Source organism: Sphingopyxis sp. H053 (genome assembly GCF_001468225.1).
In the GTDB taxonomy this organism is placed as follows: domain Bacteria; phylum Pseudomonadota; class Alphaproteobacteria; order Sphingomonadales; family Sphingomonadaceae; genus Sphingopyxis.
This window is the reverse complement of record NZ_LNRU01000010.1, coordinates 56110-168020: the sequence shown is the minus strand read 5'-3', so window position 1 is coordinate 168020 and position 111911 is coordinate 56110. Positions and strand designations below refer to the sequence as shown.

Annotated in this window: 91 protein-coding genes and 2 tRNA genes (1 of these 93 running past the window's edge); 50 read left to right on the top strand and 43 right to left on the bottom strand. The window is 64.1% G+C overall.

Annotation, left to right across the window (positions count from 1 at the left end):
• The 5 genes from ATE70_RS18940 to ATE70_RS18920 form a co-directional block, all read right to left on the bottom strand.
• On the bottom strand, positions 1–2660 hold a 2660-nt coding region (locus tag ATE70_RS18940; RefSeq protein WP_058539260.1), incomplete at its 3' end, for a TonB-dependent receptor domain-containing protein.
• A gap of 285 nt (positions 2661–2945) precedes the next feature.
• Positions 2946–3698: an amino acid ABC transporter ATP-binding protein gene (locus tag ATE70_RS18935; RefSeq protein WP_037553304.1), complete on the bottom strand. Its 753-nt coding sequence runs from the start codon at positions 3696–3698 to the stop codon at positions 2946–2948.
• Complete coding sequence (gene metC, locus ATE70_RS18930; RefSeq protein ID WP_037553302.1) at positions 3695–4942, bottom strand: cystathionine beta-lyase; 1248 nt, start codon at positions 4940–4942, stop codon at positions 3695–3697. Before metC ends, ATE70_RS18935 begins: the two co-directional genes overlap by 4 nt.
• On the bottom strand, positions 4932–7124 hold the full coding sequence (locus ATE70_RS18925; protein WP_223181174.1) for an ABC transporter permease subunit: 2193 nt from the start codon (positions 7122–7124) through the stop codon (positions 4932–4934). Before ATE70_RS18925 ends, metC begins: the two co-directional genes overlap by 11 nt.
• A complete protein-coding gene (locus tag ATE70_RS18920; protein ID WP_003046368.1) occupies positions 7121–8191 on the bottom strand; it encodes an amino acid ABC transporter substrate-binding protein in 1071 nt (356 codons plus the stop codon). Before ATE70_RS18920 ends, ATE70_RS18925 begins: the two co-directional genes overlap by 4 nt.
• Positions 8192–8246: 55 nt before the next feature.
• Between ATE70_RS18920 and ATE70_RS18915 the strand changes: the two genes are divergently transcribed.
• The gene (locus ATE70_RS18915; RefSeq protein WP_003046376.1) at positions 8247–9152 is read left to right on the top strand and encodes a LysR substrate-binding domain-containing protein; all 906 of its coding nucleotides are present in this window, start codon (positions 8247–8249) and stop codon (positions 9150–9152) included.
• A 36-nt stretch (positions 9153–9188) separates the two neighbouring features.
• Here ATE70_RS18915 and ATE70_RS18910 read toward each other — a convergent pair whose 3' ends face one another.
• From ATE70_RS18910 to ATE70_RS18870, 9 genes are all read right to left on the bottom strand, one after another.
• On the bottom strand, positions 9189–11660 hold the full coding sequence (locus ATE70_RS18910; protein ID WP_003046379.1) for a TonB-dependent receptor plug domain-containing protein: 2472 nt from the start codon (positions 11658–11660) through the stop codon (positions 9189–9191).
• Between the two features lie 241 nt (positions 11661–11901).
• Positions 11902–12249, bottom strand: a complete 348-nt coding sequence (locus ATE70_RS24950; RefSeq protein ID WP_003046382.1) for a hypothetical protein — start codon at positions 12247–12249, stop codon at positions 11902–11904.
• Positions 12250–12275: 26 nt separating this feature from the next.
• Positions 12276–12800: a DUF411 domain-containing protein gene (locus ATE70_RS18900; protein WP_003046385.1), complete on the bottom strand. Its 525-nt coding sequence runs from the start codon at positions 12798–12800 to the stop codon at positions 12276–12278.
• 1 nt (position 12801) lies between these two features.
• Complete coding sequence (locus ATE70_RS18895) at positions 12802–13191, bottom strand: DUF305 domain-containing protein (protein WP_223181178.1); 390 nt, start codon at positions 13189–13191, stop codon at positions 12802–12804.
• Positions 13192–13283: 92 nt separating this feature from the next.
• Positions 13284–14495: a copper resistance protein B gene (locus tag ATE70_RS18890; protein ID WP_003046391.1), complete on the bottom strand. Its 1212-nt coding sequence runs from the start codon at positions 14493–14495 to the stop codon at positions 13284–13286.
• Positions 14492–16327 carry a copper resistance system multicopper oxidase gene (locus tag ATE70_RS18885; protein WP_374046507.1) on the bottom strand — a complete coding sequence of 612 codons (1836 nt, stop codon included), beginning with the start codon at positions 16325–16327 and terminating at the stop codon, positions 14492–14494. Before ATE70_RS18885 ends, ATE70_RS18890 begins: the two co-directional genes overlap by 4 nt.
• Before the next feature lie 119 nt (positions 16328–16446).
• On the bottom strand, positions 16447–17031 hold the full coding sequence (locus ATE70_RS18880; RefSeq protein WP_003046398.1) for an RNA polymerase sigma factor: 585 nt from the start codon (positions 17029–17031) through the stop codon (positions 16447–16449).
• Positions 17028–17465, bottom strand: a complete 438-nt coding sequence (locus ATE70_RS18875) for a periplasmic heavy metal sensor (protein ID WP_003046401.1) — start codon at positions 17463–17465, stop codon at positions 17028–17030. The genes ATE70_RS18880 and ATE70_RS18875 overlap by 4 nt, the downstream gene beginning before the upstream one ends.
• 2 nt (positions 17466–17467) lie before the next feature.
• Positions 17468–17713, bottom strand: a complete 246-nt coding sequence (locus ATE70_RS18870) for a hypothetical protein (protein ID WP_137870392.1) — start codon at positions 17711–17713, stop codon at positions 17468–17470.
• A gap of 215 nt (positions 17714–17928) precedes the next feature.
• On the opposite strand from ATE70_RS18870, the gene copC reads away from it, so the two are divergent.
• From copC to ATE70_RS18830, 8 genes are all read left to right on the top strand, one after another.
• Complete coding sequence (gene copC, locus ATE70_RS18865) at positions 17929–18261, top strand: copper homeostasis periplasmic binding protein CopC (protein WP_231732871.1); 333 nt, start codon at positions 17929–17931, stop codon at positions 18259–18261.
• Between the two features lie 6 nt (positions 18262–18267).
• Complete coding sequence (gene copD, locus ATE70_RS18860) at positions 18268–19236, top strand: copper homeostasis membrane protein CopD (protein WP_003046408.1); 969 nt, start codon at positions 18268–18270, stop codon at positions 19234–19236.
• A gap of 32 nt (positions 19237–19268) precedes the next feature.
• Positions 19269–19958: a helix-turn-helix domain-containing protein gene (locus ATE70_RS18855; RefSeq protein WP_003046411.1), complete on the top strand. Its 690-nt coding sequence runs from the start codon at positions 19269–19271 to the stop codon at positions 19956–19958.
• A gap of 137 nt (positions 19959–20095) precedes the next feature.
• Positions 20096–20773 carry a class I SAM-dependent methyltransferase gene (locus ATE70_RS18850; RefSeq protein ID WP_003046415.1) on the top strand — a complete coding sequence of 226 codons (678 nt, stop codon included), beginning with the start codon at positions 20096–20098 and terminating at the stop codon, positions 20771–20773.
• 166 nt (positions 20774–20939) lie between these two features.
• A complete protein-coding gene (locus ATE70_RS18845; RefSeq protein WP_037553293.1) occupies positions 20940–23261 on the top strand; it encodes a heavy metal translocating P-type ATPase in 2322 nt (773 codons plus the stop codon).
• 88 nt (positions 23262–23349) lie between these two features.
• Complete coding sequence (locus tag ATE70_RS18840; RefSeq protein ID WP_231732869.1) at positions 23350–23790, top strand: YybH family protein; 441 nt, start codon at positions 23350–23352, stop codon at positions 23788–23790.
• A 264-nt stretch (positions 23791–24054) separates the two neighbouring features.
• Positions 24055–24648 (top strand): c-type cytochrome, encoded by a 594-nt coding sequence (locus ATE70_RS18835; RefSeq protein WP_223181176.1) that lies wholly within the window; start codon positions 24055–24057, stop codon positions 24646–24648.
• 185 nt (positions 24649–24833) lie between these two features.
• Positions 24834–26111, top strand: coding sequence for a hypothetical protein (locus ATE70_RS18830; protein ID WP_037553287.1), 1278 nt, complete (start codon positions 24834–24836; stop codon positions 26109–26111).
• A 307-nt stretch (positions 26112–26418) separates the two neighbouring features.
• Here ATE70_RS18830 and ATE70_RS18825 read toward each other — a convergent pair whose 3' ends face one another.
• Positions 26419–28533, bottom strand: a complete 2115-nt coding sequence (locus tag ATE70_RS18825) for a TonB-dependent receptor (RefSeq protein ID WP_052181951.1) — start codon at positions 28531–28533, stop codon at positions 26419–26421.
• A 642-nt stretch (positions 28534–29175) separates the two neighbouring features.
• Positions 29176–29574 (bottom strand): MerR family transcriptional regulator, encoded by a 399-nt coding sequence (locus tag ATE70_RS18820; protein WP_003046425.1) that lies wholly within the window; start codon positions 29572–29574, stop codon positions 29176–29178.
• Positions 29575–29654: 80 nt separating this feature from the next.
• On the opposite strand from ATE70_RS18820, the gene ATE70_RS18815 reads away from it, so the two are divergent.
• The 7 genes from ATE70_RS18815 (at position 29655) to ATE70_RS18785 (ending at position 37284) form a co-directional block, all read left to right on the top strand.
• Positions 29655–30476 carry a MauE/DoxX family redox-associated membrane protein gene (locus ATE70_RS18815; protein ID WP_003046430.1) on the top strand — a complete coding sequence of 274 codons (822 nt, stop codon included), beginning with the start codon at positions 29655–29657 and terminating at the stop codon, positions 30474–30476.
• Positions 30477–30578: 102 nt separating this feature from the next.
• Positions 30579–30941, top strand: coding sequence for a hypothetical protein (locus ATE70_RS18810; RefSeq protein ID WP_003046437.1), 363 nt, complete (start codon positions 30579–30581; stop codon positions 30939–30941).
• A gap of 1 nt (position 30942) precedes the next feature.
• A complete protein-coding gene (locus ATE70_RS18805; RefSeq protein ID WP_231732868.1) occupies positions 30943–31272 on the top strand; it encodes a hypothetical protein in 330 nt (109 codons plus the stop codon).
• Positions 31273–31338: 66 nt separating this feature from the next.
• Positions 31339–32565 (top strand): TolC family protein, encoded by a 1227-nt coding sequence (locus ATE70_RS18800; protein WP_003046442.1) that lies wholly within the window; start codon positions 31339–31341, stop codon positions 32563–32565.
• Complete coding sequence (locus ATE70_RS18795) at positions 32562–33788, top strand: efflux RND transporter periplasmic adaptor subunit (protein WP_003046445.1); 1227 nt, start codon at positions 32562–32564, stop codon at positions 33786–33788. The genes ATE70_RS18800 and ATE70_RS18795 overlap by 4 nt, the downstream gene beginning before the upstream one ends.
• Entirely contained in the window at positions 33785–36919 is a 3135-nt protein-coding gene (locus ATE70_RS18790; protein WP_058539243.1) for an efflux RND transporter permease subunit, read from the top strand. Before ATE70_RS18795 ends, ATE70_RS18790 begins: the two co-directional genes overlap by 4 nt.
• Positions 36916–37284, top strand: coding sequence for a copper-binding protein (locus tag ATE70_RS18785; RefSeq protein ID WP_003046451.1), 369 nt, complete (start codon positions 36916–36918; stop codon positions 37282–37284). The genes ATE70_RS18790 and ATE70_RS18785 overlap by 4 nt, the downstream gene beginning before the upstream one ends.
• An 84-nt stretch (positions 37285–37368) precedes the next feature.
• Here ATE70_RS18785 and ATE70_RS18780 read toward each other — a convergent pair whose 3' ends face one another.
• Complete coding sequence (locus ATE70_RS18780) at positions 37369–37770, bottom strand: MerR family transcriptional regulator (protein ID WP_003046453.1); 402 nt, start codon at positions 37768–37770, stop codon at positions 37369–37371.
• A gap of 72 nt (positions 37771–37842) precedes the next feature.
• On the opposite strand from ATE70_RS18780, the gene ATE70_RS18775 reads away from it, so the two are divergent.
• Together ATE70_RS18775 and ATE70_RS25695 are read left to right on the top strand one after the other, a co-directional pair.
• Positions 37843–38202, top strand: a complete 360-nt coding sequence (locus ATE70_RS18775) for a mercuric ion transport protein, MerT (RefSeq protein WP_051066412.1) — start codon at positions 37843–37845, stop codon at positions 38200–38202.
• Positions 38195–38422, top strand: a complete 228-nt coding sequence (locus ATE70_RS25695) for a GDCCVxC domain-containing (seleno)protein (protein WP_081611194.1) — start codon at positions 38195–38197, stop codon at positions 38420–38422. The genes ATE70_RS18775 and ATE70_RS25695 overlap by 8 nt, the downstream gene beginning before the upstream one ends.
• 35 nt (positions 38423–38457) lie before the next feature.
• On the opposite strand, the gene ATE70_RS18770 is transcribed toward ATE70_RS25695, so the two are convergent.
• Positions 38458–38871, bottom strand: a complete 414-nt coding sequence (locus tag ATE70_RS18770) for a MerR family transcriptional regulator (RefSeq protein ID WP_003046458.1) — start codon at positions 38869–38871, stop codon at positions 38458–38460.
• Between the two features lie 70 nt (positions 38872–38941).
• On the opposite strand from ATE70_RS18770, the gene ATE70_RS18765 reads away from it, so the two are divergent.
• The 4 genes from ATE70_RS18765 (at position 38942) to ATE70_RS18750 (ending at position 43058) form a co-directional block, all read left to right on the top strand.
• Entirely contained in the window at positions 38942–39583 is a 642-nt protein-coding gene (locus ATE70_RS18765; protein WP_037553278.1) for a cation transporter, read from the top strand.
• Positions 39584–39588: 5 nt separating this feature from the next.
• Positions 39589–41535: a cytochrome c/FTR1 family iron permease gene (locus ATE70_RS18760; RefSeq protein ID WP_003046463.1), complete on the top strand. Its 1947-nt coding sequence runs from the start codon at positions 39589–39591 to the stop codon at positions 41533–41535.
• Positions 41536–41772: 237 nt separating this feature from the next.
• Positions 41773–42351: a helix-turn-helix transcriptional regulator gene (locus ATE70_RS18755; protein WP_231740085.1), complete on the top strand. Its 579-nt coding sequence runs from the start codon at positions 41773–41775 to the stop codon at positions 42349–42351.
• A 47-nt stretch (positions 42352–42398) separates the two neighbouring features.
• Entirely contained in the window at positions 42399–43058 is a 660-nt protein-coding gene (locus ATE70_RS18750; RefSeq protein WP_037553277.1) for a class I SAM-dependent methyltransferase, read from the top strand.
• Between the two features lie 27 nt (positions 43059–43085).
• Here the strand turns inward: ATE70_RS18750 and ATE70_RS18745 are convergent, their stop codons facing one another.
• From ATE70_RS18745 to ATE70_RS18690, 12 genes are all read right to left on the bottom strand, one after another.
• Positions 43086–43391: a hypothetical protein gene (locus ATE70_RS18745; RefSeq protein WP_003046472.1), complete on the bottom strand. Its 306-nt coding sequence runs from the start codon at positions 43389–43391 to the stop codon at positions 43086–43088.
• 191 nt (positions 43392–43582) lie between these two features.
• A complete protein-coding gene (locus ATE70_RS18740; RefSeq protein WP_003046475.1) occupies positions 43583–44227 on the bottom strand; it encodes a DsbA family protein in 645 nt (214 codons plus the stop codon).
• Positions 44224–44658, bottom strand: coding sequence for a disulfide bond formation protein B (locus ATE70_RS18735; protein WP_003046478.1), 435 nt, complete (start codon positions 44656–44658; stop codon positions 44224–44226). The genes ATE70_RS18740 and ATE70_RS18735 overlap by 4 nt, the downstream gene beginning before the upstream one ends.
• Positions 44655–45140 (bottom strand): SRPBCC family protein, encoded by a 486-nt coding sequence (locus ATE70_RS18730; RefSeq protein WP_003046480.1) that lies wholly within the window; start codon positions 45138–45140, stop codon positions 44655–44657. Before ATE70_RS18730 ends, ATE70_RS18735 begins: the two co-directional genes overlap by 4 nt.
• Before the next feature lie 13 nt (positions 45141–45153).
• Positions 45154–48333, bottom strand: coding sequence for an efflux RND transporter permease subunit (locus tag ATE70_RS18725; RefSeq protein ID WP_003046483.1), 3180 nt, complete (start codon positions 48331–48333; stop codon positions 45154–45156).
• A 44-nt stretch (positions 48334–48377) separates the two neighbouring features.
• Entirely contained in the window at positions 48378–50918 is a 2541-nt protein-coding gene (locus ATE70_RS18720) for a heavy metal translocating P-type ATPase (protein ID WP_003046486.1), read from the bottom strand.
• Between the two features lie 190 nt (positions 50919–51108).
• A complete protein-coding gene (locus ATE70_RS18715) occupies positions 51109–51579 on the bottom strand; it encodes an SRPBCC family protein (RefSeq protein ID WP_003046490.1) in 471 nt (156 codons plus the stop codon).
• An 81-nt stretch (positions 51580–51660) separates the two neighbouring features.
• The gene (locus ATE70_RS18710) at positions 51661–52005 is read right to left on the bottom strand and encodes a DUF190 domain-containing protein (RefSeq protein ID WP_003046493.1); all 345 of its coding nucleotides are present in this window, start codon (positions 52003–52005) and stop codon (positions 51661–51663) included.
• Between the two features lie 12 nt (positions 52006–52017).
• The gene (locus ATE70_RS18705) at positions 52018–55260 is read right to left on the bottom strand and encodes an efflux RND transporter permease subunit (RefSeq protein WP_003046495.1); all 3243 of its coding nucleotides are present in this window, start codon (positions 55258–55260) and stop codon (positions 52018–52020) included.
• A gap of 3 nt (positions 55261–55263) precedes the next feature.
• A complete protein-coding gene (locus ATE70_RS18700) occupies positions 55264–56433 on the bottom strand; it encodes an efflux RND transporter periplasmic adaptor subunit (RefSeq protein ID WP_003046498.1) in 1170 nt (389 codons plus the stop codon).
• Between the two features lie 109 nt (positions 56434–56542).
• Positions 56543–57727 (bottom strand): TolC family protein, encoded by a 1185-nt coding sequence (locus ATE70_RS18695; RefSeq protein ID WP_231732708.1) that lies wholly within the window; start codon positions 57725–57727, stop codon positions 56543–56545.
• Positions 57728–57915: 188 nt separating this feature from the next.
• Positions 57916–58278: a hypothetical protein gene (locus ATE70_RS18690; RefSeq protein ID WP_003046504.1), complete on the bottom strand. Its 363-nt coding sequence runs from the start codon at positions 58276–58278 to the stop codon at positions 57916–57918.
• 446 nt (positions 58279–58724) lie between these two features.
• Between ATE70_RS18690 and ATE70_RS18685 the strand changes: the two genes are divergently transcribed.
• The 6 genes from ATE70_RS18685 (at position 58725) to ATE70_RS18660 (ending at position 65940) form a co-directional block, all read left to right on the top strand.
• Positions 58725–59099, top strand: a complete 375-nt coding sequence (locus tag ATE70_RS18685) for a DUF3703 domain-containing protein (RefSeq protein ID WP_037553271.1) — start codon at positions 58725–58727, stop codon at positions 59097–59099.
• A gap of 49 nt (positions 59100–59148) precedes the next feature.
• Positions 59149–59487 (top strand): hypothetical protein, encoded by a 339-nt coding sequence (locus ATE70_RS18680; RefSeq protein WP_003046510.1) that lies wholly within the window; start codon positions 59149–59151, stop codon positions 59485–59487.
• Positions 59488–59552: 65 nt separating this feature from the next.
• Positions 59553–60788 carry a TolC family protein gene (locus tag ATE70_RS18675; protein ID WP_003046513.1) on the top strand — a complete coding sequence of 412 codons (1236 nt, stop codon included), beginning with the start codon at positions 59553–59555 and terminating at the stop codon, positions 60786–60788.
• Positions 60785–62047 (top strand): efflux RND transporter periplasmic adaptor subunit, encoded by a 1263-nt coding sequence (locus ATE70_RS18670; protein ID WP_003046516.1) that lies wholly within the window; start codon positions 60785–60787, stop codon positions 62045–62047. Before ATE70_RS18675 ends, ATE70_RS18670 begins: the two co-directional genes overlap by 4 nt.
• Before the next feature lie 17 nt (positions 62048–62064).
• Positions 62065–65226 (top strand): efflux RND transporter permease subunit, encoded by a 3162-nt coding sequence (locus tag ATE70_RS18665; protein WP_037553392.1) that lies wholly within the window; start codon positions 62065–62067, stop codon positions 65224–65226.
• 117 nt (positions 65227–65343) lie between these two features.
• On the top strand, positions 65344–65940 hold the full coding sequence (locus ATE70_RS18660; protein ID WP_003046522.1) for a cation transporter: 597 nt from the start codon (positions 65344–65346) through the stop codon (positions 65938–65940).
• A gap of 195 nt (positions 65941–66135) precedes the next feature.
• Here the strand turns inward: ATE70_RS18660 and ATE70_RS18655 are convergent.
• Positions 66136–66210: transfer RNA gene (locus tag ATE70_RS18655), tRNA-Gly, on the bottom strand.
• A 191-nt stretch (positions 66211–66401) separates the two neighbouring features.
• Here ATE70_RS18655 and ATE70_RS18650 point away from each other — a divergent pair.
• Positions 66402–67313, top strand: a complete 912-nt coding sequence (locus ATE70_RS18650) for a tetratricopeptide repeat protein (RefSeq protein ID WP_058539242.1) — start codon at positions 66402–66404, stop codon at positions 67311–67313.
• Positions 67313–67963, top strand: coding sequence for an LON peptidase substrate-binding domain-containing protein (locus ATE70_RS18645; RefSeq protein WP_058539241.1), 651 nt, complete (start codon positions 67313–67315; stop codon positions 67961–67963). The genes ATE70_RS18650 and ATE70_RS18645 overlap by 1 nt, the downstream gene beginning before the upstream one ends.
• A gap of 4 nt (positions 67964–67967) precedes the next feature.
• Here the strand turns inward: ATE70_RS18645 and ATE70_RS18640 are convergent, their stop codons facing one another.
• Positions 67968–68666 (bottom strand): sigma factor, encoded by a 699-nt coding sequence (locus ATE70_RS18640; RefSeq protein WP_058539240.1) that lies wholly within the window; start codon positions 68664–68666, stop codon positions 67968–67970.
• Positions 68667–68762: 96 nt separating this feature from the next.
• Positions 68763–70004 carry an FAD-dependent monooxygenase gene (locus ATE70_RS18635; RefSeq protein WP_058539239.1) on the bottom strand — a complete coding sequence of 414 codons (1242 nt, stop codon included), beginning with the start codon at positions 70002–70004 and terminating at the stop codon, positions 68763–68765.
• A 124-nt stretch (positions 70005–70128) separates the two neighbouring features.
• On the opposite strand from ATE70_RS18635, the gene ATE70_RS18630 reads away from it, so the two are divergent.
• The 4 genes from ATE70_RS18630 (at position 70129) to ribA (ending at position 75440) form a co-directional block, all read left to right on the top strand.
• Positions 70129–72447, top strand: coding sequence for an FtsK/SpoIIIE family DNA translocase (locus tag ATE70_RS18630; RefSeq protein WP_058539238.1), 2319 nt, complete (start codon positions 70129–70131; stop codon positions 72445–72447).
• A 125-nt stretch (positions 72448–72572) separates the two neighbouring features.
• Positions 72573–73205, top strand: a complete 633-nt coding sequence (locus ATE70_RS18625; protein ID WP_058539259.1) for a LolA family protein — start codon at positions 72573–72575, stop codon at positions 73203–73205.
• Positions 73206–73593: 388 nt separating this feature from the next.
• Positions 73594–74388, top strand: coding sequence for an exodeoxyribonuclease III (locus ATE70_RS18620; protein ID WP_058539237.1), 795 nt, complete (start codon positions 73594–73596; stop codon positions 74386–74388).
• 5 nt (positions 74389–74393) lie between these two features.
• A complete protein-coding gene (gene ribA / locus ATE70_RS18615; protein ID WP_058539258.1) occupies positions 74394–75440 on the top strand; it encodes a GTP cyclohydrolase II in 1047 nt (348 codons plus the stop codon).
• 165 nt (positions 75441–75605) lie between these two features.
• Here the strand turns inward: ribA and ATE70_RS18610 are convergent, their stop codons facing one another.
• From ATE70_RS18610 to ATE70_RS18600, 3 genes are all read right to left on the bottom strand, one after another.
• Positions 75606–76412 carry a LytR/AlgR family response regulator transcription factor gene (locus tag ATE70_RS18610; protein ID WP_037517222.1) on the bottom strand — a complete coding sequence of 269 codons (807 nt, stop codon included), beginning with the start codon at positions 76410–76412 and terminating at the stop codon, positions 75606–75608.
• The gene (locus ATE70_RS18605) at positions 76409–77533 is read right to left on the bottom strand and encodes a sensor histidine kinase (protein WP_058539236.1); all 1125 of its coding nucleotides are present in this window, start codon (positions 77531–77533) and stop codon (positions 76409–76411) included. The genes ATE70_RS18610 and ATE70_RS18605 overlap by 4 nt, the downstream gene beginning before the upstream one ends.
• Before the next feature lie 64 nt (positions 77534–77597).
• A complete protein-coding gene (locus tag ATE70_RS18600; protein WP_037517228.1) occupies positions 77598–78119 on the bottom strand; it encodes a winged helix-turn-helix transcriptional regulator in 522 nt (173 codons plus the stop codon).
• 125 nt (positions 78120–78244) lie between these two features.
• Here ATE70_RS18600 and ATE70_RS18595 point away from each other — a divergent pair, with 125 nt between their 5' ends.
• Both ATE70_RS18595 and ATE70_RS18590 read left to right on the top strand, forming a co-directional pair.
• Positions 78245–78577 (top strand): CC_3452 family protein, encoded by a 333-nt coding sequence (locus tag ATE70_RS18595; RefSeq protein WP_058539235.1) that lies wholly within the window; start codon positions 78245–78247, stop codon positions 78575–78577.
• A 192-nt stretch (positions 78578–78769) separates the two neighbouring features.
• Positions 78770–80863 (top strand): RelA/SpoT family protein, encoded by a 2094-nt coding sequence (locus ATE70_RS18590; protein ID WP_058539257.1) that lies wholly within the window; start codon positions 78770–78772, stop codon positions 80861–80863.
• A gap of 83 nt (positions 80864–80946) precedes the next feature.
• Here the strand turns inward: ATE70_RS18590 and ATE70_RS18585 are convergent, their stop codons facing one another.
• The 5 genes from ATE70_RS18585 to gdhA are packed head-to-tail and all read right to left on the bottom strand — an operon-like array spanning position 80947 to position 91981.
• Complete coding sequence (locus ATE70_RS18585) at positions 80947–85239, bottom strand: hypothetical protein (RefSeq protein ID WP_443028779.1); 4293 nt, start codon at positions 85237–85239, stop codon at positions 80947–80949.
• Positions 85239–87170, bottom strand: a complete 1932-nt coding sequence (locus ATE70_RS18580; RefSeq protein WP_231732709.1) for a hypothetical protein — start codon at positions 87168–87170, stop codon at positions 85239–85241. The genes ATE70_RS18585 and ATE70_RS18580 overlap by 1 nt, the downstream gene beginning before the upstream one ends.
• Positions 87171–87173: 3 nt before the next feature.
• Positions 87174–89144, bottom strand: coding sequence for a heme-binding protein (locus ATE70_RS18575; RefSeq protein ID WP_058539234.1), 1971 nt, complete (start codon positions 89142–89144; stop codon positions 87174–87176).
• A 4-nt stretch (positions 89145–89148) separates the two neighbouring features.
• Positions 89149–90576, bottom strand: a complete 1428-nt coding sequence (locus ATE70_RS18570; protein WP_058539233.1) for a multiheme c-type cytochrome — start codon at positions 90574–90576, stop codon at positions 89149–89151.
• A gap of 49 nt (positions 90577–90625) precedes the next feature.
• Complete coding sequence (gene gdhA, locus ATE70_RS18565; protein WP_058539232.1) at positions 90626–91981, bottom strand: NADP-specific glutamate dehydrogenase; 1356 nt, start codon at positions 91979–91981, stop codon at positions 90626–90628.
• Between the two features lie 158 nt (positions 91982–92139).
• On the opposite strand from gdhA, the gene ATE70_RS18560 reads away from it, so the two are divergent.
• On the top strand, positions 92140–93078 hold the full coding sequence (locus tag ATE70_RS18560; protein ID WP_231732710.1) for a tetratricopeptide repeat protein: 939 nt from the start codon (positions 92140–92142) through the stop codon (positions 93076–93078).
• Between the two features lie 477 nt (positions 93079–93555).
• On the opposite strand, the gene putA is transcribed toward ATE70_RS18560, so the two are convergent.
• Positions 93556–96651: a bifunctional proline dehydrogenase/L-glutamate gamma-semialdehyde dehydrogenase PutA gene (gene putA / locus ATE70_RS18555; RefSeq protein WP_156419643.1), complete on the bottom strand. Its 3096-nt coding sequence runs from the start codon at positions 96649–96651 to the stop codon at positions 93556–93558.
• Between the two features lie 97 nt (positions 96652–96748).
• Between putA and ATE70_RS18550 the strand changes: the two genes are divergently transcribed.
• The 13 genes from ATE70_RS18550 (at position 96749) to ATE70_RS18490 (ending at position 110101) form a co-directional block, all read left to right on the top strand.
• Positions 96749–97219: an Lrp/AsnC family transcriptional regulator gene (locus ATE70_RS18550; protein ID WP_058539230.1), complete on the top strand. Its 471-nt coding sequence runs from the start codon at positions 96749–96751 to the stop codon at positions 97217–97219.
• Between the two features lie 73 nt (positions 97220–97292).
• Positions 97293–97366 (top strand) — tRNA-Gly (locus tag ATE70_RS18545).
• 165 nt (positions 97367–97531) lie between these two features.
• Positions 97532–98740: a tyrosine-type recombinase/integrase gene (locus tag ATE70_RS18540; protein WP_058539229.1), complete on the top strand. Its 1209-nt coding sequence runs from the start codon at positions 97532–97534 to the stop codon at positions 98738–98740.
• A gap of 9 nt (positions 98741–98749) precedes the next feature.
• The gene (locus ATE70_RS18535; protein ID WP_058539228.1) at positions 98750–99607 is read left to right on the top strand and encodes a hypothetical protein; all 858 of its coding nucleotides are present in this window, start codon (positions 98750–98752) and stop codon (positions 99605–99607) included.
• Between the two features lie 170 nt (positions 99608–99777).
• A complete protein-coding gene (locus ATE70_RS18530; protein ID WP_058539227.1) occupies positions 99778–99945 on the top strand; it encodes a helix-turn-helix domain-containing protein in 168 nt (55 codons plus the stop codon).
• Between the two features lie 73 nt (positions 99946–100018).
• Positions 100019–100567 carry a hypothetical protein gene (locus tag ATE70_RS18525; protein WP_058539226.1) on the top strand — a complete coding sequence of 183 codons (549 nt, stop codon included), beginning with the start codon at positions 100019–100021 and terminating at the stop codon, positions 100565–100567.
• Between the two features lie 204 nt (positions 100568–100771).
• Positions 100772–101146: a hypothetical protein gene (locus tag ATE70_RS18520; RefSeq protein ID WP_231732711.1), complete on the top strand. Its 375-nt coding sequence runs from the start codon at positions 100772–100774 to the stop codon at positions 101144–101146.
• A complete protein-coding gene (locus ATE70_RS18515) occupies positions 101143–103020 on the top strand; it encodes a type IV secretion system DNA-binding domain-containing protein (protein WP_058539225.1) in 1878 nt (625 codons plus the stop codon). The genes ATE70_RS18520 and ATE70_RS18515 overlap by 4 nt, the downstream gene beginning before the upstream one ends.
• Positions 103020–105803 (top strand): MobF family relaxase, encoded by a 2784-nt coding sequence (mobF, locus tag ATE70_RS18510; protein WP_058539224.1) that lies wholly within the window; start codon positions 103020–103022, stop codon positions 105801–105803. The genes ATE70_RS18515 and mobF overlap by 1 nt, the downstream gene beginning before the upstream one ends.
• Positions 105804–105844: 41 nt before the next feature.
• On the top strand, positions 105845–106765 hold the full coding sequence (locus ATE70_RS18505; protein ID WP_058539223.1) for a nucleotidyltransferase and HEPN domain-containing protein: 921 nt from the start codon (positions 105845–105847) through the stop codon (positions 106763–106765).
• 171 nt (positions 106766–106936) lie between these two features.
• Positions 106937–107479, top strand: a complete 543-nt coding sequence (locus tag ATE70_RS18500) for a hypothetical protein (RefSeq protein WP_231732712.1) — start codon at positions 106937–106939, stop codon at positions 107477–107479.
• The gene (locus tag ATE70_RS18495) at positions 107476–107985 is read left to right on the top strand and encodes a sigma-70 family RNA polymerase sigma factor (protein ID WP_058539222.1); all 510 of its coding nucleotides are present in this window, start codon (positions 107476–107478) and stop codon (positions 107983–107985) included. The genes ATE70_RS18500 and ATE70_RS18495 overlap by 4 nt, the downstream gene beginning before the upstream one ends.
• 304 nt (positions 107986–108289) lie before the next feature.
• On the top strand, positions 108290–110101 hold the full coding sequence (locus tag ATE70_RS18490; RefSeq protein ID WP_058539221.1) for a hypothetical protein: 1812 nt from the start codon (positions 108290–108292) through the stop codon (positions 110099–110101).
• Between the two features lie 76 nt (positions 110102–110177).
• Here the strand turns inward: ATE70_RS18490 and ATE70_RS18485 are convergent, their stop codons facing one another.
• Positions 110178–111911 carry the 3' portion of an ATP-binding protein gene (locus tag ATE70_RS18485; RefSeq protein WP_082639704.1) on the bottom strand. The gene runs 213 nt beyond the window's last position, so only the last 1734 of its 1947 coding nucleotides appear in the window; its start codon lies off the right edge, out of view — the gene reads right to left on this strand; its stop codon occupies positions 110178–110180.

The following is a 111911-nucleotide window of genomic DNA, read 5'->3' as shown; positions in this document are numbered from 1 at the left end:
TCATAGGTCATCGTGTCGGTGTTCGCATCGGTGAAGCTCTGGATATAGGGCGCCTTGCGATCGAAAAGATTGTCGACACCGACCTGGAACCGGGTCTTCTCGTCGATTTCGAAAGCGACCTGGAGATTGTGGTAGAAGACATTCGGCGTGCTGTAGCCGATGTCGCCGGGGGCCGCATTGAAGTCGGTCGCCTTGCCGATCCACTGGGTCGACCAGGTCGCGCTGACCCCGTCCTTTTCAGCGGTCAGCACGCCATAGCCGCGCCATTTCGGATAGCCGCCATTGCCGCCGCCGATAAAGCCGTCGAAGTCGATCGGCGCGCCGCCGGGGAAAGGCAGGACCACATATTTGTTGAGATAGGTCACGTTGACGTCGAGCGAGACGTTCACGCTGCCGATGTCATTGTTGTAAACGAGACCCAGATCGAGGCCGTTCATTTCTTCGCGGCCCGTGTTGATCGGTTGCGCGGAGAGGAAGGTAACCTCGCCGGTCAACGGGCTGCGGGTAAAATCTTCGCAGAAGGGATGCGAAAGATTCTGGCTCGCATAACAAATGCTGAGCTTTGTCGAGCCCGGAATAGCACGGATCGCATCCTTGATCTTGATGTCGAACCAGTCGGCAGTGAGCGAGAGTCCCGGAACCAGTCCCTTCGGTGAAATCACCGTCCCGACGGTCCAGGTCGTCGAGCTTTCGGGTTTCAGATTCTCGTTGCCGCCGACCGTTGTCAGGATCGTTGTACCGAGCTGAACATAATTGGCCGGCACGCCCGACGCCTGACAATTGGCGATCAGTGTCGCATTGCCGCTGGTCGAATAGCGCGAGCAGGGGTCGGTGGTCGTCAGATTGCCCTCGGAGACGCCGCCGAACAATTCGGGGACGTTCGGAATGCGAAAGCCGGTGCCGTAGGTGCCGCGCAGGCGGAAGCTGTCATTGATGACCCAGTCGACGCTCCCCTTGTAGTTCCAGTCGCTGCCGAACAGGTCGTAGTTCGAGTAGCGAACCGCGCCGTCGAGGGTAAGCGACTGGAAGAAGGGTGTGTCGGCCAGAACGGGCACCGACAGTTCGAGATAGGCTTCCTTCGCCGTGCTCGTTCCGGAGATCGGATCCTGCTGGTTGGTGTTGGCAATACCGAGCACCGTCAGCGGATCGGGATCGCGCCAACCCTTTTCCTTGCGATAGACGACACCCGCCGCGAAGGAGACGGGGCCTGCGGGCAGCTTGAAGAGATCGCCGTTGATATCGGCGGTGACCGTCGCAAGCTCGTTGCCGCCGCGGTCGCGCGACGTGAACAGGATATAGTCGAGAACCTCCGGGGTCAGGTCGCCGAACCCGAGATAGTCGGCGCAGGGGATCGTGGCACCGGCAGCAAGACTGCACTTGGTCGTATCGAGGGAATTCGCCACTCGCTCGAGATTGGCGATGTTGGTCGAACCATCGACCGCGGTGTTGCGGCCGAAGGCGCCCGCGATTTCCCATCCCCAATCGTTAGAGAGCTTGCCGCGGAGGCCAAACGTACCCTGCCAGGTATCGGTTTCCTGGAAGAATTGGCGCGGGCCGGGCTCGGCGAGGCGGCGCTGGATGAGGACGATATTCTGCCCCGTCGGATTGGTGGGATTGCTCGCCGCGATCGAGAGGTTGCGCAGCGTTCCGGGCGTCGCGATCTGATTCGACTTGCGGAAGGTGTAAAGGAATTCGCCGAACGCCTCGATATTGTCAGTGATGTCATAGTCGGCGAAAAACGCCGTGCTCACGCGCTCGACCGGGCTCACCGCGTTGAGGAACGGGTTCGAGTTGAAGTTGTGCTTGGCAGCGCTGTACGGCTCGAAGAAGTTGCCGTTACCGCCCAGCACCTGATTGAAGTTGATCTGCTGGCCGTTCGGCAGCACCGCGCGGCCGCCGATCGTCGAGGCGCTGTTCACGCAGCTCAGCATGCCGGGCGTGGTTTCGGCAAGCGAGCAAGGCGCGCGCGTTGCCATATTGACCGCGCTCGTCTTCTGATAGGTGACCGCCGCCATGAAACCGCCGCGATCGTTGCGGACGCCCCACAGGAGGTCGGCGGTGAAGTCCGAGCCATCGCCCTTTTCGGTGATGCCTTGGCGCACGCTGAGGCCGAGGCCTTCATAGTCAGTGCGGGTCACGAGGTTGACCACGCCCGCCATCGCGTCGGCGCCATAGATCGCCGAGGCGCCGTCCTTGAGCACATCGGTGCGCGCGAGCGCCGCGACCGGGATCATGTTAAGATCGGGCGAGGAGTTCGCGCCGGTGCCGCCCGCGACGAGGCGGCGGCCGTTGAGCAGAACAAGCGTGCGCTTGATGCCGAGACCGCGCAGGTTCACCTGCGCCGTGCCATATCCATTGTTCGCCCAATAGGCGGAGGTCTGGTTGCCTGCGAAGCCGGCGTTGGCGGGAAGGCGCTGCAGCACCGTCTCGATATTGACGACGCCGGTGTTCTCGATCTGCTCGGCCGACACGACGGTCGCGGGGCCGACGCCCGCGAGATCCTGGCGACGAATGCGCGAGCCGGTCACGACGATGTCCGATCCGTTCGGAGCATCCTCCGCGGCGGGTGACTGCGTCGCAGCATCGCTCTGCGCGAGCGCTGGCGTTGCAAAGGTCGCGACCGCTGCGGCGCTGGCGAGCAAAATTGTCCTGGTCATCATAGCGAAACCCCCTGATGGTTGGCTGATTCCCCTCAGAGAGCATCAAATGTATATACAGGTCAATAGGAATTTATTGAATCATATCAATTGGTTATGAAGTAAATTCCGGGCGCACGATACCTACTAGATACGCACCCCAAAGCTCTACCCCTCATCAATTTTGAAATTTTTTCCGGCCTGAGCCTTTTCGCGCAAGGAGCCGGCGGGCCCCTCCCTCGGCTTGCTTATGAAATGACATGATTAAGTGGGTCGGCACAGCTTGGGGGCGCGACCGACTTGAGCCGCTCAATGCGAAAGTATCTGTTCGAGAAAGGTCCGTGCGCGTTCGCTTTTCGGCGCGGCGAAAAAATCTGCCGGCCTTGCGTCTTCGATGATCTGGCCCTGATCCATGAAAAGCATGCGATCGGCCGCCTCGCGCGCGAATCCCATTTCGTGCGTCACGCACACCATCGTCCGTCCTTCGCCGGCAAGGGACGTCATCACATCGAGTACCTCCTTGATCATCTCGGGATCGAGCGCCGATGTCGGCTCGTCGAAGAGAAGAATCCGGGGCTCCATCGCCAGAGCGCGGGCTATCGCGGCCCGCTGTTGCTGCCCTCCCGAGAGCTGCCCCGGATATTTGCCCGCCTGGTCGCCAATCCTCACCTTGTCCAAATAGGATATGGCGCGCGCCTCCGCCTCCGGAAGAGACAAGCCGCCGAGCAGGACGGGCGCGAGGGTGCAATTCTCCAGCACCGTCTTGTGCGGGAACAGATTGAACTGCTGAAAAACCATGCCAATGGCGCGGAGCGCCGCAACGGCCTCTCGCGACGCGTCGGTTATCCTGGTTCCCTCGATCAGGACGGCACCGGAGTCGGGCACCTCGAGCCTGTTCATGCAGCGAATGAGCGTCGATTTGCCGGAGCCTGAAGGGCCGCAAATCACGATCCGCTCGCGCGGGGCGATTTCGAGGTCGATCGAGCGGAGGGCATGATAGGCGCCATAATATTTGTCGACCTGCCGCAAGCTGACGGCCGCGTGGCCCGAGGCATCGGTCATGACGCCTGCCCCCGGCCGCGTATCGCCCGTACCCGCGCGAAGGCTGCGGCGAGGTCGGCGATCAGATCCTGCGGCGCTTCGAGGCCGGCGTGAATACGGATCAGCGCCCCATCTGCCTCGCCATTGGGAAAATCGCGGATCGGAGCGGGCCACGCCGGAACCGCGAGGCTTTCGAAGCCGCCCCAACTCGAACCGAGCTGGAACAGCGAGAATTCGTTGAAAAAGGCGCTGGTTTCCGGAGGGGTAAGACCATCGAGCTGAACACCGAACAATCCGGACGCTCCGGTGAAATCCCGCTTCCAGATCGCATGGCCGGGATCGGAAGGATGGGCCGGATAGCGGACCGCGACCACTTCGGGTTGCTGGGCGAACCATTCGATCAGCGTCGCCGCGGTACGCTGGTGGCGTTCAAGGCGGGCATCGAGCGTCCTGATGCCCCGGTGGACGAGATAGCAATTGTCGGGACTCGCGCAGTTGCCCCAGCGCGCCGCCGCATCCTTGAGCTGGCGGTAGACGGCATCGCTGGCGGCGGTCATCGTGCCGAGCAGACAGTCGGAGTGCCCCGAGAGATATTTGGTTGCCGAAGCAAGCGAGATGTCGACCCCATGGGCCAACGGTTTGAAGAAAAGCGGCGTCGCCCAGGTGTTGTCGAGAGCGGTCAATATGCCCCGGCTGCGTGCAACCGCCGTGATCGCGGGGACGTCGATCATATCGAATGTCTGCGAGCCCGGGGTCTCCATGTAGATGAGCCGGGTGTTGCTGCGGCACAGCCCGGCAATCTCCGCTCCGATATCGGGCCGGAAATATTCCACCTCGACCCCGAAGCGCGCGAGAACGTCGGTCAGAAACTTGCGGGTCGGCCCATAGACGCAATCCGCAACGAGCAGATGATCGCCCCCGGCCACGAAAGCCGTGAGGGCTAGCGCGATCGCGCTGGTTCCAGACGAGGTGATGACGGTGGCGCAGCCGCCTTCGAGTTCGCTGACGGCCTCGGCGAGCGCAAAGGTCGTTCGCGTTCCGTACAGGCCATAGATGACCTCATCGTAGAGACCCTGGTGCCGGTCCATATAGGCCTCGACGCTGCCGTAGATAATGGTGGAGGCTCGATCGACGGGCGGATTGATGAGGCCCCGCTGATCGCGCGGGCGGGGACCGCCGTGAACGGCACGCGTCGGGTCCTGCCAGGCGTGCCCTTTCGGGCTTGCCGGCTCCCCGGGCCATTTTCTGTCGTGATTATCCTGCATAGTTTAGTTTCCGTTCGATCTTCATGCTGAGCCGGGACAGGGAGAAACAGAGGAGGAAAAAGATTGTCCCGGTAAAAAGATAGGCTTCGGCGAAATAGGGTCGCCATTGCGCCTCGACGTAGGAGAGGCGGGTCGTCTGCAACAAATCGAAGACGCCGACGATGAGGACGAGCGTCGTGTTCTTGACCTCGCTGATCGAAGTGTTGACCAGCCCCGGCACGCTGACTTTCAGCGCCTGCGGCAACAGGATATGGCGCCGCGCCTGCCATTTGGTGAGGCCAAGAGCATGCGCGGCCTCGGCTTGCCCGACGGGAACCGCCAGCAGGCCGCCCCGGATGACCTCGGCCATATAGGCGGCAGTGAAGAATATGAGCGCGAGCTGGACGCGCGGCAGGCTGTCGATCGAGAGATAGGAGGGCACGAACAGCGGGAACAGGACCGCAGCGAGGAAGAGCACTCCGATCAGCGGCGTTCCGCGAACCAGCTCGATGAAGGCGACGCTCGGCCAGCGAATGCCGCGCCGCGCCGACCTGCGGCCGAACGCGAGGAGTATAGCCAATGGAAAAGCGCCGACCACCGCAAGGCTCGCGAGCAGCAATGTGACCGGCAGGCCGCTCCACTTCTCCATCGGGACATAGGAAAGGCCCGCGAATCCTCCTCGTAGCAGAAGTACCGCCACGGCGATTGCGCCGAGCCAGACAAGCCCGAGGCGGCTGCGCCAGAATCGCGGGACGAAGGAGAAGGCAAGGCATGAAAGCAGCGCGGCCGCCGCTGCTGCGGACCGCCACTGCTCGGCTTCGGGATAGGTGCCAAACAATATCAGCCGCGCATTTTCGCGGAGGAATGGCCAGCAAGCACCGCTGGCCAAACGGCAATCGGCCGCGCCCCCGGCGAAGGTCGCGTCGAACAGCAGCCACGAGAGCCCCTTGCCGGCGAAAGCCGCGGTCATGGCGAGGATCGCGATGGTGAGTATCGACTGGCGTCCTCCTCTGAACAGATTGCGCCGTATCCACGACGGCCAGGCGGTCGCCGAGCGCAGCGGAAAGGGTTCGAGGGGCGCCGACTGGATGCTCCGGCCGGGCTGCCCGGCGACGCTCCAGCCCAACTGGCGGGCATAGAGGCCGGTGACGAACGACAAGGATAGCGAAAGCAGCAGGAAGGTCGCGACGATCAGGCCGACGCCCTCGATCGCCTGCCCTGTCTGACTGATGACGGTATCGACCACCGAGACAAATTCGGGATATCCGATCGCGACCCCCAGGGAGCTGTTCTTGATCGTGTTGAGATGCCAGCTCGTCATCGGCGGTATGGCGATGCGCAGCGCTTGCGGCATCACGATCCGTCCCATTGTTTGCGCGGGCGACAGGCCGAGCGCTTTGGCGGCCTCGCTCTGCCCTGCGGGAACGGCGAGGATCGCGCCGCGGAATATCTCGGCCAGATAGGCCGAGGCATAGACCGAAAGGCTGGCGACCAGCGTCAGAAACTCCGTGGAGAGCGACAATCCGCCGACGGTTCCGAAGCGCCCCGCCCGCGGCAGATCGATCCCGCCCCACAGCAAGAGCGGCACCAGGGAGATGCCGGCGAAGGCCAGCGCAGTGCGCGTGCGAACGGCTCCTCGCCGCACGGCACCCAGCAGGATCGCACAGGCGACGATCGCGATGAGAAAGACCGGCCGTCCCGGATCGGCCAAGGAGAGCGCGGGGAGGTGCAATCCCCGATTATCGAGGTCGAACGGTCCGACGGCGCCCGGGCCGGGTCCGGGCAGACCGAACAGCAGCGCGGCGTACCAGACGAACATCTGGAGCAGCAGCGGAATATTGCGAACCAGCTCGATATAAAGGCCGGAGAGCCTCGCAAGCAGCCAGTTGGACGACAGGCGCGCCATGCAGACCGCGAGGCCGAGCAAGGTCGAGAAGATGATGCCGAGCGCCGATATCAGGAGCGTGTTGAGAAGACCCACCGCCAGCGCCGCGGCATAGGAATCGCCCGGCGCGTAAGCAATCAGCGTTTCGCCAATCGCGAAACCCGCCCGGTCGAACAGGAAACCGAACCCCGTCCGGATGTTTCGGTCCGCGAGATTGTCCGCCAATGTCGCAAACAGGCCGTAGGCGACCACAAGCCCGCCCGCGATCAGCAGCCAGGGTAACGCAGCGATGGCAAGCCGCCTGTGTTTATGAGTCATCGCATCGGCAACGGGTAGATCAGCCCGCCGTCCCGATAGAGCTTATTCTGTCCGCGTTCGACGCCGAGCGGCGTAATGTGCCGGTCGAAGATTTCGCCATAATTGCCGGTCGCCTCGATTGCCCGGTACGCCCAGTCATCGTCAAGGCCGAGCGACTTGCCGAATCCGGGCAAGCCGCCGAGCATCTTGCGCACTTCAGGGTCGCGCGAGGCCATCCGCATGCGCGCGGCATTCGCGCGGGTGACCCCCATTTCCTCGGCAGCGAAGAGCGCGTTCAGCACCCATTTGTTGATCTCGTACCATTGCTCGTCGTCGCTGCGCACGACTGGGCCGACCGGTTCTTTGGTGAGCCGCTCGGGCAGCACCACATAATCGTCGGGATGCGCGGTGTCGGCCAGGCGGATCACCGTCAGCGTGAAGGCATCGGTGGTCATTGCGTCGCACCGCCCGGCAAAGAAGGCGAGCTTGGCTTCCTCGGGATTCTCGAACACGACGGACTGGAAACGCAGCCCCTTGCGCTCGAAATATTCGGCGGTGTTGAGTTCGGAGGTCGTCCCCTTGGTGATGCAGATCGATGCGCCATCGAGATCCGTCGGAAGCCGCACACCCGATCGCCGGGGCACCAGGAAGCTCTGCCCGTCATAATACATGGTGCCGACGAAATTCACCCCGAGGTCGGTGTCGCGCGTCAGCGTCCATGTCGTCGTCCGCGACAGGACGTCGGCCTCGCCCGTCTGCACGATCGTGAAGCGCTTGTTCGAGGCGACCGGCATGAACCGGACCTTGCGGGCATCGCCGAGGACCGCAGCGGCGAGCGCCCGGCAGTAATCGACGAAGAAGCCCTGCCAGCGTCCGCGTTTGTCGAGATAGGACATGCCGAGCTGCCCCGTATGAATTGCGCAATTGAGCGTTCCGCGCGCGCGAATCCGCGCAAGCGTCGATCCCTTCGCCGCGGCGATTTCATGCCCACCGGTGCCGGCGGGCTCGCGGCCGCAGCCGCCGAGTAACAGGGCGCCTGCGGCGAGCAGCGCCGGTAACCAGCGGCGCGATGCGTGCGACCTATTCATAAACGAGGCTTTCAATGCTAGCGCCATAAGAAATAGCTATAGGGAGCGATGTCCGATGAACCTGCGTCACCTCGAAGCCTTCAGGGCCGTGATGCTCTCGGGATCGGTCACCCAGGCCGCGCAGTCGCTCAACCTGTCGCAACCCGCGGTGAGCAAGATGCTTGCCGAGCTCGAGCATCAGCTGGGCTTTCAGCTCTTCCTGCGTTCGCGCGGCAGCGCGCTCACCGTGACGCCCGAAGCCGACGCCTTTTTCTACGAAGTCGAGCGGAGCTTCTCGGGCATTGCGGCCCTGAAGCGGGTAGCGGAAGACATCCGCAACATGGCGACCGGCACGCTCCGGATCGCCGCCCTTCCGGCGCTCGCGGTCAGTTTCCTGCCGCGTGTGATCGCGGCCTTTCGCGAGACACATCCCGGCGTCACCGTTCAGCTCCAGACCCGCAGTTCCTCGACGGTGCGGCAATGGATGGCGAACCAGCAGTTCGACATCGGGCTCGCGACGCCGGCGCGCGAATTGCCCGGCATAAGGATGGAGCGCTTCCTGCGCTGCCCCGGCGCCTGCGTTCTCCCTGCCGGCCACCGCTTGGCCGTCAAGGACGTCATCCGGCCGGCCGATCTCGAGGGCGAGCCCTTCATTTCGCTCGCGCTCGAGGACGGCGTGCGTCACCGCATCGACCGCATTTTCGAGGACGCGGGCGTCCACCGCGAGATGGTCATCGAAACCCAATATGCGATGACCATCTGCGCGCTTGTCATGCAGGGGGTCGGATGTTCGATTCTCAACCCCGTGACCGCAGCGGATTATGCCGAGCGGGGCCTTACGGTCCGTGATTTCGCGCCGGAGGTCCATTTCGAATATATGCTCTTCACGCCGAAGTTGAGGCCGATGTCCCAAGTCGCTGCGGCCTTTATCGCGGTGCTCGAATCCCACCGCGACGCGATGTTCGGCTCCGACGCCAGCTGAAGACACAAGACGCCGCACGGCCCTCACGGCCACCGATCAGAAGGAGGCGGTCGCGCGGACGTACCAGAAGCCCCCGTTGAACCCCGTCGGCGCGAAGCGGAGATATCGGATCCCGTTGTTGATCTGGGATTGCCGCGCCTCGACGTCGGGGTAATTGTCGAAGATATTCTCGCCGCCGACCGCGAGCTTGAGCATGTCGCTAACCTTGTAGGACAGCTCGAGATCGACCAGCAGTTCGGCGCCGCCCGTCTGGTCGGCAGCCGGTGCGGCGCCATAGTCGGTCCATTTGCCATAATAGTTCGCGCGCGCGACGAAGCCGAAGCGCTCGCCCGCATAAGTGAAGGACGCATTGCCCTTCCACTTCGGAACGAAGCCCTCGAGTTCGAGCAGCCGCTCGCGGTCCGCAGTGATCACCGGCGAGGCCTTGATGACATCGGTTTTGGTATAGTTGCCGTTGAGGCCGAGCGTGGCCTTGCCGTCGCCGAGGTCGAAGCCCACGGTGAGCACCGCATCGACGCCCTGGGTGCGGCTGTCGAAGGAATTGGTGAAGAAGCTCACCTGCTGGAAGGAATCCCCACCGGGAATGCCAAGCGCCGCGAGCTGCGCACGCTGCGCCGGGGTGAGATTGAAATTGCCCGATACGGCGATCCGGTCTTCGACCTTGATGTTGAAATAGTCGAGCGTGAAGGTGATGCGATTGGAGGGCTTCACCACGATGCCGCCGGCGACGTTGAACGAATTCTCGGGCCGAAGCGGCGTCGCGCCGAAGAATTGCGCCACCGGATTGTTGGGCGCGATAATGCCTGCGGTCAGCGGCGCCCCGGTTATCGAGTCGATGTTGGTCTGGACCTGCGAGGCGTTCGACTGGCCCGGCGTCGGCGCCCGAAAGCCGGTGTTGACCGATCCGCGCACCGCGAAGACGTCCGAGAAATCATATCGCCCGTTGATCTTCCAGGTGAATTTCGAGCCGAAGTCCGAGTAATTCTCGTAGCGGCCGGCAAGGCCGAACTGGAGCGCGTCGGTGAGATTGCCTTCGAGCGACGTATAGGCGGCCCAGTTGCTGCGCGCGAACTCGCCCGCCTGGATGGGACTGAAGCCCGGGAAGCCGTTCGAGCCGACCGGCAGTCCGACGCGGTTTCCGGTATCGGGATCGATGACCGACGCGAAAGGACCAACCTGCCATGATGCGATGTCGCCGGCCGTGATCTCATATGTCTCGCGCCGATACTCGAGACCGCCTGCAAGCGTCAGCGGATCGGAGGTGCCGATCGCGATGGGGTAAGTGAGATCGAGATTGAAAGCGAGTTCGCGCTGCTCGAGCTGCCCCGGCTTGAAGGAGGTCGGCGACGCGAGGCCAAGCGACGGATTGACCGTATTTTCGATCCGGTAGGAAGCATGGTTCTGACCATAGGAAGCGCTGAGGTCATAGGTCAGGCCCGAGGAGAATTCGCCCTTGAGGCCGGCCGCCAGCGCCGCATCGGTCACCGTGGCACCGAAATCCGGGGTGAAACCGCCGGGAAAGAGCTGGCGGAAGCTGAACCGCTGTCCTCCGGGCGTATTGGTGAGCGGAATCGAGGTGGAAATGAAGCTGGCATCGGGGTTGCGGTAAAAGAAGGCCGTCGTGCCGCGGCTCCAGCTATAGTTGCCGAAGGTGTAGAATTCCATCTCGTCCGACAGTTCGATGCCGGCATTGACGAAGATGCGCGCCGCCTCGGATTCGGGATTTCCCCAGCGCTGCGCCGGGACCGGGACATCCTGAACGCCGGCATCGATGAGCGCCTGCGCGTCGGGACGCTGAATGCCGCGCGACGTCGTGCTGGCGTTCACATATTCGCCGCTGATGTTGACGAAACCGGCGTCGGTGAAGGGAAGCCCGACATTGCCCTGGACGAGGAAATCCTCGCCGTCGCCCTTATAGAATTGGCCATAGCGGGCGATCAGCAATCCGCCTTCGCGGTCGCGGCGCAGACCGAAATTGAGGACGCCGGCGATCGCATCCGATCCATAGAGCGCCGACGCGCCGTCACGCAGAACCTCGAGCTGGCCGATCGCGATCGACGGGATCGCCGAAAGATCGGGTCCCTGCGATCCCCGGATATAGGGAACATTGGTGAACTGGACCGTCGCGCCGCGATGGCGCCGCTTGCCATTCACGAGCACCAGCGTCTGGTCCGGCGGCAGGCCGCGCAGCGAGAAAGGCCGGGTAAAAACGGCGCCGTCGTTGCTGACGAGGCGCTGGACATTGAGCGACGGGACCTCGGTGCGCAGGAGATCATTCATGTCGGCCGTGCCCTTTTCGAGCAGTTCGGCACCGGTGATGATGTCGATCGGCTGAGCGGAATCGGCCGCCTTGAGATCGTTCCGCCGCGTACCCGTCACGACGATTTCGCCCTGCGACGCGCCTGGCCCCGGCGCCTCTTTGGCGTTATCCTGCGCGAAGGCGGCGGCGGCCGACATGCCTGCCAGGACGGCGATAATCGAGCCACTCGTGCGAAGCAATTTTCTCATGGTCCCCTCCCATTTGCGAAAGCTCTCGGCTTCGCCACCGAGCTATCTTCGCGGCCTTGGCATGACCAGAAATAATCACCACTCATCGCTATAAACGAGATGGTTATTCCATATGGTTATATCTCTCGCTGCGGCATCGAGCAGCGCCCGACCGCGCGGCATGCCGGGCGCGGCGATGCCGGACACTTCGCGCAGCTTGTCCTCGACCGCCCGGGCGACATGCCGCGTCGGCACATGCTCCTTATTTTTTGTCCATATCGTGCCCGGCATGAGGATCGGGTTCGGGTTCGACAGGTTTCGGCGCTTCCGGCGCGGCCTTTGCCCGCGGCGGCACAGCGGCCTTCGCGGCGGGTTCTTGCTTGGGGCGGGATTTCTCCGGAGGCATCGCTTCTTCGGTCGGCGCCGCCGGGGCAGACGCGGCGGGCGGCTCGTCCGCTACGGGCATGGTCTCGACCATTGCGGGCGGCTCACCGGCAGTGACCTCACTCTGTTCCGGTGTGACGTCGCTCTGCTGCGCGGGCTCAGTGCCGCATCCTGCCAGAGCAAATATCAGCGCGGCGGCGCTCGCTAGGGGAATGAATCTCGTCATATCTGTCTCCTCTTCGTGTCGGCAGGTCATGCGCGGAATTCAGAAACCTTGCCGTCGCTGCCGAATGCCATCACTTCGAATGCGTCCGCGCTTCCGTCCGGCATTTCCATTCCCGGAGAACCGCGCGGCATGCCGGGCACGGCGATTCCGCGAATGTCGCGTGGCTTGTCGTGGAGGAGTCTCGCAACATGCCGCATCGGCACATGACCCTCGATCGCATAGCCGCCGATCACGGCCGTGTGGCACGACGCCAGCTGGCCAGGCACACCATATCGCGTCTTTACGGCGGCCATGTCAGCGCGGTTCTCGACAGTCACATCATAACCGGCCTTGCGTGCGATATCCGCCCAAGCTTCGCAGCAGCCGCATTCGGGATCGCGATAAACGAGCATTCGCTTGGGGCTGGACGTCTCGGCGCCCGGCGCGGGCGCCGCGCCATTCTTATCGCTGGTCGCCGCCGGGCCCGAGGCAGAATTGCATGCCGCAAGCGCCATCCCCGATCCGACCGCAATCAGGCCGAAAAGATGACGGCGCGTCATCAGATTTTTCATGTCATTTCCTCGCGAGAATGGATTTCATCTGTTCGATTTCGGCCGCCTGCCCCGCGATGATGCCGCGGCAGAGTTCGCGTATCTCGGCATCTTTGAGAGAAGCCTGTTCACACATGAGGATCGCGCCCGAGTGATGCGGGATCATCGAACGCAAGAAGGCCGTGTCGCCGATCGTCGTCTGTGTCCGGATGAGCCCGAAGCTCCCGAAGAAGGCAACTGCCGATCCCAGCAGCAGGAACGTATTGAGACGTTTCGACGGGAACATGCCCGGCATTGCGACGATCATCAGCACGACCATCGGCGAGACCATCATCAGCGTCATGTAGAGCATGTTGAGATTATTGTAGAAGCTCGAGAGGCGGTCGATCATGACGAACATCACCAGATACATGATGACGCCGCTGACGATCGTCTGCAGCGCGAGGCTGCGATAGGCTGGTTTCACGGCATTTCTCCTCGACGTGTCGCCACCCCGCGAAACTTCTAGAACCAGGCCCGCACCCCCATCACGAAGCTGACGCCGCTCGCATCCTCGCCCGCGGCGCGGGCAAAACGCGCGGTATCGCCGACCTTGCGCGCCCATTCGACGCCGACATAAGGCGCGAATTCCTTCACGACCTCGTAACGCAGGCGAAGCCCGAGCTCGAAATCCGAAAGCCCCGAACCAACGCCGGTCTCGGGGACATCCTGGAGCGCAAAATTGACCTCCGCCATCGGCTGGAGGATCAGTTTCTGGGTGATGCGCTGGTCGTAATAGCCTTCGAGCCGGGCGAGCAGATCACCCTTGTTCGAAAGAAACAGCGCGCCCTCGACTTCGAACCAATAGGGGGCGAGCCCCTCGAAGCCGATCGTCGCATAGGTGCGGTCGGGGCCGGGCCCAAGATCCTGCCTGATACCCGCCTGCGCGTTGAAATAGGGTCCGATCGCCCGGCTGTAGAGCGCCTGTACCTCGGCGCTCTCGATGCCTTCGCCGAACACGCCCTCGCCTTCGCTCTTGATCGTCAGCCGGTTAATGTCGCCGCCGTACCAAGCCTCACCGTCCCAGCGGAACCCGTCGCGGCCCTTGCGCGCCTGATATTCGGCAAGGTTGAAGCTGATGAAAGCGATGGTCTGCGCACCATTCTCTTTCATCATGTCGTGGCGCGAATGCTCCATTTCGGCTTGGGGATAAATGCGATCGGCATACCAGTCGCCGGGAGGCGCAGGCGCGGTAGCATCGCCCGGCGGCAAATCGGTGCCGCTAGCGCTGCTCGTGGTCGCCATGCCTTCCATTCCCGCCATCGCGTCCGCAGATCCGCCCTTCGGGGTGCAATGGCCCATTTTGGCATGTTCGGGCGGGCAATCGGGATCGGACGGCTGCGGTGCGCCATGATCCATCGCACCCATGTCCGAAGCGCCCTTGCCTGGAGCTTCCGCCTCAGGCGTACAATGACCCATCGCCGCATGTTCGGGCGGGCAGCTTGAAGCCTCGGGTTCCATGTCCATGCCCTGCATGTTCCCATGGTCCATCTGCTCCATCGACCCTTCGGCGGGCGCTTCGGGCGCGGACTGCGCTACGGGTGCTGGCGTTGGCGAGGGAGCGGGTGTCGGCGCGGGCGCCGCACCATGCATCGAATGATCCATCGACTGCGCCGCGGCGGGCACAGCAAAGGCCAGCGGGGCGATACCCGCGAGGAGAAGCGCGACCCGGGTCATTCGCCGTCTCCCTTCGGACGGACGCTGACGACGCGCATCATCCCCGCGTGCATGTGATAGAGAAGGTGGCAATGGAACGCCCAGTCGCCGAGCGCGTCGGCGGTGAAATCGAAGCTCGCGATGCCGCCCGGCTGGACAAGCACCGTATGCTTGCGCGGCGACCGGTCGCCCTTGCCCGTCACCAGTTCGAAAAAATGGCCGTGGAGGTGGATGGGGTGGCTCATCATCGAATCGTTGATGAGGTTGATCCGCACGCGCTCTCCCTCGATGAAGGGGATGGGCTCGTGATAGTCGGACATCTTGATGCCGTCGAACGACCACATGAAGCGTTCCATATTGCCGGTCAGATGGATGTCGAGCGAGCGCGAGGCGGCGCGGGTATCGGGGTTGCGCTCGAGCGCGACAAGGTCATGGTAGGTCAGCACCTTGTGCCCGACATTCTCCAGTCCCTGCCCCGGCTCGCCCATGCGATCCATCGGCATCGGCGAGATCGTCTGAACGCTGGGATCGCGCTTGACCTGCGGCGCGACACTGAAGTCGCGCATGCTGTGCTGCATGCCTCCGCCAGATCCATGATCCATGCCCGCCATCGCGCCGCTTTCCCCCGCTGGCGTACAATGGCCCATCTTGGCATGTTCGGGAGGACAAGAAGGGTCGCTCGCCGGCATGGGCATGGCGCCCATATCGCCGCCCGAATGGTCCATACCCGCCATCGCGCCGCCCGACATGTCGCCCATGCCCATGTCCTTCATGGTCGCGAGCGGCCGTTCGCGGAGCGGCGGCACCTCGGCGACCATGCCAGCGCGCGGTGCGAGCGTCGCGCGTCCCATGCCCGAGCGGTCATTGGCCTCGGCAACGAGCGTATAAGCACGGTCCTCGACCGGGGTCACGATGACGTCATAGGTTTCGGCGACCGCGATCTGGAACTCGTCGATTTCGGTCGGCACGACATTGAGCCCATCAGCCTGGACGACGGTCATCCTGAGGCCCGGGATACGGACGTTGAAGATCGTCATCGCCGACGCATTGACGATGCGCAGGCGTACCCGCTCGCCGGGGCTGAAGAGCGCGGTCCAGTTGTCGCGCGGACCATGGCCGTTGACGAGGAAGGTGTAGGTCGAACCATTGACGTCGGCGACGTCGGTCGGGTCCATCCGCATCTTGCCCCAATCGATCCGCTCCTTGAGCGGTTGATCCTTGCCGGCAAGCAGGCCCGCCAGCGTCTGGCGCTGCATGTTGAAATGGCCGGGATTGACCTTGAGCTTGCGGAAGATCGCCTCGGGCGACAATTGACTGTGGTCGGACAGGACGACGACATGCTCGCGGTCGTAGCCGATCGGGTCGGCGCCCGCGGGATCGATGACGATCGGGCCATAATGGCCGAGCTGTTCCTGAAGCCCCGAATGGCTGTGATACCAATAGGTCCCCGATTGAACGACCGGGAATTCATAGACAAACTTCGAGCGCGGCTTGATCCCGGGGAAGCTGACGCCGGGCACGCCGTCCATCTGGAACGGCAGGATCAGGCCGTGCCAGTGAATCGAGCTGTCCTCGTCGAGATCGTTGACGACGGTGAGGCGCGCGTTTTGTCCCTCCTTCAGCCGGACGAGCGGCGCGGGCACGGTGCCGTTGATCCCGATCGCGCGACTGACCTTGCCGTCGATGCGCATCGTCTGGCGCGCGATGCGCAGCGTTATGTCATTGCCGGATACGGTCGGAAGCGGCGCGGTGATGCCGGACGACACCGGCTGGGCCCAGGCCGGGAACCATGCGGCCATCGCCGCAGCAGCCCCTCCACCCAAAGCTCCACTGACGAACCGACGCCTTTCCATCTGCATATTCTTTCCGACCGTTACTGACTGTTCCTAAAGCTATACGCAGGCGGCACGCCTGCCCCTCAATAAAAATGCCGGACGATGAGGAGATGCCGCCTGAACGAGCGGTCGAACCCTCAACCCTCGGCGCTCGCAGATGTTCCCGCGAGCAATTCCCGGAGCCTGGTCCGCGCTCGATAGAGGCGCGTTTCGACTGTTTTCTCGCTGACCCGCAAAATGACCGCTGTTTCGGCCTGGCTGACCTCGTCGACACCGCGGAGGAGCAACACTTCGCGCAAATTCTGCGGCAGCTGATCGATCGCCCCGCGAACCCTGGCGAGCTCTCGCCTGTCGGTCGCCGCGGAATCGGGCCCAGGACCATCGCTTGCTACGTGATGCGCATTTTCGAGCGGGAGCGCGCGGGAGAAAAAGGCGCGCACCTTTCGCCGTCGTGCCCAGTCGCGACATTTGTTGAGCGCGATACGGGCGATCCATGTGCGGAAGGGGCGTTCGCCATCATAGCGATCGAGCGCCGAAAAGCCGGAGACGAACGTCTCCTGCGTCAAATCCATCGCCTCGTCGGCATCGCCGATCTGCTTTACGATGAGCCGGTAGACGCCCGTTTTGTAACGGCGCAGCAACTCGCGATAGGCGTCTTCGCGGTGCGCGCGCGCAAAGGCCGCCAGATCCTGGTCGCTACATTGCGATAGGTCGGCGCTCACCGCGCATCGGCGGTCAGCGCCTTGACCACGCTTTTGTCGAACATTTCCGCTTGATCGGGGTTGAGAACCCCGCGCATCGCGAAGAGATGCTGGAGCGTTTCCTTCTGCAATGTCCCCATCACCTCATGCGTCTCGTCGATCGCCTCGGTGACGCGCGGTCCATAGCCATGCTCGGCTTCGATCGCCTGCGCGAGCCGGACATTGGCGGCGCGCATCTCGAGTTCGAGCGCCTGGCGGCGACCGGCGAAGTCGGCTTCGATCCGCTCGAGTTTCTTTTCCTGCTCCGGGGTCAGGTCGAGTTGGCCGTGGAGAAGCGCATGAAGTTCGGTTTCGCTGGCTTTGGGCGCATCGGCTACCAGACGGCCGATGAACACGCCGGCAATCGCCGCGGCGAAGGCAATGAGCCCCAAGAGAAGAAGACGGCGCGACGGCATCGCTACTGTACATCCAGCAAGGTGGAAGGCACCAATGCGCTAGGCGGGCCGAATGGGGTCAGGGGGCTTGCCGCGACCGCCGGCTGGGAAATCGCACTCCCCGCAAAGACACCGCCGCCGAGCGAGACAAAGGCCGCGAGCGCCATCAGGCGGCGCATCGCTACCGCTTCGCGCCGGCGGATCGCCAATGCGCCCATGATGCGATCATCGAGCGCATCGAGCGCTGCGGGCAGATCGATCCTGTTCAAAATGCGAAGCTCCTTATCCATCGATCGTCTCTTCAAACCTTTCCATCATTGTACATACGCGCCGAAGCGCCTCACCCCTCACACCAGAATATTATTCCGGAATATTTGAGGGCCATGCCGATATCCTGCGTATTAGCAGGACAGACACGCATTTGGAGGTGTTCATGTTCAAGTCTCTTCTCCCCTCTGCAGCGGCGGCTTTCGCTCTGCTTCTCATGCCGGCCACGGCAAGCGCGCACACCAAGCTCGTCAGCTCGACGCCCGCCGCCAATTCGACCGTTTCGAAGGTCACGTCGGTCAATCTTCAGTTCAACGAAAAGATCGTCGCCTCGACCCTCAAGACCGAGCTGGTCATGACCGGCATGCCCGGCATGGCCAATCATGCCCCGATGAAGGTGCCTTACTCGTCGATGATGGGCAAAGAGGGCAAGTCGGCGATGCTGATGCTCAAGCGGCCGCTGACAGCCGGAACCTACAAGGTCACATGGTCGGCGGCGGGCGCTGATACCCACCGCATGGGCAGCGAATTCAGCTTCACCGTAAAGTAAAAGACGGTGGGGGACCCCGTTCTGATCGGCATCAGGTTCGCACTTTATGCGGACCTGATGCTCATCGCCGGCCTTGCTGCGTTCCCGCTTTTTGCGCTGACACGGAGCGAACGCCTTGCGCCGCAGTCGATGATGGCCTCGATCTGGCGCGCAGAGCGATGGCTCTGCGCCGCCGGACTGCTTCTCTCCATCTTGGGGATGGGCGTGCTCGCGGCTTCGATGCAGGGTGTGGGGCTCCTCTCCCTGGAACTCCAGCCTTTTTGGGACCTTGTTCGCGAGACCGAGGTCGGCACAGCCTGGGTCTACCGGAGCGCAGCGCTGCTGCTCGCGCTGGGAGTCGCGATCTGGATGGTCCGCTGGCCGACAACTTCGGCCGCCGTACTCGCGGCCGCGGGCTCGGTGGCCGTCGCGAGTCTGGTCTGGTCCGGCCACGCCGGCGCGACCGAAGGCGCCGCAGGCACCGTGCACCGGATCAGCGACATCTTGCACCTGATTGCAGCGGCGGTCTGGATCGGCGCGATCGGCGCCTTCCTGATCCTGATCTCACCACGTCGTGTCCGCGAATGGCCGGGCGGACTCCAAATTGCGGCGCGGAGCCTCGATCAATTCTCGCGCGTCGGTACGATCTGCGTCCTCGTCATCGCCGCCACCGGCCTCGTCAACAGCCAGATGATCGTCGGCGCCGAGAATCTCGGCCGTTCCCTCGGCTCGCCCTATGGACAATTGCTTCTCGCCAAGCTTGCGCTGTTCGGACTGATGCTGGCGCTCGCGGCGGCGAACCGCTGGCGGCTGACCCCGGCGCTCGCGGCCGCCGTCCCGGGGACCGATACCGACAATGTCGACGCCGACCCCGACCTCGCGATTGCAGCCATGCGCAGAAGCCTCATCATCGAAGCGTCGGCCGCGCTCGCCATACTCGCGCTGGTTGCCTGGTTCGGTACGCTCGAACCCTTCGTCACCGCCGATCCGGTTTGACCCCAAGCACCGCCTCTTGGTCGGGTTCGATCATGCTCGGGACCGGCTGGGCGCTCATTGACGCGCGCATCGGGAGCAGCCGTCCCCATAACCATGTGGCGCACCAGATCAGCCTCGCCATCGAACGCGACCTCGAAATTTCCGGTGATGCCGACCTGATAGTTCCCGCCGGACACGCCATTGCGATAGCGTCGCATGTCCGGCACCGCCTCGGGCCGCCGGGCGCCCTCGTGCGGTCATTTTATCTCGACCCGCTTTTTCGTGCCGGCACCCGGCTGTCCGCCGGATCGGCGCCTGTCCTGTTGACGCCGATAGAGACAGCCGGACTAGGTGACATCGCAAGCGGCGCGGACGCGAAGCGCTGGGCGTCCGACTATCTCGACCGCTCGCAGGCGCGTCCGGTGGATGCCCGCCTGTCCGAAGTGCTCGCGGCCCCTGACGATTTGTCGACCGCGCGCGCCTTGGCCGACGTCGCCTGCCTTTCGCCCTCGCGCCTCCGCGAAATCGTCAGCCGCGACTTCGGCGTGCCTCCGGCCAAATTGCTGCAATGGCTCCAGCTTCAACGCGCCGTGCGGACGCTGGTCGGCGGCGGAGGTCTTGCCGACGCCGCGGCGGCGGGAGGCTTCGCCGATCAGTCGCACTTCACGCGCCGCTGCGCTCAATGGCTAGGCGTGACGCCTTCGGCCGGCCTTAGTGCCTTCGCGTTCGAAATCGTGCCCTGAGCCGGATGCGCCTCGCACCGCGTCGCCCCGGCGAAACATTCAAGACTGCCGCGCCTGTTTGCCCTTAAGCGTCTCGTCGAGACCGGCGATTGCGGCCGCAATCCGGCGGCAAGCCAAAGCGTCGAAAGGAGACGGCCATGCCCGACCCGAAACCCGTAGCAAGATCCTACACGCCAGCGGCAGGATATCACTTCCTGACGCCCTTTTATGATTTCGGCGTCGCGGTGACAACGCGCGAGCGCGTGTGGCGCGACCGTCTCGTTCGCCATATGGCGCTCGGCGAGGGTGACGTCATTCTCGATATCGGCTCGGGTACGGGAAATCTTGCGCTGGCGATCGCTCGCCATAGCCGGGACGTCCGCTATCTTGGTTTCGACCCCGACGAGGCAGCGACGCGAATTGCCCGAACGAAGACCGCGCAGATTGTTCCACCGCCGGAGTTTCGAGTTGGCTTTTTCGCGGCTTCGGCGATCGATGACTGGCCCCCGCCTGCCAAGATTGCGATCTGCCTCGTCCTTCATCAGGTCGGGCTTGAGGAAAAGGCACGTCTGCTACGCGAGGCCCGGCAGGTGCTCGCGCCGGGCGGCAAACTCTATGTTGCCGACTATGGGGAACAGCGCAGCCGCCTCATGCGGTTGTTGTTCCGCCTCACGATCCAGCAGCTCGACGGCGTCCAGGACACCCAGCCCAACGCCGATGGATTGCTCCCGGTGCTGATGAGAGAGGCAGGCTTTTGCGATGTTCGCGAGCTTGAGACGTTCCGCACGCCAACCGGTGCGATCGGGATCATCGAGGCCCGAAAGCCCGGGACCTGACGGCACGGGGCAAAGAAAATCCAAGGGATAACCGCTCTTCTTGCGTATCGATAGAAGCGGCTCCATTCTGGAACCGCCAGGAACGACGCCAACGGCGAACTCGACCGGTGGCGTTTGGACCGCCCCGCCGCGAGGCGGGCATCCGACACATACGGGAGCGGCGGCGATGCACGATCATCAGGGCGCAGAAAAAGGCAGCGGGAGCACGACTGATCCGGTCTGCGGCATGATGGTCGATCCGGCCACCACACCTCATATCGCGACGCATAGCGGCAAGCATCACTATTTCTGCAGCGCAGGCTGCCTCGCCAAATTCGAGGCCGATCCCGATCTTTATGCCGCAAAACGCGAGCCGGCCGCAGCCGATGCACCCGAAGGCGCCATCTGGACCTGCCCGATGCATCCCGAGATCCAGCGCGCCGGCCCCGGAAGCTGCCCGATCTGCGGCATGGCACTCGAGCCCGTCATGCCGACAGCATCGGGCGGCCCCAGCGAAGAATATCGCGATATGCGGCGGCGCTTCTGGATCGGGCTCCTTCTCGCACTCCCGGTGGTTGCGCTCGAAATGGGCGGCCATCTGACAGGCCTCCACCAATATGTCGGCCGCCAGACGAACAACTGGGTCCAGATGCTGCTCGCGACCCCCGTCGTTCTATGGGCGGGCTGGCCCTTCTTCGAGCGCGCCTGGCTCTCGATCCGCAACAAGAGCCTCAACATGTTCACCCTCATTGCGATGGGGACGGGCGTTGCCTGGGGCTACAGCATGATCGCGGCGATTCTCCCGCAAATCTTCCCGGCAGCCTTCCGCGCCGCCGATGGCTCGGTCGCGGTCTATTTCGAGGCCGCCGCGGTCATCACGGTGCTGGTGCTACTCGGGCAGGTGCTCGAACTCAGGGCCCGCGAGACGACGAGCGGCGCGATCCGCGCGCTCCTTGACCTGACACCGAAGCTCGCCCGGCGCGTCCGCAGCGATGGAAGCGACGAGGAGGTAGCGCTCGAGGAAGTCGCGGTCGGCGACATGCTGCGCATCCGTCCGGGCGAAAAAGTCCCCGTCGATGGCATCGTCGTAGAAGGCCGCGGCACGGTCGACGAATCGATGGTCACGGGCGAATCGATGCCGGTGACCAAGGCGGCCGGCGCGGCGCTGATCGGCGGAACGATCAACCAGACGGGCGGCCTGCTCATGCGCAGCGAGAAGGTCGGGCGCGACACGATGCTCGCGCGGATCGTACAAATGGTCGCCGACGCGCAGCGCAGCCGGGCGCCGATCCAGCGTCTCGCCGATACCGTTTCGGGCTGGTTCGTGCCCGGCGTCATCGTCGTCGCCATTGTCGCTTTCGTTGTTTGGTCGCTTCTGGGGCCCGCGCCCGCCATGGCCTATGGCCTTATCGCCGCCGTCTCGGTGCTCATCATCGCCTGTCCCTGCGCGCTCGGCCTCGCGACGCCAATGTCAATCATGGTCGGCGTGGGGCGCGGCGCCGAAGCCGGCGTGCTGATCAAAAATGCCGAGGCGCTTGAGCGGATGGAGAAGGTCGACACGCTCGTCGTCGATAAGACCGGGACGCTGACCGAAGGCAGACCCTCGGTCGTCGCCATCGAAGTCGCCGGCGGCTTCGAGGAGCAGGATCTGCTCCGGATTGCCGCGAGCCTCGAGCGCAGCAGCGAACATCCATTGGCGGCCGCGATCGTCAAGGCCGCCGAGGACCGGGGCCTCGCGCTGGTCGAGCCATCGGGGGTCGACCAGCCGGTCGGCAAGGGTATCGTCGGGGTCGTCGACGACAAGGCGATAGTCCTCGGCAATGCGAGCTTTCTTGAAGAATATGACGTCGATCTGGGCGCGCTCACCGAGGCAGCCGACCGCCTTCGCACAGACGGCGCGACGGCGATTTACATCGCGGTCAATGGCAAGGCGGCCGGGGTCATCGCCATCGCCGACCCCGTCAAGGAAACGACGGGCGACGCGCTCGCTGCGCTGCGCGAAGCCGGAATCAAGGTCATCATGCTCACCGGCGACAATCGCGTCACCGCCGAGGCGATCGCGCGGCGCCTCGGCATCGACGACGTCGAGGCCGATGTCCTCCCCGACCAGAAGAGCGCGGTCGTGCAGCGGCTGCGCGAAGAGGGCCGGATCGTCGCCATGGCCGGCGACGGGGTCAACGACGCCCCCGCGCTCGCCGCCGCCGACGTCGGCATCGCGATGGGCTCGGGAACCGATGTCGCCATCGAAAGCGCGGGTGTGACGCTACTGCGCGGCGACCTTCTGGGCATCGTGCGGGCGCGGCATCTCAGCCATGCGACGATGGCGAACATCCGTCAGAATCTCTTCTTCGCTTTCGCCTATAATGTCGCCGGGATTCCCGTCGCTGCGGGCGTGCTCTATCCGATTTTCGGACTATTGCTCTCGCCGGTCATTGCCGCCGCTGCAATGGCACTCTCGTCCGTCAGCGTCATTGCCAATTCTTTGCGGCTGCGCTTTGCCAGAATCTGATCGAAACCACGGGAGGCACTCGTGAAGTGTCGGCACAACAAGGGGAAATGATATGAGACGACTGACGATTACAGCAATCGCATTGGCCATGCTGGTGGCCGTCCCGGCTCAGGCGACCGAGCCTGCGGATTTTCAGGGCGCGGCGGCAGCGCTCGCGCAGTATAAATCGGCGATGGAGAAACTGGACCTGACCGGCGTCGAGGCCCTCTTTTCGCCAGACGCCCAGATATTCGAATCCGGCGGCGTTGAAGGGAATTTCGCCCACTATCGCGACCATCACCTGGGTCCCGAACTCAAGGAATTCAAATCCTTCACCTTCCGCAATTACAAGATTTCGGTTCGCGGCGAAGGAAATATCGCGATCGCAACCGAGACCTACAGCTTCTCGATTGTGCTCGCGAGCGGCGAGACCATCGAACGGGATGGCGTCGCTACGAGTGTCCTCAAACAGGACAACGGAAAGTGGCAGATCTTCAATCTCCACAGCTCCTCACGCAAGCCGAAGGTGCGACCGGCGGGTGGCAGCTGAGCGGGCAAAAAAGGGGCTAGTCCTCACGATCTCTCCGAACCCACACCTAGCAGGACGCATGAGCCCGAGCGGGTGTGGGCACCCTGAAATGGCTCGTCGCGGCAAGTACGGAAACGCCTGCCTCGTCTGTGACAAGGGCAAAGCTGTTGGGGTGCGTATCATCTGTTGAACAGCCGCCGCATTGCGTTCGGCTGCAAAGCTCAAGGCCTGTTATGCGGGAGATAGATAATGGAGCGATTTCGAACTTTCGATTTCCGAAAGCATATGCCGAGCGTGACGTTCACGCTGCTGGCGGTGGCCCTGATAGCGGGCGCGGGTGCGATCACCGTCTATCTCGGCCTATATAATATAGCGGCCGATGCCCCCCATAACCGGCTGACTTACAGCGTCATCGAAACATTCAGGGAGAAGTCCATCGCAGCGCGATCCGGATCGATCGCGGTGCCGGCAGATTTGGCGGCTCCGGCGCGGATCGCGTCGGGCGCAGGTCTCTATACCGAGATGTGCAGCGGCTGCCATCTCGCGCCCGGGATGGAAAAGACCGAAATGAGTCAAGGGCTGTATCCGCAAGCGCCCGTCTTGTTCAAAGGTTCGGAACGTTCGGCTGCGGAGCAATTCTGGATCATCAAGCATGGCATCAAGATGACCGCCATGCCGGCCTGGGGGAAAACGCATGATGATCGTCTCATCTGGGATATGGTCGCGTTTGTCCGAAAACTCCCTGGCCTGTCGCCGGCACAATATCAGGCTATTACGCAGAATGCGCCAATGGACCATGACGCGATGATGAAGGGCATGACAGAGGCGGAAGGCGCGAGTCAGAAACCAAGCGGAGCGGGCGAACACGCAGGGCACTGAGGTCGTCGACAATTATGCAGCGCCGGGCGTGAACGGGCTCGTTTCGACCTTCCATTCCCGCCCACCTTGCCGGTGGGACGGAAGGTTTCGCCTTTCGCTAAGGGCCGAATCGAGCGAACTGTCTTGGCCGGCAAGCCGCAGGTGGAAAACAGCAATTCGGAATGGATCAAGCGGGGGCTATAAACATGAAGCGCGACCTTGTTCGCGAACTGATCGAGCGCTGGCGCGGCGATTCCGGCTCGACCTATCAAAGCTGGTTCCTGTGGGAGGAGCGACTGAAGAATTTTCGGTCGATCAGAAGAGGCATCTCGCAGGTCGTCGCCGAAATTGAGGCCGGCACCTTCGGAGCGGCATATCGGGGCTCGTCATTGGAGATCATTGTTCATTCAATCGCCGAGCAACGACAGATTTTCAAAGGTGCGGATCATGCTTTCTTGTGGAAGCCCAAACTCCGAATCCCGGACATCTACGAGAACGCCGACAATCAACGAGCTTTTGGCAGACTTCTTCACCATTGCTCCTGTTGCGATACCGCCGAGGAGGTCGTCGCCGGGATCCTCGCAATCGATAGACAGAAGATCAAGGGGTTGGGTCCTGCGGTGGCCAACATTCTCTATTTTCTGCATCCCACTCTTGTGCCTCCGTTCAATACGGCAATCGTAAAGGGCTACAACGCGCTAACGGGTGCGAATGTGAAGCTTGGCAGTTGGGAGCATTTTCTCGCGATGCGCGCGGGCATTCTGGATCTCAACGATCGCTACCGGGATCTTCTTTCCAACGATTTGGGGGCGATAGGAGGGCTGCTGTTCGATATCGGATCGGGACGGTTTCCAGCCCCACCGCTCAGCGGTTCGAGCGAAAATGCGCGCGATTGGATGGCCTTGCTGAATGAAACGCGCTCACAGTCCGACAAGTTCGATAAGGGGCTTGCAAATCAGAAAGAGACCGACCGGACGCATAGCGAAGTCCAATCCTGGCTTCGGGACCTCGGGCTTGCACTTGGATATGACGTCTGGGTAGCGGCAAATGACCGGGGGCGCCTTCATGAGGGTGTGCCGCTCGGGTCTCGATGCCTCGATAGCTTGCCGCATGCCATCGCAACCGCTCAAGGAAGCGATGCCATAAGACTGATCGACATCTTATGGCTCGAGCAATCGACGGCTACGGTCGCGGCGGCATTCGAAGTGGAGCATTCGACATCCATTTATTCCGGAATTGTCCGCATGCTTGATCTCGCGCTGAGCAGCGAGAATCTTCATTTGTCGACGCCACTTTTCCTGGTTGCACCCGATGCGCGAGAAGCCGATGTCCGCGCTCAGCTCCGACGCCCGGCTTTCAGCCGGATCGGTGATCTCGACATTTCCTACCTGCCCTACGCCGAGCTCGAACAGAACAGGGTCGCCATTGCCCGCTTCGGTACGGGCCTGAAGGCGATCAAGGCGATCTCCCATCCATTGCCGTGAGGCAGCCGACGACGCGTAGGCCTCCGAAAGCAGTTGGTCTTTGCATCCTCGCGGCGTCACAGGGAAAGCCGGGCATCGAAATCGCGCGCGCTACCGACGTTCAGGATGGGACTAGCCCGTATCTGTTCGTGCCATCTTACTGCCCGGCTCATCGTGCCATCAGCAGGGCCGTTCAAGTAACGGCGCCGGTGAGAACAGGGACATATCATGTCCTGCGTTCAGAGGAAGTATTCCCCCCGGGCGCAAGCGCCCAGGGGGACCGACGACCGTAGGGGAGTCGCCGGGGGACCTCGCAGGACGAGGAACCTCAGAAAAAGTAGCGCAGCTGCAGTCCATACTGGCGCGGCTCGCCGTAGATGTAGAGCGGAAGAGTAGGGTTCGAGACACCCGTCGCGTCCGTCCCGATCGTACTATAGCTCACATAGCGCTCGTTGGTGAGATTTCGGCCATAAAGCGCAATTTCCCACGCTTCGCTCGCCGGCTGCCATGTGACACGCCCATTTATAAGGGTCGTGGCGTTTCCGGAAAAAAGCGGATTGTTGCTGGGCTTGAAAAAGACGCTGTCGCGCCAGGAGATATCGGTCCGTAATGTCAGCATTCCGCCGCCCAGGGAGGCCTTATATTCTCCGCCGAAAGTGATGTTCCACTTCGGCGCGTTCGGCAGCCGCTTGCCCTTGAGGCTTGCGCCGACGTCGTCAAAATAGACATCGTAGCGCGCATCGAGATAAGCGATCGTGGATGTAAGCGTCAGGCGATCGAACGGCCGTGCCATCAGTTCCGCTTCAACGCCCTTGATCGTCGCCTTGCCGGCGTTGGTGGTACTGGCAACGCCATTATTATACTCGACCACCTGAAGATTGGTGTAATCATAATAGAAGGCGGAAAAATTAGCTCGAAGCCGGCGATCGAGGAGCGTCGACTTCAGGCCGACTTCGTAGCTCCAGACATACTCCGGGAGGAAAGGCCGCCCGTCTCCCAGCTGGAATCCACCCGATTTGAACCCGCGGGTTGCCGACGCATAAGCCATGACGTCATCGGCAAGGTCGTAATCGATCCCAATTTTCGGAGTCCAGGCGGTCCAGGATGATTTGGGCTGACCGGCATCGACCTGATTTCCGTTCAGCAGGACACGATATCCGAAATCCTTTTTTTCGTATGAGTATCGAAGCCCTCCGGTCAATCGCAGGCGGTCGATGAGTTCGTAGCTTGCTTGTCCGAAGAGCGCGAATGCATTCGTCGTATTGTTTTCCGGGATCGCGAGCCGACGACCCGGTTCGATGATCCGTATTTCGTCGTTGCCCTTTTCATTCAGATAGAATGCTCCGACGATCCAGCGCAGCTTGTCCGCATCGTTGTTGAGAAGTTGGAACTCTTGCGTGAAACTGCGGGAACGTTCGTAAAATTCGATATCGCGGAGGAAGAGGTCAGTCGAGTCAACGTCGAGCGCCTGGACGACCTTGCTCTTGCGCAGCGCCGTAATCGAGCGGAGCGTGACCGGGCCGCCGTCCCAGTTCATGGTCGAGGACACGCCCCAGGCATCGACATCGTAACGCGGCAGGCGGTCGAGTGCGGCCTCTTTGTCATTGGCCGGGATCGTCGCCCCCGCATCGACGAAGCCTTGCGGATAAAAGGGCCGAACAGACCGCGCGCCGGTCTCGCGATCACGGCTGGCATCCGCCCGCAACACGATCTCAAGACGGTCGCTCGCGTCAATCGCAAGCGTCAGTCGTCCAGCGAGATTATCTTCGTTTTGGTATCGCCGTCCCGAGACGACGTCGCGGTAGATGCCGTCGCGCTGGTTGGCAAGCAAGGTGAGGCGGCCTCGGACGCCCGCTCCAAGCGGTCCAGAAATCGTGCCGCTCAGCGAGCGCTTCTCGTAATTTCCGACGGTGAGCCCCAGCGCGCCAGTCAAATCCTCCGTAGGCATTTTGGAAATGATGTTGAGTGTGCCGCCGGCGGAGTTGCGACCGAAGAGAACGCCTTGCGGTCCGCGCAGCACCTCGATGCGTTCGACGTCGAACAAATCCTGATAGCTTGTGGTCGGGCGCGAGATGTAGACGCCGTCATAATGGACTGTCGTGCTGGGGTCGGTCGCAACGCCGAACGCCGAGGTGCCAATTCCACGAATATTGATGATCGCCATGGAATCGTTGGTGATCGACACGCCCGGCACAAAAAATTGGAGGTCTTCGACGTTTGATATGCCCGTTGCCGTAAGCGCCTCGCCGGTCATCGCTGTCACCGAGACGGGAACGGACTGCAGATTTTCCTCGCGCTTCTCCGCCGTTACGATGATCTCGGCGAGGCCGTCCGACTGGGCTTCCTGAGCCTGCGCGGGAAACGCGACCGCCACCGCAATCGCCGCCATCGAGCTTCGCTGCATTGCGCGCTTCGTCGACGAATAACAGTATAATTTGTTCATTATGCTTCCCCTGTTTCGAAGAACTGCCCTTTCGCGCAGCCCAAATGAGTTTCGGGGAAGTCGAGGACAAAAACATGCATGCCCGGAAACCGCTGCTTACGGCTTCCGAGTTCAAGCACCCAACATCCCCTACTGACATTGATTACGCACCAGAACGACTCATCCCTCAAAAATGGTTCGGGCGACGTAAAACCATTGGAATTGGGCTCCCCGATTTGTTCAGATCGCCAGGATGAAGTTGATCCGGAACGCCCAAAGGCTCCTACCTTCATCCAGAAGCGGCGCTTTTCGCTTCTGCCCCTCGTCGGAGCCTTGGTCGGCGCCGTGCACGTGACGCAATCGCTCGCTTGACCCTATGGTCAGGTCTTCCCCGTGGAAGCCTATTTGTTCGCTCTGATGCCGGTCCTAGCCGCGGAGATTCGATGGCGCCTGACCCAGGCACTTCGGACGGCCGTCGCAACTCCGGACGCGGCAGCGGCGAGACCTGCGGCTGCGATCCGCGCTAGCCTTCTGCTCGATGTCGCAGCCGGAATTACCATCCCATCGCTTGTAGCCGGGATGCTGGAACCATTTGCGACCGATTGACACCAGTTGGGAGGTGAGACCGGCCGTCAGCACCATCCGCCGCCAAGGCCAGTCGGGCTAGACCTGCTCGAACGCCGCTATGATCGGGCAGTGGAGCGTGTCGGCGGCAGCGCATTGGCGCGACAGGCCCATGAGCGCGCGCCGCGCCGCATCGAGTTCGGCGATCGTCTTTTCGATCGCCGCGATGCGCGCATCGGCCAGTTCGCGCGCTCGCGCGCGATCGCTCGACGCGTCGAGTTCGAGCAGTTCGGCGATCTCGGTGAGCGTAAATCCCGCTGCTTGTGCCGATTTGATGAAGCGCAGACGGCGCAGAACCGCCTCGTCGTAACGCCGGACTCGGCCTTCCGACGGGGCGCTGGCCGACTGAGGCGGAACGGGCAACAGGCCGCGGCGTTGGTAATAGCGGATCGTCTCGACATTGACGCCGCCCTGCCGGGCAAGCTGGCCGATGGTCATGTCACGCAAGGCCTTGACTCCGTACTATGGTACGGAGCCTATATAGCGGGAAGCGATCGGGAATCAAGAAAGGCGAATCGATGAATATGCAGGTTCAGCGCGCGAACGAAAGCGCGCCAGCGCACACTGGTGCGGCGGTTTCGGGCAAGCCGCGGGCGACCATCTATCGCATGGTGATGGAGCAGCATATCTGCCCCTATGGCCTGAAGGCGCTGCATCTGTTGCGCAGCCGCGGCTATGACGTCGAGGATGTCTGGCTGACGACCCGCGAGGAAACCGACGCATTCAAGGCGAAACATGGCGTCGCGACGACGCCGCAGACCTTCATCGAAGGCGAGCGGATCGGCGGTCTTGACGATCTGAGGCGCCATCTCGGTCTGAAAGTCCGCGATCCTAAGGCGCTTACCTATAAGCCCGTCATCGCGCTCTTCTCTATCACCGCGCTGATGGCGCTGGCCGCCAGCCAAGCGGTGTCGGGCACGCCCTTCACAATCCGTGCCGCCGAATGGTTTATCGGGTTCAGCATGGCGTTGCTTGCCTTCCTCAAGCTCCGCGACATCGAGAGCTTCTCGAGCATGTTCCTGAACTATGACTTGCTCGCCAAACGCTGGGTACCCTATGCTACCATCTATCCCTTTGCGGAGGGTCTTGCCGGCATCCTGATGATTTCTGGCGCGCTGAACTGGATATCGATTCCGGTGGCGCTGTTCATCGGGATCATCGGCGCCGTGTCGGTGTTCAAGGCGGTGTATATCGACAAGCGCGAACTCAAATGCGCCTGCGTCGGCGGCGACAGCAATGTGCCGCTGGGTTTCATCTCACTGACCGAAAATCTGATGATGATCGCCATGGCGCTGTGGATGCTGGTCGCGCCCGCCGCCATGACAATGGGCCATTCTTAACGGGTCCGGCGTAACCACGACGGGACAGTCGGCGAACAAGTGAGCGGGATCTCCACCCCGGTTTAGATTGACGCCAAGTTTGACAAGGATCATGCTTCGACCGTGAAACGCTGGCTCACCTTTCTACTTCTTGTCGGAGCCTTACTCGGCCTTCTGGCGCAGGAGACCGCATTCGCCTCGGCGCCCGCGCTCCCGTCGGCCGAGACGGCGTTCGCGGCGGCGATGAGCGACGAATGCGCGGAGATGATGGGGATTAAAAAATCCCAGAAGAGCGCTCCGTGCAAGGGCCTCACGCTCGACTGCATCGCCAAGATGGGCTGCGCGCTACCGCCCGCCGTCGTCTCTCCGGCTACCCCCCTTGCCGAAAAGACATTTGTCGCCGGCTCTTTCGATCCGCTTCCTGTCCGGCGCCTCGCCGGAAGAACATTCGGCCCCGAACCCGACCCGCCCCTATTTCTTGCCTGAATTGCCGACGCGCACCGGCTCGTCCCGGCGCGCGGTTTCACGCTTTTCAATCAAGGAATTCAACATGAAACCGTTTTTTGCCGTTGCCGCGCTCGCGGCAGCAACGCTTGCCGCTCCCGTCCTCGCCCAAGAACCGTCCGGCGGCCATCATGAATGGCAGACCCGCCAGGTGCCAGGGCCGAACAAGTCCAATACCACCTCGCGAGTCCGCGTCTGGGTCAAGGACAAGCCGGGACAGATGGCGCATTGCGACTGCGACATGATGAAGGTGAGTCCGGCGGACTGCATGAAGAATATGTCCGGCGACCAAAGGATGCCCCCGCAAGGGTAACGGTCTTTCTTCCCCGGCGTACAGACGCCGGGGAGGCTTTCGCCCAGTCCACAGCAGGGGGACATCATGCGCCCATATTTTACGGCAGCCTTGCTTGCGCTGCCCTCGGCTCTTCACGCCGAGCCGATGACGCTCGATTCGGCGCTCAGCCGAGCAGCATCGGAGGCACCCGAACTGCAAAGCCGCGAAGCGGGCGTCGACGCCGCCCAATCGGCGGCGATCGCCGCCGACCGGCTGCCCGACCCGAAACTCAATATCGTCCTCCAGGATTTCCCGGTGACCGGACCCGACGCGGGCCGGTTCAATCGCGACGATTTCACGATGCAGGTCATCGGCGTCAGCCAGGATTTTCCGAACCCCGCCAAACGCCGCGCGCGCGCGACCCGCGCGCAGGCCGACATTGGAATCGCCCGCGCCGACGAAGCGGTCACCGCGCAGGACATCAGGCTCGCGACCGCGCTCGCCTGGGTCGATCTCTATTATGCCAAGAAGGAGCTGAAGGAACTCGACCTGCTCGATAGCGGCCTCGAGGACCTTCAATCGACCGTGACGGCGCGGCTTGCCAGCGGTGCGGCGCGCCCGGCGCAGGCGCTCGAACCCGATCAGCTTCGCGCCGCGATCAACGATCGCCGCAGCGCGCTCGCCGCCGAGATCGCCCGCGCCCGCGCGCAGCTCGCCCGCTTCACCGGCGACCCCGCCGCCGACACGCTCGGCGACTTGCCGCCGCAGTCGATCGACGAACAAGGATTGCGCGCCGGCATCGACGCCCTGCCAAAGCTCAGAGCACTCGATGCCCGCGCCCTCGCCGCCGACGCCGAGACCGGTCTCGCACGCGCCGACAAGCGACCCGACTGGAGCGTCAACGCGGCCTATGGGCGCCGCGAGCCCAATTACGGTGATCTCGTCACGGTCGGGGTCACCGTCGACCTGCCCTTCTTCTCGAAAAAGCGGCAGGACCCCAAGATCGCCGCGCGCGCCAGCGAGGCGATGCGCGCCCGGCTCGACCGCGAGGCTGCCAAGCGCGACATCGCGGCAGCGCTCGACGCCGATCTCGCCGATCACCGCATGCATCATGAGCAGCTCGCCAATGCACGTACGCGGCTCGTGCCGCTCGCGAAGAAGCGCGCCGAGCTCGATCTTGCAAGCTACGCCGCCGGAAAGCTCGACCTCGGGACCGCGCTCCTGTCGACTCTCGCGCTTGCCGAGGCCGAAGTCGATGCGCTGGCGCGCGAAGCCGAGGTCGCGCGCGACGCGATCCGGATCAATTATATTTATGGGGAGGCAGGTCGATGACCGATGCAACATCAGCGGCGCGCTGGCGCGTCGCAATCCTGGCCACGGTGCTGATCGCGGGCGGCGGCGGTTATTGGTTGGGACAGAGCGGCAAGAGCGATGCACCAACCGAGACGGCAAGCGGCGGGCGCAAGATCCTCTACTATTATGATCCGATGTTCCCGAACCAGAAGTTCGACAAGCCCGGCAAGTCGCCCTTCATGGACATGCAGCTCGAGCCCAAATATGCCGACGAGGGTGGCGGCGCGGCGCCCGGCGTGTCGATTGACCCGTCGGCGCGTCAGAGCCTCGGCATAAGAGTGGTCGCGGCCGAAATGGGGAGCCTTGCCGCAACCTTCGACGTCAACGGCAGTATCGATTTCAACCAGCGCGATGTCGCGATCGTCCAGGCGCGCTCGGGCGGCTTCGTCGAACGCGTCTATCGCCTCGCGCCTGGCGATGTCATCGGCGCCGGTGCGCCGATCGCCGAATTGCAATTGCCTGAATGGGGCAGCGCCCAGACCGAATATCTGAGCGTCAAGAAGCTCGGCAAACCTGAACTCACGGCGGCCGCGCGGCAGCGGCTGCGGCTGATGGGCATGCCCGAAGGCGTGATCGCCGAGGTCGACCGGAGCGGACGGACCGGCGGCAGACTGACGGTGCGCGCGCCGATCGGCGGCGTGGTCCAGACGCTCAATGCCCGTGCAGGCGTGACTCTCGCCTCGGGGCAGACACTTGCCGAAATCTCGGGACTTGGAACGGTGTGGCTCAATGCCGCGCTCCCCGAAGCGCAGGCCGGACTGGTGAAGATCGGCCAACCTGCCACCGCGAACCTCACCGCCTTTCCCGGCGAGGCTTTTACCGGGCGGGTCGTCGCGATCCTGCCGACCGCAGCGGCGGACAGCCGGACGCTGACAGTGCGCATCGAGCTCGCCAACCGCGGCGGTCGCCTACGCCCCGGCATGTTCGCCGTCGTCGCGCTCGGCGGGGACGCCAAGCCAACGCTGCTGGTGCCAAGCGAAGCGGTGATCCGCACCGGCACGCGCAGCATCGTGATGCTCGAGAAGGGCGACGGACGCTACCATCCCGCCGAAGTGGTCGCCGGACGCGAAGGCGGCGGCAAGACCGAGATATTGCGAGGGCTCGCCCCCGGCGAGAAGGTCGTCGCGTCGGGCCAGTTCCTGCTCGATTCCGAGGCGAGCCTGACCGGTCTCACGGTTCGTCCGCTGGAGCCAGCGCAATGATCGCACGCATTATTCGCGCCTCGGTCGCGGCGCGCGGGCTTGTCGTCGCTTCGGCGCTGATCCTGACCTTGCTCGGGATCGCCGCGGTGCGCACGACTCCGGTCGACGCCCTGCCCGACCTGTCGGACGTCCAGGTCATCGTCCGCACCAGCTATGCGGGACAGGCACCGCGGATCGTCGAGGACCAGGTCACCTATCCGATCACGACGACGATGCTCTCGGTGCCGGGCGCGCGCGTGGTGCGCGGCTACAGCTTCGTCGGCGACAGCTTCGTCTATGTCCTGTTCGACGACGGCACCGATCCCTATTGGGCGCGCAGCCGCGTGCTCGAATATCTGAGCCAGGTGCAAAGCCGTCTCCCCGAGGGCGCGCGCGCGAGCATCGGTCCCGACGCGACCGGGGTTGGCTGGATCTATGAATATGCGCTCGTCGACAAAAGCGGCCGCCACGATCTTGCCGAACTCCGCAGTCTTCAGGACTGGTTCCTCCGCTTCGAGCTTAAATCGGTTCCCGGCGTCGCCGAGGTCGCGAGCATCGGCGGCATGGTGCGCCAGTATCAGATCATCGTCGATCCGCAGAAGCTCGCCGCGTTCGGGGTGACTGCAACCGACGTCGCCGACGCCCTCAAGCGCGCCAACCAGGAAAGCGGCGGCGGCTCCCTAGAACTCGCTGAGGCTGAATATATCGTCCGCGCGAGCGGCTATCTGGAGTCGCTCGACGACTTCCGCGCCGTCCCGATCCGCACCGCCGCGGGCGGACTCCCGGTAACGGTCGGCGATGTCGCGACGGTGCAGATCGGTCCCGACACAAGGCGGGGCATCGCCGAACTCAACGGCGAGGGCGAAGTCGCGGGCGGCGTGATCGTCATGCGCGAGGGCAAGAATGCCCGCGAAGTCATCGACGGCGTGCGCACCAAGCTCGCCGAGCTCAAGCGCAGCCTGCCGCCCGGGGTCGAGATCATCACCACTTATGACCGCTCGGGGTTGATCGACCGCGCGGTCGACAATCTTACCTCGAAGCTCGTCGAAGAGTTCATCATCGTCGGGCTCGTCTGCGCGCTCTTCCTCTGGCACGCGCGCTCGGCACTGGTCGCGATCCTGACGCTGCCGCTCGGCATCCTCATCGCCTTCATCGTGATGCGGCTGCAGGGACTCAACGCCAATATATTGTCGCTCGGCGGCATCGCCATCGCGGTCGGTGCGATGGTCGACGCTGCGGTGGTGATGATCGAAAATGCCCATAAGCATCTCGAACATTGGGAGCGCGATCATCCGGGCGAGGAACTGAAAGGCGCCGAACGCTGGCGCGTCATCACCGACGCCGCCGCCGAGGTTGGGCCCGCCCTCTTCCTCAGCCTCCTCATCATCACCTTCTCCTTCCTCCCCATCTTCACGCTCGAAGGCCAGGAGGGACGGCTCTTCTCGCCGCTCGCCTTCACCAAAACCTATGCGATGGCGGCCGCCGCGATCCTCTCGATCACGCTCATCCCGGTGCTGATGGGCTGGCTGATCCGCGGTAAGATACCCGCCGAACAGAGTAATCCGGTCAACCGCTGGCTGACCCGCATCTATCGCCCGGCACTCGACTGGGTGCTCGAACGGCCGAAAAAAGCGCTCGTGATCGCCGGCCTCGTCTTCGCCACCAGCCTGTGGCCGATGACCCAGATCGGCGGCGAGTTCATGCCGCAGATGCACGAAGGCGACCTCCTTTACATGCCCTCGGCGCTACCCGGCATCTCGGCCGCAAGGGCATCGAGCCTGCTCCAGCAGACGGACCGACTGATCAAGACCGTGCCCGAGGTCGAGAGCGTGTTCGGCAAGGCGGGGCGGGCCGACAGCGCGACCGACCCCGCGCCGCTCGAGATGTTCGAGACGACGATCCGCTTCAAGCCGAAGGACCGTTGGCGCCCCGGCATGACCGAGGAGAAATTGATCGAGGAGCTCGACGCGCGGGTCCGGGTTCCGGGGCTCGCCAATTTCTGGATTCCCCCGATCCGCAATCGCATCGACATGCTTGCGACCGGGATCAAGAGCCCGGTCGGCATCAAGGTCGCGGGCTCGAATCTTGCCGGGATCGATCGCACCGCCAAGCGCATCGAAGCGGTCGTCAAGACCGTACCCGGCGTAGCGTCGGCGCTGGCCGAGCGGCTGACTGGTGGGCGCTATATCGATGTCGACATCGATCGCGCCGCCGCAGCACGCTACGGCCTCAATGTCGCCGACGTGCAAGCGATCGTCTCGGGCGCGATCGGCGGCGAGACGATCGGCCAGACGGTCGAGGGGCTCGCCCGCTATCCGATCAGCGTCCGCTACCCGCGCGAGCTGCGCGACAGTATCGGCGAGCTCGCGAGCCTTCCGGTCCTGACGCCGTCGCGCCAGCAGATCACGCTCGGCACGGTGGCCAGAGTCAAGGTCAGCGACGGGCCGCCGATGCTGCGCAGCGAGAATGGCCGCCCGGTGACCTGGATCTACGTCGACAGCCGCGGCCGCGATTTGCAGGGCCTCGTGCAGGACATCCAGCGGGCGATCGCGCGCGATGTCGATCTGCCGCCCGGCGTCAGCGTTTCCTACACCGGGCAGTTCGAGTTCCTCGTTCGTGCGACCGAGCGGATGAAGGTCGTCGTGCCGGTCACGCTCGCGATCATCTTCCTGCTGCTCTACCTGACCTTCCGCCGCTGGGACGAGGCGCTGCTCATCATGGCGACCCTGCCCTTTGCGCTCACCGGCGGGCTCTGGCTCCTCTATCTGCTTGGCTATAACCAGTCGGTCGCGAGCGCGGTCGGGTTCATCGCGCTTGCGGGCGTTGCCGCCGAGTTCGGGGTCGTCATGCTCATCTATCTCAAGCATGCGCTCGCCGATCGCAGCGACGGCCACATATTGGCCGCGGTTCGCGAAGGCGCGCTGCTCCGCGTCCGCCCGAAGGCGATGACCGTTGCGGTTATCCTCGCGGGCCTGTTCCCGATCCTCGTCGGGACCGGCACCGGCTCCGAAGTGATGAGCCGCATCGCCGCGCCGATGATCGGCGGCATGCTCACCGCGCCGCTGCTGTCGATGCTTATCATTCCCGCCGCCTATCTGCTGATGCGAAGGCGTGCGGCTCATCCCGTCCAACCCGAAGGAGAAACGACATGAATAAACTCACTGCGATTACGCTCAGCCTTGCGCTCGGCGCTGGACTTGTCGCCTGCGGCAAGCAAGGCGAAGCACCGAAGACGGAAGAAAAGGCCGCGATGGCCGATGACACAGGGACCATGGCGGCCCCGGCCGAAACGAAGCATGGCAAGGGCACGGCGACCGTGACCGCGATCGATACGGCAAAAGGCCAGGTCACGCTCGATCATGGCGCGATCGCCGAACTCGAATGGCCGCCGATGACGATGGGTTTTGCGGCGAAACCCGAGCTGCTGAAGGACATCAAGGTCGGCGACAAGGTCGCGTTCGAGCTCAATTGGGACGGCAAGGCCGGGACGATCACCAAGCTCGACAAGGCGCCGTAACGCGCCGCCATTGCGCGCGGTGGCCCTAGTTGCCGCGCGCAATGGCTGCTTTGGGGCGCTGGCGGAAGACGGCTGTACTCGAACCTAGTCGGACAGCGCCTCCAGAAGCGGGCAGCCCCCGGCATCGCCGGCGCCGCACGCCTCGACAAGATCGCCCAAGACAGCGGCCATCCGGTCGAGGTCGGCGCGCTTGGCGAGGACGTCGGCAAGCTGGCTCTCGGCCATATGGCGCGCCTGATCGCAGCTATGGCCGCCGCCTTCGGCAAGAAGGAGCAAAGTCCGGACCGTATCGAGGGGAAACCCCAGTTCGCGCGCGCGGCGCACAAATGCAAGGCGCCGCACACCAGCTGAATCATAACGGCGAAATCGCCCGTACCGGACCGGCGCGGGCAGAATGCCGATGCGCTCATAATAGCGGATCGTCTCGATATTGCAGCCGGTAAGCCGAGAAAGCTCGCCGATGGGGATGGTGCTTGAGGGGGCCATTGCGATTCCGCTTGCATCTGTAGTCACTACAGATGGTAGACTTGCCGCTACCGCGAAACAAGGAGTTTGAATTTGGCTGGAGATGCAAGGCGTCCAAAAGGATTTGGGGCCATTTCGCTGGCGCTTGGCGGGATCGCATCGGGCTTTCTCGCAGCCACCTGCTGCGCCCTCCCCATGCTGCTGGCCTCGGCGGGGCTCGGGTCCGCCTGGCTCGTCGGCATAGCGGTCCCGGCCGCGCCCTACCGGCTCTGGTTCGTCGCATTCGGCGCAATTTCGCTCGTCGCCGGTGGCGTCCTGCTGGCGCGCCAGCAGATGCGCGCGGCGCGCTGCGGCGCCGATGGCCTGTGCGTGCCCGCGTCGCTGCGCTTTGTGACCCTGATCGGACTGCTCCTCGCCGCCGTCCTCCTCTGGCTCGGCTATCGCTATGCTTGATCCCTCGCCGGTCCTGCAATCGACGCTGACGTGTCCGCTCTGCGGTCAAATCGCCGACGAAATCATGCCCACCGATGCGTGTCAGTATTTCTACGACTGCAAGGGATGCGGCGCGCTGCTCAAGCCGCTGCCAGGAGACTGCTGTGTCTTCTGTTCCTATGGCACGGTACCCTGCCCGCCAATACAGGTTGACGGCGGCAAGGGCAGTTGCTGCGGCTGAGCCGCAAGCCGCCGACAGTCCCGATAGCGCGGCGGCTAGGCATTTCCGGCGGCGATGGCCTCGATGACCCGGCAATCCGACACCGGCCCGCCATCGCAGAGCTGGACGATACGGGCAAGTTCAGCACGGAGCCGCGCCATCCGTTCCAGCTTTTCATCGACATCGAGCAGGTGACGCGCCGCAACTGCGCGGATTTCGGCGCAGTCCTGCCCCGGCCCCAAGGCCAGCGCCGTCAACGACCGGATTTCATCGATCGAAAAGCCGAGGCCGCGGGCATTGCGGATGAATGCGAGGCGCCCGACATCCTCATCCCCGTAGGTGCGCCGGCCAGAGGCTGTGCGCGCTGCGCAAGGCAGCAATCCGATATCCTCATAGAAGCGGATCGTGTTTACCTTGGTGCCGGTGCGTTTCGCCAGGCCGCCGATCGGCAGCCGCGTGTCGCGCGCCATCTCCCTTCCTCTCAGTCTCGTTTCGATTTCAGCTTGCTTCTACAGTTACTGTAGAATGTAGAACAGGGGAATGAGCAACGACAGCAATTGCGGCTGCACGGGCGACACCGTCAGGGCCGAACGCGATCCCGCCTATCGAAGGGCCTTGTGGATCGTCGTAATTCTCAATCTCGGCTTCGGCGCGATCGAGATCGTCGGCGGGTTCATCGCCAACAGCCAGGCGCTGAAAGCCGACTCGCTCGACTTTATCGGCGACGGCACGATCACGTTGGCCGGCCTCGTCGCGATAGGCTGGACTGCGCTCGCCCGCACGCGTATCGCCTTAGCCCAAGGCCTGTTCCTGCTGTCGCTTGGCATAGGGGTCATCGGCGTCGCGCTGTGGCGTGCCCTGACCGCGGTTCCGCCCGAAGCCGAGCTGATGGGCGGCATCGGCGCCGCCGCCCTCCTCGTCAACCTCACCTCGGCCGCGGTCCTCTCGCGGTTCCGCGAAGGCGACGCCAATGTCCGGGCGGTGTGGCTGTTCAGCCGCAACGACGCGATCGCCAATGTGGCGGTGATCATCGCCGCCGGCCTCGTCGCATGGACCGGGCAAGCCTGGCCCGACCTTGCAGTCGCCGCCATCATTGCCACGCTTTTCCTGCATTCGGCCTATGAGATTCTACGCAGCGCGCGGACCGAATTGCGCGAACTGTCGACTGTGCCCGGACAATAGGGCCAATGCCCCCCGCCCGCCGCTTTCTCTCTCTGCTGATCGCGCTCGCTGCAATCTGCGGCCTCGTCGTGCCGACGGCACAGGCCCGCACTGATGCCGGCGAAGTCCAGACCATCTGGCGCCTGCTGGACTATGTTGCGGTCGACTATGGTGGAGCGGTCTCGAATGGCGCGGTGACGAGCACGGTCGAATATGCCGAGATGACCGAGTTTTCCGCCACCGTTCGCAAGGGGATCGAAGCGCTTCCGGTATCCCCGGCGCGGGCTCGCCTTGTCAGTGAAGCGGGACAACTCCAGACGGCGATCGCATCGAAGGCGGACCCCGGCAAGGTGGCTGGCCAGGCGCGCGGACTCGCGGCGGACCTCCTCGCCGCCTACCCTGTGCCCCTCGCGCCGCGCAACGCTCCAGATCCCCGGCGCGGAGCCCAAGTCTATCTGGAAAATTGCGCCAGCTGTCACGGCGCGCGCGGCGATGGCAATGGACCTCAGGCCAAGGGGCTCGACCCGGCACCTATCGATTTCACCGACGCCGGACGCGCTCGCAAGCGCAGTCTGTTCGCGCTCTATCAGGTGATAGGACAGGGGCTCGAAGGCACGTCCATGCCCAGTTTTGCCCATTTGCCCTCCGACGACCGCTGGGCGGTAGCAGCCTATGCCGGTGGATTTGCCTTTCGCGACGTCGCAGCCGGCCGGCGTGTCTGGAACCAGACCCCTGCGGCGCGCGAACTGGTCCCCGACCTGCAAGCCTTCACGAGTCTCAGCCCGGAAGTGCTTGGTCGTGGGCTGGGATCGGAGCAGGCCGACGCGCTTACCGCCTATTTGCGCTCAGATCCCCAAGCATTGACAACCGCTTCGCCCGCGACGCTTGCGGTTGCCCGTGACAAATTGGCGCAAAGCCTTGCCGCGTACCGCAAGGGAAATCGGAGCGAGGCAGAGCGTCTCGCGCTGTCCGCCTATCTCGACGGTTTCGAACCGATTGAGCCGATCCTGACGACGCGCGATTCCGCCCTTATGGCGCAAATCGAATCCGCGATGTCCGATTATCGCGTGTCCATCGCGCGAGGTGTGCCGGTCGATGCGGTCGCGGGTAAAGCCGCCGCAGTCGAAACCCTTTTCGCCGATGCCGAAGCTGCACTGTCTCCCGATGCAGCCAGCGACGCATCGACCTTTGTCGGGGCGCTTACCATCTTGCTGCGCGAGGGTCTCGAAGCGCTTCTGATCATCGTGGCGATGATCGCTTTCTTACGAAAGGCCGAACGGCCTGAGGTCCTACCCTATGTCCATGGCGGCTGGATCGCAGCCCTGGCAGCCGGCGGCGCAACCTGGGCAGTCGCGACCTATGCAATCTCGATCAGCGGAGCGAACCGCGAGTTGACAGAGGGATTTGGCTCGCTTTTCGCCGCAGTCGTTCTCGTCTGGGTCGGCATCTGGATGCACGGAAAGTCACATGCGGAGAGCTGGCAGCGCTATATTCGCGAAGCGATGGGCAAAGCGCTTTCACGTCGCTCGGCCTGGTTCCTGTTCGGGCTCGCTTTCCTCGTGGTCTATCGGGAAGTCTTTGAGACCATCCTGTTTTTCGCAGCTCTCGCCGCGCAAGGAAGCCGCAGCGCGATCGCCGCCGGAGCCGGAACCGCAGTGGTGATCCTGGCAGCAATCGCATGGGTCATGCTTCGTTACAGCCGGGTCCTGCCGATCGGAAGATTTTTCGCTTACAGCTCTTCGCTCATCGCTATCCTCGCGGTTGTCCTGGCCGGCAAGGGCGCGGGCGCGCTACAGGAAGCCGGCCTCCTCGGCATCACCCCGCTAGCTCATTTTCCCCGCTTCCCGGCGATGGGGATATTTCCTTCGCTCGAACCGTTGTTGCTCCAGCTTCTCGCGCTTGCAATCCTCTGGATCGGCTATCGTTACAACAGTCGGCAACATCGCCGCATCGAGACAGCGCCCGGTCGATGAGGGGAATCATCACGGGGTCGGCGCACTCCTCCTTGGCCGTAAGACGGCTTCCGAAAAGAGCCTCCGAGCCAGAGTGCTTACCCGGCGCCCGTTACGCACACGAGTTAGGCCTGCTATTGCGACCCGATGCCCGAAACGTCCAACTGGAACGGCCGACTTAGCCTCGGCGACTATCATGCTCTCTGGTCGGGTTCGGTTGGCGATGCCGCCGCGCACCGCCATTTTGCGGCGCAGGCAGTGTTTTGTGCCGAGCCGCTTACCGTGGTCGATGCTGATGGCGCGCGCCTGTCGGGGCGTTGCTTGCTCATCGAACCCGATACCGTGCACCGGCTGCTCCCCGCGCCCACGGCTGAATTATGGTTCGTCGAGCCGACAGTGGTCTTCGGTCCGCCGGTAGATCTGAAAGACCGGCTGATCTGCTCCGATCCGATTCATGTCGCGCTGCCGGGACAGCGGTCCTTCTGGAAAAACTGGCTCACGCGAGGCGCCCGACCCCCGCTCGATCCGCGCATCACCCGCGCCGCCGCCTCGATTGACCGCCTGATCCCCATGGGCTCTGTCCGTCTCGCGGCTGTGGCGGAGGAGAGCCGCCTTTCGCTCGGCCGCTTCCGGCATCTCTTTGCCGCCGAGATCGGCATGCCCTTCCAGCGCTTTGTGCTCTGGCGAAGGTTGATTATCGCCTTCGACGAATTGGGAATGCGCCGCAGCGCGACCGAGGCCGCACACATGGCAGGGTTCAGCGACAGCGCGCATTTCGCCCGCACGATCAAGGCGATGTTCGGTATCCGGGCAAGCGACCTTTTCATCGAATCATAGCCTCTCCGTTCAAGCCGGTGCGTGATCGCGCCTGGTAGAGGCGCATCATGTCAGACGCACACAGAGACTTCGTCCCGGCACTCGGCAAGAGCGGATCGCTCGACCGCTACGATGCCGCCATAGCCCTCATGACCAGAGAGAAAAGATGGCGAAGCGACTTGCTGCGCTTCGCCGAACCGCGGCCGGGCGAGCGGATCGTCGATATCGGGTGCGGCACGGGAACCTTTGCGATCGCCCTCAAGCAGGCGGCGCCGGAGAGCATCGTTCTGGCGGTCGATCCCGACCCCGCCGTGCTGGAAATCGCGCGCGCCAAGGCTGAGGTTGCCGATGCCGAGATTCGATGGTTCGAGGCTATGGGCGACGAGCTGGACGGCATCGACGCACTCCGGCAATGCGACAAGATCGTATCGAGCCTGGTCCTTCACCAGTGCCCGATGGCCGTTAAGGAAGCGATTGCCGCGCAGATGTTCAGGCTCCTGAGGCCGGGCGGGACCCTTTTCATAGCCGACTATGGCGAGCAGCGCTCGCTGCTGATGCGCATGCTTTTTCGACAGATCCAGCTGCTCGACGGGTTCGAATATACCGAACCCAACGCTAAGGGCTGCGTCCCGGTGATCCTTAAAGCCGCGGGTTTCGAGGCGGTCGAAGAGATGAGAGTCATCCCGACGCCGACCGGCTCGATTTCAATCTATGGGGCGAAGCGGTAGTTTCTCGCCCGGCCCGCGCGGTCGCGGCTAGCCGCGCCAGTGACGCCCGCGGTGATGGTGGTGCATCCGGCGCTTCTGATAGCGCCGCTCGTAGCGGTCCCGCCGTTCATAGCGGCGATCATGGCCGCGGTAGTAGGGATCGTAGCCACGATAGCCACGATCATAGCCATAATTGGGCACGCCGTGGCGTGAGGAACGATAGTCGCGGTCATGACCACGTGGCGCGTCATGTCCGCGGCTATATCCCCCGCGATCGCCATGGTGCTGGGCAAGCGCTGTTCCGGGGAGCGCGAAGGCGAGCATCGCGGCCGCGATCGTCATCAGTTTTCGCATGTCAGTCTCTCCTTTTCGTGGCGTTCAAAATCCCCCTTCATGTTTGAATGCGCTGTGAATATTGGCTCCGATGCTGCCGATCGGACGGTGACCCGGCGTCTCCATGCGACAGGCCGATGGCGGGAGAGACAGTATCGCGCCGCATGGTGGGCACCCGTCCCGCGTGGACGAAGCGGGACGGGTGCGGGCCCTCATTTGCCCTTTGCCGCTACCGCGGCCTGGACTCGGGCCTCGACCTGTTCGGGGCTCGGCTGGACGAGCATCTCGCCATTGACGAAGAAGGTCGGCGTGCCCCGGACGCCGACCGCACGCGCGTCGGCGATGTCCTGCTCCATCCAGGCCATCGCATCGGTTGTCGGCATCGCGCGCGCCTTCGCGACATTGAGGCCGGCCTTCTCGGCGGCCGCCCAGGCACCGTCCATCTTGCCGTCGTGCCATTCGGGCTGCGCTTCGAGCAGGGCGGCCGTCACCGGCTCGAGCTTGCCCTGGACGCGGGCGGCTTCGAGGATCACGATCGCCTCGGCCGAGCCGGGGTGCAGCGGCAGGTAGCGCATAACGAGACGCACATCCTTGGGATATTTGGCAACGATGCCCTTCACCGTGGGATAGAAGGCGCGGCAGGCCTCGCACGACGGGTCGAAAAATTCGACGATGGTGACCGGGGCATTTTTCGGTCCGATGATCGGCGAATGCGGGCGAATGAGGCTGTCGACGGGCCCCGCCACGACCTTCTTCGTGGGTTCGCCCTCGGCGGTTCCGCTGTAGAGCATCGCGCCGCCGGTGAAAGCGAGTGCGGAAACGACAAGCGTGGCCACCACTCCGATGCGTTTGTTCATGATTTCAGTCTCCTTTGGAAGTTGAGCAAGAGGGTGAGGATGAGCGCGAACGCGGTCAGCGACGGGAGGGGCAGCGGCACGCCTCCGATTGCCATGCTCTCTCCCGAGCATGATGGACCGCCGGTGCAGGGGACGATCGGGGCCGGAATGACGCCGACGTAGAGCAGGCTATGATAGAAAGCGACGAGACCACCGCCCGCAGCCAGCGCCAGCCCATAAGGAACGATGGCGCGGTCCGACCTGAACGCCGCGATGCCGAGAATGATCGCAAGCGGGAACATGAAGCTACGCTGGAACCAGCAGAGGTCGCACGGCGCCTGGCCCATGACCTCGCCGACGAAGAGGACGGCCAGGCTCGACAGGAGGGCGATTGCCCAGGCCGCGCCGAGCGGACGCCATTTGTGCGGCGCGAGCAGCGGAAAGCTCGTCATCGCCGGCCACCTTTGAACTTGGACTTGGGCCGTCGCGGCGGCGGTGGCGGCTTGCTGTATTTGGACTTGAGGTAGCTGAGCAGGATGCCGTCGATCGACGCGATCATTCGCTGGAAGCTGGTCTTGATGCCGGGAAGCCGGAGCCAGGCAAAGGGCCCGCGGCAACGATAGCGGTGAACGAACTTCGTCCCGCTCGCCGTCGGCGTCAGGATATAACTCTCCTCGAACTGGAGGATGAAGCTCGGCTTGACGTCGAGTATCAGCTCCTCGCCCGGGCGCGCGGAGAGCACCGCCGCGGAGACTTCGAGAAACTTGGGCTTGTGCGGATCCATGCGCATCGAATAGCGGATCGCGATCGGGTCCTCGGCAAGCTGCTCGATCCGGACATAGGGATTCCAGATCCGGTGGTTCTCGAAATCGCCGAGGACCGCCCATATCTGCTCCGGACTATAGGGGAGGTCATGCTCCCGCTCGAACTCCATCAGCTTAACTCCTCTATCGATCGGCCGCCGGGCTTTGCCCCGCGCCGATGTCGGTGACGCCCGCAGGCGATGGGTCGGCGTGCGCGCCGCCCGTCGTGAACCAGCGGCGCAAGCGCGGGACCATCCGGCGTTCGAAGCCCGCCGCGAGGCTGAAGGACGCCGGCACGATCAGCAGTGTCAGCATCGTCGACAGGATGAGCCCGCCGATCACCGTGACCGCCATCGGCGCGCGCCATGCGCCGTCGCCGGTGAGCGACAGCGCGGTCGGGATCATGCCCGCGACCATCGCGACCGTGGTCATCAGGATCGGCTGCGCGCGCTTGTGTCCGGCGTCGACAATCGCCTCGTCGCGCGGCACCCCCGACGCCATTTCCTCGATCGCGAAGTCGACGAGAAGGATGCTGTTCTTGCCGACGATACCGAGCAGCATCAGCACGCCGATGAACACGGGAAGCGAGAGCGGATAGCCCGTCAGCAGCAACGCGACCGCCCCGCCGAGCGGGGCGAGCAGAAGCGAGCCCATGTTGACGAAGGGCGGGATGATCTTGCGATAGAGTAGGATCAGCACAGCGAGCACGAGAAAAATCCCCGATACGACCGCGATCGCGAAGTTGCGCAGCATCTCGGCCTGCCACTTGGCGCTCCCGAGTACCAGCCGCGTGACCCCGGCGGGCAGCGCCTTGAGCGCCGGCAGCGCCTCGACCTTGTCCATCGCCTGACCGGTCACGAGACCCGGAGCCAGGTCGGCCCCGATGGTGAGCTGGCGCACCTGGTTGGTCCGATTGATCTGGGTCGGGCCGGCGCCGAAGCCGATCTCGGCCACAACCGAGAGCGGCACCGTTCCCCCGTTCCGGGTCGGAACAGGCATATTGCGCAGCGTATCGAGCCGCTCGCGCGCGGTTTCCGCAAGCGCGACGCGAACGGGGATTTGCCGGTCGGACAGCGAGAATTTCGCGCTATTCTGGTCGATCTCGCCCAATGTCGCGACGCGGATCGACTGGCTGAGCGCCTGCGTCGTCACGCCGAGCTGCGCCGCGAGCGCGAAGCGCGGGCGAATGACGATCTCGGGGCGCTGAAGATTGCCCTCGACACGCGGCGACCGGATTTCCTTCACGCGGGCCATCTCGGCAAGCAGCCGGTTGCCGACATCTTCGAGCTTCTTCGGGTCGTCGCTGCCGAGCGTGATCGAGATGTCGCGGCTGCTGCCGCCGCCGCCGCCATGCTGCGACTGGAAGTTGATTCGGGCATCGGGAACCTGCGCTAGCCGCGGCGCGCGGTCCTTTTCGAACTCGGTCGAGGTCAGCTCGCGGTCCTTGCGCAATTTCAGATAGACCGTCGCCGTGCCGACATCGATCCGCGACAGGGCGGATTCGACGAGCGGGTCGCGCTTCATGAGATCGGTCACCTCGTCGGCCACTGCCTCGGTCTGTTCGAGCGTTGCGCCCGGGGCGAGCTGGATGGCCACGCGGCTCGTGTCGGAATCGATCGACGGCTGGAAGGTCATCGGGAGCAGCGAGAAGCTGAAAATGGTCGCAAAGAGCGCCAGCACACCGATGCCGACCACCCAGACGCGATGGTCCTTGATGTAACCGAGCCATTTCCAGCGCCCGCCGCGCGCACGCGCGGCAGCGGCCCCGCTGGTGTCGAGGCTCCAGCGCAAGATGCGCATATAGGTGTCGATCAGCGGGCCCTCGCCATGCTTTTGCGGACCCTGCGCAGAGAGAAAATAGGCGGCGAGCATGGGTGTGATCATGCGCGCGACCGCGAGGCTCATCAGCACCGCGGCCACGACCGTCAGTCCGAAATTCTTGAAATATTGCCCGGCGACGCCCGGCATCAGCCCGACCGGCAGGAACACCGCGACGATCGTCATGGTTGTCGCGAGCACCGCGAGGCCGATCTCGTCGGCCGCATCGATCGAGGCCTGATAGGCCGATTTGCCCATCCGCATGTGGCGCACGATATTCTCGATCTCGACGATCGCATCGTCGACCAGCACGCCGGCAACGAGGCTGAGCGCGAGCAAGGTCATCATGTTGAGCGAGAAGCCCATGAGGTCCATGAACAGGAAGGTCGGGACCGCCGACAGCGGGATGGCGAGCGCCGAGATCAACGTCGCCCGCCAGTCGCGCAAGAAAAGGAAGACGACGACGACCGCGAGGATCGCGCCCTCGACCATCGCATTGATCGCCGAATGATATTGGCCTTTGGTATATTCGATATCGCTGAACAGCTCGGTGAATTTGACCTTGGGGTTTTCCTTCTCGAGTTTTCGCAGCTCCTCGACCGCAGCGTCATAGACGGTCACATCCGAGGCGCCCTTGGCGCGCTCGAAGCCGAAGGTCAGCACCTGCCGCCCGTCCTGCTTCGAGACCGAGCGCTGCTCGGCGTAGAGATCCTTGACCTCGGCGATATCGGCGAGGCGCACGGTCCGGTTCGTCCCGACCGAGATTAGCGTCTCGCCGAGCGCGTTGGCGCTGCTCGCGTTCCCGAGGATACGCACCGCCTGCTCGGAGCCCGCGACCTCCATCCGGCCGCCGGCCGCATTGACATTGAGCTGGACGAGCTGGGTGTTCACCGCGGCGGCGGTAAGGCCGTAGGCGCGCATGCGTTCGGGGTTGAGGATGACGCGGATTTCGCGGCTGACGCCGCCCCGGCGATAGGCGTCGCCCATGCCGGGGACCGCGATCAGCCGCTTCGCGACGACATTGTCGACATACCAGCTCAATTCCTCGAGCGTCATATCGGTGGCCGAAGCCGACCAATAGGCAAGCGTGTTGCCCGAGGTAGAGAGGCGGATAACCTGCGGTTCGAGGATGCCGTTCGGCAGGTTGCTGCGGATCTGGGTGATCTTGTCGCGAATGTCAGTCACCGCCCGGTCGATCGGCGTGCCGATCGCGAACTGGACGAAGGTCTGCGACTGGCCTTCGGTAACCGTCGAATTGAGCTCGTCGATCCCCTCGATCGTCCGCACCGCCGCCTCGACACGCTGCGTGACCTGCGTTTCGAGTTCGGTGGGCGCGGCGCCCGGCTGGGCGATGATGACGATGGCGCCCGGAAAATCGATGTCGGGATCGCTCTGGACCCCCATCATGAGGAAGGAGACGATGCCCGCCACCGTCAGACCGAAGAACATGACGAGCGGCGGGATCGGGTTCCGGATGGACCAGGCCGAGATATTCTTGAAGTTCATCCTCTCTCCCCCTTCCGGTTCGATCCCACCGCGACTGTGCGCCCTCAGCCCATGCTGCGATCGCGATAGGCGAGCAGGCGAAGCGCGTTGGCGACGACGACGAGGGTCGAGCCTTCGTGCGCCGCGACCGCCGCACCGATTCCGAGTCCGAAGATCGTCGCCGGCACGAGGACCACGACGACGCCGAGGCTGACCACCAGATTCTGGCGGATGATGCGGCGCGTCTGGCGGCTAAGTCCGATCGCGAACGGCAGATGAGCGAGGTCATCGGCCATCAGCGCGACGTCGGCGGTTTCGAGGGCAACATCGGACCCCGCGGCGCCCATCGCGATCCCGACGGTGGCGCTCGCCATCGCCGGTGCGTCATTGACGCCGTCACCGACCATGGCGACCGGCTGCTGCGCCTTGAGGTCGCGAATGGCGTCGACCTTCTGATCGGGCATCAGGTCGCCCCAGGCCTCGTCGATCCCGACCTCGGCGGCAATCGATTCCGCGACCTTCTGGTGATCGCCCGAAATCATGATCATCCGGCCGATGCCGAGCTCGCGCAGTTTGGCGATCGCGGTGCGCGCCGCTTCGCGCGGCGTGTCCATCAGACCGATCGCGCCAAGATCGCGGTCGCCCATACGAACGACCATCGTCGTGCGGCCCTGCTCGCGGAGGCCGGCGATCGCAGCCGCCACTTCGCCGCCGATCGGCGCGATGCCGTCGGCACCGAACATTTCGGCCTTGCCGATCAGGACGGTTTCGCCCTCGACCTTTGCCGTGACGCCGCGACCCGTCAGGCTGTTAAGGTCGTCCGCCACCGGTACGCGCGTCGACGTCAGCATGGCCTCGCCATCGCGCGCGATGGCAGCGGCAAGCGGATGATCGCTCAGCCGCTCGACCGCCACCGCGATCCGCAGCAGTTCCTCCTTCGGCACGCCGCTGGCCGGCAGGACGTCGGTGATGCGCGGCTTTCCTTCGGTGAGCGTTCCCGTCTTGTCGAACGCCAGCGCGGTCAGCGAGCCGAGATTTTCGAGCGGGCCACCGCCTTTGACCAGCACGCCGCCGCGCGCCGCACGCGCAACGCCCGACAGGACGGCACTCGGCGTCGCGATCGCGAGCGCGCACGGGCTTGCCGCGACAAGGACCGCCATGGCGCGATAGAAGCTGTCGCGGAACGGCTCGTCGACAACGACCCAGGCGAAGAGCAGGACGAACACAAGCGCGAGCACGCTCGGCACGAAGATGCGCTCGAACTTGTCGGTGAAGCGCTGGGTCGGCGATTTCTGCGTTTCCGCCTCGCTCACCATCTTCACGACCTTAGCGAGCGTGGTATCGGCCGCAAGACGGGTTACCGCGATCTCGATCGCGCCATAGCCGTTGATGGTGCCCGCGAAGACGCGATATTTTGCGTCGAGTGCATCGGGCTTTGCCGCGGCCTGCGCACGATCGGCCACCGGTTCCTTGTCGACGGGGACGCTCTCGCCGGTCACCGGAGCCTGATCTATCGCCGTGCGGCCAACGACGACGAAGCCGTCGGCGGCAAGACGCTCGTTGGGCTTGACGATGACGGTGTCGCCAATCGCCAGCTGCTCGACCGGGACTTCGCGAGCCGTCCCGTCGGCATCCTTCACCGTCGCGGTCTGCGGCGCCAGCTCCGCAAGCGCCTCGATTGCGCGCTTGGCGCGGCCCATGGCATAATGTTCGAGCGCATGGCCGAGGCTGAAGAGGAAGAGGAGCAGCGCGCCTTCGGCCCACGCACCAAGCGCGGCAGCGCCGGCCGCGGCGACGAGCATCAGCGTGTCGATCTCGAAGCGCTTGAGCTTCAGATTCTCGATGGCCTCGCGGACAGTGAACCAGCCACCGAAGCCATAAGCGGCAATATAGAATGCGAGCGGCACCCACTCCGGCGCCGCGGCGAGCTTCTCGATCGCAAAGCCGATGCCGAGGACGAGACCGCACAGCAGCGCGAAGATCAGCTCGGTCCGCTCGCCGAAGATGCCGCCATGATCATGGCCATGGTCGTGGCTATCCTCGCCCGTATGGCCATGTTTGTGATCTGGCCCATGCGCGTGATCCGGACCATGGTCATGGCCATCATCGCCATGTTGGTGGGCGGCTTGTGCCGGGGCAGCCGCGGCGACGGCAGTCGATTTCTGAGTGACGCCCATATCCGAGAGTGTCTTTCTGATCATTTCGATGGAGGTCTCCGAGCGCTGGAACTCGGCGCGCAGCGTACCGGCGGCGCCGACTTCGGCCTCGATCACGCCCGGCATTTCGCGAAGCTTCAGTCCGATCGTCCGCGCGCGACGGGCGTGGCCGACGCCTTCGAGGTCATCCCAGAAGAGATGCTGATACTGGCCGGTGAGCTCGGCACCGGCGCTGCGCGCGAGCTGCCGCACGCGTTCGAGCGGGAGAATATCCGGACGGTAATGGATGCAGAGCTGTGGCGGCGAACCGTCGCTTGAGCGGACAACATGGACCTTGTCGACGCCTTCGCGTCCTTCGAGTTCGCTCGTCAGGCGCGCGACGCAGCGGTCGGCGGTATCGGCGACTTCGGGGAGGAGAAGCGGAATATCGAGCCGCAACTGGTCACTCATGATGCCATCCTTTTCTGTTGGCGGTCGGCAATGCGATCCGGGCGCATGTTAAACGCGCGGCAGGATGAGGTGCGGGAGCCATTGCGGGATGCGACCCGGCTCCCGCACCTCCCTGACAGCCGGAAATCCCTGCCCGTGGTGAGGGGGGCGATTGAGAGGGGCCTCCGACGGCCAGGTTTCGAATTCAAGATCATGCGCGGCGCCCGCTTGGCCGCGCGTAGCGGGACTGAACTGTCGTGCGACGGAGTTGCTGTTCGAGCGCCATGTTCGAGCGCTTGAGAAAAACGCTGCAAACCCGCCGCAGAATGGGATAGCCGAGCCATGAGAAGAGACCCGCGCATTCCAGGCGATGGGTAACCTCCACCCCTTGGCCGAGCTTTTCGAGCCGGTAGCTCTCCTCGATGACGAGCAGCCCGCGCGTGCCTGTCCGCCAGGAGAAGCCCGTCAGCCAGTCGAGGCCGGTTATCCGCCCCTCGGATGCAAATTCCGGACCCCGCTTCCCGCGCGGAGAATAGACATAGCCTACGCGCTCATCATCTCCCGGACGATCGGTGAAACGGAGCGTCGGATGCCAGTCGTCGTACCGCTCGATATCGACGAGCAGTCGCCAGACCCGCCCGATCGGGACCGGCAAGCGGAGCGAGGTGCCTACCGAGAACATCGGAGACCTCCTCGCTCGCACGAGCTGGTCCGCGACGCAGGCCGGGGACCTGCGCCGCGGTGTAGACCGGCAAGATGCCGGTCAGCTCTGAACATCGGGGGGCTCCGCGGCGGATTTCCCGCCGAGGATTTCGACCGCTTCGAGCGTGATGAGCCCGATGTCCGGTATTTCGGTCAGCTGCGCCGCAAAGTCGCGGAGCCGCTGCTCCTCGTCGATGATCTCGATCACGACCGCCCGGTCATTCTCCAGCGCATGCTTGCGGTGGAGATGCGCCGAGCGACCGAAACCGAGAACCGCTTCGAGCACCGTAACGCCTGCCAGCTTTTGCTGGCGAGCGAGTTCGGAAATGAACTCGAAGACCCGCTGATCACCGAAGAAGGCGGATTCATCGGTGTAGATGCGCAAGAGCTTGGATGCTTTTGTCATGACAGTCTCTCCCTATTCCGTGACCGGCTGGACCGCCGACTCCGCTTTTCGCTTGAGGAACTTCGGCTGCCAGTTCGCCCCGAGGACGACTTTTGCGATCGCGGGGAGAACGAGCAGCGTCAGGATGGTCGCCGCGATGAGACCGCCGATGACGGTCGTCGCGAGAGGCTTCTGCACCTCGGCACCCGTGCCGGTCGCGATCGCCATCGGCACGAAGCCGATCGCGGGCACGAAGCCGGTCATGATCACCGCACGCATCTTCTCGGTCATGCCCTCGCGGATTGCCTCCGTGAGCGGGACATCATTCTCGAGCCGTTCGCGGATCGCCGTCATGACGACGAGACCGTTGAGCACCGCGACGCCGGCAAGGCAGATGAAGCCCACCGCCGCCGACACCGAGAAGTTGATGCCCGTAAGCGCGAGAGTGAACACCCCGCCCGCGAGCCCAAGCGGCACGGCGAGGAACACGGCGGTCGCGCGCCCGAACGTGCCGAGCGCCATGTAAAGCAGGATGAAGATGCCCGCGAAGCAGAGCGGCACCACGATCGAGAGCCGCTGCGATGCGGCCTGCAGACTTTCGAACTGCCCGCCCCATTCGAGGTAATAGCCCGCCGGAAGCTTCACATTGGCGATCTTCGCCTGCGCTTCGGCCACGAAGGATCCCGCATCGCGGCCTTCGAGGTTCACCTGCACGACGACGCGCCGCTTGCCATTTTCGCGGCTGATCTGGTTGAGCCCTTCGGTCAGCCGGATCTGCGCCACCTGGGCGAGCGGTATCTGTCCGCGATTGCCGCCCTCGGAGGGCAGCAACACGGGCAGCGCGCGGATGTCGTCGAGATTGACCCGGGTCGCGTCGGGGACGCGAACCGTGATGTCGAAGCGCCTGTCGCCCTCATAGAGCAGGCCGGATTCCCGCCCGCCGAGCGCCGCCGACACCGTATCGGCAACCTCCTGTACCGAGAGACCGTAGCGCGCGATCGCATTGCGATCGAGCTTCACGTCGAGCGTCGGAGCGCCGCCCACTTGGTCGGCCTTGACGCTGCCCGCACCCGGTATGCCCTGGAGCACGCGCACCATCTCGTTCGCCGCGAGCGACATCTTGTCGAGGTCGTCCCCGTAGAGCTTGATGGCCACGTCGCCGCGAACGCCCGCGATCAGTTCGTTGAAACGAAGCTGGATCGGCTGGCTGACTTCATAAAGCTGGCCGAGCTGGCCGCCAGCGGCTTTCTCGATACGCTCGACGACATCGGCCTTCGAATCGACACCTGCCGGCCACTGATCCTGGGGTTTCAGGATCACGAAACCGTCGGAGATGTTCGGCGGCATCGGGTCGGTCGCCACCTCGGCCGTACCCGTCTTCGAAAACATCAGCTCGACTTCGGGCAGGCTCGAGATCGCCGTCTCGACGTTGCGCTGCATGACCAGAGACTGTTCGAGGCTCACCGAAGGCACGCGCGTCGAGGCAAGCGCCATATTCTTCTCGTCGAGCTGCGGAATGAATTCCGAGCCGAGCAGTCCGAACGCCGGGATCGCAAGGACGAAGAAGGCAAAGCCGCCGGCGATGAAAGCCCACGGCTTGGCGAGCGCCTTGTCGAGCAAGGGCAGGTAGCGCTCCTTCGACTTGCGGATCGCCCAGACTTCCTTCTCGGCAACCTTGCCGCGAATCATCAGCGCGACAAGCGCCGGAACCAGGGTGATCGCGAGAATGAAGGCCGCAACGAGCGCGAGCATGATGGTGATGGCCATCGGCGAGAAGGTCTTCCCCTCGACGCCCGTAAACATCAGCAACGGCGCGAAGGCCAGTAGGATGATCGCCTGGCCGAAGACGGTCGGTTTGATCATCTCCTGGCTCGCGCGCATCGTCTCCTCGAGACGTTCGCGAAGGTTGAGCAATCTCCCTTCATGCTCCTGCCGGTGCGCCAGTCTGGCGAGGCAGTTTTCGATGATGATCACCGCCCCGTCGACGATCAGACCGAAGTCGAGCGCGCCGAGGCTCATCAGGTTACCGGGGACCCGGAAGGCGTTCATGCCCATCGCCATCATCAGGAAGGAGAAGGGAATGACGAGCACCGCGATGATCGCGGCGCGCCAGTTGCCGAGCAGGAAGAAGAGCGCGGCCGCTACGAGCAGCGCGCCTTCGGTGAGGTTCTTTTCAACCGTGCCGACGGTTGCGTTCACGAGCTTGGCGCGGTCGAGTACCACCTTCACTTCGACGCCGGGCGGCAGGGTCTTCGACACCTGCGCGATCTTCGCCGAAACATCCTCCGCAACAGTGCGGCTATTCTGCCCGATCAGCATGAGCACGGTCCCGATGACCGCCTCCTTGCCGTTCATGCTGCCCGCACCGGTTCTGAGGTCGCCGCCGATCTTCACATTGGCGAGCTGTCCAACCGTCACGGGCACGCCGCCGCGCGTCGCGACGACGGCGTTGCGGATTTCGTCGACCGAGCGGACGCGTGCATCGACGCGCACGAGATAGGCCTCGCCTGCCCGGTTATAGTAGTTGGCACCGACCGCGAGGTTGGCGCGTTCAAGGGCTTCGCCCAGTTCGCTATAGGAAATGCCGTAGCTGGTGAGGCGGGTCGGATCGGGTTCGACCACGAAGGTCTTGGCATAGCCGCCGATCGAGTCGACGCCGGCGACGCCGCCGACCGACTTCAATTGCGGGCTGACGATCCAGTCCTGGACCGTGCGAAGATAGCCCGATTTGGCGATCTCGTCGGTGAGGATATCGCCCTCGGGGGTCAGATAGCTGCCGTCGGGTTGCCAACCTGGTTGGCCCGCGACCTTCTTGGCGCCCTTCCCGTCGGGATTTTTGTAGCCGACGGTGTACATGACGACCTCGCCGAGACCCGTCGTGACGGGACCGATCTGCGGCTGGGCCCCGTCGGGAAGATTCTCGCCCGCCTGGAGAAGCCGTTCGCCCACCTGCTGGCGCGCGAAATAGAGGTCGGTTTCATCGGTGAAGATTGCCGTCACCTGGCTGAAGCCGTTGCGCGAGATCGAGCGTGTCGTCTCGAGCCCCGGAATGCCGGCGAGCGAGATTTCGATCGGATAGGTTACGAGCTTCTCGATTTCGACCGGCGAGAGACGCGGATCGATCGTGTTGATTTGCACCTGCTTGTTGGTGATGTCGGGAACCGCGTCGATCGGCAGCTTGGTGAGCTGCCATACGCCGAGTCCCGCGATCACGAGGAAGAGAAAGAGTACCGCCCAGCGCGCGCGGACGGATAGCGCCATCAGTTTCGCGATCACGGTTTATTCCTCCTCGCCCGCGCCCTTGCCGAGTTCGGCCTTGAGCAGGAATGCGTTCTTGGTCGCGACGATCTGGCCCGGCTTCAGCCCGGCGAGGATTTCGACACGGCCCGCGCTGCGCTGGCCGACGGTCACCTGCTGCGCGCGGAAGCCGTCCTTCGTGCGGACGAACACCACGTCGCGGCCTTCGAGCGTCTGGAGGGCTTCGTCCGCGATCACGATACGGGCCGGCCCACCGGTTTCGGCGCCGCGGCTCGGAAGCAGCCGCACCCGGACCGCCAAGCCCGGCTGGAGCGCCCCGGGTACGTCGAGCACGGCGGTTGCCGAGCGCGTGTCGCCCGACAGGCCGGGCGTGACGGCGCGCACGCGGGCATCGATCGTCCGTCCGTCGGGAAGTTCGATGATCGCACGGTCTCCGGGCGAGAGCCGCTGGGCATCGGCCGGACCGACGGCGGCCTCGATCTGCACCTTGCTGGGATCGGCAACGCGGAACAATTCGGTTTCGGGCTGAACGAAGGCGCCAAGGCTGGCGTTCTCGGCCGTGATCCGTCCCGAGATCGGGCTTGCCACGATGACGCTGCTGCCATCGCGCGTGACCTGCGCGGCGCTCGCTGCGGCACGCGCGCGCTGCGCTTCGGCCGCGGCGGCCGCGGCTTCGGCTTGCGCCTGCTCATAGTCGACGCGCGCCGACACCTTCTGGTCGAACAGGGTCTTCTCGCGGTGGAGATTTTTCTGCGCGAGCGTCGAGCGCGCATCGGCGGCAATCCGTTCGGCCGCAATCTGGGCGGCGTCGCGGCTTTGCACGATCGCGATCGTCTCACCGGCGCTGACCGGATCGCCGAGCCGCTTGAAGAGACGGGTGACCGCGCCGCCCGCGCGGGCGGTGACGATCGCCTCGCCGCTCGGCGCGGCGGTAACGGTCGCTTGCGAGATGATTTCCGAACCGAGTCCGCCGGCGCCGATCGTCTCGACGCCGATCTCGGCGGCCTTGATCGCTTCGGGCGTGATGGCGAGGCTGCTCGGAAGGGCTTCGCTCGCCGCTTCCTTTTCGCCTTCGGCAGCCGGCGCGGCGGCCGGGTCGGCGGTGCAGCGTGCAACGCCGAAGCCCGTGACGGCAGCGAGTATCATGGCGCCCGCGACAGTGCCGAGGAGACGCTTGTCCTTGGTGATCATATTCTATCTCCGCTGTTGATGCGGTTCGCGCGCCGACCGGCGGCGCACCCCTGTTGACTTGGAAGGACGATGGCGAAGGCGCCTCCGTCCACTGGAAGGCTCGGCGCGCTCATGGCTGATGATCCGCATCGCCGTCGGCGGCTGCCTGGCGCGATAGGATGGCGCGGGCTTCGGCCCGGGCCTGGCGCGCCGCGATCAGTTCGGCCTGCGTTGCCGCATAGGCCTGCTGCGCGTCGATATATTCGACGAGCGAGGACTTGCCGGCGCGGTAGCTGAGTTCGGCGAGCCGGACACCTTCGCGCGCCTGCTCGATGCCGCTACCCTCAAGCGCCGCGAGGCGGGCCTCTGCGGCTTCGAGTTCGGCCTGCGCATTGGCGATCTCCGCCTGAGCATTGACCACTGCATTCTCGCGCCGCGCAATGGCGGCGGCGACATCGGATTTGGCTGCCGAGATGTTGCCGCGGTTGCGGTCGAAGACGGGGAGCGGCACGGAAACATTGGCGATCAATGCGCGATCGCCGGTGTCGCGAAGCTGACGCACCCCGAAGCCGACCGACGGATCGAGCCGGCCATCGGCGCGCTGCCCCTGGAGCCGCGCTTCAGCAATCAGCTTCTCGGTTTCTGCCAAGCGAACGTCGAGCGTCGCGAGCGAGTCCACCGTCTCCGGTGCCACCCACATATCGCCTTCCATCAACTCGGCAGGCGGGACCGAGCTTCCAAGGAGCGCCGCGAGCGAACGCCGGGCGGTCCTTTCTTCGGCCTCGGCCGTGCGTAGCTCGGCGGTGGCCTGAACGAGAGCCGCATTGGCGCGGAACGCACGGAGCGGCGGCTCGTTGCCGGTATCGACCATGGCCTGTGCCACGCGGACGAGTTCGCGGGCACGCGCTTCATTTTCGCGTGCGAGCGCGAGGCTATCGCGGGCCGCGAGAGCGGTCGCGAACTGGTTGCGGACATCGAGCGCAAGATCTGCGCGTGCAATCTCCAACTTGTACTTCGCGGCCAGAAACTCGGCGTCGGCGAGCGTCATGCGCGACCGGCGCCGGCCCCCGATATCGAGACGCTGATTGACCGACACGGTCGTTTCGAGACCGTTCAGGCCCGAGTAGGGGCCGGTGCCTGCGAAATTCTCGACATCGACATTGAGCGTCGGATTGTAGCGATAGCCCGCCTGACGCTGGCGACCGCGAGCGGCCTCCACTTCGGCTTCGGCGGCAACCACGCGCGGCGAGCGCGCGTCGGCTTCCTCCATCGCCTGCGCGAGGGACAATCGAGCGGGAAGCGGGCCGGTACGCACGGCCTCGCCTGCGGAAGAAGGCGGTCCCACCAGCTCCGTCGCTGCCGACTGGGCAGCGGCGGGCGCGGAATTTGAGCCTGCAACGAGCGCCACGAGACTCGCGGCGACAACTATGGATTTCATGAAAAGGAGACTCCTGACGTTTCCAGGGAGAAGCGCACGCGAAGGGCACGCGCAGACCTAGAGCGTCAGGCGATTGGAGGGCGGAACGTCCCGATATAGGCGACGGGCGGCAAGGCGGCCGTCAGGATGCGCGTATGCGCTTCAGGGGCAGGCGTTTCGGTCGCTGCCGACAGCGATTCCGCCGGGACGCCCGAATGGTGACCGTGGCAGCCATGAGCGGCGGCAGGCACCTGCTGCTTTTCGCCGGGAGAGGATTTTTTCTTGTCGACTTCGGCGCCTTCGATCGCCGGTGCGGGAACGCAGCCGGCTTCGATCACAGCAACGAAAAGGCTCGCCTCGGCCCGATCCTCGGTCGCATGTGCGAGCGACCCCGCAACCGTTCCGGATGCAAGGAGAAGGGTCAGGAGGAAGAGGATCACCCGTCGCATTGAAACCGGCCCCTAGCATCGAAACGGCGCGGTGAAAAGTAGAAGATTTTCAATCAACTTCGGCGGCACTCTTCGAACCCCCGAACCGGCTCCGTAATTTTATCTCATGGAGGTAAGAGAGCAGTGCACCTTGCCCCTCTATAGTTGCAGATGCGCCTCAAGAAACAGGATATCGGCCGAACAATCACGCGTTAAGCACAATAATTCTACAATTGTCTTTCACTCTTATTTCTATCGCTTCGCTATTGGCTCCCGCCTCCTTTGTTCGGGACGACATTCGAGCGATATGCTTCCCGTGAGACGAGGGGGTAAATCGGACGCAGAGCGGCACAGCGTCCTGCCGGAACATCAGGGCTTGACCCTGTATCTACTACAGGGTGCAAGAGCCTGCCCTGCACAAAAAAGGGGGAAAGAGGATGGTGCCGCCGACAGTAAATCCCGTGAGCATGGCCGTCATCGAGCCGCTGCTGCGCGAGCAATATCGCCTGTTTTGCGAATCACGCCGAATCGGAGATGAAGCCGCTGCGTGGCAGGCGCTGGAATGGGAACATATATTGAGCCAGCCCTATATGGGCGCGCATCTCGCCTCCCACTGGCACATGTTTCGCTATGCGATCGAGCTCGGCGATGCCCGTGAAGCTACCGGTCAGGCAATGCGGTTCCTGCTCGTCCCGCTCGGTTCGCTGACCGGCCGCCTCCCCGCAGGGAATAATGGTCGCGCGCGGGTGAGCGCCTTCGAGCCGATGCCGATGCCGCAGGCCCTCGAAGCGCTGATCGAAACGGCCCGGTCGACGGAGAGCCGCGCTGCGCGAACCGATTGATCCGGTTTTGGACTTCCGGAACGGGTCATTCGCTGTTAGGGGCGCGACCATGTCCGGCGCTACCCTTCGCCTGTTGCTTGTGTTCATCCTGCTGCTCAGCGGGCTCCACAATGCTGCGCCGGCGATGGCGGGCATGACGCACCATGCGACGGATTCGCATCTTTCGCACCATGTCGAGCCGGGCCATGCGTCGGACAAGGACACGCAAAAAGGTCAGCAGGACGCCGACCTCCACGGCAGTCACCATAATTGCCCGGTCGCATCCGATCAGGCCCTTTCGGGTCATGACGATCTGTCCTGTTTTTCCGGCGGCCTGCACTTTGCGTTGCCCGCGACGCGCCTCGCTTCGCGCGCGCTCGCACCGCCCCTGAACCCTCCCCTCGCCTGAACGCCGCCTGCCGCGCGGCCCCTTTTCGGCCTGCGCTCAGTCGAATCGTTCAGGAGTGATCATTCATGCATATCCATATGCGCGCCGCCCTGTTGGCCGGGGCTGCGCTGCTGGCGGGGTCCGTTTGGGCCCAGCCGCTAACGCTCGACCAGGCGGTCGAGCGGGCCATCGCTGCATCGCCCGAGCTTAGAGCGGGCGAAGCGGGGGTCGACGCCGCGCGCGCCGACCAGCTGCAAGCCCGCGTCCGTCCCAATCCGACCGTGTCGGTCGACATGGACAATGGCGTCGGGACGGGCGGCTATGGCCTGTTCCGGCAATCGGAACTCACCGTCACCTATTCGCAGCCGCTCGAACGCGGGGGCAAGCGCGAGGCGCGAATGGCGCTTGCCGAGCGCGGTGTCGTTCTCGCCGAGGCGCAGTGGCGGCTCGTCCGGCTCGACATCGCCCAGGAAGTGCAGCGCGCCTATATCGACGTCCAGATCGCCGAGCAGATGGTCTGGATCGCAGAGGATCGCGTCAAACTTGAAAAGGAGATGCGGACCGAAGCGATCAGGCGCGTGCGCGGCTACAAGGATCCGCTCTTCGTCGAGACGCGCGCCGATGCCCGCATTCTCGAAGCCGAACTGGCCCTGAAGGAAGCCCAGGCGAAGCGGCAGTCCGCACGCGCATTGCTCACCTCCTTCTGGGGCGGCACGCCTGACAGCCTCGTTATCGCCGAGGGGATCGAGAAACCCGATCCGCGCGATCCGCCGCTCGCCGAAGCCGACGCGGCGGTCTTCGACGCCGCCGTCGACCGGGCCCGCGCGCAGGTCGTCGTCGAGCAGAGCCGTGCGCACCAAGACTATACGGTCTCGGGCGGCACGCGCTTTCTTCGCGAGACCAATGATGTCGCCGTTCTTGGCGGCATCTCGATCCCGCTCGGACGGTTCGACCGCAACCAGGGCAATATCGCCCGGGCGCAGGCCGAACGGCGGCAGCTCGAGTTCCAATCCGAAGCGAGCCGGCTCGAGCGGCTGCGGCGCCTCGCGTCGCTGCGCGCCGATGCCGACGCCGCACGCGTCCGGGCCGAGGGCATCATGAACGACGTCTATCCCAAGGCGGTGAAGACGCTCGGCCAGGTGCGCGAAGGCTATGCCCGCGGCGGGTTCCTGTTCGCCGACGTACAGGATGCCGCCGACGTCATCATCCAGATCCAGGGTCAGTGGGCCGAGGCCATGACACGCTACCGCGATTTGCTCGCGGAGATCGATCGCCTGACCGGCCGCTTCGATGCGGCTCCCCTTGCGGAGAATATTCCATGAAGAAGTTTCCATTTCCCGCCGCGGCTGCGGCGCTGTTCCTTGCTGTGCCTCTCGCTGCCTGCGGTGGCGGAGCCGAGGGCGAAGACAAGCATGAAGAAGGCGAAAGCCACGCTGAGGGCGAAGGCGAGGAAGATGCCAAAGGCCCGAACGGTGGCAAATTGCTCAAGAATGGCGATTTCGCGGTCGAGGTCATAATCTTCGAGAATGGCACCGAGCCGCAATTCCGCGTTTTCGCAACGCGGGACGGCAAACCGGTCGACCCGAAGGATGTCCAGCTCGCCATCACCCTCACGCGGCTTGGCGGCGACGTCGATCGCTTCACCTTCCGCCCGCAGGGCAAATTCCTCGCAGGGCAAGGTGTCGTCACCGAACCGCACAGCTTCGACGTCGAGGTTGTCGCGGTGACGGGCGGCAAGCGGCACGTTTGGAAATATGCGAACCCCGAAGGGCGCACGCGGATCGGGGCTGACGCCGCCAAGGCCGGAGGCATCGAAACCGCGGTCGTCGGACCGGCGACGGTGGGCGAAATGCGCGAACTCTACGGCACCGTCCAACTGTCGCCGACCGCCCGCTCCGAAATTCGCGGCCAGTTCCCCGGCCGCGTCGTCTCGGTGACCAAGGCGGTGGGCGACAGCGTCCGCCGTGGGGAACTGCTCGCGCGCATCGAGTCGAGCGAGAGCCTCCAGGTCTATCCGGTATATGCGACGGTCGGCGGCGTGATCGCCGAGCGCAACGCCAACCCCGGCGACGTCACCGACGGGCGCGCACTCTATGTGGTCACCGACCCGGCGCAGACCACGGTCGTCTTCAACATCTTCCCCCGCGACCTCGCGATCATACGTCCGGGCATGCGGGTGACGGTGGAGACGCAGGACGGCGCCGAAATCGCGACCGCGCCGCTCGGGCAGTTCCTGCCCGACGGCAATGTCGAGGCGGGCACTGCGCTCATCCGCGCGACCATCCCGAACCGCTCGGGAACGCTCCGCCCTGGCATGGCCTTGCGCGGCCGCGTGATGGTCAACCCCGTCACCGTGCCGCTTGCCGTGCGCACCGAGGCGATCCAGCCCTTCCGCGACTTCAAGGTGGTCTATGCCAATTTCGGGCAGGACTATGAGGTCCGGATGCTGAAGCTCGGCCGTTCGTCGCCCGAATGGACCGAGGTCCTGTCGGGCATCAAGCCCGGCACCGCCTATGTCACCAAGGGCAGTTTCCTCGTTCGCGCCGACATCGAAAAGTCCGGCGCGGGCCACGACCATTGATCGGGGAGCAGGATAACATGCTAGCCAGAACCATAGGCTTTTCGATCCGGCAACGATGGCTCGTCCTCGCGGTGGTCGCGCTCCTCTGCGCGATCGGCGCGTGGAGCGCGACCAAATTGCCCATCGACGCCGTTCCCGACATCACCAACGTCCAGGTCCAGATCAACACCAAGGCGGAAGGCTATTCGCCGCTCGAGTCCGAGCAGCGCATCACCTATCCGATCGAGACCGCGATCGCGGGCATCCCGAACCTCAACTATACCAGGTCGATCTCGCGCTATGGCCTGAGCCAGGTCACTGTCGTCTTCGAGGACGGGACCGACATCTATTTCGCGCGCCAGCAGGTCAACGAGCGGCTCCAGGCCGCGCGCGGCCAGCTTCCGCCCGGGATGGAGCCCGAAATGGGCCCGATCTCGACGGGCCTCGGCGAAATCTTCATGTTCTCGATCGAGGCCGAACCGGGCGCGCGAAAACCCGACGGCACGCCTTATACGGCGGAAGACCTCCGGACGATGTCCGATTGGGTCATCCGGCCGCAGATGCGCACGATTCCGGGGGTCGCCGAGATCAACACGATCGGCGGCTATGCCCGCCAATATCATGTGACACCCAACCCGGCCTCGCTCGCCTCGCTCAATCTCTCGCTCAACGATGTCGTCACCGCACTCGAGGCCAATAATGCCAACCGCGGGGCCGGTTATGTCGAGCGCAGCGGCGAACAGATTCTGATCCGCGTGCCGGGTCAGGCCAATAATGAGCGTGACCTGTCGCAGATCATCGTCACCACCCGCGGCGGGGTTCCGATCCGGATCGCCGACGTCGCCGATGTCGCGATCGGCTCGGGGCTCCGCACAGGCGCCGCAACCGAAAATGGCAAGGAAGTCGTCCTCGCGACGGTCTCGATGCTGATCGGCGAGAATCCGCGCGTGGTGGCGCAGGCCTCGGCCGAACGCCTCGTCGAAGCCTCGCGTGCGTTGCCGAAGGGTGTCGTTGCCAAGCCGCTCTACGATCGCACCGCGCTCGTCGAGCGGACGATTTCGACGGTGCAGAAGAATCTCGCCGAGGGCGCGCTGCTCGTCATCGTGATCCTGTTCCTGCTGCTCGGCAATTTCCGGGCCGCGCTGATCACGGCGGCGGTCATTCCGGTCGCGATGCTGATGACGCTGACGGGCATGCTCCAGACGCGGACATCGGCAAACCTCATGAGCCTCGGGGCGCTCGACTTCGGCCTCATCGTCGACGGGGCCGTCATCATCGTCGAGAACTGCCTCCGCCGGCTCGGCGAGGCTCAGCACAGGCTCGGACGCCTGCTCGACCGCGACGAGCGCTTCGGCCTAGTCGCTTCCGCAAGCGCAGAAGTGATCAAGCCGAGCATCTTCGGCATTATTATCATCACCGCAGTCTATCTGCCGATCTTCGCGCTCGAGGGCGTCGAGGGCAAAACCTTCCATCCGATGGCGATCACCGTCGTCCTCGCGCTTACCGCCGCTCTGCTGCTGTCGCTCACCCTGGTTCCGGCCGCGGTGGCGCTGTTCGTGACCGGCAAGGTCGAAGAAAAGGAAAATTGGCTGATGCGCGGGCTCGGCAAGGGCTACCGCCCGATGCTCGACCGCGTCCTCAATTGGCCGAAGGCTGCGCTGGCTGGTGCTTTGGCGCTTGTCGCGCTGAGCGGCGTGGCGGCGACCAGTCTCGGGTCCGAGTTCATCCCGGACCTCGACGAAGGCGATATCGCGATGCACGCGATGCGCATTCCGGGGACGAGCCTCACCCAGTCGATCGCGATGCAGGAGGCGCTGGAGAAGAGGATCAGGCAGTTCCCCGAAGTCGAGCGGGTGTTCGCGAAGATCGGCACTCCCGAGGTAGCGACCGATCCGATGCCCCCGTCGGTCGCCGATAATTTCATCATGCTCAAGGACCGGAAGGAATGGCCCAATCCGAGAAAGACGCGCGACCAGCTCGTTGCCGAACTCAACAAGGCGGCGAACGAGGTGCCAGGGAACAATTATGAGTTCACCCAGCCGGTGAAGATGCGCATGAACGAGCTGATCGCCGGCGTTCGCGCCGACGTGGCGATCAAGTTGTTCGGCGACGACCTCGATCAATTGCTCGAATCGGGGCAGGCGATCGAGGAAGTCGCGGGCGGGATTGCGGGCGCGCAGGACGTGAAGCTCGAACAGGTCACCGGCCTGCCGATGCTCTCGGTCACGCCCGATCGCGACAAGCTCGCGCGCTACGGTGTCAGCATGGAAACGGTGCAGGATGCGGTTTCGACAGCGACCGGCGGCCGTCAGGCCGGCGAGCTTTTCGAGGGTGACCGCCGCTTCGACGTCATCGTCCGGCTTCCCGAGGCCATTCGCACCGATCTCGCGTCGCTCGGCAATCTCCCCGTTGCACTTCCGGCCGGCGGCTTCGTGCCGCTTTCGGAGCTGGCGGAGATATCGCTCGCGGCGGGGCCGAACCAGATCAGCCGCGAAAATGGCAAGCGCCGCGCGGTGATCACGGCGAATGTTCGTGGGCGCGATCTGGGCTCGTTCATCGACGAGCTCACGCAAAAGGTCGAAGCTGAGGTCGTGCTGCCCGATGGTTACTACATCGAATATGGCGGCACATTCGAGCAGCTTCAGTCCGCGACCGAGCGCCTCCAGATCGTCGTGCCGCTGGTGCTGCTGCTGATCTTCGGGCTGCTGTTCATGCTGTTCGGCACGGTGCGCGATGCTGCGATCGTCTTCTCGGGCGTGCCTCTGGCGCTGACGGGCGGGGTCGCGGCGCTGGCGCTGCGCGACATTCCGTTATCGATCTCGGCGGGCGTCGGCTTCATCGCTTTGTCCGGGGTCGCGGTGCTGAACGGCGTGGTGATGCTATCCTTCATCAAGGATCTGCGCGAACGCGGAAAAGCGCTCGTCGAGGCGATCCGCGAAGGCGCGCTGACCCGCCTCAGACCGGTGATGATGACGGCGCTGGTGGCGTCGCTCGGGTTCGTACCGATGGCGCTCAATGTCGGGGCTGGGTCCGAGGTGCAGCGGCCGCTGGCAACTGTCGTCATCGGCGGGATCATCTCGTCGACGATCCTGACTTTGCTCGTGCTGCCGGCCCTGTACCTCCTGGTCCATCGACGGACCGCGAAGGCCGAAGAGGAAGAGCTGGCGCGCCCGAGCAGCGTCCCCAGCCCCGAAGGCTGAGACACTCCCGGATGGCCGCCATTCCCCCCTGTCGGCGGCAACCGAGAGTGCTGACTGGGGCGGAACCCAAGCGGGTTCCGCCTCCTTTTAGGGATGGTGAGGATTGAGGAGCTTGCAATGAATGAAAAAGCATCCGGGAGCGAACGCGAAAAGCGAACGCTCCAGATCGTTCTCGTCCTGAACTCGGCTATCGCGATCGCCTTCCTCGTAACCGGCGGGCTCGGCGATTCGAGCGCGCTCATCGCCAATGGGCTCGACAATCTGTCCGACGCCGCGGTCTATGCCTTGAGCCTCGTTGCGCTCAGCCACGGCCTGAAATGGAAAACCCGTGCTGCCACGGCATCGGGTGTCATGCTGCTGGTCTTCGCGGCCGGCGTCCTGTTCGATGTAGGACGGCGCTATTTCGAAGGCAGCGAACCGATCGGTCCGACAATGATGATCATGTCGGCCGTCGCTGCGGTGGTGAACTATGCTTGTCTGAAGCTCTTGCAGCGCATTCAGGATCCGGACGTCAACCTCAGAGCCGCGACAACCTTCAGCTACAACGACTTCATCTCGAACGGCGGCATCCTGATCGCGGGTGTCCTCGTCTGGTGGCTCGGTACGAACTGGCCGGACCTTCTGGTTGGATTTGCGACTGCGCTGATCGCGATCAAGGGCGGCATCGAAATCCTTCGCGACGCCCGCCAAGAGGCCAAACAGCAGAAAGATTAGAGCATGTGAGGCGTGTCGGATCGGCGGAAGAATGTTCGGACCTCTGCGAACAACGTCGCCGATCCTGCCCTAGAGGCACCCGACAGCTCGCTCCCATCATATTACGTCCTTATTACGCGAGGCAAAAATCGAGCCCACGTAACGACGCGTATTACGCCGCCATTCGGCGTAAGTGTCTGAAATTGTTAGGAAAACTGGAGCGGGCGAAGGGATTCGAACCCTCGACCCCAACCTTGGCAAGGTTGTGCTCTACCCCTGAGCTACGCCCGCTCTGGCGGCTGGAAACCGGTCGGTTCCAGCGGGTGAGGCGGGCGATTAGCACCGGCTTTTTGACTCGGCAACCCCTGATTGTGCATTTTCTCCGAAGGGTTGGCATATCGCCCGCAAATCCCACATAAGCGGGGAAAGAGTCTTCCCGCCGGCGCAGAAGCGACGGCATATCAAAACAGGAGCATATCTGCGTGGCCACGCTCGGTCTGAATCCCACCGAAAAGGAAGCCGTCGAAGCCTTCCGCCGCGACGTCGTCGAACCCTCGATGACCAGCCTCGTCATCCTCGATTTCTGGGCCGAATGGTGCGGCCCGTGCAAGCAGCTCGGCCCCGTGCTCGAAAAAGTCGCCGCGGATTATGCCGACAAGGGCGTTGTGCTGGTCAAGGTCGACGTCGACGCGAATCGCTTTATCGCCGGCCAGTTCCAGGTCCAGTCGATCCCCACCGTCTATGCGATCTTTCAGGGTCAGCCGGTCGCGAACCTGACCAACGCGCGCACCGAAAGCCAGCTGAAGGCGATTCTCGACCAGTTGCTCGCGCAGCTCCCGATCGAGAGCGAGGCGACCGCCCGCGCGGTCGAGATCGCGCCGCTGATCGAAATGGGCGAAGGCGTGCTGGCCGAAGGCGACGGTCCGCGCGCCGCAAGCATCTTTGCGCAGATTCTCGACATGGCACCCGACAATGCCCCGGCGCATGGCGGGCTGATTCGTGCGCTTGTGCTCGCGGGCGATATCGAAGGCGCGCAGGCCGCGCTCGACATGGTGCCGGCCGAGATCGGCGAAGACCCCGCGATCGCGCAGGCGAAAAGCGCGCTCGCGCTGGCGGCCGACGCCCCCGATGCGGGCGAACTCGCCGCCTTCGAGGCCGCGGTCGCCGCGAATCCCGGTGACCATCAGGCGCGCTTCGACCTTGCGAGCGCCCAGATCGGTGCCGGCCAGCGCGATGCCGCCGCCGACAATCTGCTCCATATCGTCGCCGCCGACCGCGAATGGAACGAGGATGCCGCGCGCGCCAAGCTGCTCTCGCTATTCGAAGCCGTCGGCCTCGAGGATGCATGGGTGGCCGCGCAGCGCCGCCGCCTGTCGCTCATCCTGTTCGGCTGATGGGCGAAACCGCGCCTTTGACTATCCAGCGGATCGCGATCTTTCCGCTCACCGGCGCGGTGCTGTTTCCGGGGCTGCACCTGCCGCTGCATATCTTCGAGCCGCGCTATTCGGCGATGGTGCAGGAAGTGCTGGCGCGCGACCGGCAGATCGGGATGATCCAGCCGCGCCAGCTTCCCGGCGAAGAGGATCGCGAACCGCCGGCGCTCTATGACGTCGGCTGCGTCGGGCGCATCGTCGACGTCGAGGCGCTCGACGAGGGGCGTTTCAATCTCGTCCTTGAAGGCGTGGCGCGCTTTCGAGTGCGCCGCGAGCTCGACGTGACGACGCCGTTCCGGCAGGTCGAGGCCGAGATCGAGCTCGAAGCCGAGGACGACGCCGTGCTGGCGAGCATCGAACGCGCGAGCCTCGAGCGCGAGGCGAAACGCTTCGCGGCGCGGCAGGGCTATGTCGTCGACTGGGACTCGGTCGGCCAGCTCGACGACGCGACGCTCGTCAACGGTATCGCGCAAGTCGCGCCGTTCGATGCCGCCGCGAAACAGGCACTGCTCGAAGCGACGCCGATCGACGCGCGCGCCGAACTGGTCGTCCAGCTGATGCAATTTTTCGGCCGTTTCGACGGCGACGACGGCCGCGCCACGCTGCAATAGACGGTCAGTGTGGCTTGCCGACCGGCGCATGATGAATGATGTCGGCGAGCGCCCGACGTACGACATGCCGGTCGCTTTCGCGCAACCGTTCCGCCGCGTCGCTCACCATCAGATGGTGCCGAACGAGTTTCTTTTCGGCGGCAAGCCGGGTTGCCAGCCGGCTTTCATCGCCGCGCGATGCGCCCAGCCTGGCGCGGCGACGGCTCGCCCACTCCTCAACCAACCGGTCGGCCAAAAGCGCGGCAAGATTGTCCGCCGCGCCCTGCTCGGTCGCGTTTTCGGCCGCCGGATCAGTCAGCCACGCGTCGGCGCCCTCCTCCTGCAACGCGTCGAGCGATAGCGTCGCGGTGACATGCCGTCGCCCGGCGCAACGCTGGTCGCCGTGAAGCCGGTGCCGCAGCGCCTGCAGTTCGGCGCGGAATTGCCAGTTCACATAGGTGGTGAAACGCGCGCGCGCCGGATCATAATGTTCGGCGGCGCGATGGAGCGCGATCGCGCACACTTGCGCGGCATCCTCGGCGACATCGGTCAGCCCATAGCTGCGCGTGAAATAGCGGATACGCGGCGCGGCGAGCGCTGACAGCCGGGCGAAGCTGCGGTCGGCCAAAGCCCGCGTCCGCGCGCCCGGTGCCGCGTCGAGCGCGGTTCGCGCCTTAATATAGTCCGTCACCGCTGCTTCGAGCGCGTCGCTTTTTGCCGACATGGTCCGGTCCCCATCCTGTGCGCAGCGTGGTTGCCGCGCGCTCAGGGATAGGATGTCATGCTTAGTGGCGGGCTATCAGCGCCTAGGTAGTAATACCTAGACTTCGGCGCCCGCGAGCAGGCGCGGCAGGTCGCCCGCCTCGCCGCGCGCCTCGTCCATGAAGAACCGCTTGAGCATCGGCATCCGCTGTACCGCGCCGAGCCCGGTGCGTCGCACCGCAGCGGCGGTGCGACCCGGGATACCGAACAGCCGCGTCAGCCCGTCGGTCGCGAGGCTGACCATCATATTGTCGAGCCCGCGCCAGCGCTGATAGCGCGCGAGCAGCGCCGCATCGCCGAGGTCGAGCCCGAGTCGCGCCCCCTCGACGAGCACTTCGGTGAGCGCCGCGACGTCGCGGAGACCAAGGTTCAGCCCCTGCCCCGCGATCGGGTGGATGCCGTGCGCGGCATCGCCGACGAGCGCGATGCGGTCGGCGACGATCGACGCACTGTGATGAAAGCCGAGCGGATAGGTCATGCGCGGCGCGACGAGCTCCATCGCGCCGAGCACCCCGCCCGCGCGCTTCTGCAATTCGGCGACGAAGCCGCGCTCGCCGAGCTTGGCGAAACCGGGACCGTCCTTTTCGGCGACCGTCCATACGAAGGCCGAACGGTGGCGTCCCTGCGCGTCGTCGACGAGCGGCAGCAGCGCGAACGGACCTGAGGGATAGAAGATTTCGTGCGCGACCTGGCCGTGCGGCCGTTCGTGCGCGACCGCGCCGATCATCGCGTGATGATGGTACGACCAGTTCGCGATGCTGAACCCCGCGGCATCGCGCGTCGGCGAGCGGCGCCCTTCGGCGACGATCAGCAGCGGCGCCGCGAGCTTTGTGCCGTCGGCGAGCGTCAGCGTGACGCCATGGACGTCGATCGCGCGCGACACGACCGCGGCGGGCATCAGCAGGCGAACGAGCGGTGCGTCGGCGAGCGCCGCGGCGAGCGCGAGGCGGAGCTGGCGATTCTCGACCATCGTGCCGAGCGGCGGGTCGCCGTCGGCGGTGACGAAGTCGAGTTCGCCGCCGCGGCCGCTGTCGGGCGCGCCGTCGCCCACCTTGATGGCGCGGATCGGGCAGCCATGACCGGCAAGGCGCTCCGCAATCCCCAGCACTTCGAACATCTGCCATGTCGCGCTGGCAATCGCCGAGGCGCGGCCGTCGAACCCCGGCGCGATCGTCGTCACCGGGTCGGCGGGATCGACGATCTGGACCGACAGGCCATGGTGGGCAAGGGCGAGGGCGAGCGCCTGGCCGACAAGGCCGCCACCCGAAATCAGGACATCGCTGCGCAGCGTTTCACTCATGCCGTTGCCCTAGCGTGCGGCAGGGCGGTTGGAAAGGCTGTGGGCGAGCGCTGGGCCGCGCTTGACGCCGAGTCCGCCCCATGCGCATATCGCCGTGGTTAACTGACAGGGACCGGAAAAGAGCATGGCTAGCCGCAAGGCCGCACCCGCAAAGGCCGATTGGCGCACGGTTTTCCGCCAAAGCATCGCGCGATCGCTGGTGATCGCCGCAGCGGTGGCGCTCGGCCTGTTCACGCTCTTCCTGACCCTCGCGCTCGTCACCTATGACAGCACCGACGCGGCGCTGAACACCGCCGCCCACGGCACCGCCGCCAACTGGATGGGCGCTGCGGGCGCCTGGTTCGCCGACCTTGGCCTGTCAATCGGCGGCGCGCCGATCGTCCTGCTGCTGCCGCTGCTTGGCATCATCGCGTGGCGGTTGTGGACGGGCGAGGCGCAGCCCTATTGGCCGCGCCAGCTTGCCTATAGCTTTATCGGCATCCTGCTCGTCGGGCTGGGCGCCGAACTATGGTCGCCGGCGACGAACGCGCCGATGCCCGCCGGCTGGGGCGGGATCATCGCGCTGCTGATCGGCGGCGCGGTCGCGCCGTTATTCGCGCAGGCGGGCGAACCCGCCGCGGCGCTGATCCGCTTTGCGACGATCCTGCTGCTTGTCGGGCTTGGCCTGTGGCTCGCGTGGCGCGCGTTGCGGCTCGAAAAGGGCTGGGCGTCGCGCTTCAGGCTGCCCGCCGCCGAGGGCAGCAACCGCGTCATCGAACCCGCGCGGATGCCAAGCGACGAGGTGAAGGCGCCGAGCCTGATCGAGGATCGTGTCGTGCGGCCGCGCGCGGTCGCCGAGCCGAGCGACCGCGCGCCGCCCGAAATCGCCGACCCGGCGCAGCGAACCGCGCCGTCGAAACCCAAGCCGAAACCGCAGACCGAACTGTTCACCAATTACCAGCTGCCGTCGATCGACCTGCTCGCCCCGCCGCCGCCGGGGCCGACCGGGCAGATCGACAAGGCGGGGCTCGAACGCAACGCGCGCCTGCTCGAATCGGTGCTCGAGGATTTTCAGGTCAAGGGCGTCGTCACCGCGGTCCGCCCCGGCCCCGTCGTCACGATGTACGAACTTGAGCCCGCGCCGGGCACGAAGGCGAGCCGCGTGTCGAACCTCGCCGACGATATCGCGCGCAACATGTCGGCGCTGTCGGCGCGCATCGCGCCGATCCCCGGCCGTACCGTGATCGGCATCGAGCTGCCCAACGCGCACCGCGAATCGGTGGTGCTGCACGAAATCATCGGCAGCGCGCTGTTTCAGGACCAGACCGGCGCGCTGCCGATCATCCTGGGCAAGAATATCAGCGGCGACGCGATGATCGCCGACCTCGCCCCGATGCCGCACCTGCTGATCGCGGGTACGACGGGATCGGGCAAGTCGGTCGGTCTCAACGCGATGATCCTGTCGCTTCTCTATCGCCTCGGTCCCGACCAGGTGAAGATGATCATGATCGATCCCAAGATGCTGGAACTCAGCGTCTATGACGATATTCCGCACCTGCTCGCCCCCGTCGTGACCGAGCCCAAGAAGGCAATCCGCGCCTTGAAATGGGCGGTCGAGCAGATGGAGGACCGTTACCGGATGATGTCGTCGCTGTCGGTGCGCAACTTGGCGTCGTACAACGACAAGGTCCGCGGTGCGCTCGCCAAGGGCAAGTCCTTGGGGCGCCGCGTCCAGACCGGCTACGATCCCGACACCGGGCAGCCGATCTATGAGGAAGAGACGCTCGATTATGCGCCGCTGCCGCAGATCGTCGTCGTCGTCGACGAACTCGCCGATTTGATGATGACCGCGGGCAAGGAGGTCGAGTTCCTGATCCAGCGCCTCGCGCAGAAGGCACGCGCCGCGGGCATCCACCTGATCCTCGCGACGCAGCGCCCGTCGGTGGACGTCATCACCGGCGTGATCAAGGCGAACCTGCCGACGCGCATCAGCTTCAACGTGACGTCGAAGATCGACAGCCGCACGATCCTCGGCGAAGCCGGCGCCGAACAGCTGCTCGGCAAAGGCGACATGCTCTATGTCCCCGGCGGCAAGCAGATTACGCGCATCCACGGGCCGTTCGTGTCCGACGACGAAGTCCGCGCAGTCGCCGATCACTGGAAAGGCCAGGGCCGCCCCGACTATATCGAGAGCGTCACCGAAGATCCCGAGGACGGCGGTTTCGCTATGGAGGGCGCCCCCGCGGGCGGCGACAGCGCCGAAGACCGCATGTACGCAAAGGCGTGCCAGATCGTCGTCGAAAGCCAGAAGGCGTCGACAAGCTGGCTGCAGCGCCAATTGCGCATCGGGTACAACAGCGCGGCGCGCCTGATCGAGCGGATGGAGGAGGAAGGGCTGGTCAGTCCGCCCAACCATGTCGGCCGCCGCGACGTGCTCACCGACCAGTACGGCCAGCAAAGATGAGGAACCATTGACGGCCTCACGACTTGAACAGCGTCTAACGAGAGGTTCAGCGCGGGTTCAATGCCCGCCTGCGATGACCGGCCACCATGTTTGAAAATGAGAGCCAGATGACCCTGAAGACGAATATGACCCGCGTTGCTGCCTGGACGCTCGCGCCACTGGCCGCCGCCGGCCTCGCCATTGGCGCGCCCGCAATCGCCCAATCGGCGAGCGCGCTGTCGTCGGTGCAGTCGCATCTCAAGTCGACAAGCTCGATGACCGCCGATTTCGTGCAGACCGATCGCAACGGCCAACGGCTGAGCGGCAAGCTGACCTTGAAACGGCCCGGCAAGATTCGCTTCCAGTATCAGAAAGACGTGCCGTTGCTGATCGTCGGCGACGGCAGTTCGCTGACGATGATCGACTATGAGGTGAAGCAGGTGCAGCGCTGGCCGGTGAAGAATTCGCCGCTCGGCGCGCTGCTCGATCCCGACCGCGATCTCACCAAATATGCCAAGGTCCTGCCCACCGGCAGCGGCGACGTGCTGAGCGTCGAGGTCAAGGATCCCAAGCGCCCCGAATATGGTACGATTACCATGGTATTCGTCCGCGACGGCTCGGCGCCCGCGGGGCTCCGCCTTCGCGGCTGGGTCGCGCTCGATTCGCAGAACAACCGGACGCGGATCGACCTCACCAACCAGAAATTCAACGTCGCGGTCGCCGATTCGGCGTTCAAATGGACCGATCCGCGTCCCAAGCAGCGCGGCCGCGCGGGCTGACACACCCGCTCTTTTGACGACCTCTTCAGGCGGCGCCGGAGCCCCGAATGGATTCGGCGCCGTTTTCCGGACCAACCGTCGCCCTGCATCGACGAACTGCAAAAACGGCGCGAAGGCGTTCATTTTCGTTCAGCTTGGCGACAGGGAAGACCGGCTATTCCATCTCTCGAAGGCGCCACCACGGCCCCCGGATTTGGGTTTCCCCCTGTTGCCCCACCCGGACTGCCAGGCACCTTCATTCAAGAGCGTGACGAACGCTGACCTTGAACCCCCGTTCCACCGCCCCTGGGACGGGGGTTTAATTTGTCCGGTGCTCGCGCACCGCAGGCCGGGCAAGATTTCTCCGCGTGCCGTTGCACGCCCGCGCTCGCGCCGATAGAGCCACCGCATGACTCGTACCAGCATCGCTTCGTGGAACATCAACAGCGTCCGCGCCCGCATCGGCATCGTCGAAAAATTCCTTCGCGAAGAAGCGCCTGACGTCCTCTGCTTGCAGGAGACGAAGGTCGAATGCACGCTGTTCCCGCCCGACATGTTCAAGCGGTTGGGCTATGAGCATATCGTCACCCACGGCCAGCGCATGCACCACGGCGTCGCGATCGTCAGCAAGCTGCCGCTGACCGACGTACGCAAATATGACTGGCAAGCGAATGGCGAGGCGCGCCATGTCGGTGTCACGCTGCCGTCGGGCGTGCGGCTCGACAATGTCTATATTCCCGCGGGCGGCGACATTCCCGACCGCACCCTCAATCCGAAATTCGGGCAGAAACTCGATTTCTTCGGCCGCATGACCGAATGGTCGAGCGCCCTTGTCGATGCGCCGACGGTGCTGACCGGCGATTTCAATGTCGCACCGCTCGAAAGCGATGTGTGGAACCACAAGGCGCTGCTCGATGTCGTCAGCCACACCCCGATCGAGGTCGAAACGCTCGCACGGCTGCAGGCGGCATCGAACTGGGTCGACCTCGGGCGCCACTTCATCCCGGCGCCGGAGCGTCTCTACACCTGGTGGAGCTACCGCGCGAAGGATTGGGAAGCGTCTAACCGCGGCCGCCGCCTCGACCATATGTGGGTGACCCCCGACCTGATGCCCAAGGCGGTGTCGCACCGCATCGTCCAGCCCGCGCGCAGCTGGGAACGCCCGTCGGACCATATCCCGCTGATCACCGAGTTCGATTTTTGAGCCATATCGGCGCCCGACGGGCGGCACGCGCCATCGACGCGCTGCGGCGCGGCTGGCCGTTTCGTGTGCAGGGCACCGACGGGGCGCTCGATCTGCTCGCGGTCGAAAGCGCCCGCGATGATGCGCTTGCAGAGTTTGGAAGCCACGACGTGTTGCTCTCGGGCGAACGCGCGGTCACGCTCAAGCTCACCAATCAGCGCGTCGCCGCAACGCCGGGTCCGGTCCGGCTGGCGAACGCCGCCGATACCGTCACGGCCGCCCTCGCCATCGCCGATCCGGCGCTCGATCTGGCGAACCCGCTCAAGGGGCCCTTTCGTACCATCCCGACCAGCGGCGAAGCGGCCGCGACCGCCGCCATGACGATGGCGCGGCACGCCGGCCTGCTCCCCGCTTTCTTCGTGCGCGAAGCTACGGGAGAAGCCGAAACCATGTGCAGCGTCGACGATGTTGCAGCGCTGCTCGATCCCACGCGCCTCCAGGTCGCGGCACGCGCGCGCCTTCCCGTCGAAGCCAGCGAAAGCGCCGAGATCGTCGCTTTCCGTTCTCCCGAAGAGGCGTCGGATCATGTCGCGCTCGTCATCGGCAAGCGCGACGGCAATCCGCCCGTCGTTCGCCTCCACAGCGAATGCCTGACCGGCGACGTCCTCGGCAGCCTCAAATGCGATTGCGGGCCGCAGCTCCATGCCGCGCTCCATGCGATGGCAGACGCGCCGTGGGGCGTGCTGCTTTACCTCAGGCAGGAAGGCCGCGGCATCGGCCTCGTCAACAAGCTGCGCGCCTATGCGCTGCAGGATCAGGGCTATGACACGGTCGACGCCAATCTGCGGCTCGGCTTCCCGGTCGAGGCGCGCGATTTCGCGATTGCCGGGCGGATGCTCAAATTGCTCAATATCCCGCGCATCCGGCTGATGACGAACAATCCGGAAAAGGTCGCGCGGCTCGATAAGGAGGGCGTCGAGGTGGTCGAGCGCTTGCCCCTGGCGTTGCCGACGAACAAATATAACGAGCAATATCTCGCGACGAAACGCGACCGCACCGGGCACCAGCTTTAAAAACGGCATCCAATATTGAGCCGTCGCCCCCGCGAAGGCGGGGGCCGCTATCGGCGTAGCATTAGGCTGCCAGCGGCCAGTTAAGGGTTGGACATGCCCCGCATGTCCAAGGGTTGTCCGGGGGACAACCCGACCCTTCACTCCTTCGCGGGGGCGACGGTTTGTTTAGTGCACGAACCGCGCGACGACGTCGCGATAGCTGCGGCTGACCTTCACCTGCGCACCCGAACCGAGCACGAGGAAGCATTCGCCATTGGTGTGCGGCTTGACCTGCTTGACCTGCGACAGATTCACGATCGTCGAGCGATGCACGCGCTGGAAATTGCGCGGGTCGAGCCGCTTTTCCAGATCCTTCATCGTTTCGCGCAGGATCAGGCTGTTGTCGGCGGTGTAGATGCACATATAGTCGCCCGCGGCGTCGATGCGTTCGATGCTGTCGACGTCGACGCGGAAGATCTGGCCGCGATCCTTGATGTTGATCATCTTTTCATAGCGATCGGCGGCGTGCGTATCGGGGGCAACCTCGGCGTCATAATCCTCGACCGCTTCGGGCGCGACCTCGGCGAGCACGGTCTTGAGGCGCTCGACTTCGGCGACGCCGCGCTTTTCGGCGAGCCGCTGGCGGACGCGGTCGAGCGCATCGGCGAGCCGTTCAGGCTCGACCGGCTTGACGAGATAATCGACCGCCTGCGCCTCGAACGCGCGGATCGCGTGATCCGAATAGGCGGTGACGAACACCACGAGCGGCGGTTCGACCTCCATCAACCCCTGGATCACCGAAAAGCCGTCGAAACCCGGCATCTGGATGTCGAGGAAAACCAGGTCGGGCTTGTGGGTCTTGATCTTTCTGATGGCTTCGCGGCCATTTTGCGCGGTGTCGACGATTTCGACGTCCGTGTGCGGTTCGAGCCGCAGTTGCAGGCCTTGGGTGGCCAATTTTTCATCATCCACCAGGATGGTTCTGATCGTCATGTTCTTTCGGTTCCAATCGTCATTTGCCCATCGGGCTGGAACGGAAACTCGATAACCACCGTGAAGCCGCCCTCAGCGCCCACATGGACGTCGAACCGGTGCTGGTCGCCAAAAGCCTGCGCCAGCCGGTCCCTGATATTGGCTAAACCCACACCGGTCGATTCCGTTGCAATGCCTGTGGTGGGGTCCGTGCGCTCGGCTGACAATCCCGCGCCGGTGTCGGACACGGTAATCCGAACATTTTGACCGGCCAACTGTGCGGACAGCGTGATATCGGCGCCATCCTCCTGCGGCGTCACCGCATATTTGATCGCGTTTTCGATGAGCGGCTGGAGCAGAAGCGAGGGCAATCGGGCCCGCGCGACCGCCGGATCGATCGCGAAATGCGGGCGCAGCCGGTCCTCGAAGCGCATTTTTTCGATTTCGAGGTAGAGTTTCAGCGTCTCGATCTCCTGCGCCAGCGTCACTTGCGCGGTCGGCTCGTTCGCGAGCGTGTAGCGCAGGAACGCCGACAGGCGCGACAGCATCGCGTTGGCGGGCTCGGCCTGTTTCAGCAGCACGAGGGTCGAAATGCTGTTCAGCGTGTTGAACAGGAAGTGCGGGTTGAGCTGGTAACGGAGCATCGCGAGCTGCGCCGACGCCGCCTGCGCCTCGAGGCGGATGACGCGGTCATTCTGCTCCTCGAGCTGGAGGAAATAGTTGATCGCGAAATAGAGCGCCGACCAGGCCGCGAGCGATGTCGCGTCGATATACATCGCGCCGAGGAGCAGGCTGGTGAAGCCCGCGTCGCTCGCCGGATTCTGGATCTGCGCGACCCACGCGTCGATAAAGGCCCAGAGCGCGGTCGCGATCCCCGCAAGCCCGAAACTGACGCCCCACATCAAGAGCGGACGGCGGTTGATCAGCGCGCGGTAACAGGCCGACAGGATCAGCGTCAGCGAAAAGCCGGTGATCGCCGAAATCGTCTGGGGAATGAGGAAGGTGAAGGCCTGGCCATTGGCAAGCCCCGACACCCCGCGCAGGCCGAGCCATGCGGCCCAGCCCAATATCTGCAGGTTCCAGAAGGCCCGAACCTTGTTGTCGAAGAAAGGGCCCGGCGAGGACAGTCGGAAAAGCGGCATGGGAGTCTGTGCGATAGCGATGGTCAGTCGCCGCGCGGGCGATATCGGAAACCGGCGCGGCCGATCATTCGGCGGCTACCGGCGCCAGTCCGCCGTCGCTGCGCACGCGGGCCTGACCAAGCGGCTGCAGTTCCGCGCGATGCTTCCACAGCAATTCCTTGTACCCGATCACCCGGCCGTCGTGCGCGGTGAGCGTGACGGGGCCGATCGGTTGTTCGTCGCGCGCATCGACCAGCACCGGGGTCGACGGCACGCCCGCGCCCCATTTCTCACCCCATTGGCGCAGCGCAATCATCGCGGGGAGCAGTTCGATGCCCTTTTCGGTCAGTTGATACTGAACCTTGCGCCGGTCCTCGGCCATCACTTCGCGCGCCATGATCCCATGGTCGACCAGCCGCGACAGCCGGTTCGACAGGATGTTGCGCGCGATGTTCAGTTCCTGTTGGAACTCCTCGAAATGATGGACGCCGTTGAAGGCCGCGCGAAGGATCATAAACGACCATCGCTCGCCCATCGCTTCCAGCGCCAGCGGCAGGGCGCAATTGCCCCCGTCCATATCGTTCAGCAGTTCGCGTAATTTTCCCATGACCCAAGCCCTAACGTAAAATCGGCATATCCGTCAAAAAAATATAGGGCCTCCGTTGCATTTCGCAACTCAAAGTCTAGGTAGCGCTTCGCAACCTTTTGGTTGCGCAAAAACAGGAGGTCCCGATGCCCATATTCACGCTTTCTCCCCGCACCCATAACTTCGCGATTGCAGGCGCCGCGCTGTTCGGCGGGCTCGCATTCGCGTCGGCCGCGACCGCCGCGGGCGGCACCTATTATCACGCCGAGCTCGCCAGCCCGGCTACCCAGACGCGCTTCGTCGCGCGCGATGTGGTCTGGGCGTGCAAGGACGCCAGCTGCATCGCCGGCCAGGGAACGAGCCGCCCGCTGATCATGTGCTCGGCGCTCGCGAAGGCTGTCGGTCCCGTGACGAGCTTCACCGCAGGCGGCAAGGCGCTCGACGCCAACGACCTCGCACGCTGCAACGCCGTGAAATAATCCGCCCCGCGGGCCATATCGAAAACCGCTGCACTTCTCCTTTCGCGGATGGAGTGCGGCGGTTTTTCTTGCGCGTCCCGCCCTCGGCGAACGATGCTTCCAACCGCCTTTATCAAAGTTGCGGAACGCCGGTGGTTCGGCGCAAGCAAATTTCGCATTGCAATTGCCTCTACATCAACGACATTGAACGCGATGCTGAGGCAATATGAACTTGTCGAGCGCGTGCGCGCTTATGATCCCGACGTCGACGAGGCGCTGCTGAACCGCGCCTATGTGTTTACCGTGCAAAAGCACGGCAGCCAGAAGCGCGCGTCGGGCGACCCCTATTTCAGCCATCCGGTCGAGGTTGCGGGGATTTTGACCGACCTCCATCTCGACGCCGAGACGATCGTCACCGCGCTGCTCCACGACACGCTCGAAGATACGCTGACGACCCCTGAAGAGATCGAACGCCTGTTCGGCAGCGACGTCGGCCGGCTCGTCGACGGCGTCACCAAGCTCAGCAAGATCGAGGCGCAGACCGAAAACGAGCGCGCCGCCGAAAATCTGCGCAAATTCCTGCTCGCCATGTCGGACGATATCCGCGTGCTGCTGGTCAAGCTTGCCGACCGGCTGCACAATATGCGGACGCTGCATTTCATCAAGAATCCCGAGAAGCGTCGCCGCATCGCCAAGGAGACGATGGATATCTATGCCCCGCTCGCCGAGCGGATCGGGATGTACGAATATATGCGCGAGATGCAGCTGCTCGCGTTCAGCGAGCTCGAGCCCGAAGCCTATGCGACGATCACCGGCCGCCTCGCCAAGCTGACCGCGGGCGGCAAGGACAAGGTCACGGCGATCAGCCGCGAGTTCAAGGAGCTGCTCGCCAAGAACGGCATCGAGGCCGATGTGTCGGGGCGCGAGAAGCACCCCTATTCGATCTGGCGCAAGATGCAGGAGCGGCACGTCAGCTTCGAGCAGGTCACCGACATCATCGCGTTCCGCATCATCACCCCGACCGATGCCGATTGCTACGCCGCGCTCGGTCTTCTCCACCGCAAGTGGAAAATGGTGCCCGGCCGATTCAAGGATTATATCTCGACGCCGAAGCGCAACGGCTACAAGTCGCTGCACACGACGATCATGCACCAGCAGAATATGCGGATCGAAATCCAGCTTCGCAGCCTCGGCATGCACCAGCAGTCCGAATTCGGCTTCGCCGCGCATTGGGCGTATAAACAGGGCGGCACCGCCCCCGACGGTCAGGCGGGGTGGATCCGCGACCTGATCGAAATCCTCGAACAGACGCACGACCCCGAAGAGTTCCTCGAAAACACGCGCATCGCGATGTATCAGGACCGCATCTTCGCCTTCACCCCGAAGGGCAGTTTACACCAGTTGCCGAAGGGCGCGACCCCGGTCGATTTCGCTTACGCCGTTCACACCGGGCTCGGCGACCGCACCGTCGGCGCCAAGGTCAACGGCAGGCTGGTGCCGCTCCGCACCCAGCTGAGCAACGGCGACACGGTCGAAATCCTCTCCTCCGACAAGCAGACGCCGCAACCCGCGTGGCTGGGCTTTGCGGTCACCGGCAAGGCGCGCGCGGCGATCCGCCGCCATGTGCGGTCAAAGGAAAAGGTCGAACTCGCGGCGCTCGGCCGCAAGATGTATGACGAAATCGCGCTCCGCCTGCCGAACAAGGTCGGCGACAAGGCGCGGATCGCGGCGCGCGAGCGGCTGAAGCTCGACGACGACACCGCGCTCTATGTCGCGATCGCCAAGCAGCGGATCACCGACAATGCGCTGCTCGAGGCGCTCGTTCCGGGCATCACCGCCGAGATGAAGACCAAGCCGGGCAAGCTGGTGCAGGGCGCGGCGGTATCGATCGCCGGGCTGACGCCGGGCGTCGCCTATCAGCTTGCCGATTGCTGCCACCCCGTTCCGGGCGACCGCATCGTTGGCCTGTCACGGCCCGGCGAGGGGATCGAGGTGCATGTCATCGACTGCCCCCGCCTTGCCGACGGGATCGATGCCGACTGGATCGACCTCAGGTGGCAGGAAGACAGCGAGGGCGGCAATGCGCGGCTGTGCATCGTCATTTTGAACGAGCCCGGCACGCTCGCCGAAATGTCGGGCATCCTCGCCGCCAATATGGCGAACATCACCAATTTGCGCCTGTCGAACCGCGAGGGTGGTTTCCACACCTATGACGTCGTCGTCGAGGTGCGAGACGTTCAGCATGTAATGCGCATCCTGTCGGCGTTGCGCGCGTCGGACACGGTGGTTCAGGCCGAGCGGCAATAACCGTCATCCCAGCGAAAGCTGGGATCGCTGGCAGCATTTTTCGGAACGATGGCGGTCCCAGCTGTCGCTGGGACGACGATTCATCAGTTCGCGTAGAGCAAAGGCGGCCGCCAGGCATTCTGGTCGACCTCGTCGCTGACCTTGTAGACCACGCCCTTGCTGTTCAGGAACAGCTTCTCCATTTCGGGCCGCGTGAACGGCCGCGATCCGACGCGCCCGAAAACCGCCATCTGGCCGCCCGTCTCGTCGACCGCGCGGTCGCGGTCGAGGCCCTTCGACAGCGCGAGCGCGGGCGACGGCGTCTTTGCCCACGCGATCAGCTCGGGGGTCGGTTTGGGCGAGAAGCCGTAAAGGCCCGGGTTGTCGGGGCTGGTTAGCTGCAGCACCTTGATCCCGTTCCGCCCGTCGGCGACATAACCGAACAGCGACGCATTGGTCGATGCGACGATCACATCCTCGGCATCATTGAGCGCGCCGCCAAAGGTCAGCCCCGGCCAGACGATCGGCGCCGCGGGGCGCGTCACATCGACGATCACCAGCCCGTCCGCCTTCGCCGCGACATACATGTACGTCCGCGCCAGATAGATCTTCCGCGCGTTGGCGAGCCGCACCGTGCCCGCGGGCACCGCCACCGGCTGCGCGAGATTGGTGACGTCGAACAGCTTCACGCCTTCGACATCGGTGACCCAGAGGTAACGGAACTGCACCGCGCTCGCACGCGCGTCGGTCAGCGGCAGCTGCGCCGTGACCTTGGGCTGGAGCGGCGTCGACAGGTCGAGCACGACGAGGCCCGCGTCGGTGGTGATGTAGGCCATGCTGCCCGCGAGCGTCACATGCCGCGCCCCCGCCAGCACGTTGCCCTCGTTCCACGTCAGCGCGCGCTTGAACTTGTTGTTGCGGAATTCACCGTCGGCCAATGTGTCGATGTCGACGAGCACCAGCCCTTCGACGCTGTCGGTGATCACCGCGTAACGGTAGATGTCGTGCATCACCTGTTCGTGGTTCTCGGGGAAATTCTTCACGATATTCTCGTTGCGCGACACGCTGATCGGCTGCGTCGTCGCGATCGCCATGCACGTCGCATTTTTCGTCTTCACATGCGTGTCGTGCCCGAGCGCCGAGAAGGGCGCGCGGATGATGCGTTCGGAGAAGCCCTTATTGCCGATCGACGCGACGTCATAGACGCGGAAGCCGCCCTTGCCTTCGGCGACGAACATATATTCGCCGCGCTGCTGCAGGCAGTTCACGCGCCCGCTCGTGCCCTGGACGATATTGGCGAATTCCTCGAGCGCGTGCGTTTCGCCCGAGCCCTTCTCGTCGAAAGTCTTGCCACGCACCCAATTTTTGAGCTCGCGGCCATTCTGTTCGACGTGGAGCTTCCAATAGTCGGGATAGGCATATTTCTGAAGATAGCTGCCGATCACCGCTTGCGGTTCGTCCCATTCGGTGACGCGCGTCGCCTGGAAGCTGTTTTCCTGACCCGACCAGACGTTCAGCCCGACGAAATTGACGAAATTGGTGCCGAGCAGATTGAGCTGCGCCATGATTGCATTGTTATCGTCGGCTGCCGACAGGTGGCAGTCGCTGCACTGCTTGGTTTCAGACCGGCGCACCGTATGCGGAAAATGCGGCGCAAAGGCCTGGCTCGAATAGCCCGCCGACGAGATCGGCGGCTGCTGCACATAGATGCGCTCGCGGTTGATGTTCGTCGACGACAGCACGAGCGCCGAGGTCGAGCGCACCGGCGTGATGATGCCGCGCGCCTCGCCGTTCGGGCCGGGTTCGCCGGGCTTGGTCAGCTGGTGCCGGCCGAGCTGGAACATCTCGTCGCGCGCCACCTGCGGGTTGTACGTCGCGAAGTTCCGCGTCTCCTCACCCTCGAAATGGTGCATCTTGGTCTTCCAGTTCGCCTCGATCGGCAAATGGCACCCCCCGCAACTCGTCGTCCACGACAGGTGACAGGTGAAACAGGTCATCTTGTCGTCGCCGTGCGCGCGGTCTTCCTTCGCGACCCCCGGCCCCCATTCGAACTTGCCGTCCTCCGATCCCGCGCGGGCCATCAGCTTCGCGCGCGCCGCCTTGGCGTTGAAATGCGGCCCCGGAGTCACCGCCTGCTTGACGAGGCTGACCTGCCATTCGAGCTTCGGATCGACGATCGAACGCTGGATCAGCCCGATCACTTCGGCATCGTCATTATACTGGAATTCGAAGCGGCGACGCCCGTCGGGATTGCGCAGCAGCGCGAGATTATTGCCCTGCGGCCGCGCGGCGACGTTCGAGGTCAAGAGGTTCGGGAAAGCATCGGCGGTGCCGTGGCAATCCTTGCAGCTGATCTCGACCGCATTCGCGACCTCGCCCTGGATATAGCCGTTGCCGTGGCTGTCCTGCGCAAAGTGGCAGTCGGCGCATTGCATGCCCTTTTCGGCGTGGATGTCCATCATATGGACCGCCTTGCCGGGATTGATCCCGGGCGGCACGAACTTGCCCTCTACCCCCGGCCGGCCCGGATCGGCGCTCGACAGGCAGATGTCGCGCTCCTTGGGATCGGTGTAATGGCTGCAGCTCTTGCGCCATTTCTCGGGATCCTTGGGATCGATGATGTTCGCGGCGTCGGTGCCATAGGTCGCCATATTGCCGTCGGCGGTCAGCAGATTGCCATTGCGGTCGCGCTTGAAGATGCCGCGGAAGTTCCAGCCATGACCGTGATAGTCGGCGAACTGGGTATCCTTGTTGCTGTCGTTGACGTCATAGACGTCGCGCAAAAACTCGACGTCCGCCCACAGCCCGCGCGTCGCCGCGGCCTCGGGATTGCGTTCGAGCACCGCATGCGCCTCGGCGGCGGTCGGATAGCGCTGCTGCTTGTATTTCTTCTGATATTCTTCGTCGCTCATCCCCGGCGGGCGCGGCGCGGTGTTCTCCGGCCCCGGCCACATCTGCGGCGCGTCCGATTCATAATCCCACATCGTGTAGCCGAGGTAAGAGTTCAGGAAGATGTTCGGCTGGTGCATGTGGCACGACATGCACTGTGATGTCGGGATCGCGCGGGTGAAGGTGTGGCTGATCGGATGCCCCGACTCCCGCCGCGGTTGCTGCTCGGGGCGTGCCGGAACGTCGGGATCGGCGGGATCGACCAGCGCGCCATGACCGCCGCCGGCCTGATGGCCGTCGCCCGCGCCATGCGCATCGCCGCCGTGCCCGCCTTCGGGCTTCCATTTCTTCTCCGCAATCGTCGGATCGACCGTCGCCGTCTCGCCGTCGCGGCCGAATTTGGCATAGGTCAGGCTGTGCCGCGGCTCGCGGTCGTTGGCGTAGACGACGTGACAGCCCGAACAGCCCGAATGGCGATAGTCGCCGGGCTGGTCGTTCGTCCCCATGAACCATGACAGCGGGTCGTTGAGGCGCGTCTTGTGGATGTTGAGCACGGGGATCGAGACGCGCAGGCCCGTCCCGGGGCCGCGATTCGACTGCTTGAGGTCGGGGCGGCCCGGTTCCTCAAGCCGCTGGATGCTGCCCGTCGGGTTGGGCAGGCCGATTTCGGGGAATTGCGTGTTGATGTTGCGCCCGCCGCGTTCGAACACGCGGAACACGTCGCCCGGCGGCAGCACGCTCCAGCGCGGCAGCGGGTACATTTTCGCCAGCGCGCCGCGCTTCTTCTCGTCGTCGGTCAATATCTTGTCGAAGCCGAAGCTCGGCTTGCACGCTTCCTTATACTCCTCGGCGGTGAGCCGCGACGAGGGTGACAGGATGCATGCGGGCTCGCCCTTGCGCGTATAGGCCTCGCCGAAAATGTAGTTTTTATAGGGGACGATGCCGTTGTTATATGCCGCGCCGCCCCACAGCATCGCGCCGGTCGACATCATCGACCGCTCGGTCGCCTCGATCACCTCGAGATGACACGAACCGCACGCTTCGCGCGCGACGCGATAGTCGCTGGGGTTCACGAAGCGGATGAATTCAGGCGATTCCTTGTTGAGCAACGTATAGCTGCGCTGCGGGTTCGCCGAACTGTCGTGCCACGCGCCGGGCAGCGTCGGCTGCGGGTGCGCGAGCGCCATCACCGCCTTGTTCGTCGGATGCTGGTAGCCAAGGCTAGGCGTGCCGCGCTGGCTTGCGTCGCCGCCGTGGCAATCGGTGCAGCCGAGCCGCACCGCCGGAGTCGCATGCATCGACGGCTGGTCGGTGCGCGTGTGGCAGCTGTAGCAGCCTTCGGATTTCTGGACGACCTCGGCTTCGCTCTGCTCGCGCGGCGCGGGCGGGGTGAAGCGATATTCGATCTTGAGCGGCTTTTCCTCTTCCGCCGCCCGAACGACGCTCGCGCCGAAGGCAGCGCACATCGTCACGAACGCGAGCAGGGCGAAAAGTTTGCGCGCCAGCATCAGAAACTCACGATCACATTGGCGAGGATCGACACATAGGCGTCGTTCTTCTGCTTGTTGTCGAACAGATCCTTGAACCCCTTGCCCGGCAGCAGCACCGCGGCGCTCAGGCGCCCGACGATATTCTGCGTCGCCTTCGGCCGCCAGATGGTCGCGACCGACAGGTCGAAACCGATATCCTTGGGGATCGATCCTTCGGTGCGCAGCGCCTGCAGGCTCGACGTATTTTCGAACCACAGATGGTTGAAATTGGTGCTCACGCGAAATTCGGGGGTCAGGTCGAAATCGGCGCCCGCGCCGACGAAGACCGTGCCCGGATTGTTGAAGTTCGACTGCCCCTCTTCCTTCGACGAGCGCAGCGAATTCAGGATTCCGTTGCGACCGCTGATCGCGATGACGCGCCCGCCGCCGGCAAAGGGGATCGTCTGGCGAATCCAGTAGCTGGTGTCGGCGCCGCCGAAGATCGGATTCTCGAAGATCGCGTCGAACCCGCCCTCGGTCTTGTTATACGGATCGCCGTCACCGGTCGCGTAGAGTCCCGACAGGCGGAAGCGCATCCAGTCGTGATCGTAGCTGAGTTCGACCGCGCCGAAACCCGCCCGGATTTCGGCGGGCTTGCTCGTGAAGAAGCTGTTCCGGTCCTCGCCGAGCGCGGCGTAGAAGCTCGCGGTGACGTTGATACGGCCGACGCGGCCGTCGGCGCTGTATCCCAGATAGACGACGTCATATTCGCGCCCGCGCAGGTCGCCGAGCAGCGCCGGGCGCACCGGGAAACCGTTGTGGTCGATCTGCACGTCATTCTTTTCGCGGTTCATATTGTACGTCACGCTGGCCTGGCTGGTCAGCCCGACGAACGGGAAATCCTGGCGATAGAGATTGCCCGTGAAAATGAAATCGCTGCGCGGCGTCTGGGTGATGTCGTTGAGGCCGCTGTTCGTGTCCTTTTCGAGGCGCCAGAAGGCCGCGAGATTATATTGGAAGCGGTTGTTGTCGCGGTTGCCGAACAGGCGGATGCCAAGCTGGCTGTCGTTGAACAGGAAACCGCGAAAATCGCTCTGGAACGGCTGGATGCCGAGGCGGATCGAATAGAAATCATATCGGTCGGACGTGTTGCCGAGATGCTTGTCGACGAACAGCTCCTGGACGCCGAGGAAGCTGTCGTAGCGGTGGCTCGCCTTCGACGGGCGCACGTCGAGCACGCGCCGTTCGGGCACGTCGACATAATTGGCCTGGTAGGCCAGCGTGACGCGATATTCGATGTCGGGTGGCTTGAACGCGGTCGAGCCCTTGATCAGCGCCGCGCCGGCGATGAAGGTCTGCGCGAAGACGAAGCTGCGATCCTTGCCGAACACGTCGAGGCTGCCCGGCCGCTCAGTCGTCTGGACGCCGACGGGTATGGGGAAGGTGCGCGGTTCGAACACGGTGTCGGACACCGCATTGGCGACAAAGAACCAGTCGTCGCCCTTGATCGGCAGCCATTTGACCTTGCTGCGGTCGATCGCGCGGTCGCCCTTGTAGGTGTTCTGGTTATAGGGGTCGAACCAGCGCTCCTTGACCACGCCAAGCGTTTCGATGAGGCGCCAGCGGTCCGGAACGGGCAGCTGGTCCTCCATCCCCGGAAAGGCTTGCGGCGGCGGCGGGCGCAGCGCGCCGACATTGTCCTGGCTCAGGGCGTCGGGAAGGTCGGGGCGATAGCCGGGGCGGCGGCGGCCCTCGATGATCTGCGTCACCGGGTCGTCCTTGATCACCTCCTGCCAGTCGACGGGCGGCGGCGGCGGAATCAGCTCTTCGGCGGGCTGCTCTGCGGGCGTCGCGTCACCCGCGACCGGCGGACCTTCGGGCGCGGGCGGCGGCGGCGTGACATCGGCCCCCGGCGCGCCCTGCGCCGCGAGTGTCGCGATGATCGGCCAAAGGCTGCCCCCCGTCATCATCGCCTACAGCCCGTTGCAGACATTCTGGTTCGCCGTATCAAGGAAAGGTGCGAACGGGCAGCTGATGTAACGCAGGCGAACCCCGGCGCCGACATTTACGACGACGGTGTCCGCACGGATCGCGGCCGGCGCATTGCCGATGCCGCCGACGCGCGCGCCGCCATTATGCGCACCGAGGAAGCTGATCATGTCGTCTTGATCGATGCCGTCGCCCGACACACCGATCGCGCCGACCAGTTGGTTGCCGCGATAGATGGGGACCGATCCGGGGAAGATCTGAATGCCGTTCTGCAGCCGGTTCTGCCCCGCGGCAACGTCGGGCAAGGTCGTGCAGCGCGGCGGAGTATCGGTCGGACTGGCGCCCGAAACGAAGCCGAGATGTGCGCCGAGATTGCCGATGATCAGCGCCGATTGCAGCCCGGTCGAGAAGGGGTTGAACTGTGCGATCGGGCGCGACAGCGGCCCTTGCGGACGGCCGACCTCGCCATCGGGGAAATAGGGGCGCGACAGATTGCCGTTCGCGCGGTCGGAAAAGGCGATCGTACCGGTGAGCGCGGCCGGATTGTTCAGGAAGGTTCGTGTCGCGGGGACGAACTGGCGCACGTCGGCGCTGGCGTCGGCGCCGAGTTCGCCTCCCGCCTGCGCGCCCGAGAAGAAGGCTGCGGTCCGCGCCTTTTGCAACGACACATCGGTGCCGAAGATCGGCGCGTCGGGCGAGCGCACGATGCCGAGCACCGACCCGTGCGTGTCGACGATGCTGATCGTCACCTGCGCGCGGCTGTCGAGCGGGCGGCGGATCTGCGCGCGCGCGCGGCTCATCACGGTGAAGGCTTCTTCGAGCACCGCACGCGCCTCGGCCTGCGTCAGCGGCGCGCTGTTCGTGGCGCCATCGGTCCCCGCGCGCAGCGGATAGCGGTTGGTGCCGCTGCCGTTGGTGAGGACGAACGCATCGCGATTCGAGAATTCGGCCGGCGTCGAGGCGCGGATGCCCGAGGCCTCGCTGCCATAAGCGATCCCCGCGGTCACCGCGGCATTGGCATAGCCGATCACCGCGACAAGATTGCCCGCGGTGCCGTTGAGGCTCGCAAAGCTCGCGCTGCCGCTCGACATCACCCCGGCGAAGGTCGCGTCCGAAAAGCGCAGGCTCGTCCCGTCGACCGTGATCTTGTCGGCGGTGATCGCCCCCGGCGCTTCGAACCCGCGCGTTCCCGCGAGCGCAATGAACTCCTCGGAGTCGTTGTCGATGTCGAGGATGTTCGGATCGCTGCCGTAGACGCCGTCGCCCATTACCCCGATGCCGCCAACGAGCACGCCATTCTTGTAGAGCGGCAGTCCGCCGGGGTCGGCGGCGAGGCCCAGCGGCGAGCGTTTCGGCCCGATCAGCGCCGCCGCGCCCGGCGCGCCGAAACGCGCCGACAGGTCGCTGCATGGCAGCTGGCTGAACTGGACGCCGAACAAGGGACCGCTTTCGAGCCCCACCGTGGTCGGCGCGGGCGGGAAATGTTCCTGGACGATCTGGCTCGCGGTGCGCGTCGAGAAAGCGTTGCCGCCGCTCGAGAGATAGGCGCCGGTTACCGCCTTGGCGATCGCGCCGCCCTCGGCCGGGAAAGTAACATTCTGCGCGTCGATATTCACGCCGTTCGGAGCGGGCGCGGTCGTCGCGGTCGCGCGTGCGCCGGTCATGCGGAACACGCCGAGCACGTTACCCACACGGTCGGTCACCGCGATCACCGATGGCAGGCTACGCGCCTGCGCTTCCGATATCGCCTGGGCGAGCACGCGCTCGACGTCCGCCGTGGTCAGCGCTTCGGCGGCGGGCGGCGTATACACCGTAGTCGGCGTTGGAGTGGGGGTCGGCGTGGGTGTCGGGGTCGGCGTACTGCCACCGCCTCCACCACCGCCGCACGAGGTGAGCAGCAACGCGCCCATCGCAGCGAAGGCGGCCGAACGGAAAAGGTGGGTCTTGCTTCGCATGATCTTACCGCAGCGCTCCGATCGCGCGCACCGCGCTGCCGAACGACGCCTGGAATTCGGACGGCTTGTACGCGTTAGGGTCCTTCACCGCGGCATAAGCGCGGTCGATGTCGCCCCGGATGCCCGCCGCCGCGCCCACGGTGACGCGGCCCGACGAGACCATCGCGTTGAGCAAGGTGTCGACGCCCATGACGGCCTGCTGCGACCCCGAATAGTCGGTGTAGCGGTCGCTGATCGCCTTCGCCGAAATCGCATCGACCATCGCAAAGGCATCGGCGCCCGAGAAATTGCGCGACGCAAAGGCGCTCTTGAGCGCCGCGACCGTCTGCGACAGCTGCGCCGCAGCAGCGACCGCGCTCGGCCGGTCGGTCGCCATCGCCTTGTGGAACGCCGCGGTGCGTACCGCGAGCTGGTCGGCGAGCGAAGGCGACGCCATACGTGCCGCCGCCGCCAGCATGATCAGATTCTCGTCATTATAGGGCGGCATGCCTTCGGGGATCGAGCGGCCGGGATTGTCGAGCCCCGTGCGCACCGGCTTCGCCTGGTCGAAGATGCGGCGGTGACAGCTGTGGCAATCGAGGAAGTAAAATTCGGGGAACATGCCCTCGGTCCCGCGCCGCGTCTGAAACAGCGCGAGGCTGCGTTCGATCGCGGTCGCCTGTCCTACCGCCCACATCTGGACATGATCGGTGCGCCGGTTCGCGGCACCGAACTTGCGCCAGCCATAGTCGGCGTCTTCCTGATGGTGCGCCTGGAGCGAAGAGAAGAGGTCGAGTTCGAAGGCGATGCGCGGGTGGCCGGCGGCCATGATGCGGTGGGTGACGAACTGACCGTCGGCGGCCGAGCCAAAGTGGCAGTCGACGCACACGCCCGCGCGCACGACCGGATCCTCAAGCTTCTTGAGCCCCGCCGACAGGTTCGCGAGATGTTTCTGGCGCATTTCGCGGTCGGGATCGGCGTTCGTCCCGACCCCGGCATAGTGACTCGCAAGCCAGCCGCCCGCCGGACCATGGCACGATTCGCAGCCGACGCCATCTTCGGCGGGAACCGCGCGCGCGGTGCCCGCGGTGCTGTGGCAGCCGAGGCACATCTGCGCCTTGGATGGGTCACCGATGCCGAGATTGCGCGCGATGAACTGGCTGCGGTTATTGCTGAGCACCGCCCACGCGCGGCTATGCGCGCCGCCGGGGGTCGACGGTTCCTGCCATTTCATCAGCTCGTCCTGGCGGACGACGGTGCCGTCACCCTCCATCCGGCCGTGGCAGGTCGACCCCGCGCACGAGGCGACGCCGGTATAGCGCGCGCCGCTTTCGCCCTGCGACCGGGCGGGGGCTGCGAAGACGAACGCCGCAATAGCAAGTGCGAGCAGCGTCAGGGCGGCAAATACCGCCCAAGGCCGATCGGCGCGCTCCTTTCCAGCGTGCGTCGTCATCCGCAGAACCCCTTTTCCCCAACCCGGCGCTTTTACGCCTTGAGCCGAATTACACCACCCCGAAAGCCAGCATCGCGTCGGCAACCTTCTTGAATCCCGCGATATTGGCGCCCTTTACATAATCGATATAGCCGTCGCCCTGATCGCCATAAGTAATGCAGCTCTTGTGGATGCCGTCCATGATGTCCTTCAGCATCTGCTGCAACTCGCCTTCGCTCCAGGCGCGGCGCCCGCTGTTCTGGCTCATTTCGAGTCCCGACACAGCAACGCCGCCGGCATTCGCCGCCTTGCCGGGTGCGAACATGATCTTCGCGTCCTTGAAGACATGCACGCCTTCGAGGTTCGTCGGCATGTTCGCGCCCTCGCTGACCGCGATGCATCCGTTTGCGACCAGCGCCTTGGCATCGTCGCCGAGCAATTCGTTCTGCGTCGCGCACGGCAGCGCAACGTCGCACTTCACGCCCCACGGCGTCTTGCCCGCAGTGAAGCTCGCCGATTTATACTCGTCGCAATATTCTTCGATCCGGCCGCGGCGATGCGTCTTGTGCGCCTTCACCCAGTCGATCTTTTCCTGCGTGATGCCGTCGGGATCGTGGATGAAGCCGCCCGAATCGGAGAGCGTCAGTACCTTGCCACCGAGCTGGACGATCTTTTCGGCGGCATGCGTCGCGACATTGCCCGATCCCGAAATGATCGCCGTCTTGCCGACGAGATCCTGCCCTTTCGCTGCGAGCATGTTGGCGAGGAAGTAAACCGCGCCATAGCCCGTCGCCTCGGTGCGGATCAGCGAGCCGCCCCATTCGAGGCCCTTGCCGGTGAGCACGCCGGTAAATTCGTTGGTGATCCGCTTATACTGGCCGAACATGAAGCCGATTTCGCGCCCGCCGACGCCGATGTCGCCCGCCGGCACATCGATGTCGGCGCCGATGTGGCGATAAAGTTCGGTCATGAAGCTCTGGCAAAAGCGCATGATCTCGCGCACGCTCTTGCCCTTGGGATTGAAGTTCGAGCCGCCCTTGCCGCCGCCCATCGGCAGCCCGGTGAGCGCATTTTTGAACGTCTGTTCGAACGCCAGAAACTTGAGAACGCTTTCGGTGACGCTCGGATGAAAGCGGATACCGCCTTTGTACGGGCCGATGGCATTGTTGTTCTGGACGCGCCAGCCGCGCTGGACGCGGATATTGCCGTTGTCGTCTTCCCAGCAGACGCGGAAAGACACGACGCGGTCGGGTTCGGCGATGCGCCGCAATATCTGCTGCGCGTGATATTCTTCCTTGTCGGCGATGAAATCGAAGATGTCCTCGGACACCTCCTGCACCGCCTGGACGAACTCGGGCTGACCCGGGTTGCGCTTTTTCACGCCTTCCATGAACGTCGAAAAGTCGACGTGATCCGAAACTGCCATGCACCCCTCCCCTGTATGACTGGGAAAGCCGGTGCGACCCCTGACGATTTTATCGTTGACCGACCTTGTATGCCAAAGGCTACACCATCGCCAAGCAAAGGCAATATGACTGCGCGCACAGGCGGCATTTTTTCGCGGCGCGCACAAGAGGGGCAAAAATGAGCGAGAGCAACAAGATGGCGGGCGGCATGACGGGCACGAACCGGATGATATTGATCGCCGCCTTCATTCTGCTGGCCGCCGCCATCGGCTATGCAATCTGGCGCGATTCCGGCCCCTCGGCCCCCGATCCGGGGGCGCAGGGCACGGGCGCACCGTCCGATCAACTCGCCGAGCTGGAAGCGCGCACGAAGCGCGAGCCGAACAGTGCCGAAGCGTGGACCGCACTCGGCGCGGCGCGATTCGACCTGAGCGATTTCGTGGGTGCGACCGGGGCGTATGAGAAAGCGGTCGCGCTTTCACCCGATTCGGCAGGTCTTTGGTCGGCGCTGGGCGAGGCGCGAGTGATGGGGAGCGACAGCGACCCGATGCCAGCCGCCGGACTCGAAGCGTTCAACCGGGCGATCGCGCTCGACGCCAAGGATCCGCGCGCGCGCTATTTCCTCGCGGTGAAGAAGGATATTGGCGGCGACCACAAGGGCGCGATCGAAGACTGGTTCGCGCTGCTCGCCGACACGCCGCAGGGCGCGCCGTGGGAGGCGGACCTCCGCCGCACGATCGAGCAGGTCGGGCAGATCCACAAGATCGACGTCGCGGCGCGGCTCGCGAGCACAGCGGCGCGCCCGCTGACCGCCAACGAGATGCCGGTTGCCGCGCGCGCGATCCCGGGGCCGAGCCGCGCCGACATGGAAGCGGCGTCGCAGCTTCCCAAGGGCCAGCAGGACCAGATGATCGAGGGCATGGTGAGCGGCCTCGAAGCGAAGCTGAAGGCCAATCCGGCCGACGTCGACCGCTGGATCATGCTGATGCGCAGCCGGATGACGCTGGGTGAGACGGCAAAGGCCGCGCAGGCGCTGAAGGACGGGATTGCGGCGAACCCGGCGGCGGCGGGACGATTGAAGGCGCAGGCGCAGTTGCTCGGCGTGCCGGGTGCGTAAAAATCCCCGTTGGCGCGCCGCCCGGAACGCGGTACGCCGTCATCGCTGCGGGGGGCAACCATAACATAGGGTCGCCGCGGCATTTTTGCCGCGAGACGATTTCGGACGTATTTGCCCGGGACAGTTGTCCACTCTGTATCGGGCCTCGTGGTCACAGCTGACCGGCTGATGCGCAGCTTGCCGAAGCCGCCGCCCATCAGCCAGCGCAGGATCGGGGTCCGTACTCCATTACGGCGCCGTCGAGGCGCCCAAATGGCGAACAGATCGGGCCGAAAGACGCGCCGCGAGGGCTGGTTGCCCTTGCAAGCGGCTTTCGGGTCGAGATGGAAGCCATTTGGACGTCCCGAAGGGATTTGATCAAAATGGCCCATTGCTTCGTCGAGAAGTCTTGAAATATGGACATATTCCTGAGCCTTCTCTCCTCGCACTGAGCCATTTTGCTTCAAACCTCGACGGCGCCGTAATGGAGTACGGACCCTAACCCGCCATCAACGCCGCATTGCCGCCCGCCGCGGTGATGTCGGTCGAGATCGACTTTTCCTCGGCGAAGCGGTGCAGATAGTGCGGGCCACCCGCTTTCGGGCCGGTGCCCGAAAGCCCACGCCCGCCGAACGGCTGCGACCCGACGATCGCGCCGATCTGATTGCGGTTGACGTAGACGTTGCCGACCTGCGCACGCGCCGCGATGTGCGCCGCCACGCCATCGATGCGCGTGTGGACACCAAGCGTGAGGCCATAGCCCGAGGCGTTGATTGCATCGATGAGCGCGTCGAGTTCGCCACCCTTCCACGTCGCAACATGCAGCACAGGCCCGAAAATCTCACGCTTGAGGTCGGTGACATGGTCGAGCCGGATCGCCACCGGCGGCACGAAATGGCCATCGGCGGGCAGGTTCGTGCGCCCGGCTTCGGCGATCACGCGGCCTGCTGCCCGCGCTTCGGCGACATAAGCGGCGATATTCGCCCGCGCTTCATCATCGATGATCGGACCCACATCGGTGGCGAGGATCGACGGATCGCCGACGTTGAGCTCGGCCATCGCGCCCGCGACCATCTCGATCATCGTATCGGCGACATCTTCCTGCACGCAGAGCAGGCGCAACGCCGAGCAGCGCTGCCCCGCCGACTGGAAGGCCGAAGCGACGGCGTCGCGCGCAACCTGTTCGGGGAGCGCGGTCGAATCGACGATCATCGCGTTGGCGCCGCCGGTTTCGGCGATCAACGTCGCGATCGGGCCGTCGCGTCCGGCGAGGCTGCGGTTGATCATCCGCGCGACCTCGGTCGAGCCGGTGAAGGCCACGCCGATGATGTCGTTGTTGCTCGTCAGCGCCGCGCCGACGGTTTCGCCGCGACCGGGGAGGTAATGGAGCACGTCGCCGGGGATGCCGGCCTCGAGCAACAGTTCGACCGCGGCATGCGCGATCAGCGGGGTCTGCTCGGCGGGTTTCGCGAGCACGCTGTTGCCCGCCGCGAGCGCCGCCGACACTTGCCCCAGGAAGATGGCGAGCGGGAAATTCCACGGGCTGATGCACACGAACACGCCCTTGCCTTCGAGCATCAGCTCGTTGCGCTCGCCCGTCGGGCCGGGCAGCGCGACGGGGTAGGTGAAGTCGGCGCGCGCCTGCGCGGCGTAATAGCGCAGGAAATCGACCGCCTCGCGCACTTCGGCGATCGCATCGACGAGCGTCTTGCCCGCCTCGTCGATCGCGAGGCCGAGGAAGAGCGCGTCATGCTCCTCGAGCAAATCAGCGGCGCGTTCGAGCCGTTCGGCGCGGAAGGCACCGCCCGCGAGGCTCCAGTCGCCGTGCGCCTTGCGCGCTGCGGCGACGGCATCGGCGACCGTCGCGGCATCGGCCTCGATCACCTGGCCGACGACGGCGCCCGTCGCGGGATTGCGCACCGCCTCGGCCTTGCCCTTGCGCGCCACGCCGCCGACGATCGGCGCCGCGACCAGGTCGCCGCGCCGCGCCGCACCGATCGCCGAAACCAGCGCCTCGGGCACACCCGGATCGCCGAGGTCGTAACCGCGCGAATTGCGGCGCACCGGATCGAAGAGCCCAAGCCCGGTCAGGATATTCGACGATGCCGCGCTCGCAACGCTGCGCGGGTCGACCGCGAGCTGTTCGGCGGTGACGCCGGGATCCGAAAATTGATGCACGAAGCTGGAGTTCGCGCCATTTTCGAGCAGGCGGCGGACGAGGTAGGCGAGCAGGTCGCGGTGCGTGCCCACGGGGGCATAGACGCGTACCGGGCGCGGCGGCGGGAACAGCGCGACGAGCGCGTCATGCGCACCCTCGCCCATGCCGTGCAGCCGCTGCAGCTCGTAATCGGCGCCTGCGAACAGTTCGGAGACAAAAGCGAGCGTCATCGCATTGTGGCTCGCGAACGCCGGATAGATGCAATCCTGGCAGTCGCTCAGCAGCTGGGCGCAGCGCATATAGTTGAGATCGGTGTGCAGCTTCGCCGTGAAGACCGGGAAATCGCCGAGCCCCAGCGTCTGCGCGCGCTTGATCTCGGTATCCCAATAGGCGCCCTTGACGAGGCGCATCGACAGCTTGACCCCGCGCGTCCGCGCGCGGTTCGCAAGCCAGTCGATCACCGCCGGCGCGCGCTTTTGATACGCCTGGATCACGATGCCTAGCCCGGTCCAGTTATCGGCGATCCCGGCGTCGATCAGCGCCGCGAACACGTCCATATGCGGTTCGAGGCGGTCGGTTTCCTCGGCGTCGATCATCAGCGGGATGTTCACCGCGCGCGCCGCCTTGGCAAGTTCGATCACCTTCGGCACCAGCTCGCCGATGACGCGCGCGTGCTGGAGATATTCGTAGCGCGGGTGGAGCGCCGACAGCTTGATCGAAATGCCGTGATTGGCGTGCGGGTCGCCGGGCTTCGCGGCCTTGCCGATGCGCGCGATGGCATTGGCATAGCTTTCGTAATAGCGCGCCGCATCCTCGGCGGTGCGCGCGGCTTCGCCGAGCATATCGAAGCTCGCGAGTTCGGACTTTTCCTTGTCGGCGCGCTTGACCGCGGCGTCGATCGTCTCGCCCATCACGAACTGCTGGCCCAGCATCTTCATCGCGGCGAGCGCCGCTTGCCGAATCACCGGCTCGCCCGAGCGGCGAACCATCGATTTCAAGAGCGTCAGCGGGTTCGCGCGGCTGCCCATCGCATCGAGCATCAGCGTCGCCGATCCGAGCGAAAGCCCGCGCGACGACAGCGCAACGATCAACGGGCTGTCCTCATCCTCGCCGTCCTTCCAGTGGCGCCCGGCGATCTTGTCGCGGATCAGCGCATTGGCGGTGGCATTGTCGGGGACGCGCAGCAGCGCTTCGGCGAGGCACATCAGCACGACGCCTTCCTCGGTCGACAGGCGATAGCGGTTCATCAACTGTGCAACGAGCGTCTCGCGTTCCCCCTCAGCCTTCGCCTTGCGGATCAGTTCAAGCCCGCGCCGTGTCACGGCTTCGACGCTGGCCGAAGAGGTGGCAAGGGCGCTACGCAGCTCGGCGACGATGTCGGATTCGCTGCGGCGGGCGAGGGCGCGAATGGGCGCGCGATCGGGGCTTTGGGTCATGCCGCCTGATAGCATATTGCCCTCAGTCGATCCGACTTGTTTTTTCCTATCCTATATATGAATTGACCAAGTTTCCGATGAATCCTAGTCGATATGTATGAAAAACACCTCTTCGACAGTCGAAATGGACGAGTTCGACCGCAAGATCCTCGCGATTCTGGGCCGTGACGGGCGGATCACCTTTACCGAACTCGCGCTGCAGGTGGGTCTCTCGAAAACGCCGTGCCAGCAGCGCGTGAAACGTCTCGTCGACAGCCGGCTGATCGTCGGGTTTCGCGCGATCGTCGATCCCGCCAAGGTCGGGCTCGACCATGTCGCCTTTACCGAGGTGAAGCTGTCGGACACGCGCGAGGATGCGTTGATGCAGTTCAACATGGCGGTGCGGCAGATTCCCGAGGTCGAGGAATGCCACATGATCGCGAGCAGCTTCGATTATCTGCTCAAGGTCCGCACGCCCGACATCCGCCGTTACCGGATCGTGCTCGGCGAGAAGATTTCGAGCCTGCCGCATGTCGCGAGCACATCGACCTTTGTCGCGATGGAGACGATCTGCGAATCGGCGCGCTGACACCGCGCCGCCAGCAAAGGATTGACCCGCGCCGCGGATGACGGCAAAGGCCGCCTATCGGTCGTTGCCGAGTGCGGGTGTAGCTCAATGGTAGAGCTTTTGCTTCCCAAGCAAGTGACGAGGGTTCGATTCCCTTCACCCGCTCCAATTTGCTGCCCGCGCGCAGTCGCTGATGGTTGAAAAAACCCCGAAAATCCGCTAGTTTTTGAGCATTCGCTGGCTTCCGGTGATTGCCAATGATCGCCCGCAACTGAACGATTCGGGGGCATATCCGGGGGCCTTTCCAAAGCCCCTAATTTGCGAGGCCCCCAAATGGCACTCACTGACACCGCAATCCGCAAAGCGAAGCCAAAAGATAAGCCCTATAAGGTCTCAGATTCGGGCGGCCTTTATCTTTTGGTCAACCCGATCGGCAGCAAACTTTGGCGCGTTAAATATCGCCTGCATGGAGTGGAGCGAAAACTGGCGCTCGGCGCTTATCCTGCAATTTCGCTCGCCGCAGCGCGAGCGGCTAGGGACGATGCGAAGAAGCAGCTCGCCCATGCCGTGGATCCCAATACCGCCAAGCGGCAGGCTCGAATCGCTGCCAGCATCAGCGCGGGCAACAGTTTCTCGGCGGTCGCTGAAGAGCTGATAGCGAAGCGCGAGAAGGAAGGTGTCGCGGCCGCGACACTCGAAAAGCATCGCTGGCTTTTGCGCCTGCTAGGCGCGGAGTTCGGGCGGCGGCCGGTGGCCGACATCACGCCTGCGGAGCTACTCCACGAACTGAAAAAGCAGGAACGGCGCGGGCGTTTGGAGACGGCCAAGCAGGTCCGTGCTTTCTCGAGCCGCGTTTTCCGCTATGCCGCCGCTACAGCCCGAGCCGAACGCGATCCCGCGCAGATGTTGCTTGGCGCGCTCATCCAACCGACCGTCAAACACTTCGCGGCAATCACCGACCAAGTTGAGTTTGGCGCCCTCCTCCGTGCGATTGAGGGATATGTCGGTGATCCGGCGGTGATGCATGCGCTCAAGCTAACCCCGCATGTCTTTCAGAGGCCCGGCGAACTACGCCAGATGGAATGGGCAGAAATCGACTTCGCGAAAGCAGTTTGGACGCTTCCCGCAGCCAAGATGAAAATGCGCCAACCGCATGCAGTGCCACTGTCGCGCCAAGCACTCGCGATTTTGGAAAGTATGCGCGGACTTTCTGGTAACGGCAAATATGTGTTCCCCTCGGTGCGAACACGGGCGCGACCGATCAGCGACAATACAATCAACGCAGCGCTTCGTCGTCTGGGCTATTCCAAGGAGCAAATGACGGCCCACGGGTTCCGGACCTCGGCCTCTTCGCTGCTTAACGAGTCGGGAAAATGGAATCCCGATGCCATCGAACGTGCCCTTGCCCACATGGTCGCGGGCAGTATTCGCCGCATATACAATCAGTCGGCCTATTGGGCTGAACGCGTCGAGATGGCGCAGTGGTGGAGTGATTATTTGTGTCAGCTCCGTGATGGAGGCAATGTAGCCATCCCTTGCTAGGAGAAGCCGGTGGATGACCGAACGGAAGTTTTGTCGCTCCGCAGGGTTGCAGCCCGCTTCATCAACATGGATGAGCAGACTGGCCTTGCTGAGCTCGACCGCATCGCGGCGGATGCCTCACGCGTCATCCAAAAGAGATACTGGCTCTTATCGACCACATTTGCGGCCGCCGCTTTCACGACCGCCATTATCTTACTGCCCTGGCTAGCTCTCACTTTGAATGAGGCGCCCGGAGCCGATGTCATCGGGCTGATCGGTCTGGGTTGTTTTGGTTTGATGATGGCGGCTGGCGCCTCTTGGCGCGTTTTTCAGTATGGCGGATTGAAGGCTGCAACGCCGCAGAAGCCGGTTTATGCGGACCCCGAAGATTCTGCTGTCCGAAACCTGGAGCGCCTGTTCGCCGTCCTCCAACTCGAATCGACGCCGCGCGCCTTTTACTACGCTCGCAACGACGCGCGCCGCTATGTCGCTCATCGCTACTTCTTCGGCAAACTCCGTGCTGCGCATGTCGCCAACGACAGCACGATCCGCAACGCCCTTTTTGGCCCTGTCGGTTTCTGGTTTGCCCCGGAATTGTTTCTAGAGGTGGACGTCGACAAATTGATCGCCGAGGCCAAGGCCAAACCCAAGCGGTCTGGCGTGCCCAAGAAGTATGATTACACCGGCGCGATCATCTCGCTGATCGACCATCCCAAGGTGCGCGCGCTCGACATGACTAAAAAGATCGGAAATCAGAAGGTGATCATAGGCCTACTGGTACATTGGTATATCGGCAGGCGGCTTGACGTCCCTAGCGACACCCAGCTTGCAGGCTACGCAAACGATATCCTGGAAGCGATCAAAAAAAATCGTTCTTCGAATTCCTAGCCTGGATTACCGAGGAAACACGCATTTGCGTGGTTTCTGATCGAAGCCAATTACCGGGAAACCCCACAAACCGCCGAAATAGGTGCCTCCGCACACCGTTGGGAATGCGGGAGCTTGCGTGCAAATGATCCTGTCGCCCGCCGCATCGCGGCACTCGAACGGAGGCGACAATGGATGAACTCGCATACTCGATTAACCGCACAGCGAAGGCGCTCGGCGTCGGTCGCAGCACGATCTATAAGCTCATCAAGACCGGACAGGTCGATGCCCTCAAGATCGGAACGCGGACGCTAATCACCACCGCGTCGATCAGACGGCTGACCCAGACTCAGACTTAGGCCTGATCCCCACGAGGGCGACACGTCGCCCACCATCCCACCGACATATCCCATTTTATTGAAAGGACGCCGCATGTCCATTCTGAGCAAAGCCGTCGACCGGCTCACCAATTTCTTCCGCTTTGACGACAAAGTCCCCCTGCGTTTCGCCGTCGACCGATACAACGCACCCTATGTCGTTCCGCTCATAGAGAAGCTGATCGCTGACGGGGAAGACGGAGATACGTACCGTTCGGCACTGGCTGCGTGGAACCGGGCGGAGCGCCCTCCCCTGGCTTTCTATGACGGCGAAACCAGCTTCTGCCGGATCGATGGTCCGTACCAGTGGGCGGGCAACCATGTTTTCCCGCTGGGTGGTCTCATTCTCAGCTCTGGCGTCACCGCCCACCTCGATCCTTATCAGGCGAGCGATCTTCATTTTCAAATGCGGGCCGCGATCGAGCGGGCGATACAAGCGTGGGTAGCCGATAACGGTCTGCGCGAATGTCCGATGACGCCGGTCGCGTTTGATCGCGAGGCTGCTGATCGCAAGGCCAAGACGATGATCGCGGCAAGGGGCGACATCTTCGATCAGGATCGCATGGTTGCAGCTCCTCGCAAGGGGGGCTCGGATCATGTCTGATACGGCTGCTTTGGAGGCAGGGTCGCAGGGCCGCGATGCTACGCATCGGACCCGTAATTTGGATACACACCTCACGCACGGGTGCATCCAGCTTTTCCGCCACTTTTCGCGAGTACGATTCGACTACGCGGTGTGCAGCCTGCGTCAGGGCCGCAGATTTCCGCGGATTTTCGAGAGTGCTACCCGTACTCTCGCGGGGGCGGCATGATGAAGACTGTCCAATACACCGTCCGCGTGCCGGCTGCGGTCGAAAAGGCCATGCAGAAGCTCGCGGACCAGCAGAATGTCACCCCCTATGAGATGCTCCAGCGTTGCGTGAAGGCCGGCGTCGCCGCCTTGGCCAACCCGCCGACTCCTGGCGCTAACGATCGCGAGCTGGTCGCCGAACTGGCATCGGTCAGCACCGGTGTCGCTCACGTCGAGCGACTGCTCGACCGGGTTCTGTTCACCGCCTGCGCCTCCTATTGCTATGCGCGGAGCGCGGCACTCGCCGGCGGCAAGACCGAGGGGGACATCGCTGCTGAAGTGAGCCCTGCCTATGAGCGCCAGTGTCGCCTCTCGCAGGAGGCGCCATCATGAGCCAGCATCAGGATCGCCGGATCCATGCTGACGCGCTGCGGCGGCATTATCGGTTCAGCCAGGCAAAACGCTTCAAGCGCCAAGCCGTCATCATGTTGGCGTCGGTCGGGCTAGGCGGGCTGATCGTACCTCACATGATGCTGCCCCCACGGACGATGCAAGCGACCGGCACCTATTACCTTGCAAAGGCCAAGACCTGGTTTGCGAGCGGCACGACCGCCGAACCCGGCATCATGGTCGACTATGGTGGCGAGCAGTATGAAGCGTCGGCTCGCATCGTCGCGGCGCATCCCTATTTTAGTGACTCGGCGTCCGCGACGACGTCGATGATCGTGCGGGGTCTCTGGCTGGGCTTTGGCGGATGGTTGTCGGGTGTTGTTCTTTTCCGGCAAGCTGTGGCGCGGCGCCGCGAGCTTGCGCTCCGAGACCGTTTCATCGCCGGCACGCGCGTTACGACTCAGGAGCGCCTTGCCAAACAGACGCGCCGCGACGCTGGCGAGCGCGCGTTAGCGATCGGCGTGGTCCCGATCCCGACCAGGCTCGAGACCCGGCACATGGCAATGATCGGGACGACCGGCAGCGGCAAGACGACCATGCTACGGCAAATGCTCGATGGCATCGAGGCGCGCGGCGAAGCGGCCTTGGTCTATGACACGAGTGGCGAGTTCATCGCGCATTACTACCGGCCCGAGCGCGGCGACATCATTCTCAATCCGTTCGACGCCCGCTGCGCCTATTGGTCGCCGTTCGCCGAGATCGCGCATCCAGCCGATGCAGACCGGATCGCGAACCAGCTCATCACCGAGACCGGGCAGCACGATCGCGACGTCTGGCTCGAGACGAGCCGCATCCTGGTAGCCAACATGATCCGTGCCCTTTGGCGAGAGGACAAGGGCACATTGCCCGACTTGCTCGACGCGCTCCAGGTGCGGACGAAGGACGACCTCAAACACTGGTTGGGTAACAGCTCTTCGGCGCGGACCTTCGCCGACGACGCGGACCGCGCGACGGGAAGCGTGCTCTTCATGCTCGCCAAGGCCTCGAATCTCATCCAGTTCCTCCGGATGCAGGAGGGCGACGAGGCCCCGTTCGCCTTCCGGGACTTTATCTCCGGGCTCGACAAGCATGAGGGCCGCAAGCCCTGGATATTCGTGCCGCGTAAGGAAGACTATTTCGAAGCATCGAAGCCGCTGCTCGCATGCTGGCTAGAGTGCGCCGCAAGTGCGGTGCTTGGATTGTCGCCGTCGGCCGACCGGCGCGTCTGGTTTGTGCTCGACGAGTTGGCCGACCTTCCCCGCGTCGACAATCTTGCACGCCTGCTGCCCGAGGGGCGGAAGTTTGGGGCGGCGGTCGTCCTGACCTTTCAGGCGGTCGGTCAGATGCGCCATCGCTACGGGCCTCAGCTTGCGGAATCCATGCTGGGCTGTTGCAACACCAAGCTGTTCCTGCAACTGACCGATAGCGAAACGCGGCAGTGGTCCAGTAAGACAATCGGCACATGCGACGTCGAGGTTCCGACCATGACCGACGCCTTAGCCCACGGTGACGACAAGGCGCGCACGACGCTTGGCCGGCAACGCGAGACACGGCCGGCAATATTGGAGAGCGAATTCCGCCTGCCCAAGCATGAGGGTTATTTGCTTTTTCCCGACGGCTTGCCCGTTGCGCGTATCAAGCTCTCTGCCGATCACATCGCCCGTCGTGGCGAACCGCGCCAGCCGGGCTTTGTCGAAGGCGACCCGAAGAATAGTCTGTGGCAGCGATCCGTGGAGGCGCCGCCGCCTTCTCCGCCGAAGCCTGCAGCGCCCCCGGCGCCATCGGCGTCAGTGGCCGAGTCTCCCCCGGCATCGCCCGCAGGTCCCGGGCCGGTCTGATGGTCGCGTCGGTATCCGCGCTGACCAGCTCGGCTCAGGCCAGCAGCTACTACGAGGCGGACGACTATTATGCCGAGGGCGGCCTTTCGCCGTCCGAATGGCACGGCAAGGGGGCCGAGGAACTTGGACTGAAGGGCGATGTCGATCGCGAGCGCTTTCGCGAACTTCTCGACGGCAAGATCGGCGACCAGCAGCTGGGCACCTTCCGCGACGGGCAGCTTGAGCACCGCCCCGGCTGGGACGTGACCTTGAGTGCGCCCAAGTCGGTGTCGATCATGGCGGAGGTCGCGGGCGACCGACGGTTGATCGCCGCCCACGGCGAAGCGGTAAAGACGGCCCTTGCGCATGTCGAAACGCATATGGCCGTGACACGGGTTCGGCATGGCGGTGCCGTGACCCGCGAGGCGACCGGCAATCTCATCATTGCGAGCTTCCAGCATGGGACCAGCCGGGCGCAGGACCCGCAGCTTCACACGCATAATGTGATTATGAACGCGACGCAGGGCGAGGACGGATCGTGGCGCAGCCTTGAACCGCGAGCCATCTACCAGCTGCAGAAGCAGATCGGGGCGATCTACCGGCAGGAACTGGCCTTGAAGGTCCGCGAATTCGGTTATGAGATCGACACTGCCAAGGAGTCGATGTTCGAGATCAAGGGTATCTCGGCTGACGTCATGGCGGCATTCAGCACTCGCAGCGCTGAGATCGAGGCCGCGCTTGGCGAGCGGGGGACGTCGCGTGAAGCCGCCAGCGCTGCGGAGAAGCAGGTCGCAGCTCTCGATACCCGTCAGGCCAAGTTCGCGGCTGATCAAGCGTCGTTGGTAGCGGATTGGCGCCGGACCGCCGACCGGGCCGGCTTTAGTTCCGAAGCGCGGCTGGCGCTCATAAGCGAGGCAAAATCCAATGCGGTCAGCGCGTCGGGATTGGCGGAGCAGGCGAAAGCGGCCGAGCGCGCGGTGGCCCATGCCGCTGACAAGCTCGGCGAGCGGCAATCGGTCTTTTCCGTCGCGGCATTGCACGAGGAAGCCGGGCGCGTTGGGTTGGGGAGGGTCAGCTATGCTCAGATCGGAGCGGCCATCGACGCCGCAGGCGCACGCGGCGAGTTCGTTGACCGCACCTTCCTCGACCGGCGCGGTGCGGAGTTTGCCGGATTCACCACGCATCAGAATATCGAAGCCGAAACGCGATTGCTCCAGATCGAGTCAGAAGGTCGCGGCGCATTAGCCCCGATCGCGTCGCCGCTAGCTGCAGCGAAGGCAGTCGCGGTCGCATCACGTCAGGCCGAGCATGACGGTATTGCCTGGAATGCTGATCAGCGCTCGGCGACCGAACAACTTCTGACCAGCCGAAACCGGATCACCGCGGTGCAGGGCTATGCAGGGACCGCGAAGACGACGACGGTCCTCGCGACTTTTGCCCGCGAAGCGGAAGCGCGTGGGGTATCGGTTGTTGCGCTTGCGCCGACCGCATCGGCGGCGATGGTGCTTGGCGAGGCGCTGGCGACGCGCGGCGACACGGTCGCCCGCCATATGCTGTCGCCCGGACCTTCCGCGTCCGGTCCGCCCGCCGCGTGGATTGTCGATGAAGCTTCGCTGCTCTCCGCGCGCGATACCGCGCGCCTCTTCGATCTCGCCGCGCAACATAATGCCCGCGTCGTCCTCGTCGGCGACGTGAAACAGCTTGGATCGGTCGAGGCCGGCGCGGCGTTCGCGCAGCTACAGACTGCCGGAATGGAGACTGCCAAGCTCGGCGAGATCGTCCGGCAGACAAATACCGCGACAAAAGAAGCGGTGCTGGCGTCGATCGAAGGAGATGCCAAGAAGGCGCTGGCCGCGCTTGATCGCGGTGGCGGCGCGATCATCGAGGGTTCTGACCGCGCCGAACGCTTCGCCGCGATCGCCGATCGCTATGCGGGGCTCGACAAAGCCAACCGCGCGCGCACGCTGGTCATCGAGCCATCTCGCGAAGGCCGAGATGCCTTGACCGCGGATATTCGCCAGGCGCTCGCACGATCGGGCGCGCTCAAGGGACCGACGGTCGTCGTGGAAAGCCTCGTCAATAAGGGACTGACCCGCGCCGAAGCGCGCGACCCGCTGTGCTACGACAAAGGTGACGTCGTCCGCTTTGACCGAGATTATGCCGACAAGGGCGTCGCGCGCGGCGAGGCGTTCCGGGTGGAGGGCGTCGATCCTGCCAAGGCGGCTGTCGCGCTACGATCGGAGGACGGGCGCGAGGTGGACTGGCGGTTGCGACAATGGGGTGCCGGCAAGGTGCAGTTATTCGAAACGCAGCGGCTGGAATTGAGGGTCGGTGACAGCATCCGGTTCACGCGCAACGACCGTGAGGCGGGTCGCGTGAATGGCGCACGGGTGGAGGTGACGGTGGTCGACGCCGATAGCAGGTCCGCTACCGTTCGGGGCGCGCGAGGGCAGATCCAGACGTTGCGGCTCGATACCGCCCGCGACCGTCATATCGCCCATGGCTATGTCGACACAGCTTTTGCCGCTCAGGGACGGACGGCCGATCATGTCATCGTTCATGCCGACAGCCGCGCCACCAATTTGGTCGACCAAAAAAGCTTCTACGTCGGGATCTCGCGCGCGAAGCAGTCGGCGACGATTTTCACCAACGATCGCGCGAAACTGGTGTCGGCGATTAACGAGCGCGCCGGGACGGTCCAGACCGCGATCGCACAGGCCATCATTCCGCAGCCTGTTGCCGCGAAGACGAGCGCGTCCGGATTGGCGCAAACTCTTGCTTCTAAATTCGGGGCCGGGCTTTAGTCCTTGCCAAACCGCATGTTCTTGCCGAAGATTCTTGAGACATGCGCACTGATCTCGATCATCTTCCTTCTGCCAAGCAGCGTGAGCTAGAACGCGTCGTCGAGACTATCTTCGACGAGTTTCGCGGCGCCACGGAGAATGCGACCGGGCCGCGCAAGGGCGCGCGCATCCTCAAGATCATCCTGTTCGGCAGCCATGCACGCGGCGACTGGGTCGATGCGCCGCTGTCGGCGAACCAGTATAAATCCGACTACGACATCCTCGTCATCGTTAGTCAGAAAGAGCTGACCGACCGCGCCGCCTATTGGGCGAAGGCCGAGGAACGGCTGATCCGTGCATATACGATCGAGAAGACGCTCCACACGCCGGTCAACTTCATCGTCCACAGCTTGCACGAGGTGAACGACGGCCTCTCGCATGGCCGCGTATTCTTCATGGAGCTCGTGAAGGACGGTATTGCGCTTTACGAAGCCGATGACCGGGAGTTGGCCACGCCGAAGCCGAAGACGCCTGAGCAGGCCTTGGAAGCAGCCAAAGAATATTTTGACGAGTGGCTGACCAGCGCCCTGGATTTTTATGATCAGGCGAAACATGCGATGGGACGTGGGCGCGGCAAGATCGCAGCCTTTGAACTTCATCAGGCGACCGAACGACTATATTCGTGCGTGTTGCTGACGCTGACCCTCTATACCCCTTACAACCATAACATCGCATTCCTGCGATCACTGGCGGAGGGACTGGATCGCCGTCTCTACGGCATCTGGCCCGAAGACACGCATCGCGAGCGATCGATGTTCCAGAAGCTGAAGGAAGCCTACACCAAGGCGCGGTATTCCAAACATTACAAGATCAGCGAAGAGGAGCTGTCCTGGCTCGGCGAGCGCGTCGAGGATCTCGGCCGCGTCGTGCATCAGGTCTGCTCCGACAAGATCGCCGAGTTAGAGGCGGCGGCGCGCAAGTAGGCGCTGGCATCCGGCGACTTGCCGGGACTCCCGGATTCTGGCATAATCCGCATCACGGAATGGAATGACTGGCGGCCATTTCGAGGATAATCCTGCCAGGCATCATGTAGGTCCGGCCGCGTGTCGGACGGTTGCTGATAGCCGCCCCTGCGGCCCGATAGCGAACACCGCTTGCCCATCCGCGTGCAACTGCGCGGACCGCCGCGGTGCGAGCTGCAAATGACTACCCCACATTTGAACAACGTATACGCGCGCGAAGTCGTGATGGCGCGCGTCGGGCATCTCATCCGGCGCAAACAAAGAGAAATCGAACGCATCACCCGCATTTTGCGCGGGCTGTTCGATCCCTCGCAGGTCCAGGCGCCCGAGCCGGGACGGATCAAGCGGATCATCCTAATCGGACCTTATGCGCGGCGATCTTGGTACGAAGATAGCCGGACGATCGAATTTTCCGATTACGAATTCTGGGTCGTCGTCAATCATCCCGTCTTTACCGACGAACGCTGTTGGCGACGGGCACGGGCAACGATCGACCGGGAAGTCGGCAATCGCTGCGCCGTCGACATCGAAGTCTATTCAAAGTCCGACATTCGCACGGCCAGGGCCGAGCGCGACACTTTCATCCTCGACCGGATCGAGGCCGGCATCACCCTCTACCGCGCTTCGCGGGATGCGCCGCTGCCTTCGCACGATCAGCGGGAGGAACGGTCATGACCGCCCCCGGTTCGTTCACGTCGTTCGACGAATTCTACCGATCGCAGAACGTGCGGCTGTTCCACTTTTTCAGGCGCAAGGTGGGCCGCGAGGCAGCGCCCGACCTGGTACAGGAAGCTTTCATGAGAATGCTCCGCTGTGGGGCGTTTGAGAGAGTCGAGAACCCTCAAGCATATCTGACGCGGACGGCTCGAAATTTGCTCATCGAAAGATACCGGACCTGGCGCAGGAAAGGGTGCGTTCTATATCCTTTAGATGAAACGCGGGATGCTGCAATCCAGCCCGACCAAGAAAGCGGGATTCAGTCAGCGGAATTGCGTCGAGCTTATCGACGGGCGCTTCTCGCGATGCCGCGCAGAACGCGACGGATATTCCTGATGCATAGACTCAAAGGCATGTCCTATCGGGCGATCGCCGAGCAACTCGGCATCGGCGAAAAGGGCGTTGACTATCATATGATGAGAGCTTTGGGCCGGTGCCGGCGTGCTGCCGCGCGACTGGAATAGTGGTGGGCGTTTTGACCGCTTCGCGCCGCAGGTCAGCCATTAAGGCGATGAATGGCCTGTGCCCGAAACCTGCCGCTTGTATTCGTCGGTCTATGTCGTCAGCGACGCATCTCAGCATTGCGATAAGCGCGGTGTCGGCATGCCCCCCTTGGCGCAACGAGTTAGGACACGATCCTCAGTGTGATGAATCGCGACCGGGAATATGGCGGCCGATGGTCGTCATCTGCTAGTCGGATTCATGACCAGAACAATTTTCCCACCTGACTCCGATTCTCGGGTCAAGCTTGACGCCCTTGCCTTAAACATGATCGCCGAAGCGACCTCGATCGAAAGCCCGAACATCCTCTCGGCGACCGGCTTTGCGCTCGAGAATATCTCGATCCTGCACCAGCAGATCCGCGCCACCAATCTCGCTTGGGCGCTGGGATGGACCAAGCGCGTCGGCCCAGGCGACACCGTCGCGATCGTCGGCGGCTCGTTTTCGGGGATGATGCTCGCGGTCATCCTGGCGCTGGTCAACGATGCTATCGCGCTCGTGTTTGAGAAGGAGGACGAACTGTTCGCGCGTTTCCGCGACAAGGGGCATCGGCATCTCTCGACCAATCTCAACTCCCGCGCGCTCGGCAAGAATTTTGATCCGGGCTTGTCTAAGCCTGAATATCGCTCGCCGATCTTCGCCTGGCCCGCCGGTCGGGCGAGCGACGTCGCGGCCTTCTGGACCAGCGAATATCTGGCTTCCTACGATCAGACCTTGCCGATCTTCGTCTCGCGCGAGTCCGAGGTTCGTGGGGAGATGATCAAAATCCTTCCGGGCGGGCTCGAGATCGACTTCTCGATCGATGCGCCGCATCTCGCCGCCGTGCCCGTCGATCTGCTGATCGACGCGACCGGCTTTGGTCCGGAGACTAAACTGAAGGGGGTGAGTGATTACAGCTATTGGCAATCCGGCCACCGCCTAATCTACGATCATCTGGTTACACCGGCCACCGTGTTGATCTCAGGCTGTGGCGACAGCGGCGTCATTGAGGCGCTGCAGTACGCCATGAAGGATTTCAGCCACGCGCATGTCGAAGCCTTGTGGCCGATCGGCGCCGGGCTCGAGGCGGCGATCGATGTCGGCTTGGTAGGTGCGCGGCTCGATGCGGTGTTTCGCAACGACGATATCGACCGGTTCGAGACCCCGGTCCTCTCCGAAATCATCTGGTGGCTCGACCAGCGCACCAATATCGAGCGCAATCCGACCATCCCCTGGCCACGGAGCGGCGAGTCCTGGGCGCAGCCGATCCTGGAGGCGATCGAAGCAGCGCTTGCACCGCATTATGCCGCCTTCGCGCCTGATAGCGACATCGCGGCGGCCAGCTACCAGACGCTCGAAGCGTTCGTTGAGGCGCTGCCGTTCGACGCGCAGTTCGACGCACGCGCCGCCGCGCGCCACCATGGCGATGTCTGGATCAGTCGCGGGATCGCGGCGCTTGCCGACGATATCGATCTGCCGCCTAATGTCGACGTGATCCACGCGATGGCGCGGCCCGATGTCGAGATCGTCCTCAACGGCCGCACCCCCACGGCCTATTCGCGTCAGCTCTCGCCCTACAATGTCTGGCTGATGCGGCTGCTCCTGTCCTTTCCTTCGGTACGATACGTCCAGGCCGAGATCGCCTCGGTCGCGCAAAATGACGAGCGGCGGTTCGACGTCGCCTTCAAGGACGGCGCCAGCCTCACCGTAGATCGGGCAGTCACCCGCTATGGTCCGGCACCCGGCGGCGCGGGGCTAGCGGAGGGGCGCCGCCGCGACACCCAGGGGGGCGATTGGCTGCTCGACCGGCCCTTCTATCTCGGCCACGATCCGGCCGATCCGACGCAGGGGCGCTACATCAATCCCGCCCGAGAGAATATCACGACAGCACTCGAGGCATTGGAAGCCCGCCCGACCGCCACCCACGATATCAGCAAGCGGATCGTAACAGGCCGGATCATGCTCGGTCCGAAATCGATGGCGGAAGGCGACCCAATCTACAGCGATCCGCTGCCTTGGCTTGCCGCCGAGCTCCGCGCCGGGCGTCACCCCGGCTTTGCATCAGACGTTGTTGTCGAGCGGGTGATGACGCGCCGCTAAACGCCGTCGCGTGATGAAATTTGCTCGTCCTGCGCGGCTTCTGCCGTTCTCCCAGAATTGGTTGGAGCATCGGCGGTCAGAAGGGCACGTCGTCGTCGAGGTCATCTGCGAAAAGTGGGTTGGCTGGGAGTATCGGCGGCGGCGGTGGAACAACGGCGGCTGCGGTCGGCGGCGCCGGGACAGCAGGCGCTGCAGCCGGTGGGGCAGGAACGGGTGGCTGTATTGGTGGCGGCGGTGGAACGACGGCGGCTGCGGCCGGCGGAGCCGGGATAGGAGGCGCTGGAACCGGCGGGGCAGGAACGGCTGGCAGAGCGGCCGCTGCCGCTGCACGCTCCCTGCGCCCGCGCCAGAAGCTCTGGAACTCCGGTCCTTTAGAGTCCGGCGGGTATTCGGGCGGGTGGATGAACAATGGGACTGGGGCAGGGATGTCGGGTCCGATCACCACCGCTTCGCCGGGCGCCAGCATCGGCACGAACTGAGCGGCACCGCGATCGAGATCGCCGCAGGCACGCTCGACCGTCTCGCGATCCTGGTCGTTGGTGAGCCGGTGCACGAACAATGTGCCCAGCTGGCTCATTACGTCCTGCGGAATGTCCCTCGGCCGCTGCGTTGCGAGGACGCAGGTCAGGCCGTATTTGCGGCCTTCCTTGGCGATGAGGCCGAAGGAATCGAGCTTTACGCTGGTATGCTCGTCGCCGACCGAGCGTCCGAGGAACTGATGCGCCTCGTCGAGGAACACGACCAGCGGGGAAGTCCGGAACGCGCCCGCTCTGGCTTCGGCCAGCAGGAACCGGCCGATGACGTTGAGCAGGATCTCGCGGGTGTTGTGTTCGAACCGCACATCCTTGAACGAGATGACCGCGATGTCGCGGCTGTCGTCGGCCAGGAATGCGTGCAGCTCGGTCACCAGCGACGTGCCGTTGGTCTTGAAGATGCATTCGAGCTCGCGTGAGCTGAGCAGCGTGTTGATCCGCGCGATCAGCGATTCACAATAGCCGAGTGACACCGGGTCGCCGTCACCGAAGTTGGCGGCATTATTCCTGCCTGTTCCCCAGACGCACTCGTTCTTTACCTGCTCGGCGAGGTTGGTGATGTCGAAGTCGCATGCCGGATGATGCAGCTGGGCAGCGTGTGCGTTCAGCGCGTTGAAGTAGGCGGCGCGGGGGCGGTTCGCTTTCTCGACCAGACCATTGTTGACGAACACACCCGCAGGCGGCGCCGCGGCGCTGGCCGCGACCAGCTTGAGGCTCTTGATTGCTTCCCTGAGCCTCGGCCCCTGGCTCTGGCCCGATGGCCTGAAAAGCGAGAACAGGTCATCCTCGGTGATCTGGCGATACGGAAAATGGACGCGTTTGGCAGCCCCGGCGGGTGCGTCGAACACGAAGACCTCGTCGACATTTCCCATTTCGGCGAACTCGCCGGTCGGATCGAGTACGATCGCGCGGCCGCCGGCCTTCTTCAGCTGCTCGACCAGCGTGGCCACGGTCCAACTCTTGCCGCCGCCGGTCGCACCGAACACGCCGCAATGCCGGCCGAAAATCTTCTCGGGCGGTAGGCAGACATCGACGCCGTCGGCGGCATCGATCCGCCCGATGCTGAGCGTCAGTTCGTCTTCATTGGCGACGGCATTGCGGATCAGCGTCGCCAGCTGGCTTGGTTCGGCCAGATAGACGCCGTCGCCGATCCGCGGAAAATCCGGCAGGCCGCGCCGCAGCTTGTTCGATCGCTGCTCGACCGCCGCCAGTAGTTGGATCTTGCCGATCGGATTGGTAACCGCAGATTTGCCGAGCGATGGCTCGACCGTCAGCCG

Excerpts from the sequence above, each read along its gene's own strand:
- ATE70_RS18935 (WP_037553304.1), bottom strand. The coding sequence starts at position 3,698 with ATGACCGATGCCTCGGGCCACGCGGCCGTCAGCTTGCGGCAGGTCGAC.
- metC (WP_037553302.1), bottom strand. The coding sequence starts at position 4,942 with ATGCAGGATAATCACGACAGAAAATGGCCCGGGGAGCCGGCAAGCCCG.
- ATE70_RS18925 (WP_223181174.1), bottom strand. The coding sequence starts at position 7,124 with ATGACTCATAAACACAGGCGGCTTGCCATCGCTGCGTTACCCTGGCTG.
- ATE70_RS18920 (WP_003046368.1), bottom strand. The coding sequence starts at position 8,191 with ATGAATAGGTCGCACGCATCGCGCCGCTGGTTACCGGCGCTGCTCGCC.
- ATE70_RS18915 (WP_003046376.1), top strand. The coding sequence starts at position 8,247 with ATGAACCTGCGTCACCTCGAAGCCTTCAGGGCCGTGATGCTCTCGGGA.
- ATE70_RS18910 (WP_003046379.1), bottom strand. The coding sequence starts at position 11,660 with ATGAGAAAATTGCTTCGCACGAGTGGCTCGATTATCGCCGTCCTGGCA.
- ATE70_RS24950 (WP_003046382.1), bottom strand. The coding sequence starts at position 12,249 with ATGACGAGATTCATTCCCCTAGCGAGCGCCGCCGCGCTGATATTTGCT.
- ATE70_RS18900 (WP_003046385.1), bottom strand. The coding sequence starts at position 12,800 with ATGAAAAATCTGATGACGCGCCGTCATCTTTTCGGCCTGATTGCGGTC.
- ATE70_RS18895 (WP_223181178.1), bottom strand. The coding sequence starts at position 13,191 with ATGTATCTGGTGATGTTCGTCATGATCGACCGCCTCTCGAGCTTCTAC.
- ATE70_RS18890 (WP_003046391.1), bottom strand. The coding sequence starts at position 14,495 with ATGACCCGGGTCGCGCTTCTCCTCGCGGGTATCGCCCCGCTGGCCTTT.
- ATE70_RS18885 (WP_374046507.1), bottom strand. The coding sequence starts at position 16,327 with ATGGAAAGGCGTCGGTTCGTCAGTGGAGCTTTGGGTGGAGGGGCTGCT.
- ATE70_RS18875 (WP_003046401.1), bottom strand. The coding sequence starts at position 17,465 with ATGCCGTCGCGCCGTCTTCTTCTCTTGGGGCTCATTGCCTTCGCCGCG.
- copC (WP_231732871.1), top strand. The coding sequence starts at position 17,929 with ATGCCGGCCACGGCAAGCGCGCACACCAAGCTCGTCAGCTCGACGCCC.
- ATE70_RS18855 (WP_003046411.1), top strand. The coding sequence starts at position 19,269 with ATGCTCGGGACCGGCTGGGCGCTCATTGACGCGCGCATCGGGAGCAGC.
- ATE70_RS18850 (WP_003046415.1), top strand. The coding sequence starts at position 20,096 with ATGCCCGACCCGAAACCCGTAGCAAGATCCTACACGCCAGCGGCAGGA.
- ATE70_RS18845 (WP_037553293.1), top strand. The coding sequence starts at position 20,940 with ATGCACGATCATCAGGGCGCAGAAAAAGGCAGCGGGAGCACGACTGAT.
- ATE70_RS18840 (WP_231732869.1), top strand. The coding sequence starts at position 23,350 with ATGCTGGTGGCCGTCCCGGCTCAGGCGACCGAGCCTGCGGATTTTCAG.
- ATE70_RS18835 (WP_223181176.1), top strand. The coding sequence starts at position 24,055 with ATGCCGAGCGTGACGTTCACGCTGCTGGCGGTGGCCCTGATAGCGGGC.
- ATE70_RS18830 (WP_037553287.1), top strand. The coding sequence starts at position 24,834 with ATGAAGCGCGACCTTGTTCGCGAACTGATCGAGCGCTGGCGCGGCGAT.
- ATE70_RS18825 (WP_052181951.1), bottom strand. The coding sequence starts at position 28,533 with ATGAACAAATTATACTGTTATTCGTCGACGAAGCGCGCAATGCAGCGA.
- ATE70_RS18820 (WP_003046425.1), bottom strand. The coding sequence starts at position 29,574 with ATGACCATCGGCCAGCTTGCCCGGCAGGGCGGCGTCAATGTCGAGACG.
- ATE70_RS18815 (WP_003046430.1), top strand. The coding sequence starts at position 29,655 with ATGAATATGCAGGTTCAGCGCGCGAACGAAAGCGCGCCAGCGCACACT.
- ATE70_RS18800 (WP_003046442.1), top strand. The coding sequence starts at position 31,339 with ATGCGCCCATATTTTACGGCAGCCTTGCTTGCGCTGCCCTCGGCTCTT.
- ATE70_RS18795 (WP_003046445.1), top strand. The coding sequence starts at position 32,562 with ATGACCGATGCAACATCAGCGGCGCGCTGGCGCGTCGCAATCCTGGCC.
- ATE70_RS18790 (WP_058539243.1), top strand. The coding sequence starts at position 33,785 with ATGATCGCACGCATTATTCGCGCCTCGGTCGCGGCGCGCGGGCTTGTC.
- ATE70_RS18785 (WP_003046451.1), top strand. The coding sequence starts at position 36,916 with ATGAATAAACTCACTGCGATTACGCTCAGCCTTGCGCTCGGCGCTGGA.
- ATE70_RS18780 (WP_003046453.1), bottom strand. The coding sequence starts at position 37,770 with ATGGCCCCCTCAAGCACCATCCCCATCGGCGAGCTTTCTCGGCTTACC.
- ATE70_RS25695 (WP_081611194.1), top strand. The coding sequence starts at position 38,195 with ATGCTTGATCCCTCGCCGGTCCTGCAATCGACGCTGACGTGTCCGCTC.
- ATE70_RS18770 (WP_003046458.1), bottom strand. The coding sequence starts at position 38,871 with ATGGCGCGCGACACGCGGCTGCCGATCGGCGGCCTGGCGAAACGCACC.
- ATE70_RS18765 (WP_037553278.1), top strand. The coding sequence starts at position 38,942 with ATGAGCAACGACAGCAATTGCGGCTGCACGGGCGACACCGTCAGGGCC.
- ATE70_RS18760 (WP_003046463.1), top strand. The coding sequence starts at position 39,589 with ATGCCCCCCGCCCGCCGCTTTCTCTCTCTGCTGATCGCGCTCGCTGCA.
- ATE70_RS18750 (WP_037553277.1), top strand. The coding sequence starts at position 42,399 with ATGTCAGACGCACACAGAGACTTCGTCCCGGCACTCGGCAAGAGCGGA.
- ATE70_RS18745 (WP_003046472.1), bottom strand. The coding sequence starts at position 43,391 with ATGCGAAAACTGATGACGATCGCGGCCGCGATGCTCGCCTTCGCGCTC.
- ATE70_RS18740 (WP_003046475.1), bottom strand. The coding sequence starts at position 44,227 with ATGAACAAACGCATCGGAGTGGTGGCCACGCTTGTCGTTTCCGCACTC.
- ATE70_RS18735 (WP_003046478.1), bottom strand. The coding sequence starts at position 44,658 with ATGACGAGCTTTCCGCTGCTCGCGCCGCACAAATGGCGTCCGCTCGGC.
- ATE70_RS18730 (WP_003046480.1), bottom strand. The coding sequence starts at position 45,140 with ATGGAGTTCGAGCGGGAGCATGACCTCCCCTATAGTCCGGAGCAGATA.
- ATE70_RS18725 (WP_003046483.1), bottom strand. The coding sequence starts at position 48,333 with ATGAACTTCAAGAATATCTCGGCCTGGTCCATCCGGAACCCGATCCCG.
- ATE70_RS18720 (WP_003046486.1), bottom strand. The coding sequence starts at position 50,918 with ATGAGTGACCAGTTGCGGCTCGATATTCCGCTTCTCCTCCCCGAAGTC.
- ATE70_RS18715 (WP_003046490.1), bottom strand. The coding sequence starts at position 51,579 with ATGTTCTCGGTAGGCACCTCGCTCCGCTTGCCGGTCCCGATCGGGCGG.
- ATE70_RS18710 (WP_003046493.1), bottom strand. The coding sequence starts at position 52,005 with ATGACAAAAGCATCCAAGCTCTTGCGCATCTACACCGATGAATCCGCC.
- ATE70_RS18700 (WP_003046498.1), bottom strand. The coding sequence starts at position 56,433 with ATGATCACCAAGGACAAGCGTCTCCTCGGCACTGTCGCGGGCGCCATG.
- ATE70_RS18690 (WP_003046504.1), bottom strand. The coding sequence starts at position 58,278 with ATGCGACGGGTGATCCTCTTCCTCCTGACCCTTCTCCTTGCATCCGGA.
- ATE70_RS18685 (WP_037553271.1), top strand. The coding sequence starts at position 58,725 with ATGGCCGTCATCGAGCCGCTGCTGCGCGAGCAATATCGCCTGTTTTGC.
- ATE70_RS18680 (WP_003046510.1), top strand. The coding sequence starts at position 59,149 with ATGTCCGGCGCTACCCTTCGCCTGTTGCTTGTGTTCATCCTGCTGCTC.
- ATE70_RS18675 (WP_003046513.1), top strand. The coding sequence starts at position 59,553 with ATGCATATCCATATGCGCGCCGCCCTGTTGGCCGGGGCTGCGCTGCTG.
- ATE70_RS18670 (WP_003046516.1), top strand. The coding sequence starts at position 60,785 with ATGAAGAAGTTTCCATTTCCCGCCGCGGCTGCGGCGCTGTTCCTTGCT.
- ATE70_RS18665 (WP_037553392.1), top strand. The coding sequence starts at position 62,065 with ATGCTAGCCAGAACCATAGGCTTTTCGATCCGGCAACGATGGCTCGTC.
- ATE70_RS18660 (WP_003046522.1), top strand. The coding sequence starts at position 65,344 with ATGAATGAAAAAGCATCCGGGAGCGAACGCGAAAAGCGAACGCTCCAG.
- ATE70_RS18645 (WP_058539241.1), top strand. The coding sequence starts at position 67,313 with ATGGGCGAAACCGCGCCTTTGACTATCCAGCGGATCGCGATCTTTCCG.
- ATE70_RS18640 (WP_058539240.1), bottom strand. The coding sequence starts at position 68,666 with ATGTCGGCAAAAAGCGACGCGCTCGAAGCAGCGGTGACGGACTATATT.
- ATE70_RS18635 (WP_058539239.1), bottom strand. The coding sequence starts at position 70,004 with ATGAGTGAAACGCTGCGCAGCGATGTCCTGATTTCGGGTGGCGGCCTT.
- ATE70_RS18630 (WP_058539238.1), top strand. The coding sequence starts at position 70,129 with ATGGCTAGCCGCAAGGCCGCACCCGCAAAGGCCGATTGGCGCACGGTT.
- ATE70_RS18625 (WP_058539259.1), top strand. The coding sequence starts at position 72,573 with ATGACCCGCGTTGCTGCCTGGACGCTCGCGCCACTGGCCGCCGCCGGC.
- ATE70_RS18620 (WP_058539237.1), top strand. The coding sequence starts at position 73,594 with ATGACTCGTACCAGCATCGCTTCGTGGAACATCAACAGCGTCCGCGCC.
- ATE70_RS18610 (WP_037517222.1), bottom strand. The coding sequence starts at position 76,412 with ATGACGATCAGAACCATCCTGGTGGATGATGAAAAATTGGCCACCCAA.
- ATE70_RS18605 (WP_058539236.1), bottom strand. The coding sequence starts at position 77,533 with ATGCCGCTTTTCCGACTGTCCTCGCCGGGCCCTTTCTTCGACAACAAG.
- ATE70_RS18600 (WP_037517228.1), bottom strand. The coding sequence starts at position 78,119 with ATGGGAAAATTACGCGAACTGCTGAACGATATGGACGGGGGCAATTGC.
- ATE70_RS18595 (WP_058539235.1), top strand. The coding sequence starts at position 78,245 with ATGCCCATATTCACGCTTTCTCCCCGCACCCATAACTTCGCGATTGCA.
- ATE70_RS18590 (WP_058539257.1), top strand. The coding sequence starts at position 78,770 with ATGCTGAGGCAATATGAACTTGTCGAGCGCGTGCGCGCTTATGATCCC.
- ATE70_RS18585 (WP_443028779.1), bottom strand. The coding sequence starts at position 85,239 with ATGCTGGCGCGCAAACTTTTCGCCCTGCTCGCGTTCGTGACGATGTGC.
- ATE70_RS18580 (WP_231732709.1), bottom strand. The coding sequence starts at position 87,170 with ATGATGACGGGGGGCAGCCTTTGGCCGATCATCGCGACACTCGCGGCG.
- ATE70_RS18575 (WP_058539234.1), bottom strand. The coding sequence starts at position 89,144 with ATGCGAAGCAAGACCCACCTTTTCCGTTCGGCCGCCTTCGCTGCGATG.
- ATE70_RS18570 (WP_058539233.1), bottom strand. The coding sequence starts at position 90,576 with ATGACGACGCACGCTGGAAAGGAGCGCGCCGATCGGCCTTGGGCGGTA.
- gdhA (WP_058539232.1), bottom strand. The coding sequence starts at position 91,981 with ATGGCAGTTTCGGATCACGTCGACTTTTCGACGTTCATGGAAGGCGTG.
- ATE70_RS18560 (WP_231732710.1), top strand. The coding sequence starts at position 92,140 with ATGAGCGAGAGCAACAAGATGGCGGGCGGCATGACGGGCACGAACCGG.
- putA (WP_156419643.1), bottom strand. The coding sequence starts at position 96,651 with ATGACCCAAAGCCCCGATCGCGCGCCCATTCGCGCCCTCGCCCGCCGC.
- ATE70_RS18550 (WP_058539230.1), top strand. The coding sequence starts at position 96,749 with ATGAAAAACACCTCTTCGACAGTCGAAATGGACGAGTTCGACCGCAAG.
- ATE70_RS18540 (WP_058539229.1), top strand. The coding sequence starts at position 97,532 with ATGGCACTCACTGACACCGCAATCCGCAAAGCGAAGCCAAAAGATAAG.
- ATE70_RS18530 (WP_058539227.1), top strand. The coding sequence starts at position 99,778 with ATGGATGAACTCGCATACTCGATTAACCGCACAGCGAAGGCGCTCGGC.
- ATE70_RS18525 (WP_058539226.1), top strand. The coding sequence starts at position 100,019 with ATGTCCATTCTGAGCAAAGCCGTCGACCGGCTCACCAATTTCTTCCGC.
- ATE70_RS18520 (WP_231732711.1), top strand. The coding sequence starts at position 100,772 with ATGATGAAGACTGTCCAATACACCGTCCGCGTGCCGGCTGCGGTCGAA.
- ATE70_RS18515 (WP_058539225.1), top strand. The coding sequence starts at position 101,143 with ATGAGCCAGCATCAGGATCGCCGGATCCATGCTGACGCGCTGCGGCGG.
- mobF (WP_058539224.1), top strand. The coding sequence starts at position 103,020 with ATGGTCGCGTCGGTATCCGCGCTGACCAGCTCGGCTCAGGCCAGCAGC.
- ATE70_RS18505 (WP_058539223.1), top strand. The coding sequence starts at position 105,845 with ATGCGCACTGATCTCGATCATCTTCCTTCTGCCAAGCAGCGTGAGCTA.
- ATE70_RS18495 (WP_058539222.1), top strand. The coding sequence starts at position 107,476 with ATGACCGCCCCCGGTTCGTTCACGTCGTTCGACGAATTCTACCGATCG.
- ATE70_RS18490 (WP_058539221.1), top strand. The coding sequence starts at position 108,290 with ATGATCGCCGAAGCGACCTCGATCGAAAGCCCGAACATCCTCTCGGCG.